104 protein-coding genes (1 of these 104 only partly in view) are annotated in these 112166 nt (G+C 69.3%); 43 read left to right on the plus strand and 61 right to left on the minus strand.

Going from position 1 to position 112166, the window contains the following annotated elements:
* The 4 genes in view from QTH87_RS05370 to QTH87_RS05385 are tightly spaced (at most 59 nt apart) and all read left to right on the plus strand, a layout consistent with a single transcriptional unit that may run on beyond the window.
* A protein-coding gene (locus QTH87_RS05370; RefSeq protein ID WP_286607497.1) for a branched-chain amino acid ABC transporter permease crosses the window boundary here: on the plus strand, positions 1–241 show its end. Its footprint begins 635 nt before the window's first position; the window shows 241 of its 876 coding nt (coding positions 636–876); its start codon lies beyond the left edge, outside the window; the stop codon is at positions 239–241.
* Positions 242–248: 7 nt separating this feature from the next.
* A complete protein-coding gene (locus tag QTH87_RS05375) occupies positions 249–2198 on the plus strand; it encodes a branched-chain amino acid ABC transporter ATP-binding protein/permease (RefSeq protein ID WP_286607498.1) in 1950 nt (649 codons plus the stop codon).
* A gap of 8 nt (positions 2199–2206) precedes the next feature.
* A complete protein-coding gene (locus QTH87_RS05380) occupies positions 2207–2929 on the plus strand; it encodes an ABC transporter ATP-binding protein (protein ID WP_286607499.1) in 723 nt (240 codons plus the stop codon).
* Between the two features lie 59 nt (positions 2930–2988).
* A complete protein-coding gene (locus tag QTH87_RS05385) occupies positions 2989–3930 on the plus strand; it encodes a M14 family metallopeptidase (RefSeq protein ID WP_286607500.1) in 942 nt (313 codons plus the stop codon).
* Between the two features lies 1 nt (position 3931).
* On the opposite strand, the gene QTH87_RS05390 is transcribed toward QTH87_RS05385, so the two are convergent.
* The gene (locus QTH87_RS05390) at positions 3932–4804 is read right to left on the minus strand and encodes a M23 family metallopeptidase (RefSeq protein ID WP_286607501.1); all 873 of its coding nucleotides are present in this window, start codon (positions 4802–4804) and stop codon (positions 3932–3934) included.
* Between the two features lie 14 nt (positions 4805–4818).
* Complete coding sequence (locus tag QTH87_RS05395; RefSeq protein WP_286607502.1) at positions 4819–6621, minus strand: glutamine--tRNA ligase/YqeY domain fusion protein; 1803 nt, start codon at positions 6619–6621, stop codon at positions 4819–4821.
* Between the two features lie 137 nt (positions 6622–6758).
* On the opposite strand from QTH87_RS05395, the gene QTH87_RS05400 reads away from it, so the two are divergent.
* Positions 6759–7118, plus strand: coding sequence for a hypothetical protein (locus QTH87_RS05400; protein WP_286607503.1), 360 nt, complete (start codon positions 6759–6761; stop codon positions 7116–7118).
* A 93-nt stretch (positions 7119–7211) separates the two neighbouring features.
* Here the strand turns inward: QTH87_RS05400 and QTH87_RS05405 are convergent, their stop codons facing one another.
* The 4 genes from QTH87_RS05405 to QTH87_RS05420 all read right to left on the minus strand — a co-directional run bounded on the left by QTH87_RS05405 (position 7212) and on the right by QTH87_RS05420 (position 10084).
* Positions 7212–8063 (minus strand): LytR/AlgR family response regulator transcription factor, encoded by an 852-nt coding sequence (locus tag QTH87_RS05405; RefSeq protein WP_286607504.1) that lies wholly within the window; start codon positions 8061–8063, stop codon positions 7212–7214.
* Positions 8060–9145 carry a sensor histidine kinase gene (locus QTH87_RS05410; RefSeq protein WP_444812753.1) on the minus strand — a complete coding sequence of 362 codons (1086 nt, stop codon included), beginning with the start codon at positions 9143–9145 and terminating at the stop codon, positions 8060–8062. The genes QTH87_RS05405 and QTH87_RS05410 overlap by 4 nt, the downstream gene beginning before the upstream one ends.
* Positions 9145–9468: a 2TM domain-containing protein gene (locus QTH87_RS05415; RefSeq protein WP_286607506.1), complete on the minus strand. Its 324-nt coding sequence runs from the start codon at positions 9466–9468 to the stop codon at positions 9145–9147. Before QTH87_RS05415 ends, QTH87_RS05410 begins: the two co-directional genes overlap by 1 nt.
* A gap of 64 nt (positions 9469–9532) precedes the next feature.
* The gene (locus tag QTH87_RS05420) at positions 9533–10084 is read right to left on the minus strand and encodes a DUF6622 family protein (protein WP_353506138.1); all 552 of its coding nucleotides are present in this window, start codon (positions 10082–10084) and stop codon (positions 9533–9535) included.
* A gap of 257 nt (positions 10085–10341) precedes the next feature.
* Here QTH87_RS05420 and QTH87_RS05425 point away from each other — a divergent pair, with 257 nt between their 5' ends.
* Genes QTH87_RS05425 through QTH87_RS05450 form a run of 6 tightly spaced genes read left to right on the plus strand, consistent with a single transcriptional unit; the run spans position 10342 to position 21176 of the window.
* Complete coding sequence (locus QTH87_RS05425) at positions 10342–11691, plus strand: efflux RND transporter periplasmic adaptor subunit (protein ID WP_286607507.1); 1350 nt, start codon at positions 10342–10344, stop codon at positions 11689–11691.
* A gap of 9 nt (positions 11692–11700) precedes the next feature.
* Positions 11701–14853 carry an efflux RND transporter permease subunit gene (locus tag QTH87_RS05430; RefSeq protein ID WP_286607509.1) on the plus strand — a complete coding sequence of 1051 codons (3153 nt, stop codon included), beginning with the start codon at positions 11701–11703 and terminating at the stop codon, positions 14851–14853.
* On the plus strand, positions 14850–18131 hold the full coding sequence (locus tag QTH87_RS05435) for an efflux RND transporter permease subunit (RefSeq protein WP_286607510.1): 3282 nt from the start codon (positions 14850–14852) through the stop codon (positions 18129–18131). Before QTH87_RS05430 ends, QTH87_RS05435 begins: the two co-directional genes overlap by 4 nt.
* Positions 18128–19612: an efflux transporter outer membrane subunit gene (locus QTH87_RS05440; protein WP_444812740.1), complete on the plus strand. Its 1485-nt coding sequence runs from the start codon at positions 18128–18130 to the stop codon at positions 19610–19612. Before QTH87_RS05435 ends, QTH87_RS05440 begins: the two co-directional genes overlap by 4 nt.
* A 10-nt stretch (positions 19613–19622) precedes the next feature.
* Positions 19623–20309, plus strand: a complete 687-nt coding sequence (locus QTH87_RS05445) for a GNAT family N-acetyltransferase (RefSeq protein ID WP_286607511.1) — start codon at positions 19623–19625, stop codon at positions 20307–20309.
* 42 nt (positions 20310–20351) lie between these two features.
* Positions 20352–21176: an undecaprenyl-diphosphate phosphatase gene (locus QTH87_RS05450; protein ID WP_286607512.1), complete on the plus strand. Its 825-nt coding sequence runs from the start codon at positions 20352–20354 to the stop codon at positions 21174–21176.
* A gap of 25 nt (positions 21177–21201) precedes the next feature.
* Here QTH87_RS05450 and QTH87_RS05455 read toward each other — a convergent pair whose 3' ends face one another.
* The 6 genes from QTH87_RS05455 to QTH87_RS05480 all read right to left on the minus strand — a co-directional run bounded on the left by QTH87_RS05455 (position 21202) and on the right by QTH87_RS05480 (position 27922).
* On the minus strand, positions 21202–22008 hold the full coding sequence (locus tag QTH87_RS05455) for an alpha/beta fold hydrolase (protein WP_286607515.1): 807 nt from the start codon (positions 22006–22008) through the stop codon (positions 21202–21204).
* 110 nt (positions 22009–22118) lie between these two features.
* Entirely contained in the window at positions 22119–22958 is an 840-nt protein-coding gene (locus QTH87_RS05460; RefSeq protein WP_286607517.1) for a proteasome-type protease, read from the minus strand.
* 28 nt (positions 22959–22986) lie between these two features.
* Positions 22987–25578, minus strand: coding sequence for a DNA mismatch repair protein MutS (gene mutS, locus QTH87_RS05465; RefSeq protein ID WP_286607519.1), 2592 nt, complete (start codon positions 25576–25578; stop codon positions 22987–22989).
* A 240-nt stretch (positions 25579–25818) separates the two neighbouring features.
* Positions 25819–26334: a hypothetical protein gene (locus tag QTH87_RS05470; protein ID WP_286607520.1), complete on the minus strand. Its 516-nt coding sequence runs from the start codon at positions 26332–26334 to the stop codon at positions 25819–25821.
* Positions 26335–26481: 147 nt separating this feature from the next.
* Positions 26482–27330 (minus strand): siderophore-interacting protein, encoded by an 849-nt coding sequence (locus QTH87_RS05475; RefSeq protein ID WP_286607522.1) that lies wholly within the window; start codon positions 27328–27330, stop codon positions 26482–26484.
* Positions 27331–27334: 4 nt separating this feature from the next.
* Complete coding sequence (locus tag QTH87_RS05480; RefSeq protein WP_286607524.1) at positions 27335–27922, minus strand: PadR family transcriptional regulator; 588 nt, start codon at positions 27920–27922, stop codon at positions 27335–27337.
* A gap of 206 nt (positions 27923–28128) precedes the next feature.
* On the opposite strand from QTH87_RS05480, the gene QTH87_RS05485 reads away from it, so the two are divergent.
* A complete protein-coding gene (locus QTH87_RS05485; protein WP_286607525.1) occupies positions 28129–28350 on the plus strand; it encodes a hypothetical protein in 222 nt (73 codons plus the stop codon).
* Positions 28351–28365: 15 nt separating this feature from the next.
* Here the strand turns inward: QTH87_RS05485 and QTH87_RS05490 are convergent, their stop codons facing one another.
* The 3 genes from QTH87_RS05490 to QTH87_RS05500 are packed head-to-tail and all read right to left on the minus strand — an operon-like array spanning position 28366 to position 32707.
* A complete protein-coding gene (locus tag QTH87_RS05490) occupies positions 28366–29430 on the minus strand; it encodes a mechanosensitive ion channel family protein (protein ID WP_286607526.1) in 1065 nt (354 codons plus the stop codon).
* Positions 29427–31673 carry an FUSC family protein gene (locus QTH87_RS05495; protein WP_286607527.1) on the minus strand — a complete coding sequence of 749 codons (2247 nt, stop codon included), beginning with the start codon at positions 31671–31673 and terminating at the stop codon, positions 29427–29429. The genes QTH87_RS05490 and QTH87_RS05495 overlap by 4 nt, the downstream gene beginning before the upstream one ends.
* Positions 31673–32707: an inositol monophosphatase family protein gene (locus QTH87_RS05500; RefSeq protein ID WP_286607528.1), complete on the minus strand. Its 1035-nt coding sequence runs from the start codon at positions 32705–32707 to the stop codon at positions 31673–31675. Before QTH87_RS05500 ends, QTH87_RS05495 begins: the two co-directional genes overlap by 1 nt.
* A gap of 105 nt (positions 32708–32812) precedes the next feature.
* On the opposite strand from QTH87_RS05500, the gene QTH87_RS05505 reads away from it, so the two are divergent.
* A complete protein-coding gene (locus QTH87_RS05505) occupies positions 32813–33571 on the plus strand; it encodes an RNA methyltransferase (protein ID WP_286607530.1) in 759 nt (252 codons plus the stop codon).
* Between the two features lie 33 nt (positions 33572–33604).
* The gene (gene cysE / locus QTH87_RS05510; RefSeq protein ID WP_286607532.1) at positions 33605–34378 is read left to right on the plus strand and encodes a serine O-acetyltransferase; all 774 of its coding nucleotides are present in this window, start codon (positions 33605–33607) and stop codon (positions 34376–34378) included.
* A 138-nt stretch (positions 34379–34516) separates the two neighbouring features.
* On the opposite strand, the gene QTH87_RS05515 is transcribed toward cysE, so the two are convergent.
* The gene (locus QTH87_RS05515; RefSeq protein ID WP_286607534.1) at positions 34517–36214 is read right to left on the minus strand and encodes an electron transfer flavoprotein-ubiquinone oxidoreductase; all 1698 of its coding nucleotides are present in this window, start codon (positions 36212–36214) and stop codon (positions 34517–34519) included.
* A gap of 118 nt (positions 36215–36332) precedes the next feature.
* On the opposite strand from QTH87_RS05515, the gene QTH87_RS05520 reads away from it, so the two are divergent.
* Entirely contained in the window at positions 36333–36755 is a 423-nt protein-coding gene (locus tag QTH87_RS05520) for an acyl-CoA thioesterase (protein ID WP_286607537.1), read from the plus strand.
* Positions 36756–36768: 13 nt separating this feature from the next.
* Here QTH87_RS05520 and QTH87_RS05525 read toward each other — a convergent pair whose 3' ends face one another.
* The gene (locus QTH87_RS05525; protein ID WP_286607539.1) at positions 36769–38142 is read right to left on the minus strand and encodes a sensor histidine kinase; all 1374 of its coding nucleotides are present in this window, start codon (positions 38140–38142) and stop codon (positions 36769–36771) included.
* Complete coding sequence (locus QTH87_RS05530; protein WP_286607541.1) at positions 38139–38816, minus strand: response regulator; 678 nt, start codon at positions 38814–38816, stop codon at positions 38139–38141. The genes QTH87_RS05525 and QTH87_RS05530 overlap by 4 nt, the downstream gene beginning before the upstream one ends.
* Positions 38817–38926: 110 nt before the next feature.
* Between QTH87_RS05530 and QTH87_RS05535 the strand changes: the two genes are divergently transcribed.
* Together QTH87_RS05535 and QTH87_RS05540 are read left to right on the plus strand one after the other, a co-directional pair.
* A complete protein-coding gene (locus tag QTH87_RS05535) occupies positions 38927–39628 on the plus strand; it encodes a phosphatase PAP2 family protein (RefSeq protein WP_444812741.1) in 702 nt (233 codons plus the stop codon).
* A 136-nt stretch (positions 39629–39764) separates the two neighbouring features.
* A complete protein-coding gene (locus QTH87_RS05540; protein ID WP_286608035.1) occupies positions 39765–41456 on the plus strand; it encodes a phosphoethanolamine transferase in 1692 nt (563 codons plus the stop codon).
* Positions 41457–41468: 12 nt separating this feature from the next.
* On the opposite strand, the gene QTH87_RS05545 is transcribed toward QTH87_RS05540, so the two are convergent.
* The 3 genes from QTH87_RS05545 to QTH87_RS05555 are packed head-to-tail and all read right to left on the minus strand — an operon-like array spanning position 41469 to position 44238.
* Complete coding sequence (locus QTH87_RS05545) at positions 41469–42047, minus strand: peroxidase-related enzyme (RefSeq protein WP_286607544.1); 579 nt, start codon at positions 42045–42047, stop codon at positions 41469–41471.
* A 32-nt stretch (positions 42048–42079) separates the two neighbouring features.
* Positions 42080–42847 carry an ethanolamine ammonia-lyase subunit EutC gene (eutC, locus tag QTH87_RS05550; protein WP_286607546.1) on the minus strand — a complete coding sequence of 256 codons (768 nt, stop codon included), beginning with the start codon at positions 42845–42847 and terminating at the stop codon, positions 42080–42082.
* The gene (locus QTH87_RS05555; protein WP_286607547.1) at positions 42844–44238 is read right to left on the minus strand and encodes an ethanolamine ammonia-lyase subunit EutB; all 1395 of its coding nucleotides are present in this window, start codon (positions 44236–44238) and stop codon (positions 42844–42846) included. The genes eutC and QTH87_RS05555 overlap by 4 nt, the downstream gene beginning before the upstream one ends.
* A gap of 122 nt (positions 44239–44360) precedes the next feature.
* Here QTH87_RS05555 and QTH87_RS05560 point away from each other — a divergent pair, with 122 nt between their 5' ends.
* Complete coding sequence (locus QTH87_RS05560) at positions 44361–44768, plus strand: FKBP-type peptidyl-prolyl cis-trans isomerase (RefSeq protein ID WP_286607548.1); 408 nt, start codon at positions 44361–44363, stop codon at positions 44766–44768.
* 21 nt (positions 44769–44789) lie between these two features.
* Here the strand turns inward: QTH87_RS05560 and QTH87_RS05565 are convergent, their stop codons facing one another.
* Complete coding sequence (locus QTH87_RS05565) at positions 44790–46397, minus strand: OpgD/OpgG family glucan biosynthesis protein (protein ID WP_286607549.1); 1608 nt, start codon at positions 46395–46397, stop codon at positions 44790–44792.
* Between the two features lie 186 nt (positions 46398–46583).
* Here QTH87_RS05565 and ada point away from each other — a divergent pair, with 186 nt between their 5' ends.
* Genes ada through alkB form a run of 3 tightly spaced genes read left to right on the plus strand, consistent with a single transcriptional unit; the run spans position 46584 to position 49015 of the window.
* Positions 46584–47660 (plus strand): bifunctional DNA-binding transcriptional regulator/O6-methylguanine-DNA methyltransferase Ada, encoded by a 1077-nt coding sequence (gene ada, locus QTH87_RS05570; RefSeq protein ID WP_286607550.1) that lies wholly within the window; start codon positions 46584–46586, stop codon positions 47658–47660.
* Positions 47657–48364: a 2OG-Fe(II) oxygenase gene (locus QTH87_RS05575; RefSeq protein ID WP_286607551.1), complete on the plus strand. Its 708-nt coding sequence runs from the start codon at positions 47657–47659 to the stop codon at positions 48362–48364. Before ada ends, QTH87_RS05575 begins: the two co-directional genes overlap by 4 nt.
* A 6-nt stretch (positions 48365–48370) precedes the next feature.
* The gene (alkB, locus tag QTH87_RS05580; protein ID WP_286607552.1) at positions 48371–49015 is read left to right on the plus strand and encodes a DNA oxidative demethylase AlkB; all 645 of its coding nucleotides are present in this window, start codon (positions 48371–48373) and stop codon (positions 49013–49015) included.
* On the opposite strand, the gene QTH87_RS05585 is transcribed toward alkB, so the two are convergent.
* Both QTH87_RS05585 and QTH87_RS05590 read right to left on the minus strand, forming a co-directional pair.
* Positions 48993–50075 carry an MBL fold metallo-hydrolase gene (locus QTH87_RS05585; RefSeq protein ID WP_286607553.1) on the minus strand — a complete coding sequence of 361 codons (1083 nt, stop codon included), beginning with the start codon at positions 50073–50075 and terminating at the stop codon, positions 48993–48995. The genes alkB and QTH87_RS05585 overlap by 23 nt on opposite strands.
* Positions 50076–50357: 282 nt before the next feature.
* Entirely contained in the window at positions 50358–50945 is a 588-nt protein-coding gene (locus QTH87_RS05590; RefSeq protein WP_286607554.1) for a LuxR C-terminal-related transcriptional regulator, read from the minus strand.
* Between the two features lie 100 nt (positions 50946–51045).
* Here QTH87_RS05590 and QTH87_RS05595 point away from each other — a divergent pair, with 100 nt between their 5' ends.
* The gene (locus QTH87_RS05595) at positions 51046–51855 is read left to right on the plus strand and encodes a CoA transferase subunit A (protein ID WP_286607556.1); all 810 of its coding nucleotides are present in this window, start codon (positions 51046–51048) and stop codon (positions 51853–51855) included.
* A gap of 2 nt (positions 51856–51857) precedes the next feature.
* A complete protein-coding gene (locus QTH87_RS05600; RefSeq protein ID WP_286607558.1) occupies positions 51858–52496 on the plus strand; it encodes a 3-oxoacid CoA-transferase subunit B in 639 nt (212 codons plus the stop codon).
* 121 nt (positions 52497–52617) lie between these two features.
* Here QTH87_RS05600 and QTH87_RS05605 read toward each other — a convergent pair whose 3' ends face one another.
* Complete coding sequence (locus tag QTH87_RS05605; protein WP_286607559.1) at positions 52618–54264, minus strand: glucan biosynthesis protein G; 1647 nt, start codon at positions 54262–54264, stop codon at positions 52618–52620.
* Between the two features lie 157 nt (positions 54265–54421).
* Between QTH87_RS05605 and bglX the strand changes: the two genes are divergently transcribed.
* From bglX to QTH87_RS05625, 4 genes are all read left to right on the plus strand, one after another.
* Positions 54422–56758, plus strand: a complete 2337-nt coding sequence (gene bglX / locus QTH87_RS05610) for a beta-glucosidase BglX (protein WP_444812742.1) — start codon at positions 54422–54424, stop codon at positions 56756–56758.
* 51 nt (positions 56759–56809) lie between these two features.
* Entirely contained in the window at positions 56810–57520 is a 711-nt protein-coding gene (locus QTH87_RS05615) for a YebC/PmpR family DNA-binding transcriptional regulator (protein WP_286607560.1), read from the plus strand.
* Between the two features lie 7 nt (positions 57521–57527).
* The gene (locus tag QTH87_RS05620) at positions 57528–58157 is read left to right on the plus strand and encodes a LysE family translocator (protein ID WP_286607561.1); all 630 of its coding nucleotides are present in this window, start codon (positions 57528–57530) and stop codon (positions 58155–58157) included.
* A gap of 115 nt (positions 58158–58272) precedes the next feature.
* On the plus strand, positions 58273–59436 hold the full coding sequence (locus tag QTH87_RS05625; RefSeq protein ID WP_286607563.1) for a serine hydrolase domain-containing protein: 1164 nt from the start codon (positions 58273–58275) through the stop codon (positions 59434–59436).
* A 31-nt stretch (positions 59437–59467) separates the two neighbouring features.
* Here the strand turns inward: QTH87_RS05625 and QTH87_RS05630 are convergent, their stop codons facing one another.
* The 5 genes from QTH87_RS05630 to QTH87_RS05650 all read right to left on the minus strand — a co-directional run bounded on the left by QTH87_RS05630 (position 59468) and on the right by QTH87_RS05650 (position 63272).
* Positions 59468–59653: a hypothetical protein gene (locus tag QTH87_RS05630; RefSeq protein WP_286607564.1), complete on the minus strand. Its 186-nt coding sequence runs from the start codon at positions 59651–59653 to the stop codon at positions 59468–59470.
* A 78-nt stretch (positions 59654–59731) separates the two neighbouring features.
* Positions 59732–59980 (minus strand): DUF2164 family protein, encoded by a 249-nt coding sequence (locus QTH87_RS05635; RefSeq protein WP_286607565.1) that lies wholly within the window; start codon positions 59978–59980, stop codon positions 59732–59734.
* Between the two features lie 58 nt (positions 59981–60038).
* A complete protein-coding gene (locus QTH87_RS05640) occupies positions 60039–60740 on the minus strand; it encodes a MarC family protein (protein WP_286607566.1) in 702 nt (233 codons plus the stop codon).
* The gene (locus tag QTH87_RS05645) at positions 60737–62290 is read right to left on the minus strand and encodes a BCCT family transporter (RefSeq protein WP_286607568.1); all 1554 of its coding nucleotides are present in this window, start codon (positions 62288–62290) and stop codon (positions 60737–60739) included. The genes QTH87_RS05640 and QTH87_RS05645 overlap by 4 nt, the downstream gene beginning before the upstream one ends.
* 79 nt (positions 62291–62369) lie before the next feature.
* The gene (locus QTH87_RS05650) at positions 62370–63272 is read right to left on the minus strand and encodes a LysR family transcriptional regulator (protein ID WP_286607569.1); all 903 of its coding nucleotides are present in this window, start codon (positions 63270–63272) and stop codon (positions 62370–62372) included.
* A 107-nt stretch (positions 63273–63379) separates the two neighbouring features.
* On the opposite strand from QTH87_RS05650, the gene QTH87_RS05655 reads away from it, so the two are divergent.
* From QTH87_RS05655 to mmsB, 4 genes are read left to right on the plus strand one after another with little or no spacing between them, the layout of a single operon-like run.
* Complete coding sequence (locus QTH87_RS05655; protein ID WP_286607570.1) at positions 63380–64903, plus strand: CoA-acylating methylmalonate-semialdehyde dehydrogenase; 1524 nt, start codon at positions 63380–63382, stop codon at positions 64901–64903.
* A gap of 10 nt (positions 64904–64913) precedes the next feature.
* Entirely contained in the window at positions 64914–66068 is a 1155-nt protein-coding gene (locus QTH87_RS05660) for an acyl-CoA dehydrogenase family protein (RefSeq protein ID WP_286607572.1), read from the plus strand.
* Positions 66065–67180, plus strand: coding sequence for an enoyl-CoA hydratase/isomerase family protein (locus QTH87_RS05665; RefSeq protein ID WP_286607574.1), 1116 nt, complete (start codon positions 66065–66067; stop codon positions 67178–67180). Before QTH87_RS05660 ends, QTH87_RS05665 begins: the two co-directional genes overlap by 4 nt.
* Positions 67181–67222: 42 nt before the next feature.
* A complete protein-coding gene (mmsB, locus tag QTH87_RS05670; protein WP_286607575.1) occupies positions 67223–68113 on the plus strand; it encodes a 3-hydroxyisobutyrate dehydrogenase in 891 nt (296 codons plus the stop codon).
* 36 nt (positions 68114–68149) lie between these two features.
* On the opposite strand, the gene QTH87_RS05675 is transcribed toward mmsB, so the two are convergent.
* A complete protein-coding gene (locus QTH87_RS05675) occupies positions 68150–68908 on the minus strand; it encodes a hypothetical protein (protein WP_286607576.1) in 759 nt (252 codons plus the stop codon).
* A gap of 152 nt (positions 68909–69060) precedes the next feature.
* Here QTH87_RS05675 and QTH87_RS05680 point away from each other — a divergent pair, with 152 nt between their 5' ends.
* From QTH87_RS05680 to QTH87_RS05690, 3 genes are all read left to right on the plus strand, one after another.
* A complete protein-coding gene (locus tag QTH87_RS05680; protein WP_286607577.1) occupies positions 69061–70809 on the plus strand; it encodes a dipeptidase in 1749 nt (582 codons plus the stop codon).
* A gap of 103 nt (positions 70810–70912) precedes the next feature.
* Positions 70913–71296, plus strand: coding sequence for a hypothetical protein (locus QTH87_RS05685; protein WP_286607578.1), 384 nt, complete (start codon positions 70913–70915; stop codon positions 71294–71296).
* 14 nt (positions 71297–71310) lie between these two features.
* Positions 71311–71547 (plus strand): YMGG-like glycine zipper-containing protein, encoded by a 237-nt coding sequence (locus QTH87_RS05690; RefSeq protein ID WP_286607579.1) that lies wholly within the window; start codon positions 71311–71313, stop codon positions 71545–71547.
* 23 nt (positions 71548–71570) lie between these two features.
* Here the strand turns inward: QTH87_RS05690 and QTH87_RS05695 are convergent, their stop codons facing one another.
* From QTH87_RS05695 to QTH87_RS05765, 15 genes are all read right to left on the minus strand, one after another.
* The gene (locus tag QTH87_RS05695) at positions 71571–71894 is read right to left on the minus strand and encodes a chaperone modulator CbpM (protein WP_286607581.1); all 324 of its coding nucleotides are present in this window, start codon (positions 71892–71894) and stop codon (positions 71571–71573) included.
* A gap of 5 nt (positions 71895–71899) precedes the next feature.
* Entirely contained in the window at positions 71900–72859 is a 960-nt protein-coding gene (locus tag QTH87_RS05700; RefSeq protein ID WP_286607583.1) for a DnaJ C-terminal domain-containing protein, read from the minus strand.
* 32 nt (positions 72860–72891) lie between these two features.
* A complete protein-coding gene (locus QTH87_RS05705) occupies positions 72892–73509 on the minus strand; it encodes a histidine phosphatase family protein (protein WP_286607584.1) in 618 nt (205 codons plus the stop codon).
* 19 nt (positions 73510–73528) lie between these two features.
* Positions 73529–75148: a phospholipase D family protein gene (locus QTH87_RS05710; protein WP_286607586.1), complete on the minus strand. Its 1620-nt coding sequence runs from the start codon at positions 75146–75148 to the stop codon at positions 73529–73531.
* Positions 75149–75225: 77 nt separating this feature from the next.
* Positions 75226–75873 carry a CDP-alcohol phosphatidyltransferase family protein gene (locus QTH87_RS05715; RefSeq protein WP_286607588.1) on the minus strand — a complete coding sequence of 216 codons (648 nt, stop codon included), beginning with the start codon at positions 75871–75873 and terminating at the stop codon, positions 75226–75228.
* A 94-nt stretch (positions 75874–75967) separates the two neighbouring features.
* On the minus strand, positions 75968–78325 hold the full coding sequence (locus QTH87_RS05720; protein ID WP_286607589.1) for an acylase: 2358 nt from the start codon (positions 78323–78325) through the stop codon (positions 75968–75970).
* Between the two features lie 110 nt (positions 78326–78435).
* Positions 78436–79194 carry a glutamine amidotransferase gene (locus tag QTH87_RS05725; RefSeq protein WP_286607591.1) on the minus strand — a complete coding sequence of 253 codons (759 nt, stop codon included), beginning with the start codon at positions 79192–79194 and terminating at the stop codon, positions 78436–78438.
* The gene (locus QTH87_RS05730) at positions 79194–80627 is read right to left on the minus strand and encodes a GTPase/DUF3482 domain-containing protein (protein WP_286607593.1); all 1434 of its coding nucleotides are present in this window, start codon (positions 80625–80627) and stop codon (positions 79194–79196) included. The genes QTH87_RS05725 and QTH87_RS05730 overlap by 1 nt, the downstream gene beginning before the upstream one ends.
* The gene (locus QTH87_RS05735) at positions 80624–82039 is read right to left on the minus strand and encodes a DUF2868 domain-containing protein (protein ID WP_286607594.1); all 1416 of its coding nucleotides are present in this window, start codon (positions 82037–82039) and stop codon (positions 80624–80626) included. Before QTH87_RS05735 ends, QTH87_RS05730 begins: the two co-directional genes overlap by 4 nt.
* A gap of 137 nt (positions 82040–82176) precedes the next feature.
* A complete protein-coding gene (locus tag QTH87_RS05740) occupies positions 82177–83436 on the minus strand; it encodes a fimbrial protein (RefSeq protein WP_286608038.1) in 1260 nt (419 codons plus the stop codon).
* 2 nt (positions 83437–83438) lie between these two features.
* Positions 83439–86267, minus strand: coding sequence for a fimbria/pilus outer membrane usher protein (locus tag QTH87_RS05745; RefSeq protein ID WP_286607596.1), 2829 nt, complete (start codon positions 86265–86267; stop codon positions 83439–83441).
* 122 nt (positions 86268–86389) lie between these two features.
* Positions 86390–87154, minus strand: coding sequence for a fimbrial biogenesis chaperone (locus QTH87_RS05750; protein ID WP_286607598.1), 765 nt, complete (start codon positions 87152–87154; stop codon positions 86390–86392).
* A 69-nt stretch (positions 87155–87223) separates the two neighbouring features.
* Positions 87224–87790, minus strand: coding sequence for a fimbrial protein (locus QTH87_RS05755; protein WP_286607600.1), 567 nt, complete (start codon positions 87788–87790; stop codon positions 87224–87226).
* A gap of 698 nt (positions 87791–88488) precedes the next feature.
* Entirely contained in the window at positions 88489–90363 is a 1875-nt protein-coding gene (locus tag QTH87_RS05760) for an ABC transporter ATP-binding protein (protein WP_286607601.1), read from the minus strand.
* A 72-nt stretch (positions 90364–90435) separates the two neighbouring features.
* A complete protein-coding gene (locus tag QTH87_RS05765; RefSeq protein WP_286607603.1) occupies positions 90436–91323 on the minus strand; it encodes a LysR family transcriptional regulator in 888 nt (295 codons plus the stop codon).
* Positions 91324–91420: 97 nt separating this feature from the next.
* Here QTH87_RS05765 and QTH87_RS05770 point away from each other — a divergent pair, with 97 nt between their 5' ends.
* Both QTH87_RS05770 and QTH87_RS05775 read left to right on the plus strand, forming a co-directional pair.
* On the plus strand, positions 91421–92248 hold the full coding sequence (locus tag QTH87_RS05770; protein WP_286607605.1) for a DODA-type extradiol aromatic ring-opening family dioxygenase: 828 nt from the start codon (positions 91421–91423) through the stop codon (positions 92246–92248).
* 97 nt (positions 92249–92345) lie between these two features.
* A complete protein-coding gene (locus tag QTH87_RS05775) occupies positions 92346–93140 on the plus strand; it encodes an alpha/beta fold hydrolase (RefSeq protein WP_286608039.1) in 795 nt (264 codons plus the stop codon).
* On the opposite strand, the gene QTH87_RS05780 is transcribed toward QTH87_RS05775, so the two are convergent.
* Entirely contained in the window at positions 93126–94067 is a 942-nt protein-coding gene (locus QTH87_RS05780) for an aldo/keto reductase (RefSeq protein ID WP_444812743.1), read from the minus strand. The genes QTH87_RS05775 and QTH87_RS05780 overlap by 15 nt on opposite strands.
* 100 nt (positions 94068–94167) lie before the next feature.
* Between QTH87_RS05780 and imuA the strand changes: the two genes are divergently transcribed.
* The 4 genes from imuA (at position 94168) to QTH87_RS05800 (ending at position 100022) form a co-directional block, all read left to right on the plus strand.
* On the plus strand, positions 94168–94962 hold the full coding sequence (imuA, locus tag QTH87_RS05785; protein ID WP_286607610.1) for a translesion DNA synthesis-associated protein ImuA: 795 nt from the start codon (positions 94168–94170) through the stop codon (positions 94960–94962).
* A gap of 142 nt (positions 94963–95104) precedes the next feature.
* Positions 95105–96415 carry a DNA polymerase Y subunit UmuC family protein gene (locus QTH87_RS05790; protein ID WP_286607613.1) on the plus strand — a complete coding sequence of 437 codons (1311 nt, stop codon included), beginning with the start codon at positions 95105–95107 and terminating at the stop codon, positions 96413–96415.
* Complete coding sequence (locus QTH87_RS05795; protein WP_286607614.1) at positions 96408–99758, plus strand: error-prone DNA polymerase; 3351 nt, start codon at positions 96408–96410, stop codon at positions 99756–99758. Before QTH87_RS05790 ends, QTH87_RS05795 begins: the two co-directional genes overlap by 8 nt.
* Before the next feature lie 108 nt (positions 99759–99866).
* Positions 99867–100022, plus strand: a complete 156-nt coding sequence (locus QTH87_RS05800) for a hypothetical protein (protein ID WP_286607617.1) — start codon at positions 99867–99869, stop codon at positions 100020–100022.
* On the opposite strand, the gene QTH87_RS05805 is transcribed toward QTH87_RS05800, so the two are convergent.
* Positions 100019–101167 (minus strand): NAD(P)/FAD-dependent oxidoreductase, encoded by a 1149-nt coding sequence (locus tag QTH87_RS05805; protein WP_286607618.1) that lies wholly within the window; start codon positions 101165–101167, stop codon positions 100019–100021. The two genes, QTH87_RS05800 and QTH87_RS05805, sit on opposite strands and share 4 nt — an antisense overlap.
* Positions 101168–101287: 120 nt before the next feature.
* On the opposite strand from QTH87_RS05805, the gene QTH87_RS05810 reads away from it, so the two are divergent.
* Together QTH87_RS05810 and QTH87_RS05815 are read left to right on the plus strand one after the other, a co-directional pair.
* A complete protein-coding gene (locus QTH87_RS05810) occupies positions 101288–102205 on the plus strand; it encodes a hypothetical protein (protein ID WP_286607619.1) in 918 nt (305 codons plus the stop codon).
* Between the two features lie 6 nt (positions 102206–102211).
* Entirely contained in the window at positions 102212–102502 is a 291-nt protein-coding gene (locus tag QTH87_RS05815) for a DUF2950 family protein (RefSeq protein WP_286607620.1), read from the plus strand.
* A gap of 11 nt (positions 102503–102513) precedes the next feature.
* Here the strand turns inward: QTH87_RS05815 and QTH87_RS05820 are convergent, their stop codons facing one another.
* Positions 102514–103035: a hypothetical protein gene (locus QTH87_RS05820; RefSeq protein ID WP_286607621.1), complete on the minus strand. Its 522-nt coding sequence runs from the start codon at positions 103033–103035 to the stop codon at positions 102514–102516.
* On the minus strand, positions 103016–103420 hold the full coding sequence (locus QTH87_RS05825) for a GreA/GreB family elongation factor (RefSeq protein WP_286607622.1): 405 nt from the start codon (positions 103418–103420) through the stop codon (positions 103016–103018). Before QTH87_RS05825 ends, QTH87_RS05820 begins: the two co-directional genes overlap by 20 nt.
* Before the next feature lie 343 nt (positions 103421–103763).
* On the opposite strand from QTH87_RS05825, the gene QTH87_RS05830 reads away from it, so the two are divergent.
* A complete protein-coding gene (locus QTH87_RS05830; protein WP_286607624.1) occupies positions 103764–104459 on the plus strand; it encodes a GAF domain-containing protein in 696 nt (231 codons plus the stop codon).
* 6 nt (positions 104460–104465) lie between these two features.
* Here QTH87_RS05830 and QTH87_RS05835 read toward each other — a convergent pair whose 3' ends face one another.
* The 11 genes from QTH87_RS05835 to QTH87_RS05885 form a co-directional block, all read right to left on the minus strand.
* Entirely contained in the window at positions 104466–104645 is a 180-nt protein-coding gene (locus QTH87_RS05835) for a hypothetical protein (RefSeq protein WP_286607628.1), read from the minus strand.
* 136 nt (positions 104646–104781) lie between these two features.
* Positions 104782–105732, minus strand: coding sequence for a hypothetical protein (locus tag QTH87_RS05840; RefSeq protein ID WP_286607630.1), 951 nt, complete (start codon positions 105730–105732; stop codon positions 104782–104784).
* A 41-nt stretch (positions 105733–105773) separates the two neighbouring features.
* Entirely contained in the window at positions 105774–106322 is a 549-nt protein-coding gene (gene rfbC, locus QTH87_RS05845) for a dTDP-4-dehydrorhamnose 3,5-epimerase (RefSeq protein ID WP_286607631.1), read from the minus strand.
* On the minus strand, positions 106319–107692 hold the full coding sequence (locus QTH87_RS05850; protein ID WP_286607632.1) for an NAD(P)H-dependent oxidoreductase: 1374 nt from the start codon (positions 107690–107692) through the stop codon (positions 106319–106321). Before QTH87_RS05850 ends, rfbC begins: the two co-directional genes overlap by 4 nt.
* A 39-nt stretch (positions 107693–107731) precedes the next feature.
* Positions 107732–108514 (minus strand): glucose-1-phosphate cytidylyltransferase, encoded by a 783-nt coding sequence (gene rfbF, locus QTH87_RS05855; RefSeq protein WP_286607633.1) that lies wholly within the window; start codon positions 108512–108514, stop codon positions 107732–107734.
* A 34-nt stretch (positions 108515–108548) separates the two neighbouring features.
* The gene (locus QTH87_RS05860) at positions 108549–109601 is read right to left on the minus strand and encodes an NAD-dependent epimerase/dehydratase family protein (protein WP_286607634.1); all 1053 of its coding nucleotides are present in this window, start codon (positions 109599–109601) and stop codon (positions 108549–108551) included.
* Between the two features lie 540 nt (positions 109602–110141).
* Complete coding sequence (locus QTH87_RS05865) at positions 110142–110348, minus strand: hypothetical protein (RefSeq protein WP_286607635.1); 207 nt, start codon at positions 110346–110348, stop codon at positions 110142–110144.
* A 188-nt stretch (positions 110349–110536) separates the two neighbouring features.
* Complete coding sequence (locus tag QTH87_RS05870; RefSeq protein ID WP_286607637.1) at positions 110537–110833, minus strand: helix-turn-helix transcriptional regulator; 297 nt, start codon at positions 110831–110833, stop codon at positions 110537–110539.
* On the minus strand, positions 110830–111483 hold the full coding sequence (locus tag QTH87_RS05875; protein WP_286607639.1) for a hypothetical protein: 654 nt from the start codon (positions 111481–111483) through the stop codon (positions 110830–110832). The genes QTH87_RS05870 and QTH87_RS05875 overlap by 4 nt, the downstream gene beginning before the upstream one ends.
* Before the next feature lie 5 nt (positions 111484–111488).
* Positions 111489–111677 carry a hypothetical protein gene (locus QTH87_RS05880; RefSeq protein WP_286607640.1) on the minus strand — a complete coding sequence of 63 codons (189 nt, stop codon included), beginning with the start codon at positions 111675–111677 and terminating at the stop codon, positions 111489–111491.
* Positions 111674–112018, minus strand: a complete 345-nt coding sequence (locus QTH87_RS05885) for a hypothetical protein (RefSeq protein WP_286607641.1) — start codon at positions 112016–112018, stop codon at positions 111674–111676. The genes QTH87_RS05880 and QTH87_RS05885 overlap by 4 nt, the downstream gene beginning before the upstream one ends.
* Positions 112019–112166: the final 148 nt, after the last annotated feature.

The raw sequence follows: 112166 nt of genomic DNA on the forward strand, positions 1-112166 counted from the left end.
GACCGGCGCCACCATGGGCGCGGTGCTGGGCCTCAAGGCCTTCGCGGTGGCGATCATCGGCGGGCTGACCAGCGGCATGGGCATCATCCTGGGCGGCATCATCCTCGGCATCGCCGAGACCACCACGGGCTTCTACCTGAGCACCGGCTACAAGGACGTTCCCGGCCTGGTGCTGCTGCTGATCGTGCTGGCGGTTCGTCCGGCCGGCCTGTTCGGCAAGACTGCGATCAAGAAGGTCTGAGCTGCACATGAATTCGAAAATCACGCGTTTCATCCTCGCGATCGCGGGCTTCGCAGCGCTCATGCTGTTCCCGGTCGCGGTCGACAACCCCTATTACATCCACCTGCTCGAGACCATCCTGATCTACGCGATCCTGCTGTTCGGGCTGGACATCGTGGTCGGCTACACGGGCCAGGTGTCGCTGGGCCATGCAGGCCTGTTCGGCCTCGGCGCCTACACCTCGGGCGTACTGGTCTACAAGCTGGGCGCGCCGCTGATGGTGGCGCTGATCGCCTCGATCGGGGTCACGGCGCTGTTCGGCGCGCTGCTGGCGCTGCCGGCGCTGCGCGTCACGGGACCGTACCTGGCGATGGTCACGCTGGCCTTCGGCACCATCATCCAGATCCTGATCAACGAGATGAGCTTCCTGACCGAGGGCCCGATGGGCATCAAGCTCAGCAAGCCGCCGCTGTTCGGCTACAAGCTCGACGAGCGCGAGTTCTACTGGCTCGTGGTCGTGATGCTGGTGCTGTCGCTGGTGGTGGTGCACCGCATCCTGCGCTCTCACCTGGGGCGCGCCTTCGAGGCGCTGCGCGGCAGCCCCGTCGCGTCGGACTGCATGGGCGTCTCGGTCTACCGCTACAAGGTCTACGCCTTCGTGATCAGCGCCGGCTTCGCGGGCCTGGCCGGCAGCCTGTATGCGTACTCGGAGCAGTACATCTCGCCCAACACCTACAACTTCGAGCTCACGGTGCTGTTCCTGCTCGCGGTGATCATGGGCGGGCGCAAGAGCCGCATCGGCGCGCTGCTGGGCGCCACCATCATCGTGCTGCTGCCCAAGCTGCTGGACGACGTGGAGCTCTTCCGCTATGTCTCGGTGGGCCTCGCGGTGCTGGTGATGGTCGTCGCGGTGGTCGGCGTGCAGCGCAAGCGCGTGACTGCGCAGCAGATGGTGATCCCGGTGGTCGGCAGCATCGCGCTGGCGGCCCTGGCCTTCTGGCTCAAGACCATGACCGACTGGCGGCTGTCGATCTTCGGCGTGATCATGCTGTTCGTCGTCTACTACCTGCAGGACGGCATCGTGGGCTTCGTGCGCAATGCGCTGAACCTGCGCCGGCCGAAGGCGCAGCTCGAGGTCGAGGGCCCGGGCATCGCACCGGCCGACGCCGTGTCGACCGCAGCCAAGGGCGGTGGCGAGCCCGAGGTGTTGCATGCGGCTGGCGTGCTGATGCAGTTCGGCGGACTGAAGGCGCTCAACAACGTCGACCTGAGCGTCAGGCGCGGCACCATCCACGGCCTGATCGGCCCCAACGGCTCGGGCAAGAGCACGATGATGAACGTGCTGACCGGCATCTACGTGCCGACCGCGGGCGCCATCAGCTTCGGCGGCCGCTCGCTGGTCGGGCGCACCTCGGCCGACATCGCGCTGTCGGGCATCGCGCGTACCTTCCAGAACGTGCAGCTGTTCGGCGAGATGACCGCGCAGCAGAACGTGCAGGTGGGCCTGCATCACACCTTCCGCAGCAACCTGCTGGACGTCTCGCTGCACACGCCGCGCTACAAGCGCGAGAGCGCCGCGGCCGCCAACCGCGCGCTGGGGCTGCTGAAGTTCGTCGGCCTCGCGGAATTCGCCAACGAGGAGGCGCGCAACCTGCCCTATGGCAAGCAGCGCCTGCTCGAGATCGCGCGCGCGCTCGCGCTCGACCCGCAGCTGCTGCTGCTCGACGAGCCCGCGGCCGGCCTCACGGCGCCCGACATCAAGGAGCTGATCGCGATCATCCGCAAGATCCGCGAACACGGCGTGACCGTGATCCTGATCGAGCACCACATGGACGTCGTGATGAGCATGTGCGACACGGTGTCGGTGCTCGACTTCGGCCAGAAGATCGCCGAGGGCGAACCCGCGGCCGTGCAGTCCGACCCGAAGGTCATCGAAGCCTATCTCGGCGGCCAGGACGCCGAGCCGCAGCCTGCCTAAGGAAACAGATGCTCACCATCAAGAATCTATCGGCCGGCTACGGCAAGGTGCAGGTGCTGCAAGGCGTCTCGATCGACGTGCCCAAGGGCAAGATCGTGACGCTGATCGGCTCCAACGGCGCCGGCAAGACCACCACCATGCGTGCGGTGTCCGGCATGATCCAGCCGACCGCGGGCGAGATCACGCTCAACGGCAAGCGCATCGACGGCCTCGAGTCGTATCACATCGCCAAGCTCGGCCTCGCGCACTCGCCCGAGGGCCGGCGCGTGTTCGCCACCATGACCGTGACCGACAACCTCACGCTCGGCGCCTTCCCGCGCCTGACCGGCAGCCGTCCGCGCGGCGACGTGCCGGGCGACCTCGAGCGTGCGCTCGACCTGTTCCCGCGGCTCAAGGAGCGGCGCACGCAGCTGGCCGGCACGCTGTCCGGCGGCGAACAGCAGATGCTCGCGATGGCGCGCGCCGTGATGCTGAACCCCGAGGTGGTGCTGCTCGACGAGCCCTCGATGGGCCTCGCGCCGATCCTGGTCGCCGAGGTGTTCCGCATCATCGAGCGGCTCAAGCAGGAGGGCGTCACCATGCTGCTGGTGGAGCAGTTCGCGGCCGCCGCGCTGGGCGTGGCCGACTACGGCTACGTGCTCGAGAACGGCCGCATCTCGCTGCACGGGCCGGCCGAGAAGCTGCGCAACGATCCGGGGGTGAAGGCGGCCTACCTCGGCAGCGGGCACTGAGCAAGGGCATCGGAGGCGGGCGCCGGCGACCCGCGCTTCGGTGCGGGAGAATCGGTGCCATGACCGAAGCCCAGCCCATCCTCGAAGTCCTCCCGCGCGACATCAGCGCCTACCGCCAAGGCAACACCGGCATCGACTACGTGCACCGTTTCGAATCGGGCAAGCCGGGCCCGAAGGTGCTGATCAACGCGCTCACGCACGGCAACGAGATCTGCGGCATGGTGGCCGCGGCGCACCTGCTCGACACGAACGTGCGGCCGCTGATCGGCACGCTCACCGTGAGCTTCGCGCACGTCGAGGCCTACGATGCCTTCGATCCCGTGAAGCCCTTCGACAACCGCCAGATCGTCCACAACCTCAATCGAGTCTGGTCCGACGAATGGCTCGACGGCCCCGAGGACAGCCCCGAACTGCGGCGCGCGCGAGCGCTGCGGCCGATCGTGAAGGACGCCGACCACATCCTCGACATCCATTCCACGAGCCAGGACGTGGTGCCGTTCTGGGTCTATCCGGATTTCGAGCGCAATGCCCGCGTGGCGATGGCGATCGGCCTGCCGCCGGTGCACCTCGTGATGCCGAGCGGCCTGGGCTCGGGCACGCCGCTGATCCAGCACGGGCTGCACGCCGGCGCAGATGCGCCGGGCGCTGCGATGGTGGTCGAGTGCGGGCAGCACTTCAGGCAGTCGGCGGCCGACCTGGCAACCGAAGTGGCGCTGCGCTTCCTGGCCCACTTCGGGCTCATCGAGCGCGCAGGCGCGGTGGCCCCGGCCGCGCCGCAGCGGCGTTTCGAGCTGCTGCAGACGCACATGATCAAGTTCGAGGATTTCCGCTTCGTGCGTCCCTTCGTCGGCTTCGAGACCTTCGCCCAAGGCGAGCTGATCGCCACCCAGGGCCCCGAGGAGATCCGTTCGCCCTGCGACGGCTGCACGATCTTCATGCCGGCCCAGCGCGCGATCGTGGGCCGCGAGGCGGTGTACCTCACGAGACCGCTGCAGGATTGATTCAGCCGGCGACGAAGAGCGCCGGATCCACCATCGCCTGATTCAGCATCACCGACCAATGCAGATGCGGTCCGGTCACGCGGCCGGTCGCGCCGACCGCCGCCAGGCGCTCGCCCGTCTGCAGCAGGTCGCCGGGCTTCGCGTCGATCCGGCTCAGGTGGCAGTACATCGTGAGCAGCCCGCCGCCATGGTCGAGCCAGACGGTGCCGCCGTTGAAGAAATAGTCGCCGGTGTCGATCACGCGGCCTTGCAGCGGCGCCAGCACCGGCGTGCCGGTGCCGGCCGCGATGTCCATGCCGCTGTGCGGATTGCGCGACTGGCCGTTGAAGACGCGGCGCAGTCCGAAGGAACTCGACCGGCGGCCCGGCACCGGCACCGCCATCCGGAGGTCCTGCAGGGCAGGCGGCGCGCTGAAGGTCGCGGTCACGCTCGCCAGGTGCAGGCGTTCGCGTTCGTAGCGCGCCTGGTCGGCGGCCGAGAGGTCGACCGTGCCGGGCGCCACCTTGAGGCGCTGCTCCTGGTATTTCTTGGGTGCGACCACATAGGCGATCTGCCGCTCGCGGCCGCTCTCGTCGCGCACCGAGATGCGCGCGTTGCCGGGCGCCGCCGCCAGCGGAATGCCGACCAGCGCCGTCCATTCGATCGCGTCGCCGATCACCAGCAGCGGCAGGCCGGCCTCGGTGCGTGCGAGCGGCCGCTCAGCCGCCGGGCCGAGCGACAGGCGAGCGACGCCGCCCGGGACCTGCGCGCCGTGCGGCCGCAGCGCGGCATCCGTCGAAGCCGAAGTCGAAGCAGGCGAGGGCGCAGCACCGGCGCGCAGCGGCGGCAGCGCGAGCAGGCCCGCGGTCGCGAGAAGCAGCGAGCGTCGCTCCATGTCCGGGCGCCGCCTCACTTGCCCCAGCCGTCCCTCATGCCGGCTGCGCGATTGAAGACGCGCGTGCCGGCCGCGGCGGCCTTCGCATCGACCACGAAGTAGCCGTGGCGCTCGAACTGGAAGCCCGCGCCGCCCTCGGCCGCGTGGGCCAGCGAGGGCTCGACGAAGGCCTGCGCGGTCAACAGGCTGTCGCGGTTGAGCTCGTCGAGCAGTTCGCCGCTGCCGGGTTGCGCAGCCGCGAAGAGGCGCTCGTAGAGCCGCACCTCGGCCGGCAGTGCATCGGCGGCGGCCACCCAGGTGATGTTGCCCTTGACCTTGATCGCGTCGGCGCCGGGCGTGCCGCTCTTGGTGTCGGGCACCAGCAGTGCCTGCACCTCGAGCAGCCGGCCTTCCGCATCGCGCGTGGCGCCGGTGCATTCGATCGTGTGGCCGTACTTGAGCCGCACCTTGTTGCCCGGGAACAGGCGGAAGAAGCCCTTGGGCTGCACGTCCTCGTAGTCGGTGCGCTCGATCCAGACTTCGCGGCCGATCTTGAAGCTGCGCTGGCCGCGCTCGGGATGGTGCGGATGGACGGGTGCCGTGCAGTCGTCGAGAAAGCCGGCGCCCATCAGCTCGTCCCAGTTCGTGATGACGAGAGGGACCGGGTCGAGCACCGCCATCGCACGCGGCGCGATCGGGTCGAGCGTGTCGCGCAGCGCGGCCTCGAGGCTCGCGTAGTCGATCCAGCCACCCGACTTGGTGACGCCCGAGCGCTCGCAGAACAGCTTGAGCGCGGCCGGCGTGTAGCCGCGGCGGCGCAGGCCGGCCAGCGTGGGCATGCGCGGATCGTCCCAGCCGTCGACATGCTTTTCCTCGACCAGCTGGCGCAGCCGCCGCTTGCTGGTGATGACGTGCGTGACGTTGAGCCGCGCGAACTCGTACTGGCGCGGATGCGGCGTCGCGATCAGGCCGCCTTCGGCGAGGCGGTCGAGCAGCCAGTCGTAGAAGGGGCGCTGGTCCTCGAACTCGAGCGTGCAGATGCTGTGCGTGATCTGCTCGAGCGCGTCCTCGATCGGATGCGCGAAGGTGTACATCGGGTAGATGCACCAGGTGTCGCCGGTGTTGTGGTGGGTCGCCCGCCGGATGCGGTAGAGCGCCGGATCGCGCATGTTGATGTTCGGGCTCGCCATGTCGATGCGCGCGCGCAGCACCGCGGCGCCGTCGGCGAGCTGGCCGTCGCGCATGGCACGAAAGCGCGCCAGGTTCTCTTCGGGCGTGCGGCCGCGGAAGGGGCTGTCGGTGCCCGGCGTGTTGAAGTCGCCGCGCGTGGCGCGGATCTGCTCGGCGCTTTGCTCGTCGACATAGGCCAGGCCGGCGCCGATCAGGTATTCGGCTGCCCGGTACATGAAGTCGAAGTAGTTACTTGCGAAGTACACATGCTCGTCGACTTCGCCAGGCTGGCGCGGGTTGTCGGCCAGCCGGGTGTCGTAACCCAGCCATTGCACGGCGTCGCGGATCGCGTCGACGTATTCCTGCTCTTCCTTTTCGGGGTTGGTGTCGTCGAAGCGCAGGTGGCAGACGCCGCCGTATTCCTTCGCGAGCTCGAAATTCAGCCAGATGCTCTTGGCGTGGCCGATGTGCAGGTAGCCGTTGGGCTCCGGAGGGAAGCGCATGCGCACCTTGGCCGGGTCCTGCATGCCTTGCGCATGGTGGGCGGCGTCGCCGGGCGATCCACCCCAGGTACGGGCGGAATACTGGCCCTGTTCGAGGTCGTTTTCGATCACGTGGCGCAGGAAATTGCTCGGCTTGGTGCTGTCGTGGTCTGCAGGGGAAGTCATGTGCTCATTCTAGGTGGGCCCCCAGGGCGGGTTACCTTTGGCAACCTTCTTCACACGCCAGCGTGCACCACCTTCACAGCTCCCGCGTTGAATACACACATGGCGGCCAACACCCGCCAGTCACAAGGAGTTCCACCATGAGCCAAACCAGATTCTTCAAATGGGCCGCTGCCGGCCTCGTCGCGGCAGGCGCGCTGTTCGCCACCGCCTCGGCCAGCGCCGCGGTCGGCTGGTCGGTCGGCGTCAACGTGCCTGGCGTGGCGATCGGCGTCGCCGCGCCGCAACCCTATTACGCGCCGGCGCCGGTCTACGTGGCACCGGCACCGGTCTACTATCCGCCGCCGCCCGCCTACTACGGCCCGCCGCCGCGCTACTACCGTCCGGCGCCTGTCTACTACGCGCCGCCGCGTGCCTACTACGGGCCGGGCCCGGGCTACTACCGGCCCGCGCCGGGTTACCGCGGCAACGGCCACCACCACAACGGCTACTACCGCTGAGGCCAACCGAGCAAATCTGCTGTCACCCAGAGAAAAACCGGCCCGTATCGACGGGCCGGTTTTTTTTCGACCGCGCCAGGCGCGGCGGGCGCATCACATGGCGCGGAACAGGTGGGCGTAGAGGCGGCTCACGGGAATCTTCTCGTCGCGCCCGCGCAGCGTAAGGTGCTGCTTGCCAGCCTCGTCGCGATGCACGGCGTCGATCGCGCCCGCGCGCACCACCACTGCCCGGTGCACCTGCCAGAAGACCTCGGCGTCTAGCTGCGGCAGCAACTGGCGCAGCGGCGTGCGGATCAGGTACTCGTGGCCGGCCGTGAGCACGCGCACGTACTTGTCGGCGGCCTCGAAGTACAGCACCTCGTCGATCGGGATCATGCGCACGCTCTGGCCGCTGGAGCCGGCCTCGCTGGCGGCGATCAGCCGGATCGGCGCAGACGGCGTACCCGGCGCACCCGGCGCGGTTGCGCCCGCCGCCGCCAGCGCCTTCTGCCACTGGGCCAGCGTGCCCGCGAGGTCGGCCTCGGCAGCCTGCGCAGAAGCCGGGGCACGCGTCGCCATGGCCTGTTGCAGGCGTGCCACCGTGCGGCGCAGGCGCTCGGGCTGCACCGGTTTGAGAACGTAGTCGATCGCCTCGGCCTCGAACGCGCGGGCCGCGTATTCGTCGTAGGCGGTGACGAACACCAGCTGCGGCATCGGCGCCTCGTCGACCGGCCAGGCATCGGCCAGCTCGGCCGCGACCCCGAGGCCGTCGAGCCCCGGCATCCGGATGTCGAGGAACAGCACCCGTGGCAGCCGCTCGAGCGCCTCGCGCACGGCGCTGCGGCCGTCGCGCACGCTCGCCAGCACCTCGAGCTCCGGCCAGGCCGCAGCCAGCTCGGCGCGCAGGGCCTGCGCGAGCAGCGGTTCGTCTTCGGCGATCAGGGCGGTGGGAAGAGGGGCGTTCATGGGCAGGCGAGCGGCCGGGCAGCGGGTGTCGGCTTGCCGAGCGGCAGCACGATGGTGGCACAGACGCCTCCGCCGGGCGGCGTGCTCAGCGCGAGGCTGGCCTCGGCGCCGTAGATGGTCTCGAGCCGCTCGCGCACCTGCGCCACGCCGAAGCCGCCGGCGGAGGGCGCGTCGCCTGCCGGTGCATCGATGCCGACGCCGGTGTCGATCAGCTCGATCACCAGCCGTTTGCCATCCTGGCGCGCCCGCACCGTGACCTGGCCCCCTTCGACCTTGGGCTCGAGGCCGTGCCGGATGCTGTTCTCGACCAGCGGCTGCAGCATCAGCGGCGGGACCGGCACCGCGCGCAGCGCATCGGGCAGCTCGAGCACGAAACGCAGCCGGTCGCCCATGCGTACCGCCATCAGTTCGAGATAGTCGGAAAGCCGCTCGAACTCGGCCGCAAGCGGATGCGACAGCGCGCGCGAGCCGCTCAGGGTCACGCGCAGGTAGCCGTTGAGGCGGTCGAGCATGGCGATCGCGCGCGGCGGATCGGTGGCGATCAGCGCACGCAGGTTGGCCAGCGTGTTGAACAGCATGTGCGGCTCGAGCTGGGTTTCGAGCAGCTTGAGGCGCGCATCGGCAGCGTCGCGCTGGGCCAGCGCGATCTCGCCCTCGAGGTACTTGCTCTTGCCGCGGCTGTAATAGAAGTAGCAGATCGCGATGCCAGCCAGCACCGTGATCACGATGGTGGAAGCGAAGCTGTGCGAATGCAGGAAATCGAAGGCCTTCGCGCCGCTGTAGGCGTCGCCGATCGCGTTGCCGCCGAAGAAGCCGGTCGCGATGCCGACGATGACCAGCACGAAGCCGCGCGCGCCGTGGGGCCACAGGCTCTGGTCGCTCAGCGCGAGCCGGCCGATGTCGATCACGAACCAGCTGATCATCCCGATGGCGAGCGAATAGACCAGCTGCACGTCCCATCGGCCCCGCCCCGACAACGCCAGCGCGGCGGCGATCAGGCACGAGAAGGCGACGGTGCTCAGGCCGTGCCGAAGCAGGTCGAGCGCGCTCTCGCGCGTGAGGTTGCGTCTGAGATTGGCGATCACCAGGGGTCTCCGGCGCCCAGCGCCTTGCGTTCGCGCGCCAGCAGCCGTTCGTACAGGTCGCCGCCCGGCGCCACGAAGAAGACCACCGCGCCGTGGATCAGCAGGCCGAGTCCCCAGCCCAGCAGCGGGTAGATCGCCCAGCCGTGGCCGCGCGAGGCCGCAAGGCCGACCAGCCCGAGGTTCACGACCAGGTAGACCGCCGCGTGCAGGTACCAGCCCAGCTTGGCACCGGCGCGGCGGCGCGCCAGCCGTTCGACGGCATCGGGTTCGGTGGAGCGGGAGGAACGGGAGGAGTGGGAAGAGCGGAAGGAGGAAGTCATGGCGGGCGCCTCGGACAGTGGATTGTTGCGAACGGGAGTCGGCCGGCGATGGGGATCGACCCTATCAGGCCTGCAGGGCGTCGATGGCCGGGGCGGCCTGGGCGCTGCCGCGCCGGTCGGCGGCGATGGCCAGCTTCCACAGGCGCAGGGCCCGCCCCGCGAAGAGGCCCGTGAAGGTGCCGTAGAAGGCGCTGATGCCGATCGCGAACGCGGCCTGGCGGGCAAGCTGCGGATGCAGCGCGAGCAGCACGCCGACACCGTACTTGGTAAAGAAGATGCCCATCATCAGCACCAGCGGCACCGCGCTGCCCGGCATGGCGAAGCGGCGCGAGCCGGGCTCGTAGCGGATGCCTCGCGGCACCGGGCGCCGGAGCACGAAGGCCAGCAGCACCAGCGCGGCGGCCGCCCAGGCGAGCAGCGCGGAGGGCGAATCGCCGAAGGCCGAGGCGACGCCGAAGATCGACAGGCCGGTCATCACCACCGGCAGCAGCGTCACGCGGAACAGGCTGAGCCCATGGGCGAACAGCTGCCTTGCGCCCAGCCACAGCAGCGTGGCGAAGAGAACGTAGACCCACTTGGGGGTGTGCATGAAGATCTGGCTCAGCATGGTGGTCATGGTCTGCTCCTGGAGGGAATGGGGGGAGGGAAGCGGTTCGGCGGTCGATGGGCGGACTGTGCCGAGGGCCGCCCGGGGCCGCCACGCCGATGCGACGAACCGCCTTCCGGCGGCGCCAGATGCATTTCGCGGGCGCGGGATGCGGCCGCGGCAGTCGGTCCGGGCCGGCTTTACCGAGGCTTTACGGTTCGTAAGCCGTGGACGCTACGATTCGGCGCTCCACTACCTGCTGCCGCCTTTTCGCCCCTGCCCATTCCATGTCGTCTCCCTATCCAGAGCCCCTTGCCGAAGAATCCCCAGCGCCGCGTCGGCCGCCTTCCCGGCGCCGTCGCTGGCTCGGCAGCCTGCTGGCGCTGATCGTGGTGCTGGCGCTCGCGGGAGCGGCCTGGTACGTGGTGAAACGCTCGAACGAGCCGGCTGCGGGCCGCGGCCCCGGCGGCCCCGGGGGCGGATTCGGCGGCGCCAGTTCCACGGTCGGCCATGCGGCCGCGCGCCGCATGGACCTGCCCATCCTGATCGATGCCCTGGGCACCGTGACGCCGCTGGCGACCGTCACGCTCAAGCCGCAGGTCGGCGGCGTGCTGACCGAGGTTCTCTACACCGAGGGCCAGACCGTCAGCAAGGGCCAGCTGTTGGCGCGCATCGATCCCCGCCCCTACGAACAGGCGCTGATGCAGGCACAGGGCAACCGTGCGCGCGACGAGGCCCAGCTCGAAGCCGCCCGCGTCACCCTGTCGCGCTACCGCACGCTCCTGGGCCAGGACTCGATCGCGCGCCAGGACGTCGACACCCAGTCGGCGCTGGTCAAGCAGCTCGAAGGCACGGTCCTCACCGACCGTGCGGCCGAGGCCGCGGCCAGGCTCAACCTCGACTACACCCGTGTCACGTCACCGGTCGCCGGCCGCATCGGCCTGCGCACGGTCGATCCGGGCAACATCGTCACGGCCAACGCCGCGACCGGCATCGCGGTGATCACGCAGATGAACCCGATCGACGTCCAGTTCGCGGTGCCGCAGGACCGCGTGCCCGACATCCAGGCCCAGCTCGCCAAGGGCGCGCCGCTGGCGGTGAAGGCGCTCGACCGCGTGCGCAGCGCGGTGCTCGACACCGGCACCTTCTCCACCCTCGACAACGTGGTCGACACCAGCACGGGCACGGTACGCGCCAAGGCGCGCTTCAACAACGTCGGCACGCCGCTGTTCCCGAACCAGTTCGTCAACGTGCAGATGGTGCTGCGCACGGTCGACGCGATCGTGGTGCCGGTCACGGCCGTGCGTACCGGGCCGAGCGGCAATTTCGTCTATGTCGTCAACGAGGACCGCACGGTGTCGATGCGCCCGGTCAAGCGCGGCGAGGCCACGGTCGACGTGGTGGCGATCGTCGACGGCCTGAAGGACGGCGAGCTGGTGGTCACCGAGGGCGGCGACCGCCTGAAGGACGGCGCACGCGTGCTGCTGCAGGGCGACAAGCCGAGCGCGGCGCCGCGGCAGCGGACGCCGGGGGCCCGCGGCCCGGGCGGCCCGGGTGCGCCTGGCGCTGCGGGCGCCCCGGGTTCGCAGGGCGCGCCCAACGGCGAGGGCCGCCGCCAGCGGCCGCCGCCGCAATAAGGGGCGGCGGTGAGTCCTTCGCGCCCCTTCATCGAGCGGCCGGTCGCGACCGCGCTGCTCATGCTCGCGATCGTGCTCGCGGGCCTGGTCGGATTCCGCTTCCTGCCGCTCGCGGCCCTGCCCCAGGTCGACTACCCGACGATCCAGGTGCAGACGCTGTACCCGGGCGCCAGCCCGGAGGTCATGAGCCGCACCGTCACCGCGCCGCTCGAGCGGCAGTTCGGCCAGATGGCGGGCCTCGACCGCATGAGCTCGACCAGCGCCACCGGCGTGTCGATCGTCACGCTGCAGTTCGCGCTCGACCAGACGCTCGACGTGGCCGAGCAGCAGGTCCAGGCCGCGATCAACGCCGGCGGCTCGCTGCTGCCGGCCGACCTGCCGGCACCACCGGTCTATGCCAAGGTGAACCCGGCCGACTCGCCGATCCTCACGCTGGCGGTCAGCTCGGACACCATGCCGCTGACCGAGGTGCAGAACCTCGTGAACACGCGGCTGGCGCAGAAGATCAGCCAGGTCGGCGGCGTCGGCCTGGTGTCGCTGTCGGGCGGCCAGCGGCCCGCGGTCCGCATCCAGGCCAACACCAACGCGCTGGCCTCGGTGGGCATCGGCCTGGACACGCTGCGCACCGCGATCGCGGCCGCCAACGCCAACAGCGCCAAGGGCGGCTTCGACGGCCCCAAGCGCGCCTACACGATCAACGCCAACGACCAGCTCGTCACCGCGGCGGACTACAAGAACCTGGTGGTGGCGTGGAAGAACGGCGCGCCGGTTCGCATGAGCGACGTGGCGCGCGTGGTGGACGGTGCCGAGAACACGCAGCTCGGTGCCTGGGCCGGCGTCAACGCGTCCGGCGCGTCGGGCGCGTCGGGCGCGTCCGACGGAAAGCTCTATCCGGCGATCATCCTCAACGTGCAGCGCCAGCCCGGTGCCAACGTGATCGGCACGGTCGACGCCATCAGGAAGCTGCTGCCCGAGCTCGAGGCCTCGCTGCCGGGCTCGCTGAAGGTCGAGGTGCTGAGCGATCGCACCACCGGCATCCGCGCCTCGGTCAACCACGTGAAGCTCGAGCTCGCGCTGGCCGTGGTGCTGGTCGTGCTGGTGATCTTCTTCTTCCTGCACAGCGTGCGCGCCACGGTGATCGCCAGCATCGCGGTGCCGATCTCGCTGATCGGCACCTGCGGCCTGATGTACCTGCTGGGCTACAGCCTCAACAACCTGAGCCTGATGGCGCTGACCATCGCGACCGGCTTCGTGGTCGACGATGCGATCGTGATGATCGAGAACATCGCGCGCTACCTCGAGAAGGGCGAGCCGCCGTTCCAGGCCGCGATCAAGGGCGCCTCCCAGATCGGCTTCACGATCATCTCGCTCACCGTCTCGCTGATCGCGGTACTGATCCCGCTGCTGTTCATGGGCGACGTGGTGGGCCGCCTCTTCCGCGAGTTCGCGGTCACGCTGGCGATCACGATCCTGATCTCGGCCGTGGTCTCGCTCACGCTGGTGCCGATGATGTCGGCGCGCTGGCTCAAGCCGCAGGCCGAGGAGGGCGGGCGCTTCGGTGCCGCCGTGCAGCGCTTCTTCGACCGCGTGATCGCGCGCTACGACATCTGGCTGCAGTGGGTGTTCCGCCACCAGCCGCTGACGCTGCTGGCGGCGCTGCTCACGCTCGCGCTGACCGTGCTGCTCTACGTCGCGATCCCCAAGGGACTGTTCCCGACCCAGGACACCGGCCAGCTCAAGGCCCGCGTGCAGGCTGCGCAGGACGTCTCCTATGTGCGCATGGCCGAGCTGCAGCAGCAGGCGGCCAACGTGATCCTGTCCGACCCCGAGGTGCAGAGCGTGAGCTCGGTGGTGGGTGTCGACGCCGCCAACAACATGGCGCTCAACACCGGCAGCATGCTGATCAACCTGCGCCCCGGCCACGAGTCGCAGGGCACGGTGATGCAGCGCCTGCGCGACCGCGTGCGTGACCAGGTGGCCGGCGTCTCGCTCTACCTGCAGCCCACGCAGGACCTGACCATCGACGCCGAGACCGGGCCGACCGAGTTCCGCGTCTCGCTCGAGGGCGCAGACACGACCACCGTGAACGACTGGGCGCTGAAGCTGGTGGAGCGCCTGCGCAGCGTGCCCGAGGTGCGCAACCCGACCACCGACGCAGGCGCCAAGGGGCTGTCGGCCTACGTGGACATCGACCGCAACACGGCCTCGCGGCTGTCGGTGACGGCGAGTTCGGTCGACGATGCGCTCTACAGCGCCTTCGGCCAGCGCATCGTGTCGACCATCTTCACCGAGACCAACCAGTACCGCGTGATCCTGGAGGCCCAGCGCGAAGGGCTGTCTTCGCCCGGGGACCTCGGCAACCTGCAGCTGCGCACCGGCTCCGGCACGGCCACGCCGCTGTCCGCCCTGGCCACCGTGCGCGAGCAGTACGCGCCGCTGCAGGTGACGCGCGTCGCGCAGTATCCGGCCACCACGATCGGCTTCGACACGCCCAAGGGCGTCTCGCTCGGCAAGTCGGTGGCCGCGATCCGCGCCGCCGCCAAGGACATCGCGCTGCCGCCCAGCGTGACACTGACCTTCCTCGGCGCCGCCGGCGCCTTCGAGAAATCGCTGACCAACCAGCTGTGGCTGATCCTGGCCGCGGTGGTATGCGTGTACATCGTGCTGGGCGTGCTCTACGAGAGCTACGTGCATCCGCTCACGATCCTGTCGACCCTGCCTTCGGCCGGCGTCGGTGCGCTGCTGGCGCTGATGCTGACCGGCAACGACCTCGGCGTGATCGGGATCATCGGCATCATCCTGCTGATCGGCATCGTCAAGAAGAACGCGATCATGATGATCGACTTTGCGATCGACGCCGAGCGCCACCAGGGCAAGGCGCCGCTGGAGGCGATCCACCAGGCCGCGCTGCTGCGCTTCCGGCCGATCCTCATGACCACGCTGGCGGCGCTGTTCGCGGCGCTGCCGCTGATGCTCGGATGGGGCGAGGGCGCCGAGCTGCGCCGGCCGCTGGGCATCGCGATCTTCGGCGGCCTGGTGGTGAGCCAGGTGCTCACGCTGTTCACCACGCCGGTGATCTACCTCGCCTTCGACCGCCTCGGCCGGCGATTCGGGGGCCGGCGGCCCGCCGAGGGCCATGACGCGCACGAGGCATCGGCGTGAACCTCTCGAAGCCCTTCGTCGAGCGGCCGATCGCGACGGTGCTGCTGACCATCGGGCTGGCGCTGGCCGGCATCGTGGCCTTCTTCGTGCTGCCGGTGTCGCCGTTGCCGCAGGTCGACTACCCGACGATCTCGGTGTCCGCCAGCCTGGCGGGCGCCAGCCCGAGCACCATGGCCTCGAGCGTGGCGACGCCGCTGGAGCGGCGGCTGGGCATCATCCCCGGCGTCAACGAGCTGACCTCGAGCAGTTCCAACGGCTCGGCGCGGGTCACGCTGCAGTTCGACCTGAGCCGCAACATCGACAGCGCCGCGCGCGAGGTGCAGGCCGCCATCAATGCCGCCCGTGCCGACCTGCCGGCCACGCTGCGCAGCAACCCGACCTACCGCAAGCGCAATCCCACGGCAGCGCCGATCGTGATCCTCGCGCTGACCTCGAAGACCCGCACGCCGGGCCAGATCTACGAGGCGGTGTCGAACATCGTGAGCCAGCGCCTGTCGCAGGTCGAGGGCGTGGGCGAGGTCGAGATCGGCGGCGGCTCGCTGCCCGCGGTGCGGGTGGAGCTCGAGCCCTACGCGCTGAACCAGTTCGGCATCAGCAGCGAGGACGTCCGCGCCGCCATCCAGGCCAACAACGCCAACCGGCCCAAGGGCGCGATCGAGAGCGACGCGCGCCGGCTGCAGATCTACACGCCGGCACCGGGCCGGCGCGCGGCCGACTATCGCGAGATGGTGATCGCCTGGCGCAACGATGCCGCGGTGCGCCTGGGCGACGTCGCGCGGGTGATCGACGGCGTCGAGAACACGCGCACGCTCGGCCTCTTCAACGGCGAGCCGGCCGTGATCGTGCTCGTGACGCAGGCGCCCGGAGCCAACATCATCGAGACGGTCGACGGCGTGCGCGAGCTGCTGCCCGAACTGCGCGCCCAGCTGCCGCAGGACATCGAGATCCAGGTCGCCTCGGACCGCACCAACACCATCCGCGCATCCCTGCGCGAGATCGAGATCACGCTGCTGATCTCGGTCGTGCTGGTGGTGCTGGTGGTCGGCCTGTTCCTGCGCCGGGCGCGCGCCACCATCGTGCCCGCGGTGGCGACCGTCGTGTCGCTGCTCGGCACCTTCGGCGTCATGTACCTGCTGGGCTACAGCCTCAACAACCTGAGCCTGATGGCGCTCACGGTCGCCACCGGCTTCGTGGTCGACGATGCGATCGTGGTGCTCGAGAACACCACCCGCCACATCGAGGCCGGCATGAACCGGGTCGAGGCCGCGCTGCGCGGCGCGCGCGAGGTCGGCTTCACCGTGCTGTCGATCAGCCTGTCGCTGGTGGCGGTGTTCATCCCGCTGCTGTTCATGGGCGGCCAGATCGGACGGCTGTTCCGCGAGTTCGCGGTGACCTTGTCGGCCGCGGTGCTGATCTCGCTGGTGATCTCGCTCACGACCACGCCGATGCTGTGCGCCTTGCTGCTGCGCAGCGAGGCCGACGAGAACGCGCGCAAGCCGCCGGGCCGCCTGCGCGCCTGGCTGGGCCGCCGGGCCGAGCGGGCCTGGAACGCGACGCTGAGCGTCTATGCCCACAGTCTCGACTGGGCTCTGGCCAGCAAGGGCGTGGTGATCGCGGTGCTGCTGGTCGTGATCGGCCTCAACGTCTACCTGTTCAACGCGATCCCCAAGGGCTACTTTCCGCAGCAGGACAACGGCCAGCTCAACGCCGGCCTGCGCGCCGACCAGAGCATCTCGTCGGCCGCGATCGCGGAGAAGCTGCGCCAGGCGGTGGACATCATCCGCAAGGACCCGGCGGTCGATACCGTGGTGGGCTTCTCGGGCGGCGGCCGCTCGGGCGGCGGCTTCATGTTCGTGAACCTCAAGAAGGCGGACGAACGCAAGGAGAAGACCCAGGCCGTGATCGACCGGCTGCGGCCGCAGCTCAACCAGCTCACCGGCCTGCGCGTGTTCCTGAGCCCGGTGCAGGACCTGCGCATGGGCGGGCGATCGAGCAACTCGACCTACCAGTACACGCTCAAGAGCGACAACCTGGCCGACCTGCGCGCATGGTCGAGCAAGCTGGCCGACCGGCTGCGCCAGGAGACGGCGCTGACCGACGTCGACAGCGACGATGCCGACAACGGCGTCGAGACCTATGTCGAGGTCGATCGCGATGCGGCGGCCCGGCTCGGCGTGACCTCCGCGGCGGTCGACAACGCGCTCTACAACGCCTACGGCCAGCGCTCGGTGGCCACCATCTACGACGAGCTCAACCAGTATTCGGTGATCATGGAATGGGCGCCGCGCTTCCAGCGCGGGCCGATCGTGCTCAAGGATCTCTATGTGCCATCGACGCTCGCGGCCGCCACGGATGCGAGCGGGGCGTCGATCGTGAGCTCGGTCAAGAACACGACCGACGCCAACACCGGCACCTCGACCACGGTGTCGGCGAATCCGGCGCTGCGCTCGGCCTCGACCGGCCAGCAGCTCGCGACCGACACCACGCACATGGTGCCGCTGTCGGCCTTCGCGAAGCTCAGCGAACGCGCGGTGCCGACGTCGATCGACCACCAGGACACCGAGCTCGCGAGCACCGTCTCGTTCAGCCTGGCCGAGGGCGTGAGCCTGTCGGACGCCAAGCGCATCGTGGCCCAGGCCGAGGCCGACATCGCGATGCCGATCAACGTGCGCGGCAGCTTCCAGGGCACCGCGCTCGCGGCGCAGCAGTCGCAGGGCCAGCAGTGGTTCCTGATCCTCGCGGCGCTGATCGTGATCTACATCGTGCTAGGCGTGCTCTACGAGAGCCTGATCCATCCGATCACGGTGCTGACCACCCTGCCGTCGGCGGGCGTCGGCGCGGTGCTCGCGCTGATGCTGTTCCGCATGGAGTTCTCGATCATCGCGCTGATCGGTGTCTTCCTGCTGATCGGCATCGTGAAGAAGAACGCCATCCTGATCATCGACTTTGCGCTCGAGGCCGAGCGCTCGCGCGGCCTGAGCGCCACCGAGGCCGTGCGCGAGGCCTGCCTGATGCGCTTCCGCCCCATCCTCATGACCACGCTGGCAGCCGCGCTCGGTGCGCTGCCGCTCGCGATCGGCTTCGGCCTCGGCTCGGAGCTGCGCCAGCCGCTCGGCGTGGCCATCATCGGCGGCCTGATCGCGAGCCAGTTGCTGACCCTGCTGACCACGCCGGTCGTCTACGTGCTGCTCGACAAGCTGCGCCGGCGGCCGGCCAACGAGAAGTCCCTGAGCCGCGCCGCCGGCGGCACGAGCGACCTCGCAACGACGAATCCATGACCGCATCGAACCGAAACCCTTCCGGCCCCTTGGGGCGCCTGCGTCCGATCAGTGACGCGATGCTGCTGGCGCTGTCGGCGGCCCTGGCCGGCTGCGCCGTGGGCCCGGCCTACGAGCGCCCGGCGGTGGCCGCGCCGGCGGCCTGGAAATCGGCCCCGGCCGCCGCCGGCTGGCAGCCGGCGGCGCCGGCCGACGCCTACGATCGCGGCGAGTGGTGGAAGCTCTTCGGCGACGCCACGCTCGACGAGCTGGCCGCTCGCGTGCAGGTGTCGAACCAGAACATCGCGGCCGCGGTCGCCAACTACGCGCAGGCGCAGGCGCTGGTGCGCGGCCAGCGCGCGAACATGCTGCCGCAGGTTTCGCTGGGCGGCAGCGCGCGGCGTACCGGCGGCAGCGAGATCTCGTCGACGACCGCTGCGGCTGGTTCGCTCGGCGTCGACTGGCAGCCCGATGTCTGGGGCCGGTTGCGCCAGGCGGTCGACAGCGCCCAGGCCAGCGCCCAGGCCAGCGAGGCCGACCTGGCCTCGGCCCGGCTGTCGTCGGTGGGCGAACTGGCGACCAACTATTTCTCGCTGCGCGAGGCCGATGCCGAGCTGCGCATCCTGTCCGAGACGCTCGAAGGCTACCAGCGCAGCCTGCAGATCACGCGCAACCGCTACGAGGCCAGCATCGCGGCGCTCAGCGACGTGCAGCAGGCCGAGACGCTGCTGGCCAACACCCAGGCCGAGCAGATCGCGCTGCAGCGCAATCGCGACGCGCTCGAACATGCGATCGCGGTGCTGGTCGGCGTCGCGCCGGCGGATTTCAGCCTCCCGGTGGCCGAGTGGAAGGTCACGGTGCCGAACGTGCCGGCCGAGCTTCCGAGCACGCTGCTCGAACGCCGGCCCGACATCGCGGCCGCCGAGCGCCAGGTGGCGGCGGCCAATGCGCAGATCGGCATCGCGCGCGCGGCCTACTACCCGAGCTTCAGCCTGAGCGGCGGCATCAGCAGCAGCACCTCGCGCGTGAGCGATCTGTTCAACGCGTCGAACACGCTGTGGTCGCTCGGACTCTCGGTCGCGCAGGTGGTGTTCGACGGCGGTGCGATCGGTGCCAGCGTCGATGCCGCCAAGGCCGGCCACGAGGCCTCGGTGGCGCGCTATCGGCAGACGGTGCTGTCGGCCTTCCAGAGCGTCGAGGACCAGCTCACGGCGAGCGGCAGCCTGGCCCGCCAGGAAGTCCTGCGCCGCCAGGGCTCGGCCGCGGCCGACAAGACCGAGCAGCAGTTCCTCAACCGCTACCGCGCCGGCACCATCGACTACACCAGCGTGGTGGTGGCCCAGGTGTCCGCCCTCAACGGCCGCCGCACGCTGCTGCAGGTGCAGCTCAACCGCCAGGTGGCGGCGGTCACGCTGATCCAGTCGCTTGGCGGCGGCTGGCACGCGGACTGGATGGGGCCGGAGCCGGTGGCAGCCGCAGGGCCCGTGACCGCCAAGCCTTAGCATGGCGGCCATGCAACGGCCACTCCTCGACAACATCGCCTGGCACAGCCTCTCGGACTGCCAGGCCCGCTTTGCGGTCGGCACCGGCGCCGCGCGGCGCTACGCACCGGGCTTCTCGCCCATCGCCGGCTTCGCCGATGCCGAGCGACCCGATTTCGACGCGCTCGCACCGTTCTGCACCGCGGGCGAGCCGCTCTACTGCATGGACTGGTCGGGCGCCGCGCCCGCGGGCTGGCAGGTGACGCTCGACAGCACCATGTTCCGCATGGTGTGGCAGGGCGGCATGCCGGCGGCCGACGAGGCGCTGGCCGTGACGCGGCTCGGCCCCGAGCATGCGGCCCAGGCGCTCGAGCTGGCCGCGCTCACGCGCCCGGGTCCCTTCGGGCCGCGCACTCTCGAGCTGGGCGAATACTTCGGCTGCTTCGAGGACGGCCGGCTGCTGGCCATGGCGGGCGAGCGCATGCAGGCGGGTTCGCTGCACGAGATCAGCGGCGTCTGCACGCATCCGGAGCTGCAGGGCCGCGGCATCGCGCGGCGGCTGATGGCGATGCTGGTCCGGCGCCAGCTGCAGCGCGCGGAGACGCCGTTCCTGCACGTGATGCGCGACAACGCGCATGCGCATCGCCTGTATCTGCAGATGGGCTTCGAGGACGATCGCGAAACGGTGGTGCGCGTCGTCGTGCTGAACGGAGCCTGACCGCCGGCATCGCGATAATCGACGCTCTTTCAAGGAGTGTGCGTGGATATCGTTCTGCTGGCCAAGGCCGCCATCATGGGCATCGTCGAGGGACTCACCGAGTTCCTGCCGATTTCATCGACCGGTCACCTGATCCTCGTGGGCTCGCTGCTGGGCTTCGACGACGACAAGGCCAAGGTCTTCGACATCGCGATCCAGACCGGCGCGATCTTCGCGGTCATCCTGGTCTACTGGCAGAAGATCCATTCGACCATCGTGGCGCTGCCACGGCAGCCCAAGGCGCGGCGCTTCGCGCTCAACATCCTGATCGCGTTCCTGCCCGCGGTCGTGCTGGGCCTGCTGTTCGGCAAGGTGATCAAGGCGCATCTGTTCACGCCCACGGTGGTGGCCAGCACCTTCATCATCGGCGGCTTCATCATCCTGTGGGCCGAGCGGCGGCCGCCCGGCTCGGTGCGCATCGAGAACGTCGACGACATGACGCCCTGGGACGCGCTCAAGGTCGGCCTGGTGCAGTGCTTCGCGATGATCCCGGGCACCAGCCGCAGCGGCTCGACCATCATCGGCGGCATGCTGCTCGGCCTGTCGCGCAAGGCGGCGACGGACTTCTCGTTCTTCCTGGCGATCCCGACCCTGATCGGCGCCGGCGCCTACAGCCTCTACAAGGAGCGCGCGCTGCTATCGATGGCCGACATCCCGATGTTCGCGGTCGGCCTGGTGTTCTCGTTCCTGAGCGCGCTCGTCTGCGTGCGCTGGCTGCTGCGCTACATCAGCACGCACGACTTCGTGCCCTTTGCCTGGTACCGCATCGCCTTCGGCATCGTGGTGCTGGCGACCGCGTGGAGCGGGCTGGTCGTCTGGGCCGACTGAAGCCCTGAGCGCGCTTCGCGGGCGCTCAGCCCAGCAGGTTGCGCAGCGAAGCCTCGATCGCCGCCGCGGTGGCGATCGGCTTTTCCATCGGGAACAGGTGGCCGCCGTCGAGCATCGTGATGCGTCCGCGCGTGACCAGCTGCGTCATGCCCATGCCGACGCGCCGCATCTCGACCGACTGGCGCCCGCCGATGAAGGCCGCGCGGCACTTGAGCGGGTGGGCGCGCAGCAGGGCGCCGAGGTTGTGCGGCAGGGTGTCGTAGATCGCGCTCTCGATGTCGCGGTCGAAGCTCAGGGCACGCGTGTCGTCGCGGTCGAAGGTGCCGTGCTCGATGTAGTCGCGCAGCACGCGCTCGTCCCACTTCGCGAAGGCCTTCTTGGTGCGGAAGTAGTCGAACACGGCCTCGCGGTCCTGCCAGGTGTTCTGGCGCCGGCGGCTGATGACGCTCGGCAGCACACCCTTCATGAGCGGCGTGCGCTTGACGATGTTCATCGTGCCGGCGCGCCAGCCGCCGACCAGCGGCGAATCGACCAGCACCACGCCGGCTGCCAGCTCGGGGTGCAGGGCGGCGCACATCACGCTGAGGAAACCGCCCAGCGAATGGCCGACCAGCAGCACCGGCGCGCCTTCGCGCTCGACCCGCGCGCGCGCGAAGTCGGCCAGCTGCTGCACCAGGTGCGGCCAGTTGTCGGTCACCGGGTACTTGGGGTCGTGGCCGAATTTCTCGACCGCATCGACCTCGAAGCCGCGATTGCGCAGGCTGTCGAGCATCACGCGGTAGGTGCTCGCAGGGAAGCTGTTCCCGTGCGAGAAGATGACTGGAGGAAGCATGATTTGGCTATGCGTGGTCATCAGGCCGGCGCCGGGCCGCCCCAAGGCAGCATGCCGCCCCCTCGGGGGCAGCGACCCAAACGCAGTGGGGGAGCGCGGGGGCCTGCGTTCTAGATCAGTTTTTCTTCGGGCGTCGAGATCTTGCGCAGCGCGCTGTGGCGCGTGGCAGGCATCTTCAGCGGATGCTCGGTGAAGGCGTCGTCCCAGACCGGGTCCTCGATGCTGTCGAACACCTCGCGCAGCTTCTGGCCCCAGCTGTTGTGCATCATGCGGTAGTAGGGGTTGTCGGCGTCGATGCAGACCACCTTGTCGGTGCGCAGCGAGTTGGCCTCGTACACCACGAGATCGAGCGGCAGGCCGACCGACAGGTTCGACTTCATGGTCGAGTCCATCGACACCAGCGCGCACTTGGCGGCCTCGTCGAGCGGCGTGTCGGGCGTCAGCACGCGGTCGAGCACCGGCTTGCCGTACTTCGATTCGCCGACCTGGAAGTAGGGCGTCTCGGTGGTGGCCTCGATGAAGTTGCCTGCGGCATAGACCAGGAAGAGGCGCATGCCCTCGCCCTTGACCTGGCCTCCGAACACGAACGAGACGTTGAAGTCGAGCCCCGCATGCTTGAGCGCCTCGGCGTCGCGGTCGTAGACGTGGCGCACCGCCGAGCCCAGCACGCGGGCGGCGTCGAACATGCTCTTGGCGTTCCAGATGGTGATCGGCGGGCTTTGCTCGCCGTCCTCTCGGGTCTCGCGCAGTTCCTCGATCTGCAGGATCTCGCGCACCGATTGCGAGATGCTCAGGTTGCCTGCCGACAGCAGCACCATGACGCGATCGCCGGGCTGCTCGTAGACGATCATCTTGCGGAACGTGCTGATGTGGTCCACGCCCGCGTTGGTGCGCGAATCGGACAGGAAAACCAGTCCGGCGTTGAGTTTGATGCCGACGCAGTAAGTCATGAGGTCGTCTCTCGCACGATCCGGGCCATCAGCCTGCATCGCGCGCCTGGAGTTTCTTCAGTGTGTAGAGGGCTTCGAGCGCCTCGCGAGGGCTCATCGCGTCGGGATCGATCGCGGTCAGCGCGGATTCTACGGCGCTCGCCGGCGTGGCCTCGGCCGCCGGCGGCGGCGCGAACAGGTCGACCTGGGCGCGCGTCTGGCTCTGCTGGGCCTCGAGTGCCTCCAGCGCCTGGCGCGCATGGTTGACCACCGCGGCCGGCATGCCGGCCAGCCGAGCCACCTGGATGCCATAGCTCTTGCTGGCGGGCCCGGGCTGCATCTCGTGCAGGAAGACGATGTCGCGGCCGGCTTCGGTCGCGCTCACGTGCATGTTGACCGCGCCGTGGTGGCTGGCGGGGAACTCGGTGAGCTCGAAGTAGTGGGTCGCGAACAGCGTGAAGGCCCGCGTGCGGTCGTGCAGCTGGGCCGCGATGCCGGCCGCCAGCGCGAGGCCGTCGAAGGTGCTGGTGCCACGGCCGATCTCGTCCATCAGCACCAGCGAGTGGGCGGTGGCGCCGTGCAGGATCTGCGCCGCCTCGGTCATCTCGAGCATGAAGGTCGACTGCGCGTTGGCCAGGTCGTCGGCGGCGCCGATGCGCGTGTGGATGGCGTCGATCGGGCCGAGCCGGCAGGCGGCCGCCGGCACGTGCGAGCCGATCGAGGCCAGCAGCACCACGATCGCGACCTGCCGCATGTAGGTCGACTTGCCGCCCATGTTCGGGCCGGTGATGACCTGCATGCGCTGCTGCGGGCCCATGCGTGTGTCGTTGGCGATGAAGGCGCCCGAGGACTTCTCGGCCAGCCGCGCTTCGACCACCGGATGGCGACCCTGCTCGATCTCGATGCAGGGATGGGAAACGAAGCTCGGCGCATGCCAGTGCAGCGTGTGCGAGCGTTCGGCCAGCGTGCACAGCGCGTCCAGCGTGGCGATGGCCTCTGCCAGGCGCCCGAGGGCCGCGACCGAGGGCTGCAACGCATCCAGCAGCTGCTCGTAGAGCCACTTCTCGCGTGCCAGCGCACGGTCCTGGGCCGACAGGGCCTTGTCCTCGAAGGTCTTGAGCTCGGGCGTGATGAAGCGCTCGGCGTTCTTGAGTGTCTGGCGCCGGCGGTAGTTGTCCGGCACCTTGGCGAGCGCGCTCTGCGTCACCTCGATGTAGAAGCCGTGCACGCGGTTGAATTGCACGCGCAGGTTCGCGATGCCGGTGCGCTCGCGTTCGCTGGCTTCGAGCTGGAGCAGGAAGTCGTCGCAGTTCGTGCTGATCGCGCGCAGCTCGTCGAGCTCGGCGTCGTGGCCGTCGGCGATCACGCCGCCGTCGCGCACCAGCGCCGCAGGCTCGGGATGGATCGCCGCCGTCAGCAGCGCGACGCAGCCGGGCGGCGGCGCGAGCTCGGCGCCGATCCGCGACAGCAGGGCGGACGCGCCCGGCAGCGCGGGGGCCAGCCGCTCGGCCTTGGCGAGGGCCATGCAAAGAGCGACCAGTTCGCGCGGGCGAACCTGGCGCAGCGAGATGCGCGCCGCAATGCGTTCGACGTCGCTGGTGTTCTTCAACTGCTCGCGCAGGCTGCGCCAGGGCGTGGCGATGCCGCCCGGCAGGCTGGCCTGCAGGGCCGCAATGGCTTCGAGCCTCTCGCGGGCGGCGTCGCGTTCGCGCCGGGGCGTGAGCAGCCAGCGCTTGAGCAGGCGGCTGCCCATGCCTGTCATGCAGGTGTCGAGCAGCGAGAAGAGGGTCGGCGAATCCTCGCCGCGCAGCGTCTGGACCAGCTCGAGGTTGCGCCGCGTGGTGGGCGGCAGCTCGATCAGCTCGCCATCGCGCTCGACCGCGAGCCGCTGCACGTGGGCCAGCGCGCGGCCCTGCGTGTGCTCGGCATAGCCCAGCAGCGCGGCCGCGGCGGCATGCGCGTTGGCCAGCCCTTCGGCGTTCCAGGCCGCGAGGTTGGCGCTGCCCATCTGGGCGCAGAGCTTGCGCTCGCCGAGGCCGCCGTCGAACTGCCAGGCCGGCCGCAGCGAGAGCGTGAACGGCACGGCGCTGCGCGCGGCCTTCAGGCGCTGCTCGAAGGCCGGCGTCACCTCGGCGCTGTAGAGCAGCTCGCTCGGCGCGATGCGCGCGATCCAGGCTTCGAGGGCGTCGGCCGGGCATTCGGCCAGGCGCAGTTCGGCGCCGGTCACGCTGAGCCAGGCCAGGCCGCACGCATTGCGGCTACCGGCGTGCACCGCGAGCAGCAGCGATTCGCTCTTGTCGTTGAGCAGTTCGGCGTCCGTGAGGGTGCCCGGGGTCACGACCCGCACGACCTTGCGCTCGACCGGCCCCTTGGTGGCGCCAACCTCGCCGACCTGCTCGCAGATCGCCACCGATTCGCCGAGCTTGATCAGCCGGCCCAGGTAGGTGTCGACCGAGTGGAAGGGAACGCCGCACATGACGACCGGCTGCCCGGCCGACTGGCCGCGCTGGGTCAACGTGATGTCGAGCAGGCGCGCGGCCTTCTCGGCATCGGCATAGAACAACTCGTAGAAGTCGCCCATGCGGTAGAACAGCAGGGTGTCGGGGTGGTCGGCCTTGAGGCCGAGATATTGCGCCATCATCGGCGTATGCCCCGCCAGATCGACCTTCGATCCGGCGCTTCGCCCAACGCCTACCTCGTTGATTTCATTGAGGATTCGATGATTTTCGGAGACGTCGTTCAACGGAGTGGCACCTGACGGAACTGGGGCGGGCGGGAGCGCCATTATGGTGGAGGGCACCATGCGCGCGATGGCGCGCGCCGACGGTCCCGTTCGGGCGCCAAGGGCGCTTCGATGGCTGCCGCGGTACGCGGCGACGGGTCAGAGCTGCCCGCGGCGGCGTCGCGCGACGCGGACCGCATCCAGCCAGGTGTCGACGTTGAAGCGCTGGCCCGAGTCCGCGATGCGGGCGCTGGTGATGCGGTGCAGCGGGATCTTGCGCACGTCGCCGGGCAGGTCGCCGTGGCCGAGCACGGTCTTCTTCTGGACGTCGAGGTGCTCGACCTGCAGGACACATTCGTGCTTGCGGTCGTGGCTGTCGAGGTAGCGCAGCCGGATGCGCGGCGTCTCGTCGACCACCGCATGCTCGCCCTTGCCCTGGATGAACCATTCGGGCAGCGTGTCGGGCACCGAGTCGCCGGAGCCCGTGGCGACCGCGCCGCGCACCGTGGGAATCTCGAGCGGCACGTGACCCGAGCGCACGCGCGCGGCCGCGATGCGCCGCTCGGCATCGCGCCGGCCCGCCACCCGTCGCCACGCCCACATCGCGATGCCGAACAGCAAGGCAATGGTGAGCAGCGCCATGGGAAGCTGCCATTGCGCCGGACCGACGTTCATGCCCCGAACCTCCGCGTGTTAATGAATAAGTACTCTCTAGAGCATTTTTCATGATCGGCCGTTCGTCGTCAAACGGCCGCGCGGCATACGACCTTCGTTACATGGAGTCCGGGGCTACATCATTCCTTGGGGAGCGTGGGGCCACAACTAGTCGTCATGGCTGTCATGGCTGTCGTGGGTGGCGCTGGCGCCGCGCCGCCAGTAGCCCGAGGCGCGGATCCACCGGGGGTGGGCTCCGCGTTCGGCCACCAGGTGCGCGCGCAGGGCCTTGGCGGCCGCCGATTCGCAGCCGACCCAGGCGTGGAAATCGCCCGCGGGCAGCGCCAGTTCCCGCAACCGCGCGAGCAAGGGCGACTCGGCGCCGCTGGCGGTCGCGCCAGCCCGGTGTACCCAGTGCAGTTCGAGCGCCGCCGCCGTCGGCAGCGGGATCTGGTCGGCTTCGGCGTCGACTTCGGCCAGCACGACGACTTTCGCGCCCGCTGGCAGTTCGGCCAGCCGGCGCGAGATCGCAGGCAGCGCGGTGTCGTCGCCGATCAGCAGGTGCCAGTCGAATGAGGTCGGCACGATGAAGGAGCCGCGCGGTCCGCCGACCCCGACGAGGTCGCCGGGGCGTGCCGTTTCGGCCCACTTCGTGGCCGGCCCGGCATCGTGCAGCGCGAAGTCGATCTCGAGCGTGCCGGCGGCGGCGTCGTGGCGGCGCGGCGTGTAGTCGCGCATGGCCGGCTTCGGGCCGGGCGGCCAGACGAGGCCGTCGGGGCCCGCGGTCGGCACGCGCAGCTCGCCGGTCTCGGCGTCGGGGAAGAAGAGCTTGGCGTGGTCGTCGAAGCCCGGGCTGTGAAAGCCCGCGAGCTGCTCGCCCTCGAGCGTGATGCGGATCAGGTGCGGCGTGATGCGTTCGGTGCTTCGTACCTGGAGCTGGCGGAAGCGCAGTTCGTGGCGCACGCGCTGCGGCAGGCGATCGGGGGCGGAAGTGTGGGTGTCGGGACTGGGATTCATGGATTCAGATGCGTTCAAGTTGCTGGGCGGCGCTGTCGAGCACCGCGGCGAATTCGTGGGCCTGTTGTTCGGTGAGCGGGGAGCCCGCGAGGCGCAGGCGCATCGCGAGCTTGAGGTTCTCGATGGCGCGCACCACCTGTGGCGGGCGGCCGGCACGGGGTCCGGCACCGTCCACGCCGCCGTCCATGCGAGCCATCATCTCGTCGGTGGCGGCGCGGTTGGCCGCCAGGAACTCCTGGCCGACCGGCGTCACGGTGTAGCGCTTGCGCCCGCCACCGTCGGGCTGGTCGACGCTCACGCAGCCGAGTTCCTCGAGCAGCGTGAGGGTGGGGTAGACGATGCCCGGGCTCGGGCTGTAGCGGCCGCCGAGGCGTTCCTCGATGGCCTTGATGAGTTCGTAGCCATGGCTGGGCTTGTTGGCGATCAGCTGCAGCAGCACGAAGCGCAGGCCACCATGGCCGAAGATGCGGCCGCCGCCTCGCGGGCCTCCGCGGCCCTCGCGGCCGGCGAGTCCCTCGCCTCGGCCGCTGTCGTGGCCTTCGGCGTGGTCACCGTGGCGGTTGCAATGGGGAAATGTTCTGAAAGGACGCATTGGTGAGGCACCTCTTTGTATATCTAATCTACAAAAGATATATCTAAATAGTGTCGCCGTCAATCGTGGAAACGAAGAATCCCTTTGCCCGCCGCGGTCAGACTCATCCGAGGCCGATCCGTAGCCCGTGCAGTAGTGCACTTTTTCATCCGGGTAATAAACACGGCTTCAGGCCGGATTAAGGGTAAACCCTTAAAATACGAGCCATGACCACTTTCAACGCCTACATCGCCCGCAATCCCAAGTTCACGGACAGCTTCGAGCGCGAGCTCGCGAACGACGAATCGCGTCACCTCGGCCGTGACGAGCCGTCTGTCTTCAAGCCGATGGTGGCGCGTCTGGCCGCCGTCTTCGCCGCGGTCAGCGGCGCGGTGCTGTTCCTGCGCGCCTCGGCCCAGCGTGCCGGGAAGCATCGCCAGGCGAGCTGAGCGCGGCTCCTGGTCTCAGCCGGCGGCGGCCGGCTGCCTCGCGGACTCGCTCTCGAGCCGCACCCGCGGCAGGAACTGCGGGTATTCGCGCTGCATGAACTCGATGAGCCCTTCGCGCACCGTGCAGCGCAGGTCGAAGGCCAGCGCCGATGAGGCTGCGGTGCACAGCACGCGGATCTGCATCGAGCGCTCGGTGGTGTCGGTCACGCGCAGGTTGAAGAAGCGGCCGTCCCACTCGGGCGCGGCGCGCACGATGCGCTCGACCTCGGCGCGCAGCGGCGCCAGCGGCATGCCGTAGTCGGCGAACACGAACACCGATCCCAGCAGCTGCGCGTCGTGCCGGGTCCAGTTCTGGAACGGCTTCTCGATGAAGTAGGTGAGCGGCAGGATCAGCCGGCGGTCGTCCCAGATGCGCAGCACCACGAAGGTGCCGGTGATCTCCTCGACCCGGCCCCATTCGCCCTCGACCACCAGCACGTCGTCGATGCGGATCGGCTGCGCGAGCGCGATCTGCAGCCCCGCGATCAGGTTGCTGAACACCGGCTTGGCCGCCAGGCCTGCCACGATGCCGATCACGCCGGCCGAGGCCAGCAGGCTGGCGCCGACCTGGCGCGCCCCCGGGAAGGTCATGAGCATCAGCGCGGCGCCGGCCACCAGCAGCACCGCGTTCGCGGTGCGCGCCAGCACCCGTGTCTGGGTCAGGATGCGACGCGCCTGCAGGTTGTCCTGCACGTCCGACGGATGCATCTTCACCATGCCCTCGGCGAAGCCGCTCACTGCACGCACCGCCAGCCAGGTCGCGGCCGCGATCAGCAGCAGGCCGTTGAGGTGCCTCACCTGGCCGATGAAGCGCAGGTCGTCGGGTGCGGCCTGCCAGACGAGCTGCAGCGCGATCAGGGGCAGCACCCAGCGTGCGGCCGGCCTGATCGCGAGCAGCGCCCCATGCAGCACCGGCACCGAGCGCGTGATGCGTTCCAGCAGCAGTCCGGCGAGCCGGTGCACGACCAGCATCAGCGGCACGACGAGCAGCGCGGCCAGCAGCGGGCCGGCCCAGGGGTGGGCGAACAGGGTCAGGATCATCGGGCGGTCGGGAGGGGCTCTGGGCCTTCTTCGGCGAGGGTTTGCAGGATGCGTGCCGCATCGTCGCGCAGCTGGGCAGCGATGCCGGTCGTGATGTCGAGCCGGCGGAGCAGCCAGGGCGAGATGTCGTTGTCGAACGGGTCGGGCAGCGGGATCGGGCCGGCCAGCGTGGTGGCGGGCGCGGCATCGGGCATGGCCGGGCCGCTGCTCGGTGCGGCGCCGATCGCGGCCTCGATGCGCTGGGCGGTGCGCGCGAGCGGCCCTTCGATCTCGGCGAGCGTGAGGCGGTCGCGACGCAGCACCAGCATCGACTTCACCGCGCTGAGCTGCGCCAGCAGCTGGTAGCTGTGGGCCTGCAGGTGCTCGAGCGGCTCGAGCGGCGGGCGCACCGCACGTGGCTCCGACAGCGAGCGCTGCGTGGCCTGCACCAGCGCCGAGAGGCTGTCGTAGGCTTCGCGGCGTGCCAGCCGCCATTCGAGTTCGGGGCTGGCCTCGACCGCGCGCAACTGGCCGAGGCCGAGCGCGAGCCGCGCATGCCGCGCCTGGGCATTGAGCACGCGGGCCACCAGCGCCGGAATCTGCCCGCGCTCCCAGGAGGGCAGCACGTAGCAGAAGGCCCAGGCCAGGGCGGCGCCGATCAGCGTGTCGGCCACGCGCTCCACCAGCGCGAAGGTCGGGCTCATGCCGGTGTTGAGCATGTGGGCCTGCACCAGGCCCAGCACGGTGGCCGCCACCGAGGTGATCAGGTAGCGCCTCACGGCAAAGCCGTGCGCCACCGCCTGGGCCAGCGTCATGGCCACGAGCAGCGCCAGCGCAGTCGGGTGAGCCGACAGCAGCGCCACCGCGAACACGCAGCCGAGCAGCGTGCCGGCGACGCGGCTGTTGCGGCGCTCGAGCGTCTGCGAGAGGCTGCCCCGCAACACCACGACGATGGTCAGCAGGATCCAGTACTCATGCGAGCCCCAGGGCAGGGCCAGCGCGATGCCGTAGCCGGCCGCGATCGCCAGCGACGCGCGGATCGCGTGGCGCAGCGGCGGCGCATCCCAGCGCCAGAGCGCGAGGAAGGGCCGCAGCGACCATTCCGTGGGGCTCACGAACATCTGCCAGCTGGCGCGCACCACCGCGAGGTCGGGCTCTCGGTCGCCGCGCGCGAGGCCGGACAGCCGCATCACCTCGTCGTTGATGTGGCCGATGCGGCTGGCCAGCCCCCGTGCCAGCACGGCCGGGGTCGGGCCGGCATGGCCGCGCAGCGATTCGGGCGCGGCGTCCTGCAGGCGGATCGCCGACAGTTCGCTGCGCCGATCGATCACCACGGCCGGCTGGCGTCCCAGCAGCAGCGCATCGGCCAGTGCCGTGGTGTCGGCCGCCAGCTCTTCCAGGATGCGCCGCATCTCGACCAGCGCCGCCGCATGGCCCGGATGGGACTTGAGGGCGTCGAGGTCGAGCTCGCTGGCCAGCAGCAGGTCGCGCAGCTCGAGCACCGTCATCAGCATGCCCGCGAGGCGCTGGCGCCGTGGCGTGCGCGGCGATTCGAGCACGATGTCGCGCGCCGCCTGCAGCAGGTCGGCCAGCGCCGCCTGTTCGCGCAGCAGCTGGCCCAGCAGCGAGGCCGGCACCTCGCGGATGTCGTCGGCGTCGTCGCGCGGCGTGAACTGACGTGCCTCGGTGCGCATCAGCGCGGCCAGCGAGAGCAGCAGGTCGGCCATCACCTGCACGCGGTAGCGCGCGTTGAGCGCCAGGTTGGCCAGCACCGCATAGACCACGTAGAGCGCGGCGCCGAGGCCGAAATGCAGCGTGCGCTGCACCGCCTCGGCCATGTCGACCGGCTTCGGCGTGGCCATCGAGAAGATCATCGAGAACATCACGGCGATCGCGATCGGGATGCCGCGCTTGCCCCAGGCCATCGCGAGGAAGGCCAGGAAGGTGGCCGGCACCAGCAGCAGGCCGAGCCGCAGCGGCGCGGCGTGAAGCAGCTGCACCAGGAAGAACAGCGGCAGGCCGATCAGCGGCGCCGGCAGCATCTGCAGCAGCTTGCCGCGGCGCGGGCCCGGCAGATCGGGCGGCGCGGTCACGATGACGCCGACCGAGGCGGCCGTGGCCGCGATGGTGCCGAGCACCAGATGGACGCCGCCCGAGATCAGCAGCAGCCCGAAGGCCACCGACACGCCGTTCGCGATGTAGTGGCCCAGCGCGACGCGCATCGCCGCGCGGCTGCGAAGGGCGGCCGCGCGCGGCGCACCCATCACTTGGCGGCGGAGTCGCCTTCGGCGGGCGCGGCAGGGGCTTCGCGGCGGATGCGCGTGAGCTTGCGCGGCGCTGCGGCCGGCGCGGCGGCCGCGGGCTCCGGCGCGTCGTCGCCCGCTGCAGGTGCGGCGTCGATGGTGCTGCGCGCGTAGATGTCGTCGCCGTGGGCGGCGGGGTCGACCGCGCGCATGCGGTCGCTGGCGCGCAGCTTGTCGTCGATGCCGGCGAACTTCGAGTACTTGGCCAGGAGCGGCACCAGCTGGCCGTAGATGCGCGGCGCGCCGGCCAGGCATTCGCGCTGTTCGAGGAACTCGGGCTCGCCCGTGAAGTTGCCGATCAGGCCGCCGGCCTCGGTGACGATCAGCGAACCGGCCGCCACGTCCCAGATGTTGAGGCCGGTCTCGAAGAAGGCGTCGGTGAAGCCGGCCGCCACGTAGGCGAGGTCGAGCGCGGCCGCGCCCGGGCGGCGCAGGCCCGCGGCGCGCGGCATCAGGTCGGCCATGATCGCCAGGTACTGCTTGAAGTTGTCGCCGGTGCGGAACGGGAAGCCCGTGGAGATCAGGCACTCCGACAGCCGGGTCCGCTTGCTCACGCGCAGGCGGCGGTCGTTCATGAAGGCGCCGCGGCCCTTGGTGGCCGTGAACAGGTCGTTTCGGCTCGGGTCGTAGATGACCGCCTGCTCGACCTTGCCGCGGACTGCCAGCGCGATCGAGACGCAATAGACCGGGAAGCCGTGGATGAAGTTGGTGGTGCCGTCGAGCGGATCGATGATCCAGACGTAGTCGGAATCCTTGGCGCCGTGCTCGGTGCCCGATTCCTCGGCCAGGATGCCGTGCCCCGGGTACGCGGTGAGCAGGGTCTCGATGATGACCTTCTCGCTCGCGTGATCGACTTCGGTCACGAAGTCGTTGACCTGCTTCTGTGACACCCGCACGGCCTCGACGTCGAGCGCAGCGCGATTGATGATGGCGCCGGCGGCGCGGGCGGCCTTGACGGCCACGTTGAGCATGGGGTGCAGGTTGGGGGACGACATGAATTGTGCGAAGAACGAAAAAGGGCCCGGAGTGTTGAGCGGCGGCCCCCTGGAATGCGGCCCGGCGATGCGGGCGGCGAGAATCGGAGCATTTTACCCGTCTCCATGCGTACCCGTTTCATCCTGATCCAGACCAGCCATGCCGGCAATGTCGGCGCCGCCGCGCGCGCCATGAAGACCATGGGCTTCGGCGAGCTGGTGCTGGTCGCGCCGCGCTGGGCCAACGTGCTGCGGCGCGAGGAAACCATCCAGCGCGCGAGCGGCGCGCTCGACGTGCTGAACAACGCCCGCATCGTCGAGACCCTGGACGAGGCACTCGACGGCGTCACCCACCTGTGCGCCACCGCGATGATCCCGCGCGACTTCGGCCCGCCCACGCGCACGCCGCGCGAGCACCTGGAGCCGCTGGCCCGGGGCGAGGCGCAGCACGTGGCCTTCCTGTTCGGCTCCGAGCGCTTCGGCATGCGCAACGAGGACGTCTACCGTTGCAACGTCGCGCTGAGCATCCCGACCGATCCCGCCTTCGGTTCGCTGAATCTCGGCGCCGCGATCCAGGTCATCGCCTACGAATGGCGACTGGCACTGGGCGGCTACGCGGTGCGCGATGCCACCGCCGTGCCGGCCGCGGCCGACGCCAGGGCGCTGGCCGGCATGCTCGACCACTGGGAGCGTTCGCTCGTGGAGATCGGCTTCCTCGACCCCGCGGCGCCCAAGAAGCTGATGCCGCGCCTGCAGCAGCTGTTCAACCGCGCCCAGCCGACGGCCGAGGAGATCCACATCCTGCGCGGCATCGCCAAATCGATGGCGGAAGCGGCCGGCGGCGCCAAAGCCCCCTCTGCCGCAGGCGACGACGCCGGGCGATAGACTCGCTGCCCGCTATCGATATAACGAATTCGCATGTTCTCGCGCCTGCGCTCCGACATCCAGTGCATCCTCGACCGCGATCCCGCGGCGCGCACGCGCTGGGAAGTGCTGACTCTCTACCCCGGCCTGCATGCCGTGGTGCTGCACCGGCTCGCGCACTGGTGCTGGGGCCACGGCCTCAAGTGGCTGGGGCGCTTCGTCTCGCAGCTTTCACGCTGGCTCACGGGCATCGAGATCCATCCGGGCGCGGTGGTCGGCGAGCGCGTGTTCTTCGATCACGCCATGGGCGTGGTGGTCGGCGAGACCGCCGAGATCGGCGACGGCTGCACCATCTACCAGGGTGTGACGCTCGGCGGCACCTCCCTCTACAAGGGCACCAAGCGGCATCCGACACTGGGCCGCAACGTGGTCGTGAGCGCGGGGGCCAAGGTGCTCGGCGGCTTCGTGGTCGGCGACGGCGCCAAGATCGGCAGCAATGCGGTGGTGATCAAGCCGGTGCCGGCCGGCGCCACGGCGGTGGGCATCCCGGCGCGCATCATCCCGTCGAAGAGCGGCGCCAGCGCCGACGTGACGACCGCCGACCCGAAGTTCTCGGCCTACGGCATCACGCTCGAAGACGATCCGCTGTCGCTCGCGATGCGCGGCCTGATCGACAGCGCCGCGGGCCAGGAGCATCAGATCGCGCTGCTGTGGCAGGCGATCGAGTCGCTTGCGGCACAGCCCGGCAAGAAGGACTGCGTGCCGTGCGATGCGGCGCGCGACGACAGCTTCGAGGCCGAGCGACTGACGCAGCTGGTGGGCAAGTAAGCACGCTTTTGCCGCGGGTGCCAGGCCGGCGCCGGGCCGCCAGCGCGGCGAAGTCCGCGCTTCGCACTGACGGGCGGCCTGTTGCTTCCCTCTCGGGGGGCAGCGACCCACACGAAGTGGGGGAGCGTGGGGGCCCTGTTACATCCCGACGTAGTTCGGACCGCCGCCGCCCTCGGGCGTGACCCAGACGATGTTCTGCGTCGGGTCCTTGATGTCGCAGGTCTTGCAGTGCACGCAGTTCTGCGCGTTGATCTGCAGCTTCTGCTTGCCGCCTTCGCCATCGGGCACGAACTCGTACACGCCGGCCGGGCAGTAGCGCTGCTCGGGGCCCGCGTACTCGGGCAGGTTGATGGTGGTGGGCACCGCGGCGTTCTTGAGCGTCAGGTGCGCGGGCTGGTTCTCCTCGTGGTTGGTGTTGCTGATGAACACCGAGGAGAGCCGGTCGAAGGTGAGCTTGCCGTCGGGCTTGGGGTAGTCGATCTTCTTGCTGGCGGCCGCGCGCTTCAGGCGCTCGTTGTCGGGCTGCTGGCGGTGGATGGTCCACGGGATGTGGCCGCCCAGCACCTTCTGCTCGATGCCGGTCATCAGCGTGCCGATCGCCAGGCCCTTCTTGAACCACTGCTTGAAGTTGCGCGCGCGGTTGAGCTCGGCATGCAGCCAGCTCTTCTCGAAGGCCGCCGGATAGGCCGACAGCTCGTCCTGCTGGCGACCGGCCGTCACGGCCTCGAAGGCGGCTTCGGCGGCCATCATGCCGGTCTTGATCGCGGCATGGCTGCCCTTGATGCGGCTCGCGTTGAGGTAGCCCGCCTCGCAGCCCACCAGCGCGCCGCCCGGGAACACGGTCTTGGGCAGCGACAGCAGTCCGCCCGCGGTGATCGCTCGCGCGCCGTAGCTCAGGCGCTTCGGCGCCTTCAGGCCCTTGTCCTGGCCTTCGAAGTACCAGCGGATGTTCGGATGCGTCTTGAAGCGCTGGAACTCCTCGAACGGGCTCATGTAGGGGTTCTGGTAGTCCAGGCCGACCACGTAGCCGATCACGAGCTGGTTGTTCTCGGCGTGATAGAGGAACGAGCCGCCATAGGTGTCCGAGGGCAGCGGCCAGCCGGCCGTGTGCACCGCCAGGCCGGGTTCGTGACGCGCCGGGTCGATCTCCCACAGCTCCTTGATGCCGATGCCGTAGCTCTGCGGGTCCTTGCCCTCGTCGAGCTTGTACTTCGCGATCAGCTGGCGGCCCAGGTGGCCGCGCGCGCCTTCGGCGAACACCGTGTACTTGCCGAGCAGCTCCATGCCGAGCTGGAAGTTCTCGGTCGGCTCGCCGTCCTTGCCGATGCCGAGGTTGCCGGTGGCGACGCCGCGCACCTTGCCGTCTTCGGTGTAGAGCACCTCGGCCGCCGGGAAGCCCGCGAAGATCTCGACGCCGAGGGCCTCGGCCTGCTGAGCGAGCCAGCGCACCACGTTGCCGAGGCTCACGATGTAGTTGCCGTCGTTGTGGAAGTTGGCCGGCAGCGCGAAGTTCGGCACCCGCGTGGCGCCCGTCTCGCTCATCATGAGGAAGGTGTCGCGCGTGACCGGCTGGTTGAGCGGCGCGCCGAGTTCCTTCCAGTCGGGAATCAGCTCGTAGAGCGCGCGCGGATCCATGATCGCGCCCGAGAGGATGTGGGCGCCGGGTTCGGAGCCCTTCTCGAGCACCACGACCGAGATCTCCTTGCCATGCGTGGCGGCCAGCTGCTTCAGGCGGATGGCGGTCGCAAGGCCGCCCGGGCCGGCGCCCACCACGACCACGTCGTATTCCATGGATTCGCGGGGGCCGAACTGGGCGAGGATTTCGTCATTCGTCATGTGGGTCTACTCGATAATGATTTTGAGGGTGCGAGGCACCGCGGCGGGCGGCGCCATTTTATGCGTCGCCCGCTTCCGTCCCCGGGCGTCGCCTGGGCGACTCCATCGAGGCACATGCATGAGAATCGAAATCCCCGAGCGCAAGAAGCTGGTCTACGAGACGACCATCCCGATCCGATGGGGCGACATGGACGCCATGGGCCATCTCAACAACGCCAGCTACTTTCGCTATCTCGAGACCGCACGCATCGACTGGATGCACTCGATCGGCCAGGAGCCGGCGCCCGCAGGCCACGGCATGGTGATCGTCAACGCCTTCTGCAATTTCTATCGCCAGCTCGAGTATCCGGGCGACGTGCTGCTGCGCATGTACGTGAGCGATCCGGCCCGCACCACCTTCGAGACCTGGGGCACGATGGCGCGCGCCGACGCGCCCGACGTGATCTGCGCCGCCGGCGGCGCGACCACCATCTGGGTCGACTTCCCGAAGCAGAAGGCGCTGCCGCTGCCGGACTGGCTGCGCGCGCTGGTAGGCGCGTAGCGGGTCCGGGCCTTCAGGCCGGGCGCATCACGATCCGGGCTTCGAAGCCGCTCGTGGCACCCGCGGGCGGTGAATTCAGTTCGAGCCGGGCGCCGAGCTTCTCGACGATGGTGGCGACGATCGACATGCCGAGGCCGTAGCCGGCGCGGTCCGATCCATGGCGCACGTGGCGGTGCTGCAGCGTGCTGAGCTGCTCGGCGCTGACGCCGGGGCCGAAGTCGCGCACGGCGAGCGTGCAGGGCGCCATCACCTCGATCACCACCCGGCCGTGGCCGTAGCGCAGCCCGTTCTCGACCAGGTTGCGCAGCGCGATGGCGAGCGCGTCGACGTCGCCGAGGCCGACCGGTGCCTCCTGGTCCTCGGGCACCTTGAGCGAGAGCCGCTCGTTGACGCGCGGGTCCTGCCAGAACTCCTGCGCCACCGTGCCTGCCAGCTGGACGAGGTCGATCGGAGAACGCGTCAGCGAGGCGCCCGATTCGGCGCGCGACAGCTGCAGCAGCTTCTCGGTGCGGTGGCCCAGCATCTGCAGCGCATCGAGCGCGGCCTGCACGTCCTCGCGCTTGAGCTCGTGTTCGAGCGCAGTCTGCAGCCGCAAGCGCGCAGCCGCGAGCGGGGTGCGCAGCTCGTGCGCGGCATTGGACGCCAATGCGCGCTCGACGTCGAGCGACTGTGAAAGGCGCTCGAGCAGCTGGTTGACGTGATCGCCCACCGAGCGCAGTTCCTTCGGCAGCCCCGGCAGCCGGATGGGGCGCAGGTCGGTGCCGCTGCGCTGCTCGATCTCGCCCGCCAGCCGCTGCAGCACGCGCAGCTCGGTGCGCGCCACGTTGCGCAGCACCAGCGCCAGCAGCGGCAGCACCGCGCCGAGCGGAATGATGAGCCCGAACAGCGTGCGGTTGAGTGCAGTGCGGCGCTCGTCGAGCGGATCGGCGACCTGGAAGAAGAGTTCCCGCGTGGGATGACGCACCGTGTAGATGCGCCAGGATTCGTTGTTCGCGAAGCCCGGTGCGAGCGGCACGTCGAAGGCGTTCACCGGCGCCTCGGCCGAGCGCAGCAGCACCCGCTCGTGCAGGTCCACCACCTGGTAGATCACGGCGTCGGTGGGAAACAGCTGTCGCGGTGCGATCAGCGTGCGCCGCGTGTCGGGGCGCTCGTTCTGCAGCTTGTCGAGTTCCTGCACCGCCATGTCGAACATGCGGTGCGAGACCTCGACCAGCTCGCTGTCGAAGTTGTGGTTGATCTCGCGGTCCACGTACCAGACCACGCCCAGCACGCACAGCAGCCAGACGCCGCCGACCCAGACGATCAGCGTGCGCGTGAGCCGGCCGGCCAGCGAGTCGCTCTGGCCCAGATGTCCGGCGCGGAGCCGGTCGATCACCCGCGCCTTCATTCGTCGTCTTCCTCGGGCGCGTAGGAGAGGCGGTAGCCCAGGCCGCGCAGGGTCTGGATGTGGCTGCGTCCGAGCTTGCGGCGCAGCCGGCTGATGAACACCTCCAGCGTGTTGCTGTCGGCCTCGTCGCCGAAGCCGTAGAGCGCATCGGCCAGGTTCTCGCGCGTGTGGATTCGATCGGGCCGCGTCGCCATGACGCGCAGCAGCGCCCATTCCTTCTGCGTCAGCGTGATCGGCAGGCCGTCCTTGCGCACCAGGTCGCGCGCGAGATCGATCTCGAGCGTGCCCAGGCGAAGCACCGGTGCGCTGCTGGTGCTGCGGCGGCGCTCGACCGCTCGCAGCCGCGCCAGCAGTTCGGCCGGGTCGTAGGGCTTGATCAGGTAGTCGTCGGCGCCGGCGTCGAGGCCGCGGATGCGGTCCGTGACCTGGTCGCGTGCAGTGAGCACGATCACGATCGGGCGCTCGCGCAGCGCCCGCACGCTGGGCAGCAGCGACAGGCCGTCGCCGTCACCCAGGTGCAGGTCGAGCAGCACGGCCGCGTACTGCACCGCCACCAGTGCCGCGCGGGCCTCGGCCAGGCCGGGAGCGACGTCGACCACGAAAGCCTTGGCCTCGAGGTAGCTGCAGACCGCGCCTGCGAGCGCGGCGTCGTCTTCGACCAGCAGGATTCGCACGTTCGAGCTCCACTCTTTTTCTTGTAAGCCCTGGAGTCTAGGCCACCTGTTCTTCAGCCGGCGTTCAGAACCGGATTGCAGACTTGCGCCGCATGATTCGCCCAGCCGCCTTGCCCCGTCCTTTTGCCGCCACCGTGGTCGCGCTGATCCTGCTCCTGCTGTGGGATGCCGGCGGGCTCGACGTCGCGCTGGCCGGCCTGGCGGGTACGCCGATGGGTTTCCCGCTGCGCGACAACGCCTTTCTCGTGAAGGTGATGCATGAGGGCGCCAAGTCGCTGAGCTGGCTGCTGGTGGTGGCGCTGTTCGCGGCCATCCGCTGGCCGTTCGGCGTGCTGCGCCGGTTCGATGCGCGCGGCCGGGTGCAGCTCGCCGTCACGGCCCTGGCCAGCGTGCTGGTCATCTCGATGCTCAAGTACACCAGCCGCACCAGCTGCCCCTGGGAGCTGCAGGCCTTCGGCGGCGTGGCGCAGCACGTATCGCACTGGGCATGGGGCGTGCGCGACGGCGGCTCGGGCATGTGCTTCCCGGCCGGCCACGCGTCGGCGGCCTTTGCCTACCTGGGGGGCTGGTTCGCCTTCCGTCGCACCGCGCCGTCGGTGGCGCGCATCTGGTTCGCCGGCGCTCTCGCGGCCGGGCTGGCGCTCGGCCTGGCGCAACAGCTGCGCGGCGCCCACTTCATGAGCCACACGCTGTGGACCGGCTGGCTCTGCTGGGTCACGGCCTACGCGATCGACGTGGCGATGGAGGCCGGCGCGCGCCTGCGCGCGCGTCGCGCGGGCCGCGTGGCCGTGCCGAATCTGAACGAAAGCTGATCGAGAGGTTCAGGGACTTTTCAGTCCCGGTTCATAGCCTTGCAGGATGCTTCGATTTCCTGCGCCGCGCACGCCCGCCTCCCTCGATTCCCGCAACGATTCCCGCAACGCCCCGCAGCGCGGCACGCACGATGCGATGGCCACGCCCTGGGCCGCCGTCGATGCCTGGATGGCGCGTCCGCGCTCGCCGCGCCAGGTGGTGGTGTGGCTCGGCCTCTATCTCGCGCTGGCCGCCAACTGGCCGCTGTGGATCGAACTCGCGCGCATCGGCGGCGCGCCCAGCGTCTACCTGCCCTCGATCGCGTCGATGGCGTTGCTCACGGTCTGCGGCACGGTGGCGCTGCTGTCCTTGACGGCCTGGACGCGCTGGATGAAGCCGCTCTGGTTCGGCATCGTGCTGCTGGCCGCGGGCGTGCAGCACTACATGCTGAGCTACCACGTGGTGATGGACCCGACCATGCTCGCCAACGCGCTGCAGACCGATCCGGCCGAGGTGCGCGACCTGCTGAGCTGGCGGCTCGCGTTCAACCTGCTGTGGGTCTGCGCCTTGCCTGGCTGGGCCATCTGGCGCGTGCGGCTCTTGCCGCAGCCGCTGCTGTCGCAGGCCTGGCGCAACGGACTGCTGCTGCTCGCGGTTGCGGTCGTTGCCGCTGGCGGCGCCATGGTCATGAACCGGCAACTCGCGCCGTTGATGCGCAACAACGTCGGCCTGCGCTACATGATGAATCCGGTCGCGAGCCTCTATTCGACGGCCTCCGCCACGATCCGGCCGATGTTCAAGCACAGCCGCAGGCTGGTGCCGATCACGGCCGGCACCGCGCTCGGCGCGAGCTACGCAGCGCAGTCGAAGCCGCCGCTGTTCGTGCTGGTGGTGGGCGAGACCGCGCGCGCCGATCACTTCTCGCTCAACGGCTATGCGCGCGACACCACGCCCGAGCTGGCGGCGCGGCAGGTGCTGAGCTGGCGCGACGTGCACTCCTGCGGTACCAACACGCTGGCCTCGGTGCCGTGCATGTTCTCGCCGCTCGGCAAGCTGGGCTACGAAGTGCGCAAGGACGACTACGAGAACCTGATGGACGTGCTCCAGGCTTCGGGCCTTGCGGTGTTCTGGCTTGACAACCAGGCCGGCGGCTGCAAGGGCGTCTGCGACCGGGTCCCGCATGCCTCGGCCTCCGACCAGCTCGAGGACGGCGTCAAGGCCGCGCTCTGCGACGGCGACGAGTGCCTCGACGACGTCATGCTGCGCAACCTGGACGCGCGCCTGGCCACGCTGCCGGCCGAACGCAGGGCGAAGGGCGTGGTGCTCGTGATGCACCAGATGGGCAGCCACGGGCCCGCGTATTCCAAGCGCTCGTCGCCCGACGCCAAGCGATTCCTGCCCGAATGCACGAGCAACGCGCTGGCCGAGTGCAGCCATTCAGAGCTCATGAACGCGTACGACAACTCGATTGCCTACACGGACCGCTTCCTCGGCAAGACCATCGACTGGCTCAAGGCACAGTCCGGCCACTACGACCCGGCGCTGCTCTACCTGAGCGACCATGGCGAATCGCTGGGCGAGTACGGCCTCTTCCTGCACGGCCTGCCCTACAACTTCGCGCCGGAAGTGCAGAAGCACGTGCCCATGGTCAGCTGGATGGGCGACGGCATGAAGGCGCGCCGCAGGCTGTCGTCCGCCTGCATGACGGCCGGGCTCGACACGCCGCTCACGCACGACAACCTCTTTCACACGGTGCTCGGCCTCATGGACGTGACGACCCCGAGTTACAAGCCCGCGCTCGATGCGCTCGCCTCATGCCGCGGCGGTGACGCGGTCGCCGCGCGCTAGGGCTCGTCGACGCTACTTCTTCTCGCGCGGGACCCGGCCCATCAGGAAGAACTCCGGGTTCGGCTGCATGCCGCTGAAGCTCGCGATCCGGTTCGAGAGGCCGAAGAAGGCCGTGATCGACGCGATGTCCCAGATGTCCTCGTCGTCGAAGCCATGGGCATGCAGCGCTGCGAAGTCGCCTTCGTCGATCTGGTCGGAGTGCTCGCAGACCTTCATCGCGAACGCGAGCATCGCGTGCTGGCGCGGCGTGATGTCGGCCTTTCGCCAGTTGACGGCCACCTGGTCGGCCACCAGCGGCTTCTTCTCGTAGATGCGCAGCAGCGCGCCGTGCGCCACCACGCAATAGAGGCACTTGTTGACCGCGCTGGTGGCGGTCACGATCATCTCGCGGTCGCCCTTGGTCAGCGAGCCTTCCTCCTTCAGCATCAGCGCGTCGTGGTAGGCGAAGAAGGCGCGCCATTCGGCCGGGCGGCGCGCCAGGCCGAGGAACACGTTGGGCACGAAGCCGGCCTTCTCCTGCACCGCGAGCACCTGGGTGCGGATGTCCTCGGGGAGGTCCTTGAGTTCGGCCAGCGGGTAGCGTTCGGTCATGCATGTCTCCTTGGGATCGGGCAAGCGCCCGATCATAGGGAGTCGAGCAGGTCCCGGTCGCTGTGGTCCTTGAGTTCGACGCCGGTCAGCCCGAGGCGCAGCGCCTCGCGCAGAAGCCAGCCGAGCTTGAAGGCGGCGGCGGCATGGCCCAGGCCTTCGGGGCGCACGTTCGAGATGCAATTGCGCTCGGCGTCGTGGCGACCGCGCCGGGGTGCGTGCGTGACGTAGATGCCGAGGCTGTCGGGCGAGCTGAGGCCGGGCCGCTCGCCGATCAGCATGATCGACAGGCGCGCGCCGAGCGCCTCGCCGACCTCGTCGGCCAGCGCGACCCGCGACTGCGATGCGACGACCACCACCGGCGCCAGCGAGAGCTCGGGCGCCAGATGCACGCGCAGGGCCGCGAGCAGCGGCACCGCCTGTCGATCCACTGCGAGCGACGAGAGGCCGTCACCGATCACGATGCATACATCGGCCGGCGCGGCGCCGAGCGCGCGCAGGCGTTCGGCATCGCCGGGATCGAGCTGGCGGCCGAGGTCGGGGCGGCGCAGGTAGCTCGTGCGATCGGGCGCGCGGCTGCGCACCTGCAGCGGCTCGAAGCCTTCGGCGCGCAGCGCGGCCTCGAGCGCGGGCAGATCCAGCGCCGCATGGATCGCATCGCGCGCCATCGCGTGGGCCCAGCCGAAGCGCAGCACCTCGTCGGTCGGCATGCCGGCGCCTGCGCGGCCCAGTGCGAGCCGCGCCGGCGTGGCCCGGCGCCAGTCGCCCAGGGGGCTTGCGGTGACGATGGGTTCGTCGCTCATGGCGCAAGGCCCTTCAACGCACCCATGTCTGCCAGCAGTCGGTTGGCCGCGGGCGGCTGCAGCCGGCCCGCGGCATCGGTGATCTGCATGCGTGCCAGCCAGGCCTCGAACTCCGGTGCCCGCGCGAGGCCCAGTGTCTGGCGCAGGAACAGCGCATCGTGGAAGGAGGTGCTCTGGTAGTTGAGCATCACGTCGTCGGCACCCGGCACGCCCATGATGAAGTTGATGCCCGCGGTACCCAGCAGCACCAGCAGCGTGTCCATGTCGTCCTGGTCGGCCTCGGCATGGTTGGTGTAGCAGATGTCGCAGCCGATCGGCAGGCCCATGAGCTTGCCGCAGAAGTGGTCCTCCAGGCCGGCCCGGATGATCTGCTTGCCGTCGTAGAGGTACTCGGGCCCGATGAAGCCGACCACGGTGTTGATCAGCAGCGGCTGGTAGCGCCGCGCGAGCGCATAGGCGCGCGCCTCGCAGGTCTGCTGGTCGACGCCGAAGTTCGCGTTCGCCGACAGCGCGCTGCCCTGGCCGGTCTCGAAATACATCACATTGCGGCCCACGGTGCCGCGCCCGAGCGATTGCGCTGCCGCATGGGCCTCGTCGAGCAGTTCGGGCGTGACGCCGAACGAGAGGTTGGTCTTCTCGGTGCCGCCGATCGACTGGAAGACGAGGTCGATCGGTGCGCCCGACTCGGCCAGCTTCAGGGTGTTCGTGACATGGGTCAGCACGCAGCTCTGGGTCGGGATCTCGAAGCGCTGGATCACCTCGTCCATCAGGCGCAGCAGGTCGCCGAGCACGGGCATGCTGTCCGAGGCCGGGTTGAGTCCGATCACGGCGTCGCCCGAACCCATCAGCAGGCCGTCGAGCATCGAGGCGGCGACGCCGCGCAGATCGTCCGTCGGATGGTTGGGCTGCAGCCGCACCGAGAGACGGCCAGGGAGTCCGATGGTGTCGCGAAAGCGCGTGACCACGCTGCACTTGCGCGCCACCGCCACGAGGTCCTGGTTGCGCATCAGCTTGGAGACCGCGGCCACCATCTCGGGCGTGAGGCCGGGCGCGAGCGCGGTGAGCGCCGCGGTGTCCGCGCGGTCCGACAGCAGCCAGTTGCGGAAGTCGCCGACCGTCAGGTGCGACACCGGCGCGAAGGCCGTGGCGTCGTGGCCGTCGATGATCAGGCGGGTGATGTTGTCCGCTTCGTAGGGCACCAGGGCTTCGGTGAGGAATTGCCCGAGCGGCGTCTCGGCGAGCACGTGGCGCGCCGCCATGCGCTGCTGCGCGGTGTCGGCGGCGATGCCGGCCAGCTGGTCGCCCGAGCGGGCCGGACTCGCGAAGGCCATGACCTGGCGCAGGTCCTCGAATTCGAAGGCCTGCGATTCGATCGTCGTCCGGTAGCGCATGGTGAGGTCCGTGGAGTCGTCAGGTGCGTCGAATGCGTCGGAGGACGCGTGCAAGAGCGGTGCCAGGGGGCTCCCGGCCCGGCAATAATGGGCCCGTTTCATCATTCAACCAAGGGCCTGCCGTGCGATCCATTCTTTTCGCAGCCGTCGTTTCTTCCATCGTCCTGCCGAGCGCCTTCGCGCAGACGGCGCCCGTCACCAAGCCCAGCGGCCTGGTGTTCCAGTCGCTGACCGAAGGCAAGGGCGCCTCGCCGGCCGCCACCGACGTGGTCAAGGTGCACTACCGCGGCACCTTCCCCGACGGCAAGGAGTTCGACAGCTCGTACAAGCGCGGCGAGCCGACCGAGTTCCCGCTCAACGGCGTGATCCCCTGCTGGACCGAGGGCGTCCAGCTCATGAAGGTCGGCGGCAAGGCCAAGCTGACCTGCCCCCCGGGCATCGCCTATGGCTCGCGCGGTGCGGGTGGCGTGATTCCGCCGAATGCGACCCTGAACTTCGAGATCGAGCTGATCGCGGTCAAGGGGAAGTGATGCAGTCCGGGCGGCGCCGTCTCAACCGACGTTGCCTCCGGGCTGATACTGGAACAGCCAGGTCTCCGACAAGGTCTGGTCCCCGTTGCGCAAGTAGAGCCGCATGTCCACCGGCTCGTTGCCTTCGGGCGTGAAGTCGAACTGCGCGCGCCAGTGGCCCGGAACGCCGTTCGGCACCGCCTCGGAAAACACGTACGAGAACTTGCCGCGGGCTGCCGTCAGCACCAGCTCGGGCTTCACGCCCGAGGGCAGCGTCTCCAGCGGCTTGCCGATGAACTCGACCATGAACTTGCGCACGCCCGCCGGTCGCGGCTGCCCGGGCTGTCCGCCGCGTCCCATGCGGGTCGCGATGCAGCGCGCCAGCGGTGACGGAAAGGGCTCCTCGGCGGTCCAGTGCAGGCGGTACTTGAGGGTCACGCTCGAGCCCGCCGCGGCCGGCGCCTTGGGCACCCAGCAGGCCAGCACGTTGTCGTGGATCTCGTCGTCGGTCGGGATCTCGATCAGCTGTACCTGGCCTTCGCCCCAGCTGCCCACCGGCTCGACCCAGAGGCTGGGGCGCTTCTCGTAGTACACGCCGTCCTGGTAGTGGTCGAAGCTGCGGTCGCGCTGCAACAGGCCGAAGCCCTTGGGATTGTTGTCGCTGAAGGTCGATGCCCGGGTCTGCGTCGGGTTGTTGAGCGGGCGCCAGATGCGTTCGCCGGCGCCGTTCCACATCGCCAGGCCGTCGGAGTCGTGGACCTCGGGGCGCCAGTCGATGGCGGTCGGCTTCTGGGATTCCGAATACCAGAACATCGAGGTCAGCGGCGCCAGGCCAAAGCGCTGCACCTCGCGGCGCAGGAAGAGGCGGCACTCGATGTCCATCAGCACGCCCTTGCCGCGCGTCAGCACGAACTTGTAGGCCCCCGCGAGACTCGGTCCCTCGAGCAGCGCGTAGATCGTCATCGCATCCGAGCCCTCGGCGGGCGGCTCGAAGTAGAAGCGCGTGAAGTCGGGAAACTCCTCGGGCCGGTCCGGTACCGCGGCGTCGAGCGCGATGCCGCGCGCCGACAGGCCGTACTGGTACAGCTCGCCGATGGCGCGGAAGTACGAGGCGCCCAGGAAAGCCACCCAGTCGTTCTTCTGCCAGGGCAGCCGGCCCTGGTCGCCGAGGCGGCTCTCCTGCACCTTGAAGCCCGCGAAGCCGGCGCCGTCCGGCAGCTTGCGCGCCGGGCTGTCGGCAGGCATCGAGAAGGCGGCCGCGTCGTACAGGATCTCACGCGCGAAACCGTCGCCGGCCGCACTCTCGAGCACGAACATGTGGACCGGCACCGGAAAGAAGCGCCCGAGGTGGAAGAAGCTGACCGGGAATGGCCCGGGACCGTTGCGGAACAGCGCATGGTCGGTGTCGAAGCGGATCCTGCCGTGGGCGTCGTAGTCGATGCGCTGCAGCACATCGGCGGGCAGCGAACGGTCCGCGAGATAGGGGCTGGCGGCGAGCGTCCTGGAAAGCGCGACCAGGCGGTCGAACGAGAAGGGCGCCGGACGGCCGAGCTGGAGGCCCTGGGCGGCGAGGGCATCTGCAGGCAGGCCGAGGGCCGCCAGCGCGAGCGAGGCGCCCGTTGCGCCGAGAAGTGAGCGACGATCGATCATGTGGCCTGCATGCTAGCGATGCCGGCGGCGGCAGGCCGTAGGTTTGTGGCGCCTGCCGCTGCCGCGTGGTCCTACATGCCGGGCCATGGACCTCGAATTCGAAAGCAAGACCCGGAGTGCGCATGCGGGCCTTCCTTTCTACAGTGGACCCATCGAAACTCAACACCGTCGAGGACCGCGATGAACATGAAGGACAGCAATGAACTGCGCGCACTGGCCACCGTGAGCGATCCGCGCTGGGCGCGGGTCGCCGCGCGCGATCGCGACGCCGACGACCGCTTCTTCTATTCGGTGCGGACCACCGGCGTCTACTGTCGGCCGTCGTGTGCGGCGCGGCCCGCGCGGCCCGAGAACGTGGCCTTCCATGCGAGTGCGGCGGATGCCGAGCGCGCCGGCTTCCGGCCCTGCAAGCGCTGCAAGCCGGACCAGCCCGTGCGTGCCGAACGCGATGCCGAACTGGTGGCCGGACTGTGCCGCTACATCGAGCAGGCCGAGCAGGCGCCCACACTCGAAGAACTGGCCGAGCGCGCAGGCCTGAGCGCCTCGCACCTGCACCGCCGATTCAGGGAAGTCACCGGGCTGACGCCCAAGGCCTATGCGACGGCGCACCGAGCAGGCCGGGTGCGGGCCGCGCTCGCGCGCAGCGACACGGTCACGGACGCCATCTACGACGCCGGCTACAACTCCAACGGCCGCTTCTACGCCGAAGCCGACGGCATGCTCGGCATGACACCCAGCGCCTGGCGCGCGGGCGGGGCCGACACCGAGATCCGCTTCGCGATCGGCCAGTGCGCGCTCGGCGCGATCCTGGTCGCGCAGAGCGAACGCGGCGTCTGCGCGATCGCACTGGGCGATGACCCCGACCGCCTCGCGCGCGAGTTGCAGGACCGCTTCCCGAAGGCCCGGCTGATCGGCGGCGATGCCGCCTTCGAGGCGCTGGTGGCGAAGGTCATCGGCTTCGTCGAGGCGCCCGCGCTGGGGCTCGACCTGCCGCTGGACCTGCGCGGCACCGCCTTCCAGCAGCGTGTCTGGCAGGCTCTGCGCGAGATTCCACCCGGGACGACCGCGAGCTACAGCCAGATCGCCGAGCGCATCGGCGCCCCGAAATCGGTGCGCGCCGTGGCCCAGGCCTGCGGCGCCAACACGCTCGCGGTCGCGATTCCCTGCCATCGCGTGGTGCGCAGCGACGGCAGCCTGTCGGGCTACCGCTGGGGCGTCGATCGCAAGGGCACGCTGCTGCGGCGCGAGGCGCAGGACTCGTGAGCGCGCGCGACATCGATGGCGTCGACTGGTCCGGTGTCGAGGACGCGCTCGACGCCCAGGGCCATGCGGTCATCGGCGGCCTGCTTACCGCCGAGCAATGTCGGTCGATGGCGGCGCTCTATGCCCTCCCGGCGCCTTTCCGCAGCCGCGTCGTGATGGAACGCCACGGCTTCGGCCGCGGCGAGTACAAGTACTTCGACTATCCGTTGCCGGGGCTGGTCGAAGGCTTGCGCGAGTCGGTGTATCCGCGGCTGGCGCCGATTGCCAACCGCTGGAACGAGGTGATGGGCGTCGACACGCGCTATCCCCCGCAGCACGCCGAGTTCATCGCCCGCTGCCATGCGGCCGGCCAGTCGCGGGCCACGCCGCTGCTGCTGCAGTACGGCGCGGGCGACTACAACTGCCTGCACCAGGATCTCTATGGCGAGGAGGTCTTCCCGCTGCAGCTCGTGGTGCTGCTGTCGGAGCCCGGGCGCGATTTCACGGGCGGCGAGTTCGTCATGACCGAGCAGCGTCCGCGCATGCAGTCGCGGCCGATGGTGCTTGCGCTGCGCCACCAGGGCGACGCGGCCGTGATCGCCGTGCAGCACCGGCCCGTGCAGGGCACGCGCGGCAGCTATCGCGTGAACCTGCGCCACGGCGTGAGCCGGGTGAGGTCGGGGCAGCGCCATACGCTCGGCATCATCTTCCACGATGCGGCCTGAACACCGATGACGCCGGATCTCTTCGAACCCGACGCCCCATCGACGGAACCGCTCGAGCCGGGCGCCGTGGTGCTGCGGCAGTTCGCGTCGAGCCACCAGGCCGCACTGCTTGCAGCGGTGCAGGCGGTCACCGAGCAGGCACCGTTCCGGCATCTCGTGACGCCGGGCGGCTTCACGATGTCGGTCGCGATGACCAACTGCGGCGCGCTCGGCTGGGTCAGCGACCGGAGCGGCTATCGCTACGACGCCATCGACCCCGAGGGCGGCCGCCCCTGGCCGGCCATGCCCGAGCCCTTCGCCGCACTGGCCGCGCGCGCCGCGGCGGCCGCGGGCTTCGACGGCTTCGCGCCCGATGCCTGCCTGATCAATCGCTACCGGCCCGGCACCCGCCTCTCGCTGCACCAGGACCGCGACGAGCGCGACCTGCGGCAGCCGATCGTCTCGATGTCGCTGGGCCTGCCGGCGGTGTTCCAGTTCGGAGGCGCGACGCGCGGCGAGCGACCGCGTCGCGTGCCGCTCGCGCATGGCGACGTGGTCGTTTGGGGCGGGCCGGCGCGGCTGCACTTCCATGGCGTGTTGCCGTTGAAGGATGGCAGCCATCCGCTGCTGGGCGACTGCCGCATCAACCTTACGTTCCGCAAAGCGGGGTGAGCGGGCCCAGCGGCACGCGCGGCGCGAGCCGCCGCGTCTCGCCGATCGCGGTGACGAAGAACTCCTCCTCGGGCATCTCGCGGAGCGCGCGCAGTTCGGCGAGCTTGCGCGGCGGCTCGTCGAGCGCCTCGTCGGTGAGCTGGAACACGCCCCAGTGGATGCCGAGCGAGCGCTTGGCGCCGAGATCGGCGTGGATGCGCAGCGCCTCGGCCACGTCGACATGCTGGTCGCGCATGAACCAGCGCGGTGCGTAGGCGCCGATCGGGATCAGCGCCAGGTCGAAGCCGCCGCCCTGCGCCTTGGTCTGACGGTCGCCGAAGTGCTCGCGGATGTCGCCGAAGTCGCGCGAATAGCCGGTGTCGCCCGTGAACAGCAGGTGACAGTCGGGCGCGAGCATCGCGAAGCCGCCCCACAGCGTCGCCATCGCATCGCGCGGACTGCGCGAGGACCAGTGCTGCGCCGGCACCAGCGCCACCTCGACCGCACCCAGCGGGCCTTCGAGGCGCTGCCGGTCCCACCAGTCGAGCTCCACGGTGCGCGTGATGCCGCGCGCCGCGAGCCAGGGCTTGAGTCCGAGCGGCACCGCGAACAGCGGCGGTCCGCCGGGCTGGCGGTTGAGCGCCGCCACCGAGGCGGCGTCGAGATGGTCGTAGTGGTTGTGCGAGACCAGCACCAGGTCGACGTGCGGCAATTCGGCCAGCGCCAGCCCGGGCGCCGCATGCCGACGCGGGCCGACCAACGGCAATGGCGAGGCGCGGTGCGAGAACATCGGATCGGTCAGCAGCGTGATTCCGCCCAGCTGCACCATGGCGGTCGCATGGCCGATCCAGGTGACGGCCGGCTGCATCGCCGCGCCCGCGGCGGCATTGGCGCGCAGCCAGGCCAGTTCGGGCACGACGCGCGGCGTGGGCGCGAGCGGCTTCGGCGGCAGGCGCAGGCGTGCGGCCTCGCGGCGCCAGCGGAGCACCTCCGACAGGCTCTTCGGCTGGAACTCGAGGTAGTTGTTCTGGAAGCCGTCGGCGCGGTGATGCGGCTTGGCGGGATCGTGATAGGGGTTCATGGCGGTGCCGAAGACTAGGGCCTGTTCATACTACTTCCGGGGTCGCGAAGGTATGCCAGGGTGGGCCAATCGAGGCGCGCGACGCCGCTTGTGCGTTGGCACATGCAAGGAGTGCAACGCGGAGTGGCCCGCCCTGGCATACCTTCCCGTTGGGTTGTCCAGCAAAGGGGCCGTCTGCCGCGTTGCCCGCGCTTGCAAGGCCAAAGCCTTGCTGCGCGCGGGCGCCTTGCATCCAGCCCCTTTGCTCGACAACGCGATCCCCGGAAGTAGTATGAACAGGCCCTAACCGGCGATCAGTTTCTGCACCAGTTCGGCCGTCGTGGCCGCGGTGTACTTGCGCATCAGCCGCGCGCGGTGGATTTCCACCGTGCGATGGCTGATGGCCAGGGCGCGGCCGATTTCCTTCGAGGTCAGGCCCTGCATGACCTGGGCCGCGACCTCGCGCTCGCGCGGCGTGAGGTCGGCCTTGGCCGTGCGACGCGAGCCCAGGTCCTCGAAGCTCCAGATGCCGGCCTCGTGCGGCGCCTCGCGGTTCAGCGCCTGGCCACTCACGTGGCACCAGAAGGTTTCGCCCGCGAAGGCGCCGTGCAGGCCGCCGATCCTCTTCATCATCCGGTTGTCGGCGTAGCGGCCGCTGGCGTTGAGGATCGGCTCCATGCGCTTGCCGATCCGCTCGAATTCGGCGACGCTCGGGTACAGGACGCGGAAGGACTGGCCCACCAGCGCGGCGCGCGTGGCACCGAACATCTCGCACAGGCGGGCATTGCAGTCGACGATGATGCGATGCCGCGACAACACCATGCCGACCGGCGCCTGCTCGAAGGCGAGCCGGTAGTCGATCGGGGCGAGCGCGGTGTCGGGGGAGTCCATTACGAAATACTACGTATGCGAGTACGTAGTATCGTCTGAGGCCGATTCGACGCACTTCACCGCGTCTTCTCCCGTTTTCCTTTTCACCCAGCGAGGACCCATGGCGAACAAGATCTATCCCTCCGCCGACGCGGCGCTCAAAGGGGTCGTGGCCGACGGCCAGACCCTGGCGGTCGGCGGCTTCGGCCTCTGCGGCATTCCCGAGGCGCTGATCGACGCGCTGCACGATTCGGGCGTGAAGAACCTGACCTGCATCTCGAACAACGCGGGCGTCGACGGCTTCGGCCTCGGCAAGCTGCTCGGCACGCGGCAGATCAAGAAGATGGTCGCGAGCTACGTCGGCGAGAACAAGGAGTTCGAGCGCCAGTACCTGGCCGGCGAGCTCGAGCTCGAGTTCACGCCGCAGGGCACGCTGGCCGAGAAGCTGCGCGCCGGCGGCGCCGGCATCCCGGCCTTCTTCACCAAGACCGGCGTCGGCACGCTGGTGGCCGAAGGCAAGGAAACGCGCGAGTTCAACGGCGAGACCTACGTGATGGAGCATTCGCTGGTGCCCGACGTGGCGCTGGTGAAGGCCGACGTGGCCGACAAGTCGGGCAACCTGCGCTTCCGGCTCACCGCGCGCAACTTCAACCCGGCCGCCGCGATGGCCGGCAAGGTCTGCATCGTCGAGGTCGAGCGCATCGTCGAGGTCGGCGAGCTGGCGCCCGACGACATCCACCTGCCGGGCATCTACGTACACCGCATCGTGCTCAACGAGACGCCCGAGAAACGCATCGAGAAGCGCACCGTGAGCGCCGCCGCGCCGGTCGATGCCGCTGCCGCCAAGGTCGAGGCGCAGGCCGCGATCGCCCAAGCCGCAGCGGGCGTCGAAGTGCCCGCACCCGTCAAGAACAACGCTAAGGGAGCCTGAACATGCCCTGGACCCAGGACCAGATGGCCGCACGCGCGGCGCAAGAACTCGAAGACGGCTTCTACGTCAACCTCGGCATCGGCATCCCGACGCTGGTGGCCAACTTCGTCGGCGACAAGGAAGTCTGGCTGCAGAGCGAGAACGGCATGCTCGGCATCGGCCCGTTCCCGACCGAGGAGCAGGTCGACGCCGACCTCATCAACGCCGGCAAGCAGACGGTCACCACGCTGCCCGGCAGCGCGATCTTCGGCAGCCACGACAGCTTCGCGATGATCCGCGGCGGCAAGATCAACCTATCGATCCTCGGCGCGATGCAGGTGAGCGAGAAGGGCGACCTCGCCAACTGGATGATCCCGGGCAAGATGGTCAAGGGCATGGGCGGCGCGATGGACCTGGTGGCAGGCGTCAAGCGCGTGATCGTGCTGATGGAGCACGTCGCCCGCAAGAAGGACGGCACCGAGGACCTGAAGATCCTCGAGCAGTGCACCCTGCCGCTGACCGGCGTCGGCGTGGTCGACCGCGTGATCACCGACCTGGCCGTGATGGACGTCGTGCCCGAGGGCCTCAAGGTGGTCGAGCTGGCCGATGGCGTGAGCTTCGAGCAGTTGCAGGCCAAGACCGGCGTGAAGCTGTTGAAATAACCCCCGAAGCGCCTGCGGCGCCTCCGCCTTTCAGGGGGCGATACCTGCGGCCCGGCGGAGCCGGTTCCGCGGTATCCCTGGACTTGGCCTGCTTCGGTCTCGCAGGCCGCGGGCGATGCGGTCAGCGGGTGGCGGTCGGTGCCGGGGCCGGGGCCGGTGCCGGAGCCGGTGCAGCAGCAGCTGCCGCCGCCTGCGGATTCGGCGGCAGCTGGTAGCTCCAGGTCTCGCTGACCGGCTTGTCGCCCTGCACCAGGGCGGCGCGCATCTCGACCGGCAGCGCCGGGTTCTTCACCTTCACGCGCAGCGCCACGCGCCAGCCCTTGATGGCCGGGTTGCGTTCCAGGCCGACGCCGAGCAACTCGGCGTTGTCGCCCACGCTGACCTGCGGCGCCAGCGTGGCATCGGCCGGCAGGTTGGCCAGCGCCGGGCCCTCGAAGTCGATCAGGAAGGCGCTGTTGCCGTCGAACTTGCGGATCAGGTTGGCCTGCAGGTGCTCGTTGTCGGTGTGGAAGGTCTGCCTGACCCAGGCGTTGTCGGCGCCGTGCAGCGCCGGCTCGTCGCTGGTCCAGTGCATGCGGTAGGCGAACTGCAGCATCTGGCCGCGCCGGGTGGGCTCCGCGGGGGTCCAGTAGGCGACGATGTTGTCGTTGGTCTCGTCGGGCGTCGGGATCTCCATCAGCGTGACGCTGCCCTTGCCCCACTTGTTCTGCGGTTCGATCCAGGCGCTCGGGCGCAGGTCGTAGCGGTCCTTCAGGTCTTCGTAGCGCGAGAATTCGCGCCCGCGCTGCAGCAGGCCGAAGCCCTTCGGGTCGTCGACCTGGAACGAGCTGATCGCGAGGGTCTTGGGATTGTTGAGCGGGCGCCATATCCATTCGCCGCTGCCGGTGTGGATCGCGAGCCCGTTCGAGTCGTGGATCGCGGGCCGGAAGTTGCGCCTGAACTCCGACTGCTGGTTCGGTCCGTACAGGAACATGCTCGTGAGCGGCGCGATGCCGATCGACTGGATGTCGCCGCGCACGAAGATGTTGGCCTGCACGTCGACCACTGCGTCCTTGCCGCCGGGCCGCACGATGAACTGGTAGGCGCCGGTGGCGCGCGGCGAATCGAGCAGAGCGTAGATGACCACCTGGCGGTCATCGGGCCCGGGGCGCTGGATCCAGAACTCGCGGAAGTTCGGGAACTCCTCGCCACCCGGCGGCGCGGTATCGATCGCGAGGCCTCGGCTCGACAGCCCGTAGACCTGGCCCTTGCCGATCACGCGGAAATAGCTCGCGCCCAGGAAGCTCGCGACCTCGTCGAGCTTGTCGGGCTGGTTCACCGGATAGAGCACGCGAAAGCCCGCGTAGCCCAGCGTGCGGGTGGCGTTCTTGTCGAACGCAAGGCCGCCGAAGTCGAAGCGCTCGGGGTCGTACTGGATCTGCCTGACGGCGCCGTCGGCGGTGATCTCGTTGATCCGCACCGCCGAATTGAACTGCATCCCCTGGTGATAGAAGTTGAGCCGGAACGGCGTCGGCTGGTCGCTCCATTCGAAGCGGTCGGAACGCGGCTGCATCTTCTGGTAGTCGGCGAACTGCATGCCGCTGAACTCGGGCGGCAGGTTGTTCACGGGCGCGACGTAGGGCTTCTGCATCAGCGCGCGGGCCTGCGCGGTGACATCGTCGAGCGAGAAGGCCAGGGCCTGGGCGGCACCCAGCAGCGAGGCGGCGGAGACCAGCGAGAGCAGCGCGAGCTTGGCTGTCTTCTGGCGGCGTGCGGCTGAAAGAATCATGGGAGAGGTCGAATGCAATATTCCTGCCGTTTCCAGGAACGGTCCGATGGATTGGCGGCTTAGCTTAGCATCCGGGGCTCGACGGCCAGGCTGTCGCGAAGGGCGTGCCCGAGGGCTTTCGACGCAACGCCGCAAAGAATCCATGAAAGTTCCCTGAATGAAGATGCCGTACCTGCTGGCCCTCGTGGCCGGCCTCGCCAGCCCGCTGGCCTTCACCCAGACCCCGGTCCAGAGCGCGCCCGCAGCGGCCAAGGCCGCGAGCAAGGACAACAAGGCCAAGGACGCCTTCGTCGCCGACCTGATCCGCCGCATGACGCTCGACGAGAAGATCGGCCAGCTGCGGCTGATCAGCATCGGCCCCGAGATGCCGATTGCGCAACTCGCCGAGGAAATCAAGGCCGGGCGCGTCGGCGGCACCTTCAATTCAGTCAACCGTCCCGACAACCGCCGGCTGCAGGACGCGGCGATGCAGAGCCGGATGAAGATCCCGATGTTCTACGCCTACGACGTGATCCACGGCCACCGCACCACCTTCCCGATCGGGCTCGGCCTGGCCTCGACCTGGGACATGGCGTCGATCGGCCTGATGGCGCGCACCGCCGCCCGCGAAGCCAGCGCGGATTCCATCGACATGACCTTCGCGCCGATGGTCGACATCGCGCGCGATCCGCGCTGGGGGCGCACCTCCGAGGGCTTCGGCGAGGACCCGTACCTGGTCTCGGAGATCGCCAAGGCCGCGGTGCGTGGCTTCCAGGGCGACAAGATGCCGATCAGCGCCAGCAGCATCATGACCGCCGTGAAGCACTTCGCGCTCTACGGCGCCGTGGAAGGCGGCCGCGACTACAACACGGTCGACATGAGCCCCATGCGCATGTACCAGGACTACCTGCCGCCGTACCGCGCCGCGATCGACGCCGGCTCGGGCGGCGTCATGGTGGCGCTCAATTCCATCAACGGCGTGCCCGCCACGTCCAACACCTGGCTCATGCAGGACCTGCTGCGCCGCGACTGGGGCTTCAAGGGCGTGACCGTGAGCGACCACGGCGCCATCGTCGAGCTGATCCGCCATGGCGTCGCCAAGGACGAGCGGGAGGCGGCCAAGCTGGCGATCAACAACGGCATCGACCTCAGCATGGCCGATTCGGTCTACCTCAACGAACTGCCCGGGCTCGTGAAGTCGGGCGAGGTCAAGATGAAGGCGATCGACGCCGCGGTGCGCGAAGTGCTCGGCGCGAAGTACGACATGGGCCTGTTCGCCGATCCCTACCTGCGCATCGGCGTGGCCAAGGACGATCCGCCGGACCTCAATGCCGCGAGCCGGCTCGACCGTGCCGCTGCGCTGACCGTGGCACGACAGTCGATGGTGCTGCTCGAGAACCGCAACCAGACGCTGCCGCTGGCCAGGGGCGCCTCGATCGCGCTGGTCGGCCCGCTGGCCGATGCGCCGATCGACATGCTCGGCAGCTGGTCGGCCGCCGGCTATTCGAAGAACGCGGTCACGTTGCGCGCCGGCCTCGATGCCGCGGTCGCGAAGCAGGGCAAGGGCCGCGTGACCTACGCGCGCGGCGCCAACATCACGAACGACGAGGGCATCGTCAAATACCTCAACTTCCTCAACTGGGACACCCCCGAGGTCACGCAGGACCCGCGCACGCCGGCCGAGATGATCGCCGAGGCCGTCAAGGTCGCGCAGCAGTCCGACGTCGTCGTGGCCGCGGTGGGCGAGGCGCGCGGCATGTCGCACGAATCGTCGAGCCGCACCAGCCTCGACCTGCCGCAGAGCCAGCGCGACCTGATCACCGCGCTCAAGGCCACGGGCAAGCCGCTGGTGCTGGTGCTCATGAACGGCCGGCCGCTCTCGCTGGCGCGCGAGCAGAAGGAGGCCGACGCGATCCTCGAGACCTGGTACACCGGCACCGAGGGCGGCAACGCGATCGCCGACGTGCTCTACGGGGACTACAACCCGGCCGGCAAGCTGCCGATCTCGTTCCCGCGCTCGGTCGGCCAGATCCCGACCTACTACAACCATGCGCGCCTCGGACGGCCCTTCACCGAGGGCAAGCCCGGCAACTACACCTCGCAGTACTACGAGGAGGTCACGGGCCCGCTCTATCCCTTCGGCTACGGGCTGAGCTACACCGACTTCACGCTCTCGGACGTGAGCCTGTCGAGCCCGAAGATGCAGCCGAAGGGAAGGATCGAGGCCGCCGTGACCGTGAAGAACACCGGCCGGCGCGCGGGCGAGACCGTGGTCCAGCTCTACATCCAGGACGTGGCCGCGAGCGTGGTTCGGCCGGTCAAGGAGCTGCGCGACTTCCGCAAGGTCATGCTGCAGCCCGGCGAGGAACGCGTGCTGCGCTTCACGATCGACGAGGACAGGCTCAAGTTCTTCAACGCCCAGCTGCGCCGCGTGGCCGAGCCGGGCCAGTTCAACGTGCAGATCGGACTCGACTCGCAGAACGTGCGCCAGCAGGGCTTCGAGCTGCTGCCGTAGGGCTCGCCCGAGCGATCACAATCACTGACCCACTCACAAGGAAACTCGCACATGGGCGCGCAATGGAAAGCCAAGCACAAGGACCTGGCGGCCAACGCCAAGGGCCGGCTGTTCGGCAAGCTGGCCAAGGAAATCATGATCGCCGCGCGCAGCGGTGCCGACCCGGGCTCCAACGCGCGGCTGCGGCTGGTGGTCGAGCAGGCGCGCAAGGTCTCGATGCCCAAGGACACGCTGGAGCGTGCGATCAAGAAGGGCGCCGGCCTGACCGGCGAATCGGTGCACTTCGATCACGTGATCTACGAAGGCTTCGCGCCGCACCGCGTGCCCGTGATGGTCGAGTGCCTGACCGACAACGTGAACCGCACCGCGCCCGAGATGCGCGTGCTGTTCCGCAAGGGCCAGCTCGGTGCCTCGGGTTCGGTGGCCTGGGACTTCGACCACCTCGGCATGATCGAGGCCGAGGCCCAGCAGGCCGACGCCGACCCCGAGCTCGCGGCCATCGAGGCCGGTGCACAGGATTTCGAGCCGGGCGACGAGGGCGTCGCTGTCTTCCTGACCGACCCGGCCGATCTCGACATCGTGAGCCGGGCGCTGCCCGCGCAGGGCTACACGGTGCTGTCTGCCAAGCTCGGCTACAAGGCCAAGAACCCGGTCGACCCGGCCAGCCTGAGCGCCGAGCATCTCGAGGAAGTGGAGGCCTTCCTGGCCGCCATCGATGCCAACGACGACGTGCAGAACGTGTTCGTGGGCCTGGCCGGATAGGGCTGCGATGTTCCCGCCCGACCTGCTGTTCACCTATCTGATGGCCTGCCTGGTCGTGGTGATCGCGCCGGGCCCCGACAACATCCTGGCACTGAGCCGCGGCCTGAGCCAGGGCAGGGCGGCGGCCTGCCTATCCTCGGTGGGCGCCGGGCTCGGCATCATGTTCCACACGGTGGCGGCGACGCTCGGGCTCTCGCTGATCATCCAGGCCTCGCCGGTGGCCTTCTGGGCCGTCAAGGCGGTCGGCGGCCTCTACCTGCTGTGGCTGGGCTACAGGGCGCTGTCCTCGCGCAACCTGGTGAGCTTCGCGCCGAGCGCGCACCAGCCGCTGCGCACGGTCTTCCTCACGGGCCTGCTGTCCAACGTGCTGAACCCCAAGCCGGGGCTGTTCGTGCTGGCCTTCCTGCCGCAGTTCGTGAGCGCGGGCCGCGGCTCGGTGCCCATCCAGATGCTGGTGTACGGCGCGATCTTCGCGGTGCTGACCGCCGTCATCTTCTCGCTGCTCGGCAGCTTCGCCTCGAAGCTCTCGGGCTGGCTGCAGCGGCATCCGCGCGCCGGCACCGGGCTCAACGTGGGCGCCGGCCTGACCTTCATCGGCGCCGGGCTCTCGGTGCTGGCGCTCAAGCAGCGGGCCTGAGACAGCAGGCGGGGCGCATTCGCACCATCGGCGCTTTGCGCGCATCGGCCGGACGTATAGGATGCCGCGGGCGCAATGTCGCGCAGCTCAACCAGTTCAGCGGGGCAATGCCATCATGACTCTCGATCTCTCCCGTCGCCATCTCGGCCGCTGGGCCGGTGCGGCGGCGCTCGCTCCGTGGCTCGCATCGTGCGGAGGCGGTGGCTCCAGCGATCCGGTGGTCTTCGTTCCGCCCGCGACCGCGGGCACGCGCGAAGCCGGCTACCTGAAGGCCGTCGAAAGCATCTTTGCCGACTATCGCGTGCCGGGCGCCCTGGCGGGCGTGCGCGTCGCCGGCGAGGCGCCCTGGACCCGAGCCTTCGGCATGGCCGACGTGGCCAGCGCCACGCCGATGGCGTTGAACAGCACCTTCCCGGTACGCAGCGTCACCAAGTCGTTCACGGCCACGCTGCTGCTGCAACTGGTGCAGCTCGGCGCGCTCGGGCTGGACGACAAGGTGGGGCGCTACATCGCGGGCGTGCCGAATGGCGACCTGATCGGCCTGGCCGATCTCGCGGGCAATCAGAGCGGCCTGGCGGACTATTCGGCGCAGCCCGCCTTCCTCGAAGCCTTTGTGGAGGACACGCTGCGCGTCTGGACGCCGCAGCAACTCGTGGCCATCGCCTTCGCCGTGCCCCCGCTCTTCCTTCCCGGCGAGCAGTATCAGTACAGCAACACCAACACGGTGCTGCTCGGCATGGTGATCGAGGCCGTGATGCGCCAGCCGCTCGGCGAGGTGCTGGCGGCGCAGATCTTCAGGCCGCTGGCCCTGTCGGGCACCAGCTACCCTTCGACGCCCGGGCTGCCGCCGCCCACGCCCACGCCCTATGCGGTCGACATCGCCACGGGTGCCGTGGACGATCAACCACCGATCAGCCCGACCTCGCTCGCCGGCTCGGGAGCCATCGCCTCCACGCTCGCCGATCTGCTCGTGTGGGGCGACGCGCTGGGAACAGGCTCGCTGCTCACGCCGGCGCTGCAGGCCACCCGCAAGTCGCGCGCCCGCGCCGTCACCAACGGCCCGGAATACGACAACTACAGCCTCGGCATCGGACAGATCGGCAACTGGTGGGGGCACACCGGCAGCGGCGTGGGCTTCCAGGTCGCGACCATGAACCTCGTGTCGCGCAGCGCCACGGTGTCGGTGATGGTGAACGCCACGCCGGATGGTTCGCGCCGCGACTTCAATCTCGCGCAGGAGTTGTTCGAACGGCTGGCTGCGGTGGTCGAATCGACCTGAGCGGGCCCTGAGCGGGCCCTGAGCGCGCCGACTACTTCTTCGGGCCGGCAGCGCCGATCATGATGGCCTTGCCGAGCCCCAGGACCAGGACAAAGATCACGCCGAAGACGCCCATGCCGACGCTGCCCAGGTAGAAGGCATAGCCGATGGTGAGCAGCGCGACGGCCATCGGAATCCAGAACATCGACAGCTGAACGATGAATGAGAGCAGGCGCATGGGGTCATCCTCGGTCTTGGGTGGGCATGCCGATTGTCCCGGGCTTCGTCGGTTCTCCAAGTGCGCCGAAGCCGGCGTTCATCGAACCGGCAGCTCCAGGCACTCGATGTCGTTCTCCAGATCCGCGGTCCGCCGGCGCACGGTCTCCAGGGCCGCCTGAACCCCGGCATTGAAGAAGAGGGCGCCCACATGGCGGGCCACCTGCTTGCTGATCGGTGCCAGCTCCATGTTGCCGACTTCGAGGTCGAAGTCCTTCTTCAGCTGGTCGCGCAGCAGGGTCGAGACCTCGTGGATGACCTTCGTGGTCAGCAGCTCGTCGAAGTTCACAGTTCCGTTCCTCCCAGAAAAAGCTCGGTGCCGTCGCCGGATTCGCCGATGCCGCGGATCACTCGCGTGCCTGCACGATGGCTTCGCGCAGCAGCGCCACGCCGAGCTCGTGGAGTCCGTCCCAGATGATCTGGACGCCCAGGCACAGCAGGATGAAGGCCGACAGGCGCAGGAAGATCAAGGTGCCCACTTCGCCCAGCGGCTTCAGGAGCTGCTGCGCATAGCGGAACGCCAGGTACACCAGCAGGCCGATCGCCACCAGGCCGAGCACCGCGCCGGCCGTGCGACCGAGCGCGATCGAGATCCGCGGATCGGACAGCGATACGCCGACGGTGATGGCCGCCGCGATCGAGCCCGGTCCGCAGCTGATCGGAAAGGTCAGCGGATAGAAGGCCTGGCGCCGCGCCATCTCCGGCGTGAAGCTCTCGGCCAGCTCGGTGCGGCTGTCGGCAGTCGGCTGCGAGGCGGTCAGCAGCCGCCAGGCGTTGGCGGCGACGATCAGGCCGCCGCCGACGCGCACGATCGGAAGCGATATGCCGAAGAACTCCAGCAGGTAGGAGCCGATCAGCATTGCGCCCAGCAGCAGCCAGAACATGTTGCGCGCGATGCGGCGCGCCAGCAGTGTGCGCGTCGCGGCCGAGGCGCCCTCGGTCAGGCCGAGGAAGATCGGCGCGGTGGCCGCCGGGTTCAGGATCGGCAGCAACGCGGCAAAGACGAACAGGAAGCCCTTGCCGAAGGCGCCCAGCACTTCGAGCGTCATGGCCGGCCCGCCTCGCGCTTCTTCGCCGTGTCCACGGGCTCGACAAGGGCGCGCATGCGCGACCGCAGCGCACGATCGCGGCGCTGCTCCGCATCGTGGTCGTCGCGCAGGCCACGCCACAGCGAGACGGCCATCAGGACGATCACGACCGTGAAGGGCAGCGCGAAGACGATGGTCGCGGTCTGTACCGACTTCAGTCCGCCGGCCATCAGCAGGCTGGCCGCGATGCCGGCCACCAGCAGGCCCCAGGCGACCTTGACGCGCGCGCTCGGGTCCTGATCGCCGCCGGTGCTCATCGTGCCCAGCACCAGCACCGCCGAATCGCCCGAGGTGACGAAGAACACCATCACCAGCACGGTCGCGACGCCCGACATCAGCGTGCCCAGCGGCAACTGGTGCAGCAGCGCGAACAGTGCGGTCGAGGGGTCGGCCTGGACCGCCGCCGCAATCGGTACCTGCTGCGCGATCTGCATGTACAGCGCGGTGCCGCCGAAGACGGAGAACCAGACGAAGGCGGCGAGCGTCGGCACCGCCACCGTGCCGATGATGAACTCGCGCACCGTGCGACCGCGCGAGACGCGGGCGATGAACAGGCCGACGAAGGGCGACCAGCTCACCCACCATGCCCAGTAGAAGATGGTCCAGCTGCCGACCCAGCCGCTGTCCCGGAACGGCGTCATGCGCAGGCTCATGCGCACCACTTCGCTCAGGTAGCTGCCCAGCGTGGAGGTCAGCGTGTCGATGATCACCACGGTCGGGCCGAGCACGAACACGGCCAGCGCCAGCAGCCCGGCCAGCAGCACGTTGAAGCTCGACAGCCACTTGATGCCGCGGCCGATGCCGCTGAGGGCCGAGGCCAGGAACAGCGCGGTGGTGATGCCGATGATGCCCAGTTGCTGGGCCTTGCCGACCGGCAGGCCGAACACCGCATGCAGGCCGCTGTTGATCTGCAGCGCGCCCATGCCGAGCGAGGCCGCGACGCCGAACGCGGTGGCGATCACCGCCAGCACATTGACCAGCGGCCCGACGCGGCGCAGCGGCGCCCAGGGCAGCGCCTCCACCGCCGTGCTGACCAGGGCCGAGCCGCCGCGGCGAAACTGGAAGAAGGCGATCGCCAGCGCCACGATGCTGTACACGGCCCACGGATGCACGCCCCAGTGGAAGAAGCTGTAGCGCATGGCGGCGTTGGCGGCTTCGGGCGTGTTCGCCACCACGCCGGGCGGCGGCGCGCCGTAGTGCGAGATCGGCTCGGCCACGCCCCAGAACACCAGGCCGATGCCCATGCCGGCTGCGAACAGCATCGCGAACCAGGCCCCGAGCGAGAACTCGGGCTCCTCGTCGTCGGCGCCGAGCTTGATGTTGCCGTAGCGGCTGACCGCCAGCACCAGCGCGAGCACGACCAGGCCCAGTACCGCCCAGAGGTAGAACCAGCCGAAATTGCGCGTGATCATGGCGAGAGCGCCGTCGAAGACGGCGCCCAGGTGGGCGGGGGCGAGGATGCCCCACAGCACGATGGCCAGGATCGATCCGGCCGAAACGATGAGTTGCATGCAGCTCCTGGTTACAGCACCCTGGCTGGCGGCGATGCGCCGAGAGGGGCGGATTCTACCGGCCGCCTCGGGGGCCCCGTCATGCGGGCGCTTCGTCGGGGAGCAGCACCCCGCGATGCTGAAGTGCGGTCTCGCGCAGGAAATCCCACACCGCCTTCATGCGCGCCAGGTGCCGCGTCTCGGCTGGCACCGACATCCAGAAGGTGCGCGTGAAATTGGCTTCGCCCGCCAGCACGCGGCCGAGCGAACGGTCGCGCTCGGCGATGAAGGCCGGCAGCACCGCGATGCCCGCGCCCGCTGCCGCGGCCTGGTGCTGCGCGAGGATGCTGGTGCTGCGCAGCGCGAAGGAGTCGGGCTTGTAGAGCTCGTCCAGATACTGCAGTTCCTTGCTGAACAGCAGGTCGTCCACGTAGCTGATGAAGGTGTGGCCTCGCAGGTCTTCCCGCGACCTGATGGGCGGGTGCCTTGCGAGGTAGGCCCTGGAGGCGTAGAGGCGCAGCACGTAGTCGCTGAGCTTGGTCACGACCACGGGCCCGCGCGCCGGCCGCTCCAGCGAGATCACGATGTCGGCCTCGCGGCGCGACAGATGCACCAGCCGCGGCATCGCCAGCAGGTCGATCACCAGGCTCGGGTGCGCCTGGGCGAACAGCGCCAGCTGCGGCGCCAGGACGACCGTGCCGAAGCCCTCGGTGGCGCCGATGCGCACGAGGCCCGACAGCCCCTCCTGCGAGGCCGGTGCGGCGCGCTCGACCGTGCGGAAGGCGTTTTCCATCGCCTCCACCTGCGGCTGCAGGCGCCGGCCGGCCTCGGTCAGGCGGTGGCCGTCGGCCTCGCGCGAGAAGAGGGCGCCGCCCAGCTGCTTCTCGAGCGCCTGGATGCGGCGCGCCACGGTGGTGTGGTCGACCGCGAGCCGCCGCGCGGCGCCGACCAGCGTGCCGGTGCGCGACAGCTCGAGAAAGAAGCGCAGGTTGTCCCAGTCCATGGTGTGCAATTATGCAGATCAGCGCTGCATATTTGTCTATTGCCATAGCAAAAGTGCAAAGCTAGCATCGCCCTTCGCTGCCCGCAAATTCAAGGAGACAAGTTCACATGGATGCCACCACCACCCCCGCCACCCAGGTCGCCACCGTCAAGCTCTTGATCGGCGGCAAGTTCGTCGAATCGAAGACCACCGAGTGGCGCGACATCGTCAACCCGGCCACACAGCAGGTGCTGGCCAAGGTGCCGTTCGCCACCGCAGCCGAGGTCGACGCCGCCGTGGCCTCGGCCAAGGACGCCTTCAAGACCTGGCGCAAGACGCCGATCGGCGCGCGTGCGCGCATCTTCCTCAAGTACCAGCAGCTGATCCGCGAGAACATGGCCGAGCTGGCCGCGATCCTCACGGCCGAGCAGGGCAAGACGCTGCCCGATGCCGAGGGCGACGTGTTCCGTGGCCTCGAGGTGGTCGAGCATGCGGCCGCGATCGGCAACCTGCAGCTCGGCGAGATCGCCAACAACGTGGCCAACGGCGTCGATACCTACACGCTGCTGCAGCCGCTGGGCGTCTGCGCCGGCATCACGCCGTTCAACTTCCCCGCGATGATCCCGCTGTGGATGTTCCCGATGGCGATCGTCACGGGCAACACCTTCGTGCTCAAGCCCTCCGAGCAGGACCCGATGGTCACGATGCGCCTGTGCGAACTGGCGCTCGAGGCCGGCATTCCCGCGGGCGTGCTCAACGTCGTGCATGGCGGCGAGTCGGTGGTCAACGCGATCTGCGACCACGCCGACATCAAGGCGATCTCCTTCGTCGGCTCGACCAAGGTCGGCACCCACGTCTACAACCGCGCCACGCTGGCCGGCAAGCGCGTGCAATGCATGATGGGCGCGAAGAACCACGCGATCGTGATGCCCGACGCCAACAAGGAGCAGACCCTCAACGCCCTGGCTGGCGCCAGCTTCGGCGCCGCAGGCCAGCGCTGCATGGCAGTCTCGGTGGCGGTGCTGGTGGGCGATGCGCAGAAGTGGGTGCCCGAACTGGTCGCCAAGGCCCAGACGCTGAAGATCGGCGCCGGCACCGAGAAGGGCGTCGACGTCGGCCCGCTGGTGTCCTGCGCGGCCTACGACCGCGTCAACGGCCTGATCGAGCGCGGCGTGGCCGACGGCGCGACGCTCGCGCTCGACGGCCGCAAGCCGACCGTGCCGGGCTACGAGAAGGGCAACTTCGTGGGCCCGACCGTCTTCGCCGACGTCAAGCCCGGCATGACCATCTACGAACAGGAAATCTTCGGACCGGTGCTGTGCCTGGCCAATGCCGCCACCATCGACGAGGCGATCGAGATGATCAACGCCAACCCGAACGGCAATGGCACGGCGATCTTCACGCAGTCGGGTGCCGCGGCGCGCCGCTTCCAGGAAGACATCGACGTCGGCCAGGTCGGCATCAACGTGCCGATCCCGGTGCCGGTGCCGATGTTCTCGTTCACGGGCTCGCGCGCCTCCAAGCTCGGCGACCTCGGCCCCTACGGCAAGCAGGTCATCATGTTCTACACGCAGACCAAGACGATCACCGCGCGCTGGTTCGACGACAGCACCGTGAGCCAAGGCGTCAACACCACGATCAGCCTGAAGTAGTCTCGGGCGCATGGACTTCGAACTCACCGAGGAGCAGCGCGCCTTTGCCCAGACCGCGCGCGAATTCGCACTGCACGAATTCGCGCCGCATGCGGCGCGCTGGGACGCCGAGGCCTTCTTTCCGAAGGAGGCGATCGCCAAGGCCGGCGAGCTCGGCTTCTGCGGCCTCTACGCACCCGAGAGCATCGACGGCCTCGCGCTGCCGCGCCTCGATGCCACGCTGGTGTTCGAGGAAATGGCCGCGGTCGATCCGTCGACCACGGCCTTCATCACGATCCACAACATGGCGACCTGGATGCTCGGCACCTGGGGTGGCCCGGCCGTGCGCGAGCGCTGGGGCGCCGACCTCACGAGCGGCCGCAAGCTCGCTTCCTACTGCCTGACCGAGCCGGGCGCGGGCTCCGACGCTGCATCGCTGAAGACGCGGGCCGAACTCCAGGGCAACGAATACGTCATCAACGGCGGCAAGGCCTTCATCTCGGGCGCGGGCTCGACCGACGTGCTGGTGCTGATGGCGCGCAGCGGCGGCGGCGGCGCGGGCGGCATCTCGGCCTTTGCGGTGCCGGCCGACGCGCCCGGCATCAGCTACGGCAAGAAGGAGCACAAGATGGGCTGGAACAGCCAGCCCACGCGCACCATCGACTTCGACAACGTGCGCATCCCGGCCGAGAACCTGCTGGGCAGCGAAGGCGAGGGCTTCCGCATCGCGATGAAGGGCCTCGACGGCGGCCGCATCAACATCGCGACCTGCTCGATCGGCGCGGCCCAGGGCGCGCTCGATGCCGCGCGCCGCTACCTGCACGAGCGCCAGCAGTTCGGCAAGCCGCTCGCGAGCTTCCAGGCGCTGCAGTTCAAGCTCGCCGACATGGCGACCGAGCTGGTCGCCGCGCGCCAGATGGTGCGCCTGGCTGCAGCCAAGCTCGACGCCGGCCACGTCGACGCCAGCACCTACTGCGCGATGGCCAAGCGCTTCGCGACCGATGCCGGCTTCAACGTCTGCAACGATGCATTGCAACTGCACGGGGGCTACGGCTACCTGAGCGAATTCCCGCTGGAGCGGCTGGTGCGCGATGCGCGCGTGCACCAGATCCTCGAAGGCACCAATGAAATCATGCGCGTGATCGTCGCGCGCAAGCTGCTGGAAGGCGATAGCGACATCCGATGACCGACTCCGTGGTTCTCTTCAACGAAATCAAGGCCGCCAACGGCAAGCGCTTCGGCGTTGCCACGCTCAATGCGCCGGCCTCGCTCAACTCGCTGTCGGTCGCCATGGTGCGGCTGCTCACCCCCAGGCTGCGCGAATGGGCGGCCGACGCCGGCATCGCCGGCGTGCTGCTCGATGCCGCGGGCGAGAAATCCTTCTGCGCCGGTGGCGACCTGCGCCAGCTCTACCAGACGCTGCGCGACTGCGGTGCCGAGCGCAACGAATACGCCGAGCGCTTCTTCGGCGAGGAATACGAACTCGACCATCTGATCCACACCTTCCCGAAGCCCTTCCTGTGCTGGGGCCACGGCATCGTCATGGGCGGCGGGGTCGGCCTCATGGCCGGCGCCTCGCACCGCGTGGTCACGGCGCAGAGCCGGGTCGCGATGCCCGAGATCAACATCGGCCTCTACCCGGACGTCGGCGGCAGCTGGTTCCTGCGCCGCATGCCGGGCCGCGTCGGCCTGTTCCTCGCGCTGACCGCGGCGCCGCTGAATGCGGCCGACGCGATCTTCTGCGGCCTGGCCGACCTGCTCGTGCCGCACGCGAACAAGGCAGGGGTGCTCGACGCCATCGCGGGCGCCGCATGGAAGGGCGAGCCCGCGGCCGACCGCGCCACGCTCTCGCGCCTGCTGGCCGCGGCCGGCGAGGGCGCCGAGCTGCCGGCCTCGAAGCTGCGCGAGCACTTCGACACGATCAACACGCTGATGGCCGGCGACGACCTGCTCGACATTGCGCGCCGCCTGCGCGAGCTCAAGAGCGAAGACCCCTGGCTGCAGGCCGCTGCCGCCACCTTCGCCAAGGGCGCGCCGAGTTCGGCCGCACTGAGCTTCGCGCTCTGGCAGCGCGTGCAGCGCATGTCGCTGGCCGAGGTGTTCCGTCTCGAGTACTGGGCATCGCTGGGTTGCTGCGCACATGCCGACTTCGCCGAAGGCATTCGCGCCGTGCTGGTCGACAAGGACCGCAACCCGAAGTGGACCCCCGCCACGCTCGAGGAGATCACGCCCGCCTTCATCGACGACCACCTGCGCCCGCGCGGCGAGATGGCGCCCGAACTGGTGTCGCTCGCCTGAGCGCACCGCCCGCTTTCGAGTTCAAGAACGGAGACACACGACATGAAGATCGCTTTCATCGGCCTGGGCAACATGGGCGGCCCGATGGCCCTCAACCTGCAGAAGGCCGGCCATGCGCTGAGCGCCTTCGACCTCTCGGCCGAGGCCTGCAGGAAGTTCGGTGCCGATGGCCTTCCGATCGCGGCCTCGGCGGCCGCCGCGGTCGAAGGCGCCGACGTCGTGATCAGCATGCTGCCGGCCAGCGCGCATGTCGAAGGCCTCTACCTCGGCAGCGACGGCCTGCTCGGCAGGATCGCGCCCGGCGCGCTCGTCATCGACAGCAGCACGATCGCCGCCGCCACCTCGCGTAAGGTCGCCGAGGCGGGCGCGGCGCACGGGATCGCGGTGATCGACGCGCCGGTCTCGGGCGGTACGGGCGGTGCGATCGCGGGCACGCTGACCTTCATGGTCGGCGGCTCCGAAGCCGACCTCGAACGCGCGCGGCCAGTGCTCGAGAAGATGGGCAGCAACATCTTCCATGCGGGCGCTGCGGGCGCCGGGCAGACCGCCAAGATCTGCAACAACATGCTGCTCGGCATCCTCATGATCGGCACCTCGGAGGCGATCGCGCTGGGCGTCGCCAACGGGCTCGATCCCAAGGTGCTGTCGGAGATCATGCGGCGCAGTTCGGGCGGCAACTGGGCACTCGAGAAATACAACCCGCTGCCGGGCGTGATGGACACGGCGCCGGCCTCCAAGGGCTACGCGGGCGGCTTCGGCACCGACCTGATGCTCAAGGACCTGGGCCTGGCGCAGGAGAACGCGGCCGCGGTGCGTGCATCGACGCCGCTCGGCGGCCTGGCACGCAACCTGTACGCCGCCCACAGCTTGGGCGGGAACGGCGCGCTCGACTTCTCGAGCGTGATCAAACTGGTGCAGGCGCGGCAGGGCTGATTCCCGTCCGGCAGCACGCCGGACTTCGTCCGGGCCTCAGGTCCCGAGCATGGGATTGCGCCGGGCCTCGTCGCGGCGCCGGTCCTCGCGCACCGCATCGCAGCGCGGATGGCGGGCATAGGCCGCCTGGTCGCAGTGCGCGGCCTCGCAGCGTGCGGCGGAGAAGAAATTGAGGTTCTCGCAACCGCGGCGTGGATCGAGCGCCGCGGAGCGTGCGGGCGGCACGGGGGCCGGCGGCGTGCGTCGCGCGACCGCCGCTGGCGGTGGTGCCGTCGGCGCAGCCGCAGCGCCCGGCATCGCGGCCACGGGCGGATCGACCGCGACTTCGGCCTCGCCTTTGCCGAGCGAGGCCGAGAGCGGCACATCGGCCGCAGCCTCGGCGGACCGTTGTGGAGCGTCTGGCGGCGCGCGCTGCAAGACCTGCGGCGCATCGACCGGGACTGGCACGGTGGCCACGGGCGGTGCCATCGGCAAGGGGCCGGTCGCGGCCGGCCCTTCGAGCTGCGCTGCGCTCGGAGGCTTGCGGGTCACGTAGCCGAACCAGCCGCCGAAGCCGACGAACGCGGCCAGCATCACCGCGCCGAGCGCCAGCCAGAAGCTGCGCGGCGCATTGGCGTCGGAAGTCGTGCCGCGGTGGCTGGCTGGCATCGGCCGCGACATGGGCCGCCGTGAGTGGACGGCGCCCGCCAGCAACGGGTCGGTCGGCGAGAAGCTCGGCAGCTTGCGCGCGCAGCCATGGCAGAACTTCGCGGCATCGCGGTTCTCGGTCTGGCAGGCGGGACAACTGACGGGCATTCGGCACTCCTGGGCGCTGAAACATCAACCCGTCACTTTGAGCCCTCGGGCCGGTGCTGTCTGCCAGCGCAGGCCTACGCGATTCGGCCCGAGGGTCTTGGCGCAAACGTAGACTGCTGCAACGCATCTCTCATCGTTCCCGGAGCCCTCCCATGAACCCATCATTCAGTTTCTGCGTCGGCGCGAAGACCCTGGTGCTCTCGCTCGCCGTCATGGCGGCGACTGCGCAGGCGCAGGCACCGCTGGCCAAGACGCAGCTGGACCGCATCGCGGCGAGCGCGCCGGCGGCGTCCGCGGCGAACTTTCGCGTCTTCCTGGCCCAGGCCGCCAGGATCGATCCCGGCCTCGGGCCGACCGTCGCCGCCTACAACGCCAACCGGAGCCTGTCGCCCGAACAGCTGACTCGCATCGCGCGCCTGCTCGGCCTCTACAACCGCCTGCACAACCAGAAGGCGGTGCTGGCCTCGCTCGAGCAGATGGTGGCGCTGCCGACCGTGCGCGACGACAAGGTGCCGCCGCACGAGAGCCGGCCGATCATCGAGTTCGGGCGCCTCATCGAGAAGATGGCGGGCGAGTTCGGCCTCGTGTTCCGCAACGTCGACAACCGGATCTTCGAGGTCCGCCTGCCGGGCCGCGGGCGCGAGGAGTTCGGCATCCTCACGCATGCCGACGTCGTGCCCGCGGTGGCCGACGAATGGGTGCTCGAGGACGGCACCCGGCTCGACCCCTTCAAGATGACGCGCGTGGGCGAGCTGCTGTATGGCCGCGGCACGATCGACGACAAGGGATCGATCGCGGCCGTGATGTACGCGATGAAGGCCGTGAAGGAGAGTGGCCTGCCGCTGGATCGCACGATCCGCCTGATGATCGAGACCACCGAGGAAACCGGCGGCGACGCGATGAAGTACTACCGTGCCAAGGGACCGCTGCCGGACTACAACATCGTGCTCGACAGCAAGTACCCGGCGGTGGTGGCCGAGAAGGGCTCGGGCGCGCTCAAGGTCTTCTTTCCGGTCGAACCACCCGACGGCAGCCCGGCGGTGCGCACGGCGATCGTCGCCATGGCGGGCGCGTCCGCGGCCAACGCCGTGCCGCAGACCGCGACCGCCACGCTGGAGGGCGGCGACCTCGCGCAGGTGGCGGCCCGGCTCGAATTCGTGAAGGGGCCTTTCATCCGCAAGTACGAGGGGCAGGGCGGGGGCTTCTCCATCGACATCGCGAAGGAGAGCGACCGCATCGTGGTCAAGGTCATGGGCGTCTCGGCGCACGGTTCGCGCCCGGAGGAAGGCGTGAACCCGCTGCCGAGGCTCGCGCTGTTCCTGCAGGAATCGGGCGTGGTGACTGCGGCCAACCACTACACGAAGGCCGTTCGCTACCTGGTCGACCTCTACGGCACCGGCTACCTCGGCGAGAAGCTGGGCGTCGGCTACGGCGACGACTTCATGGGGCCGCTCACGCTGTCGCCGAACCTGGTGCGCGAACGGGACGGCCGGCTCGAAGTCACGACCAACGTCCGCATGCCGCGCGGCAGCACGCCCGAGGCGCTGACGGAGACGCTCAAGGAAAAGATCGGCGCCTGGGCCAATGGCAGCCAGGCCCGCATCGAGATCGACTACCAGCAGGGCAACTGGATGGCGCGCGATCCGAAGGGCGCCTGGCTCGCGACCCTGCTCGACATCTACGGTGCGACCACCGGCCTCGAAGCCAGACCGGTCTCGACCGCCGGCAGCACCACCGCCAAGCTGATGCCGAACGCGATCAACTTCGGCCCCGCGATGCCGGGCAAGAAATACACGGCCCACAACGCGAAGGAATTCAAGGAGGTGGCCGACCTCGACGCCGACATGCAGATGTTCACCGAGATGCTGGTGCGCATCGGCAATCTCAGAACGATGCAATAGCCGGACACGGCGTCAAGCCAGACGAAGGGTTTGGCACCGGCCCTCAACGGGTTCAAACTGTGGCAGCTCCGGAATGCCGGGGCTTTGCCACAAGGAGAATCCCATGACGAGAAAACTGCAGCTGCGCGCGGCCCTTGCCGCCACCTGCGTCACGCTGGCCATGGCCTGGGGACCGGCGCATGCCGCCGACATCCCGCTGGTCACGGGCGAGCACTGGACCACCTCGAGCGAAGCGGTCAAGAAGGCCTACCTGGTCGGATTGCAGAACCTGGCGCAGGTCGAGATCGCCTACCAGGGCGGCAAGCCGCCGGCCGATTCGCAAAGCATCCTGCCGCGCCTGGCCAAGGGCATGCAGGGCCAGACCCTCGACGGCGTTCGCCAGGCCCTCGACCGCTACTACGCGGCCAATCCCGCGATGCTCAAGCGCCCCGTGCTCGACACCATCTGGTTCGAGATGGCGGTGCCGGGCCTGCAGAAGAACAAGTAAGCCAAGGAAGCACCATGAAGAAACTCACTTGCATCGCGAGCGTCGCGGCCGTGCTTCTGCTCGGCGCCGGCTGCACCGACATGACGCCGCGCCAGCAGGGCACCCTCTCGGGTGCCGGCATGGGGGCGCTGGGCGGCGCCGGCATCGCGGCGATCTCGGGCGGGGACGCCTGGACCGGTGCCGCGATCGGCGGCCTGGCGGGCGGCGTGGCCGGCAACATCCACGGCGGACGGCAGCAGCCGCGCTGGTGACGCCCGGGGGCCCGCGAGGGCTCCTAGAGCTCCCGCTCCAGGCCCTGCGTGCGCAGCACGGCCTTGAGCCGACGGACCTCGTGCTCGAGGTCCAGGATCAGCGCCGCGGCGTCGAGCCCGACGCCGAAGTCGCGCTCGAGCCTGCGGGCCTCGAGCGCGCATTGCAGATCCGCGCCATGAAAGCGCCAGTCGTCGGGCCGTTCGGCCGGCGTGCGCGACGTGACGATGCCCACTTCCACCAGCTGGATCACCCAGTCGACGCCCGCGCCGCAGGCATGGGCGAGCTCGTGGGTGGCCAGCGGATGCGAGGCGCTCAGGGTGGTGGTGGTGACGGAAAAGGTAGTCATGGCGATCACACTCCCAGGTGGCGCCGCGGATCGAAAGGCGCGGCCTTGGCGAGCTGCTCGTAGGCCGCGCGCGCGGCCTCGGTGTCGGCCGGCGGCAGCGCGATCTCGAGCAGCAGGTAGAGATGTCCGGGCGGCTTGCCCGGCAGGCCGCGCTCCTTGAGCCGCAGCTTGAGGCCGTTGCGGGCGTTGCGCGGCACCGTGACCTCGACCACGCCGCCGCCCGGCGTCGGCACCTGGACCTGCGCGCCCAGCGCGCCCTCGGTCGGCGTGATCGGCAGCGTCATGTAGAGGTCGCGGTCCTCGATGCGGTAGAGCTTGTGCGGCGCGATCCGGACCTCGAGGTACATGTCGCCGGCCGGCTCGCCGCCGTGCCCGGGCATGCCCTGTCCGGCCAGCCGGATGAACTGGCCCGGGTGCACGCCGGGCGGGATCTTCACGCTCAGCGTGCGGGTCTTGAGCTCGGGCCGGCCCTGCGCGTCGATCTGCTGCGAGCGCAGCGTGATCTCGCGCTCGGCGCCGTTGAGCGCGTCTTCCAGCGCGATCTCGATCGCCGCGTGATGGTCCTCGCCGCGCGCGCGGTAGTTGCGGCGCTGGGCGCCGCGCTGCTCGGCGGCGCCGAACATCGACGAGAAGAACTCGCTGAAGTCGGCATGGTCGGCCGGGCCCTGGTTCGGGCCGCGGTGGAACTCGAAGCCCTCGTCCCATCCGGGCGGCGCCTGGAAGCCGCCCTCGGGGCTGCCGCCGCGCGCCACGTGGTCGGCGAGCTGGTCGTAGGCGGCGCGCTTCTCCTTGTCGCGCAGTACGTCGTTGGCCTCGTTGACGTCGCGCATGCGCACCTCGGCATCGGGCTCCTTGCTGACGTCCGGGTGGTACTTGCGCGCCAGCTTCCGGTAGGCCTTGCGCACCTCGTCTTCCGAGGCGCCGCGTTCGACGCCGAGGATCTTGTAGTAGTCCTTGAAGTCCATGGTGTGTTGCGAGCGGGGTGTTGGAGAAGGGGTCAGGCGATGGCGGCGCCGCCCTCGGTCTGCGCCAGCAGCGCCTCGGCGCGCCAGGCGGTGCCTTCGCGCGTGAAGCGCAGCGGCTGCGCATTGCCAAGCACGCTGGCGTCGATGGGAACGCCGAGCAGTGCGGCAAGCACGTAGAGCGAGCCACCGTGCGCCACCACGAGCACCGGGCCCGGATGCGCGAGGGCGCGTTCGAGTGCGCCGCGCTTGCGGCGCACGAAGTCGGCCAGCGTGTCGCCGCCCTCGGGCGCGCAGGCCCAGTCGATGTCGGCCGAGGAACTGCCGATCAGGGCGCCGAAGTGCCGCTCGCGCAGGTCTTCCATCACGACCGGATCGATGCGGTGCGGCACGCCGACCGCACGCGCAGTGGTCAGCGCGCGATTGAGGCTGCTGCTGACGATGCTGCGGATCGGCTCGCCCGCCAGCAGCTCGGCAGCCCGGGCGGCCTGCGCGAGGCCGACTTCGTTGAGCGGCTCGTCGGCATCCTGGAAGATGCGGCGCGCATTGCAGGCGGTCTGCCCATGGCGCAGGAAGTAGAAGTGGTCGCAGGCCGGCGCGATCGGGTCGGCGGCGGCAAGGTCGGCGAGTTGCCGGAGTCCGGGATTGTTCATCGGGCAGGTTTTCGGTGAATCAGAGAAGCCATTCGATGGGCAGCACTTCGAGCAGGTCGATCCACAGCTTCTTCACGGCGCCCGCGCCGGGCTCGCTGTTCGTGCGGACCTCGCCCTGCGGCGTGCGGTCGATCCAGACCAGCCCACGGCCGTCCGGCTGCATGCGGACCTCGAAGGCCTTGTCGGGGATCACGGTGTCGAGCTGGTTCGCGAGGTGGCCCGCGAGCTGCGGGCTGTCGATGATCACGCCCATCTCGGTGTTGAGCCGGGCCGAGCGCGGATCGAGGTTGAAGGAGCCGACGAAGATGCGCTCGCGGTCGACCGCGAAGGTCTTGGCATGCAGGCTCGCGGCCGAACTGCCCGACCTTCCGCTGCCCGGCAGCTGGACGCCCGAGCGCTCGTCCTTCCCGCCTTCGTCGGGCGGCGGCACGCCGTCGCCGGGCTTGAGTTCGTAGACCCGGACGCCGCCTTCGAGCAGGCGCTGCCGGTACTTCGAATAGCCCGCATGCACCGCGCTGACATCGGTGGCCGCGAGCGAATTGGTCAGCACGCGCACCTGGATGCCCGCCTTGGCCATCGCGACCAGCGACTGCGTGCCGTCCTTGCCCGGCACGAAGTAGGGCGAGACCAGATCGAGTTCGCGCCGGGGGTGCGCGAAGGCGGCCTCGAGCTGCGGCAGCATCTGCAGATCGGCGCGGTCGTCGGGCTCGAGCACCTTCGCCGGGTCGTCGTGGACCACACGGGCCTGGGTCCAGTCGAACGCGAGGCTGCCCTGGCCGAGTTCCACGAGCAACGGCGTCTTGCGCACCGCCTCGAGGTAGCGCATGGCCACGGGGTCGTTGCGAACGCGGTTCCAGCCGGTCACGAGCTCGGCAGCATCGTTCGGGCCGGGCGGCCGCAGCAGGCTCGCGGCGGGATAGGCCGAAGGGCTGTTCCAGAACAGGTCGAAGGCGGTCGACACCTCGCGCACCACCGGCCCGACCGCAAGCACGTCCAGGTCCTGGAAGCCGAGCTCCATGTTGGCGCCGAAGTACTCGTCGCCGATGTTGCGCCCGCCCACGATCGTGAGCTGGTTGTCGGCTGTGAACGACTTGTTGTGCATGCGCCGGTTCACGCGCGAGAAGTCGAAGGCGAAGTCGCCCGCGCGCAGGCCGCGGTTGGCGAACGGATTGAAGAGCCGGATCTCGATGTTGGGATGGGCGTCGAGCGCGGCCAGCATCGGATCGAGGCCCGCGGTGTTGGCGTCGTCGAGCAGCACGCGCACGCGCACGCCGCGTTCGGCGGCATCCCACAGCGCTTGCCACATCAGCTTGCCCGTGGTGTCGTTGCGCCAGATGTAGTACTGCAGGTCGAGGCTGCGCTCGGCGCCGCGCGCCAGCAGGATGCGGGCCGCGTAGGCATCCTCGGCCGATGGCAGGGCACGGATGCCCGACAGGCCGGGGTGCGCGGCCTCCACCTTCGCGAAGGTCTTGCCGAGCGATGTCTCGGCGGTGTTCGCGAAGGCAGTGGTGGGGTTCCGCTGGACCTGCGACGGCAGGCTCGAGCAGCCCGCAACGACGAGCGCGAGGCCGAGCAGTGCCGTTGCCAGCAGGCGGGAGGCGATCGACGACGCAGGAGATGCGATGGGCACAGAGGACACGAATCGATCCGGCTATGGCTGTGCGGCCATTCTAGGCAGGTTGCAGCGCGTGCCGGAGCCGCGCGGCAGCCTTGCTTCTAGAGCTTGGGAATGTGCAGCGTCTTGCTGATCATCAGCGTGCCCGACAGCCCGAACAACAGCGTGAGCGGATGCAGCACCCACGGGCCGACGGCCCAGGCACCGCCCCAGATCGCCTCGCCGATGCGGCCCTGCCATGCGGCCAGCGCGAGCACGCCGACCAGCACCACGCTGGTCGGGATCGGCGTGCCTTCGAAGTACTTGACCTTGTCGGCGCCTTCGGAGAGCGCCTCGGCCGTGACGTTGTAGCGGGCCAGCCGGCTCACGCCGCAACAGACGAAATAGATCAGCAGCACGCAGTCCCAGCCGCCGTCGAGACCGGCCGCGAAGGCCAGCGCCGCGGGCAGCACGCCGAAGGAGATCACGTCGGCCAGCGAGTCGAGTTCGCGCCCGAGGGCCGAGTGGGTCTGGCGCCAGCGCGCGATGCGGCCGTCGAAGACGTCGAAGATGAATGCCGCGGGCGCCAGCGCCGCCGCCCACAGGAAGTGGGGCAGCGACTGGCTGCGCACGTACAGCATCGCGAGGAAGATCGCGCCGACGCCGCAGGCCGCATTGCCGAGCGTGAAGGCATCGGCCAGGTGGAAGCCGCGGATCATCGAGAAATGTTTGCGCGGCGGCCGCGTAGAGCCGGGAGCAGGAGTGGACATGATGGTTCCCGTGAAACTGCGACGCACCTTAGCGCATACCGGGGCCGGCCGGTGTAGTCGCAGTCCGATGCGGCGGGCGCCGCATCGCCGGGTTTCAGTAGGCGAGTTGCAGCGGCGCGCCCTGGCGCTGGGCCTCGATGTCGGCGCGGTGGAAGGGCAGCGGGTGCCATTTGCCGGCCGAGAACATCGGCAGCTGGTCGTAGTTGCGCGGCGAGGCCGGGTCGCTGCTCTGGCCGTAGGTCAGCAGGCCCTGGGCCACCGGGCCGCGCTCGTCGAAGCCCACGGCCTGGATGTAGCTGCTGCCGTAGTTGATGTTGTAGCCCTTGGGATCGATGTAGGACTGGCCCTGGCTCTCGACCTTGTTGAGCACGCCCTCGAACTCGTCGCCGCCCGGGATCGTGACCTTCTGGCCGCGGACCATGCGCGCCTGTACCTCGGCCAGCGGCACGTCGGCCGTGAAGCCCGCCACGCGCACCACGCCGACCGCATCGCCGAGCGCCTTGAAGACCGCGTCGCGCGTGGCCGGCGTCGCCATGTCGAGGCCCGCCGGCGTCACCACCGGGCGCGCCGGGTCGAAGGGCACGCGCCAGACCTTCGGGATGTCCTTGGCCTTGCGCCAGAACTCGCGGAACAGCGGCGCACCCTTCGATGCGCTGTTGCTGGTGCGGTCCCAGCCGGCCAGCACGCGGCAGCCGAGCGCGGCATCGGGCGCCAGCGCGCTGCCCTGGGCGGTACAGGCTGCCGAGAGGTCGTCCATCACGAGCATGCCGGCCAGGTTCTTGTTGCGGAAGATCACGCTGCGCAGGTCGGCCGCGCCCATCTTGTTGCCGGGCAGGCCGTCGCTGCCGGCGAGCCGGCCCTCGATCTCCATGATGCCGCTGCGCGTGCGCAGCCGCTGCGGCGTGTTCGTGAAGCCGACCAGCGGCGAGATGCCGGCCGGCGCCGCGAGCCGCGGGTTGCTGAGCCAGAAGCTGTCGTTGCTGTTCTGCACCCAGTCGGGCGTGACGATCACGGGCATGCGGGCCGGCGGGATCGCGCCGGGATTCGCAGCGGCGCTGTCGCGCGTCCAGCCGCAGGCCGAGCGCGAGCCGTCGAGCACCGGCAGGCCGGCCGCGGCAAGCAGCGCGGCGGCACCGGGCGAGGGCGCGCAGGTCTTGAGCAGCTCGGCCGAGACGTCGGGCACCACCGACAGGTCGGCGTACATCGCATTGCCTTCGCGATCCGCCGCGATGGTGTTGATCCACGGCATGCCCTGGTTGCCCATGGCGGCGCGCAGCTCGCCCACGTTGCGTGCCAGCGCCATGTTCATCCAGCTCTGGGCCGAGCGCGTGTTGAGCGTGTTGACGTCGCGGATCGCGTAGGCCTTGGTCGCGGTCCAGTCGAGGCCGGCGCGCGGCAGCGAGATCACGGGGCCCCATTCGGTGGAATAGAAGGTCTTCTGCGCGGGCGCCGTGCCGGGCGCCGCTGCATTGGCCGGCAGCACGATGGTGCGGGCCGTCATCTTGCGCGGCTGGCCGTCGACGATGTAGGTGGTCGGGTCGTTCGGATCGAGCTTGAGTTCGTAGATGGTGAAGCGCTTGCCGGTCGAGACCGTGTGGGTCCAGGCCACGTCCTTGTTGAAGCCGATCGCCACCACCGGGCTCAGGCCGCCGGTGGCACCCATGACGTCGAGCCTGCGCGGGATCGTCAGGTGCATTTCCCAGAAGCGGTTGGTGCCGACCCATGGGAAGTGCGGATTGCCGAGGACCAGGCCGCGGCCGTCGGGCGTGGCGTTGCGGCCGAAAGCCCAGCCGTTGGAGCCCAGCTCGCCGCCTTCGGGGTTGGCGTTGAAGCTGTGGCGTGCGATCTCGGCCACCGCCTGCTGCAGGTCGACCGGTGCGCTCGAGGTCTTCGCGCCCGCGGCCGGCGGCGTTGCCGCCAGTACCGCGGCGGCGAGCGCGCCGACGCCGCCCTGGATCATCGACATCTCGGTGGTGCGCGACAGGTCGGCCTGGGTCATGGGCCGCACCCAGGGCTTGCCGCGGCAGGCCTCGGGCAGGCCGTTCGGGCCCACGTCCTGCAGGTAGCGGTTGTAGCCCGCGACATAGCCGCGCAGCGAGTCGCGCACGTCGGTCGAGAGGTCGGCCGAGGCCCGCGCGAGCGCGGCATCGTCCATGTGTGAGCGGATGAACAGATCGATCTGGGAATTGGTCGCGCGGCCCAGGCCGAGCTCGCCCATGCCGTCGGGACCCAGGAACTGGGAGCGCTCGCCGCGCACCGTGAGCAGGTGCTCGGCGGTCTGGCAGACGTTGTCCTGTGCATGGGCGTAGCCGACGCCGTAGGCGATGCCCTCGTAGTCGGCGGCCGTGATGTGGGCGATGCCGTAGGTGGTGCGCTCGATGGTGACGTTGCGCGCGCCCGGGGCGGGCGTGCTGGCGCAGCCGGCCAGCAATGCGGCGATGGCGAGGGCCATCGCTGCGGGAGCGCGGGGGCAAGAGAAGTGGACGGTCATGGGCAGGGGGCCGATCGAAGTGGAAACCAGGCGTCGATTACATGGCGAGGCCCGCCTGCCGCGAGGCGGTGCTAACCCGGGGGCGCTGTCGCCAAGGCGTCGTGTTCCTCGGCAATGTGCGCGAAGCGCCCCAGCAACTGCGCCGCGACCACGGTGGCACCGACCTGCTCGCGCAGGGCCTCCGGATCGCGGCCCTGTGCGCGCAGCTCGCCGGCCAGCTGGTCGACGTAGCCGCGCATGATCCCGGCGTCGAATTCGGGATGGAACTGCAGGCCCCAGGCGTTGGCGCCGATGCGAAAGGCCTGGACCGCCTCGAAGTCGTTGCCGGCCAGCCGGACCGCCTGCGCGGGCAGCCGCAGCGCGCTCTGCCGATGCACCACGTGGGCCTCGAAGCGCGCCGGCAGGTCGTGCATCAGCGGATCGTGCGCGGCCTCGGGCGTGAGCCTGACCTCGACCGTGCCGATCTCGATGCCGGCCGGATGGTCGCCGGCAGCGCCGCCCAGCGCATCGGCCAGCAGCTGGTGACCGAAGCAGATGCCCAGCACAGGCGTGCCGTGCGCCACCAGCTGCGCCAGCCAGCGTCCCGTGGCTTCGCTCCAGGCTTCGCGGTGCGACACCATGGCATGCGAGCCCGAGACGATGGCGCCCGAGATCCGGTCGGGCGGCGGCAGCCGGTCGCCGCGGCGCGGATCGAGCACCACGACCGGCAGCCGCGTGGCGCCGAGGCCGTCGGCCATCCAGTTCTCGAAGTCGCCGCGCTCGGCGCGCAGCGGCTCGAAGGTGTCGCCGGTCTTGATGATCGCGAGCGGGCGCGGATGCGTGTTCTCCATCACGCGATGATGCCGGAGTCGGGCCGCTCGATCGCGGCCGCAAGCCGGCGTGCGACCTGCTCGACCAGCGCCTGCCGCTGCGGCGGCTCGCGCCAGCGCAGCCGCGTGCCGCTCTCCCAGTCGGCATGGCTGCGCGCGGGCTGGGCCGCGCGCACGGCCTCGGCCAGCAAGCGCGCGTCGGCTTCGCCCGCCTGGCCAGCCTGGCCGTTGGAGCCGGCCGCGATCCTTTCGATCGCCGCATGGCCGCGCCGCTCGAGCGCGCGCTGCAGGCGCAGCTGCCAGTCGGCGAGAACGAACAGCACGCGGTCCTCGATCGTGAGCTCGCGCAGGTCGCGCAGGCGGTTGGCGAGCTTGCGGCCCAGCGGCCCCCAGCCCTGCGACAGCGCCCCGCCGATGGCGCCGCCCAGCGCGGCACCTGCGCCGAGCGAAAGGCCGGCCAGCGCGAGGTCGGCCACCACGCCGACCGCGGCGCCCACGGCCACGCCCTTGCCGAGCAAGATGCCGGCATCCTTGAGCGCCTCGGGATGGAAGAAGTCCAGCGTCCAGCGGCCTTCGAGCAGCGGCAATGGCGCCTCGTCGGCATCGCCGTCGCGAAAGCCGTACAGCGCGAGCAGGTCGTCGGCGCAGCGCTGGGCCTTGTCGAACACCGACTTCTGCAGTTCGGCGATCAGGCGCGTGCGCTTGGCGGCATCGTCGAAGTCGGCCGCCGGCACGGTGCGCCGCGTGGCCGCGGCATCGACCAGCAGTTCGGCGATGCGCCGGCCGGCGCCGGCGCGCCGCTGAGCTGCCTCGGCCTCGAGGCTGACCGCCACGCGATCGAGCTGCGCGCGGCGATCGCGCAGCAGCGTCGCGAGGTCGCGGTACAGCTCGCGCTCGGCGCCCACGAAGGGCGCGGCAGCATCGAAGCGCACCACCGCATGCAGGCCGTAGGCGGCCAGCAGGGTTTTCCATTCGTCTTCGCGGCTCGCCGCGTCGCGCACGAAGTTGAGCACCGGCAGCAGCGGCCGCGCACACGCGCCGAGCAGTTCGATCTCGGCCCGGAACTTGGGCAGCACGGGTTCGCGCGCATCGATCACGAGGAAGGCCGCATCGACCTCGCCGAGCGCCCGCAGCACCTTGGCCTCCTGCTCGAAGACGCCGTGCGCCTCGGGGCCCTTCAGGAAGCCCGCGATGCGCTCGGGCGGAGTCGCCGACCTGTCCTCGCGCATGTCGATGTGCTCGCGCAGCGCGACGGCGTCCTCGAGGCCCGGTGTGTCCAGGAAGCGCACCGCGGCGCTGCCGTCGACCTGCAGGTCGACCGCCTCGACGTGGCGCGTGGTGCCGGGTCGCGTCGAGACCTCGCCGAAGCTGCGGCGCCGCGTCAGCGTGCGCAGCAGCGAGGTCTTGCCCGCGTTGGTGTGGCCGACCACGGCGATCCGGATCGGCTCGGTCAAGGGGGCTCCTTCGCCAGCGGTAGCGACTCGGCATCGCGGCCGGCGAATGGCGTCGCGAGGCCGGCGTCGTCGCGCCAGCGAAGCCAGGCCTCGCGGCGCTCGGGTGACACGCCGTCGGGATCGGTGCCATCGTCACCATCGCCGACCAGCCACAGCCGGCAATCGACGCTCAGGGCTGCCACCTCGCGCACGAAGCGTTCGGTGCCGCGGTCGGGGCTCGATGCCGCGCGGCAGCCGATCACGGCGCGGCGCGGACGCACGCGCGCCAGCGTGTCGAGCAGTTCGCGCCGCTGTGCCGCGCTGCCGTCGACGCGAAGGGTCTGGCCGGCCTGGAGTCGTGCAGGCGGCCAGGGCAGTTCGGGAGGCAGTTCGAAGCCGATCGCGAACAGCGTGTCGGTGCTGCCATCCGGCGCGAGCGGCTGTCCGGGGCCGGGGGGCATGCGGCCCGGGTCGGCATCGACGATGCGGCGCGGCTCGAGCGCGGCGAAGCGCGCCAGCAGGCGCTGGAAGCCCGGCTCCGAAAGATCGGGTGCGATCGCCTGGCGGCGCAGCGTCCATACCGCGCCGCAGAGCAGCGTGAGCGCAAGCCGCGGCAGCAGGCCGTAGACCACGATGCAGCCCGTGAGCCAGAGTGCCCAGGCGCGCTGGCCTGCGCTCGCGGCCAGCGGCGACAGCACGGCCTGCGCATCGGGCACCGGAAAGCCGAGCCACGAAGGCGCCCGCCCCAGCCATTGCACGCTGTGCACGAAGAATTCGGGCTCGAGGATGGTCGTCTCCCAGTTCAGCGTGTAGTTGCGGAAGGCGAGCGCGAACAGCAGCGAGGCGACCACGACGGCGAACGAGAGCGTCCACACGGCATGGCTCACGAAGCCCAGGGCCCACGGCAGCAGCCGGGCCCGCGCCAGCAGCCGCGAGACCGCACGCAGCAGCAGCGGTGCCTGGCCGTGCCGTCCGCCTGCGACGCGCGCCGTGAGGCTCAGCCAGAGCCAGCCGAATGAAGCGGGGAAGGCGCTGAAGGGCAGCAGCAGGCCGATGAGCCAGAGCGCGAGCGTGCACAGGTGCAGCCCCAGCAGGCTGGCCAGGGCCACCACGACGTTGATCTGCCGCTCGCCGCCGAGCACGTTGCCGGCGAGCGAAAGGCCCGCGATCACGGTCAGTGCCACCAGCCCCAGCAGCACCCAGGGCGCCCACGCCCGGGCGCGGGAGAGTTCGGCCTGCAGGCCCACGCGTTCGCCCAGCGCGCGCGCACGCGCCACGATGCGGCCCCTGCCGTCGCCGTGCGCCACCATGGCCTGTCGCATCGCCTGGGCGTCGTCGAGAGGGCCCGACGTCTCGATCAGCGCGACAGCTTCCGTGATGACCGAGTCTTGCAGCGACAGGGGCAGGAGGAGCGGTGGCGCGGCGGGATTCAACGGCTTCCTTGGCGAGGGTCGGGCATGGCCGGCGCACCGGTTGGAGCGCGAAATTATGCCCGCCGAGGCCCGACCCGGCGGCCCACGAAGAAGGGGCCGCGAATGCGGCCCCGTTCCGGGAGTCAGGAGTACTCGAACTAGGGATAGACGACCGTCACCGTGGATCGGGCTTGAAACGGCCCGCTCGAGATGGGGGCTGCGCTCGTCACCCCGGGCAGTCGCACGTATTGCGCGGTGAGCGGGATGCTGAAGGCCTGGTTGTCCTGTGTCGAGTTGAATGCCAGGGGCGCGCGCGTCGGGATGGTGCTGCCCGTCGGTGCCACGCCGAAGCTGAGAGGATTCGTGTCCTGGTCGTGGAACAGCCGCAGGCCCACCGTCTCCTTGCTTGCGCCGGCCGCCTGCTTGATGAACGGCGCAGCATTCTCCGCGGGATTCGCGACATCGGTGAAATAGAGATTGAACGCCTTGGGCTTCGGGCAAACCGCGTTGAGACGGAAAGCGGCCTGACCCTCGGCGCCCGCTTCGCGTGAACTGCCCTGGACGGCGATCCTGCTCGGCGATGCGGAATCCATAGGCACGGTCTGGTTCAGCGTGGCCTGATCGAAGGTGCAGGTGGGGGCCACCGGTGGCGGCAGCGGCGGAATGGTCGGCAGCGTGGTGTTCAGGTCCGCAATCAGATCTCGTCGGCCGCAGGTGATGCTGGGAGCTTCTTTCATGGCTCCCGATGCCCAGAACGTCGCGCCGCCCTGCAGTTGGAAGCCGCTGAACGAGCCCCCTTCGTATCTGGCGGGATTGGTGACGACCAATACGTAACGGTATCCTTGCGTGTATCTCCAGCCGTTGGCGTAGGTATAGCCGTCCCTGGGAGCAAGCGCGACCTCGGTGAAGAGGTCCCATCCCTGTGCCGCGTTTGAGACCTCGAAGGTCCAACCGTTCATGATGGTGATATAGCCGCCATAGTTCCAGGAGTTGATCGGGGCTCGTCCGCCCCATACGTCCTGCCAGACGATCGCGAGACCAACGCCCGGAATGTTGTTTAGCGGCACGGCCTTCAGGTCGGGGCTGTTACCGGCCCCACGATTCGGGACGGCGACGACAGGGGCACCCCGACTGATGCCACCGCCGAGCTGGAGCGTGAAAGTCCTGCTGAAGGTGCCCGTGTAGCGAACCTGCACGTCCGCGCTGGCAAGCACGTCGCCCACCTTCAAGTCGGAGGAATCGAGTGCGGTGTTCACTTGCCATCCCCTGGCCGGATCGAGGGGATCGGGTACGCACGTGGCTTGCGCCATCACTGCCGAAGTCGAGACGAGGGACGCGAAGCCGATCCCGAACGCAAAAGCCTTGGCGGGCCTCGCCACGAAGCGGCGGGCAGATTCTTTGAGTGATGAAATGCGCATGATCAAGATCCCTGAGTGGAGTTCGAGGCGGGGCTTGCGGCCTTTGCCAATCCCGAGCCATTGCCATTGGCCTTGGGCCGTTCCGGCTCGGCTTGGGCGCAGGACAGCACACTGCGCTGGTAGTTCTCGCCGGCGACCTTGGCAGGCAGGCTGAAGGGGATGCGGCATCCCTTGCCGTCCCAGCGTACGTACAGGTCGCCCTGGACCTGGTCCTTGTCCAGCATGGCCAGCACCCGCCCGCGGGGATCGGTGATGCCCAGGCGCAGGCCGTCGGCCTGTTCGACGATGGCACCGAAAGGCATCGGCGTGCCATCGGGCTGGCTCAGCTCGAACTGCACGCGTCGTCCCACGTTGCTCTTGAAGGTGGCCAATGCCACAGCGCCGCGGCGCGGCACGACCTGCTGCCGTCCATTGTCGAGTTCGATGTCGGCGTCCATCTGCAGGCTGCTCAGGCCGATCCAGTTGCTTCTGTAGGGAACTGCGGAGGGGACCACGGCATAGCCGTTGGCGCCCGTGGCGGCACCTCGATAGGTCGAAAGGGGCACGTCCGGCACGGGTGGATCGATCTGGGCCAGCATGAAGGTCTCGCCGACCGGCAAGCCCAGGTTGAATCCGCCCTGGTGCGCAACGATCGATCCGCTGGCCCCGAAGGTGGCGGTGCCGGAGTGACTGCCGTAGCTGTAGCCTGCGTTCAGCGATGCGAGCGAGGTCTGCGTCGAGAGATATCCCGAGGCCGAGCCGGCGCCGTCGGAATCGCGCCCGGCGTTGATGGAATAGCTGACGTCGCGCTCCACCGGCAGCATGCCGCTGACCCCCGCCAGCGCCGAGGTGCCGGACTTCTGATGGCTCACCGTGGTGTAGGCATTCGGCGTCGAGGGGCCTGGTGCGCCCAGTGGGAACGCCAGGGTCAACGAAAGGAGGTTGTCGCTGTAGCGGCCGTTGAGGTGGCCCGGATCCGCGTTGCGCGAGTGGGTGTAGGCCAGGTTGACGCTGACGTTTCCGAACGAGTTGCTGTAGCCCGCGGACACGCTGCGCGAACCGGACGAGTCCCAGTTCCGGGCATCGGAGGCGCTCAAGTACAGGTTGCCATAGCGGCTGCTCGAACCCAGGTTCTGGTTCAGGTAAACGCTGAAGAGATTGCGGGGGCTCGTGGACGCGGCATCGCGGAACCCGTCGAACCCTTGATAGGGGGAAGCTCCGCCTTTTTCCGCCACGTGACCGCTCAGGGTGCGGAAGTCGTCGCTCAGGCTGCGCTGGACCGAGACGGACAAGTTGGTGGACGACTGTTCAAAGAACTTGCCGTACAGCAGGCGCAGGCTCTCGCCGGTCTTCGTCTTGCCGTAGGTACTGCTGCGCGACTGGGACCCGTCCAGCGATACCGCGCCATACGGCGTGTTGAAGCCCGCGCCCAGCGTGTAGATCTGGTAGCCCGACGAGGCTTGCATGCCGGCCGCCAGCGTCAGATTGCCGGTCAGGCCGTACAGCATGGACGCACTGCCGAACATGGGGGTATCGGTGCCGTAGTAGTTCTGGCGGAACTGACCCACGGTCGCGTCGTACTTCAGGCGGCCTTCGCGCACCATCAGGGGCGGGCTCGAGAAAGCCTGCAGGGTGGTGCGGCGGCGCCCGTCCGCTTCGACGACGGTGATTTCCAGGTTTCCGTTGGAGCCCGACGGGGCGAGATCGCTGATCTCGAATGGCCCCGGCGCCACGTTGGCGGTATAGAGCAGAAAGCCGTTCTGCCGGACTTCGACCGTGGCATTGCTTTCCGCCACGCCGCGAATCACCGGCGCGTAGCCTTGCTCATTGTCCGGGCGCATGGCCTCGTCGGAAGCGATCTGAACGCCACGGAATCGGACCCCGTCGAACAACTGCGAATTGGTATAGGTATCACCCACCCAGAGTTGACTGCTCAGCGAGGTGATGTCGCGCTGCACGTAGGTGTTCTGGCTTCGAAACCGGGTCGACTGCCCAGTGCCGGTGGTCACGAAGCTGTTGTTGTGCAGGTGCCAGCCGCCCATGCTCATGCCGGCGCGCAATCCCAGGCTGCTGTATTGGCTTGACGACGGGAGGGCCGAGCCGCTGGCGTAGCGCGTGTTGTAGTTGTAGTTGAGGGAGGCCGCCGGCACACCGTCGCTCCACAGCGAAGGATCGACATAGCCGCGTCGCGACCGGCTCATCGATGCCTGGGGCACGTTCACGTCCAGCCGCAGGCGCGGGGCATCGTATCGCGCGGTGGCCTGGGGGCTCATCTCGCGAATGCGGTGGCAGGAACCGTCGCCCGTGAGGCTGCCTGCCTCCTGCAGCTTGGCCATGTCCACGCCCATCAGCGTCAGCATGTCGGTGGTGAAGCAGGGCTCCACCTCGCCCGTCGCGGGGTTGGCCGAGAAGGTCACGTCCTGGCGGCCGGCCAGCAGGCTGTTCACGTAGATGTCGACCCGGTAGGTGCCCGCGAAGATCTCGCTGCCGGACAGCAGGGACTTGACGTCCACCGCGGGTCCGATGCCCTGCAGAAATGCGGTGCTGTAGCTGGGCAGCTTCAGGTAGTCCTGCACGCCGAGGTCGTTCATCGCGACCACCGTGGCTTGCGGCTCGGCGGCCGTTCCATTCGCGTCCTTCTTCGTCGTGGTCGGCGAAAGGGTGTTGCCAGCGCCGGCCTGCGCCACGAGCACCGTGTCGCGCACTTGTGCCGATGCAGGGCGCTCGGTCTGCGCCGTTGCGCAAAAGGGAAGAAGCATCCCGAATGCGCTGTAGATGAGGCAGTTCAACGGCGTGAGACGGAACGAACTGGACAAGCGTGCCGGGTTTGATCCGGCCCTGAGTTTCTGCATGGCTATTTTTCTGGCTGGCTCGGTAAATGCGAGGACGAACACATCCCTCGCCGGTTCGCGTGGCGAACCGGTCGTTTCGGCCCCGGGGGGCGCTGGCGGGGTGTGCGGCTAACGGGGGGCGACTACTGCTTGACGCGTGGCACGAAGCTGGCATGCGCCGCCGTGGTGCCGGTCAACTGGGCCTGGTAGGCCTCGCTGCCGCCGTAGTCGTTGATCACCGAGAAGCCGAGTCTGGTGTCGGCCGGATGGCTCTTGGCAGGAAATGTCATCGTTTCTCCGGGGCCGATCATTGCCGCCGAGGAAATGCGTCGGGCTTCGCCGACGGGGCCGAGTTCGATGTTCGGCATCGACACGTTGAAGGCGCTTGGATTCACGACCTTGAGGATCTGTGCGTCACCTTCGTTTTCCATCGACCATTGGAGTTCAGCGGGCGCTTGCGCCGCAGAGCCCGGCAATCCGACGGGACGGAAGAACACCTTGATGCGTTGGCGCACGGCAAGCTGCAGCGCATTTTCGCTATCGGTTTGCTGGGGAACTTCTTGTACGTTGAGCCACAGCACCGATTCCTTGTCGGTGGGCATGGTGCCCTTGCCGCCCGCATAAAGGACCCGCAACAATTGTTGGCCGTTGGCCTGCATCTTGGCGAGTGGCGGCGTGACGGCGAAAGGCAATTCGCCTGAGTCGCCGGGCGTATTGCTTTCAATCCACGACTGAACCAGGATATCTGAATTCGAGTTGCGGACGATGACGTTGGCTTCCTTGTTCGATCCGTCGAACAGGACGCGGGTTGTATTGAGCGAGATTGCCGCGTACGCATTCAGGCTGCCGACGAATGTCAGCGCGATGAATAGACGTCGGGCAATGGCGTGGGTACGAAAGGCGATCAAGATGCAAACTCACAAGAACCCCCCCTCTGCCGGGGAGCGATACGCATGGAAGAGGAGGGGAGGCGCCAATTAGTTGTAGCTCAGCACGTAGCTGGCGGTACCGACGGCGTTGCCGGGCACGACGTCAGCCACGGCCTTACCGAGTTGACGGGTGTAGAAGGCACGCAGATCGATGTTGGCGACGCCCGCGTTCAGCGGCGCATTCAGCGTGACGGGGCCTGCGCTGAAATCCAGTGCGTTGCCGGCTTGCGTCAGCATGATCTGCACGCCTTGGGCGCCGCCGGTCACGCCGATGCCCTTGCCCGAAGCGATGCCCGGGGTCAGTGCGAGCTCGACCGAGGTGCCGGATACGCATTCCAGCGTCAGTGCGACGTCGGTAGGCAAGGCCGTGATGGTGCCGCCGGACACGGTCGGCTGAGCCTCGGTACCGAGCGAGTCGGCCGAGACCGAGCCCATGTCGACCAGCAGGTCGCGGCCGCCTGCGCTGCCGGGGCCGTTCGTGTGGATCACGCAGCTGTCGGCGTTGATCTGGCCTTTGAAGGTGATCGTGCCGGTGGCGCCGACGGTGGCCGCCTGGCTCACGGCGGAAACGCCCAATGCCGACAGAATTGCAACGCTAAGGAAAATCTTCTTCATGATTTTTTATTTCAACTCTAAGAGGGGTAGCAAAAGATAGCGATTGGTCGTGCCGGATTCGGTAGCCATCTCTCTATCTAGGAACGTGCCTTTATCAGCACGAATTGAAGTTTAGGGAGGGGTCTTTCTCATTACTATCAGATAGTTCCGAAAGTCAATTGGCTATGTCAATAAGTGTGCAAATAGCGGAGAAGTCGGGGCCGATATGAATGATTTGCGGCGGCATTCGGGCAACGAATGACGGCGGCGCCGCGCACGGGAGCGAGTACGGAAGCTACCGAAGCCGTCGAGTCCCCCGGCACGGGCGTCGGCGCGAACGCCGGCGGCACGACGGGATTCGCCCGGCTGAAAAAGGGGCCATCGAAGGCGCCTTAAACCTGGATCGGAATGGCGACCTGTGGGGGCGCGAGATGGGTGCCGGCCGAACGCAAGCCGGAGCACCAAGAAAAACGGGGCTGCCAAGCAGCCCCGTGAACCCTCGTCGCGGCGAGGGCAGTAAGGAGGAGAGTCGGTGGTTCAGCGAAGGCCGAAGAACGAAAGCACGGCAACCACGACAACGACCAGACCGACGATGTAGATGATGGAATTCACGGTGTAGACTCCTCTTGTTGAAGACGTGTCTACTGTGCGCCCGGGGGCCGTCTTCCGGATGTCGGCCTTCGTCACCGCGGCCTGTAGGACTCCCATTCGATCGCGTCTCAGGCAGGCATCGGATCGCCGGCCTCGGCTGCGCTTTCCTCGTCGCTGCCGTCGCCCAGGAAGCCGCCGCTCTGGTGCGCCCACAGCCGCGCGTAGAGGCCGCCCTGCGCCAGCAGCGTTCGATGGTCGCCCTGCTCGACCACGCGGCCCTGGTCGAGCACGATCAGGCGGTCCATGGCCGCGATGGTCGACAGCCGGTGCGCGATCGCGATCACGGTCTTGCCTTCCATGAGGCGGTAGAGACTGGCCTGGATGGCCGCCTCGACCTCGGAGTCGAGAGCGCTGGTGGCTTCGTCGAGCAGCAGGATCGGCGCGTCCTTGAGCATCACGCGCGCGATCGCGATGCGCTGGCGCTGGCCGCCCGAAAGCTTGACGCCACGCTCGCCCACGTGCGCCTGCAGTCCGCGGCGGCCGTTGGGGTCGCCGAGCGATTCGATGAAGTCGGCCGCCTCGGCCTGGCCGGCGGCGACGCGGATCTCGGCTTCGTCCGCATCGGGCTTGCCGTAGGCGATGTTGTCGGCCACCGAGCGGTGCATCAGCGACGTGTCCTGCGTGACCATGCCGATGTGCGAGCGCAGGCTGTCCTGCGTGACGCCCGCGATGTCCTGGCCGTCGATCAGGATGCGCCCGCTGTCGAGGTCGTGAAAGCGCAGCAGCAGGTTCACGAGCGTGGACTTGCCGGCGCCCGAGCGCCCGACCAGGCCGATCTTCTCGCCCGGTGCGACCGTGAGCGTGAGGTCGTCGATCACGCGCCGGCCGGCGTCGCCGTAGCGGAAGCCCGCATGCTCGAAGCGCACCTCGCCGCGTGGCACCTCGAGCGTCTTCGCGGCCGGCGCGTCGATCACCGTGCGCGGCCGCGAGAGCGTGTTCATGCCGTCCTGCACGGTACCGATGCTTTCGAACAGGCTGGTCATCTCCCACATGATCCAGTGCGACATCCCCTGCAGCCGCAGTGCCATCGCCGTGGCGGCCGCCACCGCCCCGATGCCCACCGCGCCCTGCGACCAGAGCCACAGCGACATGCCCGCCATGCCGGCCGTGAGGCCCATGCTGAGCGTGTGGTTGACGATCTCGAAGGCGCTCACCAGCCGCATCTGGCCGTAGCCGGTGTGCATGAACTCCTTCATCGCGGCGCGCGCGAAGCCGGCCTCGCGCTGCGTGTGCGAGAACAGCTTGACGGTCGCGATGTTGGTGTAGGCATCGGTGACGCGGCCGGTCATCAGCGCGCGCGCGTCGGCCTGCGCCTTGCCGACCTTGCCCAGTCGCGGCACGAAGAAGGCCAGCGCTCCCACGTACAGGACGAGCCAGACGACGAAGGGCAGCATCAGCTGCGCATCGAGCACCGCGGCCAGCACGATCATGGTGCCGACGTAGACGCCCATCGCGACCAGCACGTCGGCCAGCACGAAGACGGTGTCGCGCACCGCGAGCGCGGTCTGCATCACCTTGGCCGTGATCCGGCCCGCGAACTCGTCCTGGTAGAAGGCCATGCTCTGTCCGAGCATCAGGCGGTGGAAGTTCCAGCGCAGGCGCATCGGCAGGTTCACGGCCAGGGTCTGGTGCTTGACGATCGTCTGCAGCGCCACCACGCCGATGCTTGCGAGCAGCGCGATGCCGAGCCACATCAGCGTCGTGCCGCGCTCTTCCCAGAGGCGCGCGGGCACCTGGTCGCCGAGCCAGTCGACGATGCGTCCGAGCATCGCGAACAGCAGCGCCTCGAAGGCCGACATGACCGCGGTCAGCAGCGCCATGGCGGCGATGCTGCCGCGCACGCCGCGCGTGCAGGCCCACAGGAAGGGCAGCAGGCCGCGTGGCGGCAGATCGGGCTCGGGAGCGGGGTAGGCGGGAAGCAGTTTTTCGAAGAAACGGAACAAGGCGCAGGGTCTCCAGTGAGGCGCCACTTTAGCGGCGCGCGCGAGGCCGTGCATCGGGCGGCGCCGAAGGGCTCACGGCGCGCGCAGCCGTTCGCCGAGAAAGTCGATGAAGCTGCGCAGCTTGGGCGCCATGTAATGCCGGCTGGTGTAGACCGCGAACAGCGTCACGGGCGGCGCCGCGTAGTCGGGCACCAGCCGCAGCAGGCGGCCCGACGCCAGGTCCTCGTCGACCAGCCATTCGGGCAGGAAGGACATGCCGATGCCCGCGCGCACCGCGTGCAGCGTGAGGTTGGTGTCGTCCGAGCGCATCACGGGCTGCAGCTTGAGCGCGGCCTGCCGGCCATTGCTGCCGCGCAGCGCCAGACCCTCGATGCTCACGTAGCTCGGCACGATGGCGTCGAGCCTCGCGAGGTCGGCAGGCAGCGCGGGCATGCCGGCGCGCGCGATGCACGCCGGCGCCGCCACCAGGTGGAACTGCAGCTTGCACAGGGGGCGCGCAATCAGCGCGGGCGAGGGTTCCTGCGTGGCGCGCAGTGCGAGGTCGTAGCCGTCCGCCGCCAGGTCGACCTTGCGGTTCTCGAGGTGCATGTCGACCACGACCTCCGGGCAGCGCTCGCGGTAGCCCGCCAGCACGGCCGCGAAGCGCGGCGTGGCGCACCACACGGGCGCGCTGACCTTGAGCTGGCCGCGCGGCGTGTCGTGGGTCTGGCCGATCGCGCTCTCGGCCGCATCCAGCAGGTCGAGCGCGCGCCGGCTCTGTTCGTGCCAGGCCTGCCCGGCCTCCGTGAGGCTCAGGTGGCGACTCGACCGATGCAGCAGGCGCGCGCCCAGCGACTTCTCGAGCTGGGCCACGTGCTTGCTGACCATCGGCGCCGAGATGCCGAGCCGCTCTGCCGCCGCCACGAAGCTGCCCGATTCGACCACCTCCCTGAAGACGCGAAGACTGGTAAGTCGATCCATGGATGGTTTCCTGTGGGGAAATGAATCGATGAATCCTAGCCTATCGATTTCCTCTTGGGAAATCTCTAGACTTGCCTCTTCAGGAGCCAATCCCACCATGACGACCCTCAGTTCGACCCTTCCGACGTATTTCATCTCGCATGGCGGCGGCCCGTGGCCGTGGATGAAAAAGGAGATGGGCCCGGTCTATCAGCAGCTCGAGGCCGCGCTGGCCGACATGCCGCGCCAGATCGGCCGCACGCCTGCGGCGATCCTCATGGTCTCGGCGCACTGGGAGGAGCCCGCCTTCACGGTGATGGGCAACCCGCATCCGCCGATGGTCTACGACTACGGCGGCTTCCCGGCCCACACCTACCAGGTGCACTACGACGCCCCCGGCGCGCCCGAGCTGGCGCGCCGCGTGCAGCAACTGATCGAGGCCGCGGGCCTGCCGGCCGCCTTCGACGCCGAACGCGGCTTCGACCATGGCGCCTTCTCGCCGATGGCCGCCATGTACCCGAAGGCCGAGGTGCCGATGGTGCAGCTGTCGCTGCGCCGCGGACTCGATCCCGCCGAGCACATCGCACTCGGCCGCGCCATCGCCCCGCTGCGCGACGAGAACGTGCTGATCGTGGCCAGCGGCCTGAGCTATCACAACCTGCGCAACTTCGGGCCGCAGGCGCGCGATGTCTCCAAGGCCTTCGACGACTGGCTCGATGCCTCGGTGGTCGACAGCACGCCCGCCGATCGCGTCGAACGGCTGCTGGCCTGGTCGACCGCGCCCGCGGCGCGCATGGCCCATCCGCGCGAGGAGCACCTGCTCCCGCTGATGGTGGCGGTCGGCGCGGCCGAGCGCGAGGCCGGCGAGCGCATCTACCACGAGGACGACTTCATGGGCGGCATCTCGGTGTCGAGCTTCCGCTTCGGTCAGACGCACGCACAATAGGCGCGTGCCCTATTTCTCCACCTACGATCCCCACGCGGAATCCGATGCGCTGGCGCTGATCGCCCGCATCGATGCGCTCTCGGTCCATCACGATGTCATGCATGACGGCGTGAGGGTGCGCTGGCGCCGCTTCGGCAGCGGCGACGCCGGCCGCCCGCCACTGGTGCTGCTGCATGGCGGCCACGGCAGCTGGATGCACTGGCTGCGCAATGTCGAGGCGCTGTCGGCCACGCGCGCCGTGTGGCTGCCCGACATGCCGGGCTTCCACGATTCCGACGCGCCCTCGACGCCACCGCAGGGCGGGAGCGCGATCGATTCGCTGCTCGGTGCGCTGGCCTCGACGCTCGATGAATTGATCGGCGCGCAGACCGAGATCGATCTCGGCGGCTTCTCCTTCGGCGGCCTGGTCGCTTCGAGATTCGCGCTCGCGCGCGGCAGCGTGCGCCGGCTCGCGCTGGTCGGCAGCGGCGGCCACGGCACGCTGCGCCGCATGACCGTCGAGATGGTCAACTGGCGCGCTGCCGAGGACCGCGACCAGGAGCGCGCAGCCCTGCTGCACAACCTGGGCGCGCTGATGCTGCACGACAAGGCTGCCATCGATGCGCTGGCTTTCGCGATCCACGATCTCTCGTGCCACGGCACCCGTTTTCGCAGCAAGGAGGTGTCGCTCGCGGGTGGCCTTCAGGCGGCGCTCGAGGCCTTCGGCGGGCCGCAGCTGCTGCTGTGGGGCGAATGGGACGTGACGGCCGAGCCGCGCACGCTGGTGCCGCAGCTCGTGGCCGGCCATCCGCTTCGCGAGGGCCTGGTGATCGAAGGCGCCGGGCATTGGGCGCAGTTCGAACGCGCCGACGAAGTCAACGCGCAGCTCCTGCGCTTCCTAGATCGGCAGTGAGCCAGCGTGGCGCTGCCAGAAGGCGGCGTCGGGAAATGCGCCCGCACCGGCCGCGGCGTTGTCGGCCATGTGCTCGGGCCGGCTGGTGCCCGGTATGGTGCAGGTCACCGCCGGATGGCTCAGGACGAACCTGATCAGTACCTGGGCCCAGCTGGTGCAGCCGATCTCGGCGGCCCATCCGGGCAGCGGCTGGTCGCGCAGCCGGCGCAGCAGGCCGCCGCCGCCGAAGGGCATGTTGACGATCACCGCCACGCCGCGCTCGGCTGCCAGCGGCAGCAGGCGTTGCGCCGCCTCGCGCTGGTCGATCGAGTAGTTGATCTGCACGAAATCGAGCTTCTCGGCGCGCAGCACCGCCTCGACCTCGGCATGCGCCGAGGCCGTGTAGTGCGTGACGCCGATGTAGCGCACGCGGCCCCGGTCCTTCCAGCCGCGCAGCGTCTTCAGGTGGGTGCGCCAGTCGACCAGGTTGTGCACCTGCAGCAGGTCGATGCGGTCGGTGCGCAGCCGCTGGAACGACTGCTCCATCTGCGCGATGCCGGCCTCGCGGCCGCTGGTCCAGACCTTGGTCGCGAGGAAGGCGCGCGGGCGGGCGCCCGCGGCGGCCAGCAGGTCGCCCGTGACGGCTTCGGAGCGGCCGTACATCGGCGAGCTGTCCAGCACCGAGCCGCCGGCCGCGAACAGCGCCTCGAGCACGCCCGGCAGGCGCTGGAACTCGGGGCTTCCGGGTGTGACGTCGAAGCCGATCCAGGTGCCGCAGCCGACCACGGGCAGGGCTTCGCGGGTGGCGGGGATGGGGCGGGTGTTCATGCGCGGGACTCCCGGGGTCTGGGCCAGGGCTGGATGGGGCAGGGCGGCGGAGAGGGGCAGGGCAGCGCCGAGGCGCAGCAGCCGTCTTCGGGTGGGGACGGGTGCGCCCGGGTGTTCCATGAGGGTCAATCTATCGCATTCATGGCGGCGCGGACGGCAATGTAAAAAATGATGGCGGGCCCGAAGAATACTGTATAAAAATACAGTCATTCGATCCATCATGGGCCTCCCTTCCCTCGACTCCTTCTCTGCCTCCGCGCGCCACAAGGTCTGGCGCGCGGACGAGCTCGGCCTGGCCGATGCGCAGGTGCTGTCCACGGGCCATGCGGCGCTCGACGCCGAACTGCCCGGCGGCGGCTGGCCGGTCGGCGCGATGACCGAGCTGCTGCAATCCGAGCCCGAGGCGCATTCCTGGCATCTGCTGCTGCCTGCGCTGGCCCGGGCGGTGCAGGGCGGCCGCGGTCCGGTGGCGCTGATCGGTGCCCCGCACGAACCTTTCGGCCCCGCGCTGGGGGCCGCCGGGCTGCCGGTCGAGTCGCTGCTGTGGATCCGCAGCGAGCCGCCGAATGCGAGGCTCTGGGCCTGCGAGCAGGCGCTGCGCTGCGCCGACGTGGCGGCCGTGCTGGCCTGGCTGCCGCAGGCCCGCGTGGGCGAACTGCGGCGGCTGCAACTGGCGGCAGCGCAGCACGAGGCCTTGCTGTTCGTGTTCCGGCCCACGAGCGCCGCGGCCGCCACCTCGCCGGCACGGCTGCGGCTGCAGCTGGCCCTTTGCGAGGACGACACGGCACTGCTCGATGTCCACATCCTCAAGCGCCGCGGGCCGCCGCTGGCCTCTGCGGTGCAGTTGCCGGCACGCAGCGAGCGCATGTCGACGTTGCTGGCCGGGGGGCAGTTTCGCCGCAAGCTGTTGCGCCGCGAGCAGGGTGTCTTGCCGGTCGAGCAAGGCGCGACGGTCGTGCGCATCGATTTCCAGGAGAAGCGCCATGCAATGGATCGCCTTGCGCTGGCAGCCTAGGAATGGGGCCCCCACGCTCCCCACTTCGTGTGGTTCGCTGCCCCCCGAGGGGGCCGCAGGCCGCCTTGGGGCGGCCCGGCGCCGGCCCGAGGCCCCCACGCTCCCCACTGCGTGTGGTTCGCTGCCCCCCGACGAGCCCTCCATGCCCTCCGAAGAGAGCCTGGGATGGTGGGCGCTGCAGTTCTCGCCGCGCGTCGCGCGCGTCGACGAGGCCCTGCTGCTCGAGGTGTCGGCCTGCGAGCGTTTGTGGGGCGGCCGGCTGGCCCTGATGCGCCAGCTGGCCCACCTGAATCCCGCGCCGCTTTGGCGGCTGCAGCAGGCCCATGGCGCGACCAGCCTGATCGCGCTGGCGCGGCTGAGGATGTTTGCGCGCGGCGAGCGCCCGCCCGCCGATCTTCCGGCCGGTCTGCCGCTCGACACGCTGAGCGCCGCGCGCGCCCACCTCGACGTGCTGGCGAACCTGGGCTGCCGCCACTGGGGCCAGGTGGCGGCGTTGCCGCGCGGCGGCTTCACGCGCCGCTTCGGCAAGGAGTTGCGCGCCGCCCTCGATGTCGCGTACGGCCTGCGTCCCGAGAGCCATCGCTGGCTCACGCTGCCCGAGGCCTTCGAGCAGAAGATCGAGCTGCCGGCGCTGGCCGAGGGTGCACCCGAACTCATGTGGTCGGCCAACCGCCTGCTCGCGGCGCTGCAGATCTGGCTGCGCGCGCGCCAGCGCGGTGCGGTGGCGCTCGAACTGCAATGGACGCTCGACCTCCGGCGCTACAACGGCGTCGACCTGCCGCCGCACCAGCAGATCACCGTGCGCACGGCCGAGCCGACCCAGGACATGGCGCACCTGCGCCGGCTGATGGCCGAGCGCCTCGCGCTCACCACGCTCGCCGCGCCCGCGAGCTGGCTGCGCCTGCGCAGCCTCGAGACCGCGCCCTGCGCCGGCGCCAGCACCAGCTTCCTGCCAGAGGACACGCGCAAGGGCGACCGGCTGCACGAACTGGTCGAGCGGCTCAGCGCGCGGCTCGGCAGGCAGCAGGTGCTGGTGCCCACGGCACAGGCCGACCACCGGCCCGAGCGCATGCAGGCCTGGCGCCCGGCCCTGCAGCGGGCCGAAGCGGCGCGCACCGCCACCGCCCCGGACCCTGGCCGCCGTGCCGGCCAGGCCCGCGCGGCGGAGGAGGGCGACGTCATCTATCCCGCCTGGCTGCTGCCGGCGCCGGTGCGCCTCGAGATGGACGGCGAGCATCCCTGCTGGCGTGGGCCGCTGCGCCGGCTTAGCGGCCCGCGCAAGGTCGAGGCCGGCTGGTGGGGCGGCGTCGAGGACGGCGGGCGGCCGGCGTTGCGCGAATATTTCATCGCCGAGAGCCCCGAGGCCGGCCTCGTCTGGATCTTCCGCGAGCGTTCGGCGGCCTGCTTCGCCGCCGGCGAGGTGCGCTGGTACCTGCAGGGTCTCTATGCCTGAGCTCAGCGACAAGCAGCTGCGCGCGCGCATGCCCGGCGATATCCGTCCGCTGCCGCGCCGGCCGGCGCCGAAACAGGGCCTTCCCGGCTATGCCGAGCTGCACTGCCTCACGAGCTTCAGCTTCCAGCGCGGCGCCTCGAGCCCGGAGGAACTGGTCGAGCGCGCCTACCAGCTCGGCTATGCGGCGCTGGCCATCACCGACGAATGCTCGGTGGCCGGCATCGTGCGCGCACACGTCTGCCTGCGCGAGCTGCCCGCGCGGCTGGACCAGTACGAACGCGAGAATCCCGACGAGCCGCCCGTTCCGCGCAACCCGGATTTCCGCCTGCTGTTCGGCAGCGAGTTCCGCTTCGAGCGCTTCCGGCTCGTAGTGATCGCGAACGACACCGAGGGCTGGGGCAACCTGTGCGAATTCATCACCGCGGCGCGCACCACCGAGCTGCCCAAGGGCAGCTACCGTGTGCGCTGGGACGATCCCGCGGTGGCATCGCTGCGCCATTGCCAGTTGATCCTGGTGCCCGATCGCCGGCCCGGCACCGGCATCGATCGCGCCGCGCTGCTGCACGATCTGCAGGCCGCCAGGGCGCTGTTCGGCGACGATCTCTGGCTGGCGGTCGAGATGCACGACGAGCTCGACGACGACCTCTGCTTCATGGCGCTCTACGAGACCGGCGAGCAGGCCGGCGTGCCGCTGGTGGCGGCCGGCGACGTGCACATGCATGCGCGCTCGCGCAAGCCGCTGCAGGACGTGCTGGTGGCCGTGCGCGAGGGCCGTCCGGTGGCCGAGTGCGGCTTCGCGCTGCAGTCCAACGCCGAGCGCCACCTGCGCCGACGCGTGCGGCTGGCCGCGCTCTACACCGACGAGATGCTCGCCAACACGCTGGTCGTGGCCGGACGCTGCCGATTCGATCCCGAGGTGATCCGCGAGAACTACAAGTACCCGCTGGAGAACCTGGGGAACGGCGAGACGCCCACGCAGACGCTGGCACGCAAGACCTGGGAAGGCGCGCACCACAAGTACCCGGCCGGCATTCCGCAGAAGGTGCGCGAGCAGCTGCTGCGCGAGCTCGATCTGATCCGCGAGCTCAACTACGAGATGTTCTTCCTCACGGTGGAAGACATCGTGCGCTTCGCGCGCTCGCAGAACATCCTCTGCCAGGGCCGCGGTTCCTCGGCCAATTCGGCGGTCTGCTTCTGCCTCGGCATCACGGCCATCGATCCGGCCAAGGGCCACCTGCTGTTCGAGCGCTTCCTGAGCCGGCATCGCAAGGAGCCGCCCGACATCGACGTCGATTTCGAGCACCAGCGGCGCGAAGAGGTGATCCAGTACATCTACAGGAAGTACGGCCGCGAGCGCGCCGCCATCGCGGCGGTCGTGATCTGCTATCGCTCCCGCAGTGCGCTGCGCGACGTCGGCCGCGCGCTCGGCGTCGATGCGCGGCTGGTCGACGAGTTCGCCAAGGACCACTACTGGTTCGACGAGGCCGTGCTCGGCGAGCAGCTGCAGGCCGCCTGCGAGCGCGCGGGCGTCGCGGAAGACCCGCTGCGCCTCACGCAGTGGATCGAGCTCACGAGCAAGCTCAAGGGCTTCCCGCGCCACCTGAGCCAGCACGTGGGCGGCTTCGTGCTCACGCACACCAAGCTCACGCGGCTGGTGCCGGTCGAGAAGGCCTCCATGAAGAACCGCTCGGTCATCCAGTGGGAGAAGGACGACCTCGAGGCCATGGGCATGCTCAAGGTCGACGTGCTCGCGCTCGGCATGCTGAGCGCGATCCGGCGCGGGCTCGAGCTCATGAACCGGTGGCGCGGCAGCACGACGCAGATGCACGAGGTGCCGAACGACGACTCCAAGGTGTTCGACATGATCTGCGACGCCGACACCGTGGGGGTGTTCCAGATCGAAAGCCGGGCCCAGATGTCGATGCTGCCTCGGCTGCTGCCGCGCACCTATGAAGACCTGGTGATCGAGGTCGCGATCGTGCGGCCCGGCCCGATCCAGGGCGGCATGGTGCATCCCTACCTCAAGCAGCGCGAGCGCGTGCGACAAGGGCTGCCGATCGTCTACGAGAAGGAAGAGCTCAAGGAGGCGCTCGGGCGAACGCTCGGCGTGCCGATCTTCCAGGAGCAGGTGATGCAGATCGCGATGATCGCGGCCGGGTTCTCGGCCGACGAGGCCGACCGGCTGCGCCGCGCGATGGCGGCGTGGAAGCGCAAGGGCGGCCTCGAGGGCTTCCACGACAAGCTGGTCGAGGGCATGGTCGATCGCGGCTACGCGCGCGCCTTCGCCGAAGCCATCTTCCAGCAGGTGCTGGGCTTCGGCGACTACGGCTTTCCCGAAAGCCACGCCGCGAGCTTCGCGCTGCTGGTCACGGTCAGCAGCTGGCTCAAGTTCCACGAGCCGGCCTGCTTCCTCGCGGCACTGCTCGATGCCCAGCCGATGGGCTTCTACAGCCCTTCGCAGCTGGTGCAGGATGCGCGCCGCCACGGGGTCGAGGTGCGGCCGGTCGACGTCACGGCGAGCGCGATCGAAAGCACGCTCGAACCGCGCTCAGCCGATGCGCCGCGGCTGTCGCCCGGCGCCGATGCGCGCCATGCGGGCCGGCCCGGCCGTGCCGATCAGCCGGCCGTGCGGCTCGGGCTGCGGCGCGTCTTGGGCCTCGGCGAGGCCGGAATGAAGCGGCTGCTCGAGGCGCGCGCGCGGGCGCCCTTCACGAGCACCGAGGACCTGGCGCTGCGCGCCGAGCTCGATGCCGGCGACATGGCGGCGCTGGCCGCGGCCGATGCGCTGCAGTCGCTGTCGGGCCATCGGCGCCAGCAGGTCTGGGACGCCACCGCGCAGCGGCGCTCGCCGGCGCTGCTGCGCGGCGTGCCGATCCACGAGACCGCCCTGCAACTGCCGGCCGCGCCCGAAGGCGAGGAGATCGTCGGCGACTACGCGGCGCTCGGCCTCACGCTTCGCCGCCATCCGCTGGCGCTGCTGCGCCCGCGCCTCGCGCGCATGAGGCTCATGAGCGCCGACGAACTGGGCACGCTGCCGAGCGGCCGCACCGCGCGCGCCTGCGGCATCGTCATGGGACGCCAGCGCCCGCAGACCGCCAAGGGCACGATATTCGTCACGCTCGAGGATGAAACAGGCAATGTCAACGTGATCGTCTGGAACCACGTGGTCGAGGCCTGGCGCGAGCCGCTGCTGAAAGCGAAGCTGCTCGCGGTGCAGGGCACCTGGGAGCGCGACGACGACAGCGGCGGCCGCGTGCGCCACCTGGTGGCCACCGGCTTCAAGGACCTCACGCCACTGCTCGGCCGGCTCGCACAGAGCAGCACCAGCCGCGACTTCCACTGATCGATCGGGCGGTGATTCATGTGCAGCCGGCATCAATGGCCGCCTTCGATTTCATCGAGGCGATCGCTCTGGCGCGCCTAGCATCGACCCAGCAGGAGGTGTCGAGTCATGCAACTGGATTTTCGGTTCTTGCCTGCGGTCGAGGACCGCGATCTGGACTGGACCGAGTGGGACCATTGGGACCGCGCTGCGCATGTCGCGCACTGGGCCAGCGTGGCGGTCGGCAGCGCACTGATGCTGGCGGCCGTGTTCGGATTCTTCTAGGGCCGCTGCAGGCGCGCCGGCCCCAGCATCGCGGCGTCGATGCCGAACGATGCGGGATGCGCCGGCACCGGCAGCCCGCGCGCGAGCGCAGCGCAGCTCTCGCCCATCGCCGCCGATGTCTGGATGCCGTAGCCGCCCTGCGCAGCAACCCAGAAGAAGCCGGGCGCCTGGTCGTCGAAGCCGCCGACCAGATCGCCGTCGGCGACGAAGGAGCGCAGGCCGGCCCAGGTGCGCGCCGGCCGCGGAATCGCGAGCGTGGTCGCTCCCTCGATACGCTGGATCGCAAGCGCGATGTCGATCTCCTCGGGCTGCACGTCCTGCGGCTCGACCGGGTCGGCATTGGCCGGCGAGCCGAGCAGCATGCCGGCGTCGGGCTTGATGTACCAGTCCTCCTCCGCGCCGTGCACCAGCGGCCAGCCGCTGCAGTCCAGGCCCGCGGGCGGGGCGAAGACGAAAGCCGAACGGCGCCGCGGCTCGATGCCCAGGGGCCGCACGCCCGCCAGGCGCGCCACCGCATCGACCCAGGCGCCGGCGGCATTGAGCACCACGGGCGCCTGGTAGCCGATGCCGCCGGCCTCGACGCGCCAGCGACCGTCCTGCCAGGCCATGGCGGTCACCTCCGCATCGCAGACCAGTTGGCCGCCGGCGCGACGCATGCCGCGCAGATACCCCTGGTGAATGGCATGCACGTCCATGTCGGCCGCCTCGGGCTCGAGCACCGCGCCGATCAGCAGTTCGGGCCGCAGCGCCGGCACCAGCGTGCAGGCCTCCTGCGGGCTCAGGCGGCGCGCGCCGGGTGCCATCGCGCGCAGCACCTCCCAGTGCGCATCGAGCTGCGCCTGCTGGCCCGGCGCGGCCACCATCATCGCGCCGCGCGGCGTCAGCAGCGCATGCTCGGCAAAGCCGGGCGGCGGCTGCTGCAGGAAGGCCCGGCTCGCCAGCGTCAGCGCGCGCACCTGTGGCGTGCCGTAGCTTTCCATGAAGAGCGCGGCCGAGCGGCCCGTCGAGTGGTAGCCCGGCTGCGATTCGCGCTCGAGCACGATCACGCGGCCGTGCGGTGCCAGCCAGTGGGCCACCGAGGCGCCCGCGATGCCGCCGCCGATCACGAGGAAGTCGGCGGCCACGGGGGAGGGGGAAGAGGTCATGAGGGCGTCGAAATGCAGTCGGACTGCGGCGCAGTGTAGTGAACGACAGGCTGTGATGCCCCCTGGGGTCGGCGGCGCCTTCGGCGGGCATGCGGCGGCGGTTTTCGCTAACCTTGCGCGATGCCTTCCTTCGCCCTGCATTCCGTCGTCGCCGGCACGCCGATCGGCCCGCCGCCGCCGGCGCCCGACATTCCGGTGCCGCCGCCGGCCGCGCCGCCCGCGCCGGCGCCCGTGGTCGACCCGCCGGCCGCCGATCCGCCGCAGGTCGATCCGGGCGCGCCGCCGCCGGTGTCCGATCCCGCGCCCGGCGCGCTCGCGATCGGCCGGCTGCATGCGCGCCGCCTGCGCGAGATCCATCGCTCCGCGGGCTGGCCCTGCTGCGATGCGATCGAGGTCGACCTGCTGGCCGCGGGCCTGCTCGAACGCCTGCGTTCGGCGCACGGCCACGAGACGCTGCGCCTGACCGATGCCGGCATCGCAATGCTGGCTCGCACGCTGGTGGTCAACCGCAGCGCCCTGTCGCGCCACGAGGCGCTGGTCGAGCAGGTGGCGCGCGAGATGACACGTGCCGGCCGCCTGGCGTGGCGCGGTCTCAGCCTGCGCGCCCGCCTGCCCGGCGCGAACGAGGGCGACAAGCCGCGCTGGCACATCGCGCGGCCGGACGTCTTCTCGATTCGCAACACCAGCGTCGAGGCCTACGCGCAGCCGATCGTGCACGAGGTCAAGGTCAACCGCGCCGATCTGCTGAGCGACCTGCGCAAGCCCGACAAGTACGCCGCCTATCTCGATCTCGGCGGCGAATGCTGGTACGTGCTGGGCTGCGACGCACGCGGACGACCGATCGGCGAGCCCGACGAGATCCCCGCGCAATGCGGCGTGCTGGTGGTGCAGGAAGGCCGGCTCGCGGTCGCGCGCTCGGCGGTTCATCGGGCGCTGCCGCGCATGCCGTTCGCGGTCTGGATGGCGCTCGCCAAGGCGCAGCCGGTGACCGGCTTCGACGACGACCTGCAGGAAATGCTGGCCGGCTCCGAGGACTGAGGCCGCGTGCAGCCTTGCTGCCCTCAGGTGCAATGGCGGGCGGTCGTTGCTGCCCGTATCTCGGGGCCCGGCTGGCAGCGCTTCGTGCCGCCGGGCAGCATCGCCCGCTCGGACGTCGACGCCTTCAACGCGGCCTGGGCCCTGAAGCACGGCATCGTGTCCGACGGCCCCGACGAGGCCCTGCTCGCGGCCGGCGATGGCGACTGGACCTTCCCGTCGCCGATCGTGAAGAGTGCGGCCATCGTGCGCTTCGATCCGGGCGAGGGCTGGCAGAAGGTGGCGGTGCCCGGAACCTGAGCCGGGCCGGCTCAGGCCTGCGCGCTCACATAGCGGCGCAGCCAGATCCACAACGTCGCCCGACCCTGCGCCAGCGTGCGCACGAAGGCCGGATAGCCCAGCAGGTCTGCGAGCAGGGCTTCGGCGCGCAGCACCAGCGCGTCGGGCTGCCATTCGCGCTCGAGGATGCGTGCGCCGCGGCGCAGCAGTTCGGCCAGCGCGCGCTCGGCTTCGGGATGGGGCGCGCGCAGGCGCACGAACATCGACGGCTGCAGCAGTCCGCGGAGCGGGTCGCGCATCGTGTGCACGCGCGGTGCATCGAACGCGATGCTTGCGCCCTGGGCCTGCCGCACGCAGGCGGTCACTTCCTGCAGGACGTCTTCGTCGGCAGCGCAGACCGTGATGCCGCTCTGGGTCTCCACGAACAGGCAGCGGCCGGGCTTGCCCAGCCAGTCGAGCAGTCCGCTGTGTCGCAGGGCAGCCAGCCGATCGGGCGGACCGGTCAGCGCCTGGCGCAAGGGGTAGCGATCGAGTTCAGGTCGTGAAGTCGCCATGCGCTTCGGGCTGGAAGAGCATCTCGAGCACCCGGGCGCCTCCTTCGGCACCGCCGGGCATGCGCCAGCGCGCGGTTTCGCCGACCCGCAGCCCGAGCAGGCCGGTGCCCACGGGCGACACCACCGACACCAGTCCCGCGCCCGGCGCCGCATCGCGCGAATAGCAGAGCGTGAGTTCCTGGCGCTGGCCCGAGTGGGCATCGACGACGAGGAACTTGGAATACATCGTGATCACTTCAGGCGCGATGTCCGGTGCCGGCACCACATCGGCGGTGTCGAGCAGGTCGGCAAGCGCGGGCAACGCGGACTTGCCTTCGATCAGCTTGCTGAGACGGACGTGATCGAGTTCGGTGAGCGTGCGCTCGCCGCAGGTCGTTGGGGACATGAAAGGCACTCCAGTCGTTGCGACCCCGCGGCAAGGCCTGGGGGGTCGCGGTCGCGCGGGGCGGAGGCCCGGCGATCGATGGTTGCGCTAAAGAGAGAGGAAGGAGGGGGATCGCCGGGCGGTGGAGTCTGCGGCCGGCTCGTGCGGTCCCGACTGCAACGGCGTCGCCGGGCGGCGGATGCCGCCGGCACGCACGCCGAAGCCCTTCGCCGAAGCGATGGAGGCTGCAGCGTCGAGGCTACGGTGAGAGGGCGATGACACGATCATGGAGGCGCCATTGTAGGCGGTGAGCGATTCGCAAATGTGGCGTGACCGATTCGATTGCCGGGGTAGACTGGTTCTCATGACACCCCTGTCGAGATTGCACAAGGAGCGAGCCCTGAAGGCCGAAGGCGTCGAGGTGCCGGCGTACCCGGTGCCGCCGGCCGCGGTCGAAGGCGACGGCGTCGATGCGCGGCGCGAAGCGGACCGCGTCTTCCTGCAGGCCTGCGCCGCGTGGGACGAGAAGATCGATCGCCTCTACCTGCAGCTCGTGCAGCGCCCGCCGCAGGCCCAACCCGGCGACGAAGTCCGGGCCTTCGTCGATGCCTGCCATGCCGAAGGTCTGACCGCTGCGCTCACCCGGCTCAACGAGCGCGTGCCGCACCGCTACACGGCGCTCTACAGGCTCGATGCATCGGTGCTGAAGAACGTCGAGCTGATCGACAAGGCACGGGAAGTGCGTCCCGAGTTCCTGGCTGCCGTGCCGCTGACCGACAGTTTCTGCCAGTTCGTGCTGCGCGACGGCGCATTCCTGACCAGCGACTCCGGCGAGGACGACAGGCTCGACGGCCATCCCTACAAGGGCGTGATGGTCGCCTACCACGGCGTGCCGGTGCTCGACGGAGAGGGCGAGCTGTTCGGCTCGCTGTGCCACTTCGACGTGCGTCAGCAGCCGCTGAGCGACACCGAGTACGCACACCTGCAGGGTGTCGCGCGGGCCCTCTCGCAGGTGCTGCCCAGGTCCGGGGCGGCTGCGGACACGCCGACCTCAGCCTAGGTTTTCTCATCGCTTCTGCTCGCTCTTGTCGGCGGCGTCGCCTTCGTCGGAGTCGACGCTTTCCGCGAACGGCCGATCGTCGATGACCCCGGTCGCTCGCGTTGCGCGATCCTGATTCGCCAGCCACTCATCGGCGGGCGGCTGTCGCATGCCTTCCTCCTTGGACAGCGCCTGGATCTTTCTCACGAGGGTTATACGTTTTGGCATCGGCGCAGTCTCGGCCGGACGAGGCGGGCGAAGGGTGGGCAGGCGGCATGCGGGCGCGTAGGACCGCGACCTCAATGGGCCGATATCCAGCAGGTTGCCGCGAAGGCCGCTCGACTCAGAGCGCCTGTTGGGGCGGCGCGACCGACTGCGCGGCTTGCGCCGGCGTCGACTCGGTGGCTCGCCGGTGAAGTTGCTCCGGCAGGTAGCCTGCGCGCGAGAAGGTCTGCAGCAGCATGCCGACGCCCTTGCGGAAGATCTTGTAGGGCGTCCTGGTGCGCAGCGACGAGACGATCAGGTGCAGCCCGTTGATGACCTGGACGCGCGAGCTTCCCACGCGCTTGCCGTTGGGCAGCAAGCCGGCATAGGTGATGTCGACACCCGGGTAGTTTTCGAACAGGCCTGTGACTGTGCGCACCTCGTCGAACGGGTCCGTGCCCAGTCGCGCGAAGGCCCCCTGCAGGGTGCCCTTGCCCAACGGGCGCGTATGCACCATGGCAATGTCGTCGAATACCGCGCAACGGTAGGCGGGGTTTTCCATCAGCATGGCCCACACGTGGTCCGCGCCCCAGCCGCAGATGTACTTCTCGACCAGCGGCAGGACGGTACTGCGCAGGTAGCCGCTCTCGAAGCACGGCGACATGCAGTCGATGTGGTTGGTGTAGCGCATCGCGAATGTCGGGCACTGCATCACCACCGGATAGGTCACCCAGCTGTCACGCGACAACGACATCTGCGAGACCGCCAGCTTGTGCTGCGCCGACCGCTCGAACATGCGGTTGATGTCCTCGGGTCGCATCAGGAGGTCGTCGTCGGCCAGCATGATGTATTCGTAGCGGTCGAGCAGCTCGGGCCGGGCCTGGAAGTGCCGCGCCATGCTGTCCCACTTGGTTCCCTGGTCGACGACGGTCGGAAGGTCGGCCTGGCCGAGCGACTCCGCGTTGTCGCCGTAGGTGCTGAGCTGCAGATCCCAGTTGCGGCTCGTGCTTGGTTCACCCAGCCAGGATGGGTGAAGCGATTGGCTGCCGGCTCTGACAACAACCAGGAAACGCCGGGACGCTGTTTTCATTGTTCTCTCCGGGGCAGGAAGTCGGAAGGGGTCCGTTCGTTTTAGAAGAATGGCTTGGCGCCGGTCTCCAGGAGCGGCCAGGCCGCATCCTTGTCCGAGATGGTGGTAACCGGCAACGGCCAATGGATCTGAAGTTGCGGGTCGGAGTAGCGCAGGCCCCATTCGGCCGCGGGCGTGTAGGGGGACGAAACGAGGTAGCTCACTTCCACGTCGTCTTCCAGCGTCTGGAAGGAATGCGCGAAGCCGGGCGGCACGTAGAGTTCCCGATAGTTGCTGGCGCTGAGCTCGAAAGCTTCGTGGTGCATGTACGTCGGCGAGCCGGCGCGCAGATCGACGATCACGTCGACGATGCTGCCCCGGGTGCAGCGGACCAGCTTGGCCTCGGATGCCTCGCCCTTCTGGAAGTGCAGGCCTCGCAGCGTGCCCTTGAAGGCCGACGAAGACGTGTTCTGCTGCACGTAGTCGGTGATCAGGCCCTTGGCGGCGAACTCGTCCTTGCACATGGTGCGCGCGAAGAAGCCGCGCGCATCGCCGCGCTTCTCCAGGTCGATCAGCCAGGCATCCTTCAGCGTGGTGGCGTTGAAGATCATCGTTGGGTCTCCAGGTTGGCGACGCGCTCTCTCGACGAATCAGGCGCGAGCGCGCTCGCGCCTGTAGCAAACAGCTTCTCCTGCTCGGCGTACAGCGCGTCGATCAGACGTCCGGCGGGAATGTCGACATCGTCGAAGGTCAGCGGCTTGTCCTTCGCGACTGCATGCCTGAGCTTGCAGCCCACGGCCAGGCCGATGGGCAGCAGGCGCTCGGAGCGTATCGGCCCGATGTTCTCCGCCACGCCGTACACCTCGTAGCCGCCGAGCTCATCGATCAATTCGCCGGCCTGCAGGTCTTTCTTGGCGATCGCCACCACCCCCACGCGCGGCCCGCCCGTCGGTGCCAGAACGGCATCCTGGAACAGCACGGCGCGGGCGACCGAGGTAGGCACCTCGAAATGGCAGAGGTGGTAGGGCGTGTAGAAGAAGTAGTAGGGGCCGGTGCCGAGCTTGTACAGGTTGAGGTAGTGGGCCTGCCGCGCATCGTGATGCGTGGCCAGCACGAACACACCGGGGCCGGGTCGCGCGCCCACCACGTAGTCCACGATGCCGGGGCCACCCTTGTCGAGATGTGCCGCAAAGGCGCTCACGGTGTCTTCCAGTGGCACCAGTGGTGCGCCAGGATTGCCGCCCGAGAAGTCCGGGCCCAGCATGCCGCGACGAGCCACCTCCATGTCGGTGCCGTTGGCGACGATCGCCTGCTCGAACGAAATCTTCGTTCCGTCGGCAAACGACGCCACCATGGCCGGCTTCTGCCCCCACTTCTCGGCGAAGGCCTTCTGCGTCGTCGGATTGCGGTAGGGATCGTGCAGACCCTTGATGTTCCCGCACAGCACGGGCCTGGCGCCCAGGCCCTGGACGAAACGCACCAGGTTCATCTGCACGCCCGGCTGGTCGCCGTCCGCGAAGGTGTAGACCACACCCTTGGCATCGGCGCGATGCTTGAGGATGGGGCCGACCGTGCCGTCCAGCTCGGCATTCATTTGCACGACATGCTTGCCGGCCTCGATGGCGGCAAGCACCACGGTCGCCGCGTACTCGAGCGATCCCGTCACCTCGATGACGGCATCCAGGCCTTCGGCAGTGGCCAGTGCGAGGGCATCTTCCGTGACGGCGGGAATGCCGGCACGGATGGCCGCCTCGAGCTCGGCGCGACTCTCGCAGGTCTTCGGTTCGACGCCTGCCTCGGTGTACGCGCGAATGGCGGGCGCAATGTTCCGGTTGGCCACGGCGCACAGGCGCATGCCCGGCGTGGAGGCGATGATCTGGAGCGCGATGCCGCGGCCCTGGAACCCGGCGCCGATCAGTCCGACCTTGATCGGGTTGTTGGCTGCATGACGCTTCTTGAGCGCGGTGTCGACGATGATCATTGATGTCCTTTGTCTGGTGGCCGGGTCTTCGGGCGGGCTTCAGTCGTTCCAGACTTTCCAGGGCGCCCGCTTGCCGCTGTTCCACAGCTGCTCCAACACCTGCTTGTCGCGCAGCGAATCCATGCTTTGCCAGTAGCCGTCGTGGTGGTAGCTGGCCAGCTTGCCACGTTCGACCAGGCGCGCCATGGGTTCGGCCTCCCACATCTGGTGGTCGCCGTCGATGCAGTCGAAGACTTCCGGCTCGCAGACGAAGAAGCCGCCGTTGATCAGGCCGCCGTCGGTGGCGCCCTTCTCGCGGAAACCCTGCACCTGCCTGCCGTCGCTGGACAGGTGCAGCGCGCCGAAGCGGCCCGGCTGCGTCACCGCAGTGAGCGTGCAGTGTGCATTCGTCTGTTGGTGGAACTTCACCAGCTTGTCGATGTTGACGTCGGCGACGCCGTCACCATAGGTCATGCAGAAGGGGCCATCCTGCAGCAGGTGCATGGCGCGCTTCAGTCGGCCGGCCGTCATCGTCTCCACGCCGGTGTCCAGCACCGTCACGCGCCAGTCGTGGCCGCGGGTTCCGAACCATTCGACGCTGCCGGTGCTCAGGTCGACGGTGAAGTCGGAATTGCGCGAGAGGTACTGCAGGAAGTACTCGCGGATTGTCTCGACCTTGTAGCCGCCCAGCACGACGAAGTCCTTGTGGCCGTAGTGGGCGTAGATCTGCATGATGTGCCACATGATCGGCTTGCCGCCGATCTCGACCAGGGGCTTGGGCCGAATGGTCGTCTCCTCGCTCAGCCGCGTGCCGTATCCGCCTGCTAGTAGAACCACCTTCATCGATAACTCCTGCGCAAGTTGGTGTGGTCGAGATTCAGTCGCCGAGCGTCTGCCACTCGAACGACTTGTTCAGGCGATGGCTGGCGATATGGCCCTGCAGCACGTTCAGGCGGATCAGGTCCGACTGGCGGAACTGCGCGTCCGTGAAGTTCATGCGCTTCATCCCGTCGATGAGGTTCGTGATTGACTGGGCGAGCGTGACCTGTGGCTGGTGGTCGGGCGCGAGGCCGGCGTACAGGCCGAAGTCGACCTGGTAGGAGCGGCTGTCGGCCGGGGCGTCGAGGTTGATCGACACCTCGGTGCCGGGGACGGCATCGGCCACGGCCTTCGCGAGATCGCGCACCTGGTAGTTGCGGTCGTCCGAGCCGACGTTGACGGCGAGGTACTGCCCGCCATTGGAGGCCGGCCTGGAAATGGCCCAATCGATGGCCCGCGCCATGTCCGCCACGTCGATGAGCGGGCGCCAGGGCGTGCCGTCGGAGAGCACCGTGATCTTGCGCTGGCTGAGCGCGCAGGCCACGAAGTCGTTGAGCACGAGGTCGAGGCGCAACCGGTCCGACATGCCGCAGGCCGTCGAGAAGCGAAGGGCGGAGATGGTCATGTCCGTCTGCATCTTTTCCAGCGCCTGCTCCGTGCCGATCTTGGAGCGCGCGTAGGCCGTCATGGGGTTGAGGCCGTCGCTCTCCTTGCGCGGCCCGCCCGCCGCGACGCCGTAAACGCTGCAGCTCGAGGCAAATACGTAGTTCTTCACCCCGGCCGCGGCGGCCAGGTGGGCCAGCGCGATGCTCGAGTCCTGGTTGATCTCCATGGTGGGCGCCTCGAAGCGATCGCCCATCGGGTCGTTGGAGATCGCTGCGAGCTGGACGATGGCGTCGTAGCCGCCGACCTGCTCTGCCGTGAGCTTGCGCACGTCGCCGTAGAACTGCTCGTTCAGGCTTCGCTCCGGCACCACGGTGGTCCCGGTCAGGCCGTGTGCGAAGTACGCGTTGTCGAAACCGTGAAGCACCGCTTCCGGGTGCTTTGCGCGCAGATGCTTGGCCACCAGCGAACCCACGTAGCCCATATTTCCCGTGACAAGAACTCTCATAGACCCCCTCGTTGCAACTGATTGCGGGAAGCAGCAAAGCCCGCTTCGATCGAGCCTGGCCCGACACGTGACATGCTGCTTCATTTGTTTCTGAAGGTACAGATTGTGTACCAAAGTTTTCACTGTGACGCGCCCGCGGAGGGTGTCGGTGTGAATTTTTTGCCTGTATCGCAAAGAACACACTAGGCGGAATTGCCTATGAAGGCACCGCTCACCGTCCAAATGGCTTGCTTTAGACATATTGACGCGCGAAGTGGCGGCGCAACGCCGGACGGACCGGCGAACGGGCGCAACTTGTAACCGCGGGGCGCCGGATCGGGCCTCGGTTCGATGAGCCGCTTCAAGCCGTCCAGGCTGTCGCCCGGGGCTCGACGAGCGCGAAAAGCGCGCACCGTGACTGTCGATAGAATCCGATCCCGCTGCGGGTGTAGTTCAATGGCAGAACAGCATCTTCTAGGGGAAACGGGTAGAAAAGCTCAAAACCTACGCCAAAACCTACGCCAAAAGGTGCCGCATCGAGCAGCGTGCTCCAGCCGCATCTCAGAGGCGAGTCTTGCGCCTCGAGGCCTTTAAGGCCGTCTTCCCGCTCCAGAAATCCGCGATCTGCTTGACGGCGTCGGCCTGCATCGCGCCTGCCTGTCGCTTCGCTGCCCCGACGGCTTGCCCGCGGGCGGCGCCGATCGATTTGTTGGCCGCGCTGAGCCACATGCTCATCAGCGGGTTCTTCTTCGTCCAGGGATTGCTCATGTTCAATGCTCAGCTGACCGGTGGTCGATCAACGGACTGTCTGCGCCGACATGAATGACGCAGTGCAGCATTGCGCCCGACTTGAGGTGGTTGAAATCCTACGCGGCGTGTTTCGAGGCGCCGGCAGCGCTTGGGTCGCGCATCTGTATCTGCCATGCAGCGAGCGCGGGCTGCAGGCAGACAAGGCCTCAATGCTTTTCCGGGGCACCTGCGCGGCCGTAGCCGGAGTTCTGCGGCGGCAGCAGGTCGGACACGGGGCGTTCGCGCCCCCAGCTCTCCAGGTCGTCCACGAGCCATGCCGTGCGGCCTTTGCTGAGCTTCCGCGGCTTCGGCGCGTCGCCACGCGACACCAGCGCATCGAGCGTGCTCTCCGAGAGCGCGAGGAAGGCCGCGGCATCGGGCCGCGCTAGGTACAACGGCCGGATCTGCACGATGGGCGGCAGTTCCTTTTTTCGTGGCTTGGGCGGCATCGCGGTCGCGGTCATGCGGCTCTCCTTGGAGTGTCGAGTTCGAGGCGAAACACCAGCTCATCAAACCGATCCCGAAACTGCTGCCTCCAATCCCGCCAGGTCATCGCCTCGCGCTCCGGCGTGTCGAGCCGCATCCAGCACAGCGGCTCAATCGCGCCGTCGTGCTCATCGCCGAGCACGGCCCAGGGCTGGTGCGTCTCCGCCCGCCAGGGCAGCAGGTCGCGCCGCTCGGTGGCGAGCGCGACCAGGTCGATGGTGCGCAGCGCGGTGTGCATCGTCCGACTCACGGACGACACCCCGAAGTGCGCGCGGACGGTGCGGGCGTGCTCGTCCTCGAACACGTCCCATGCCCGAGTGCCGCCGGCCGCGATGCTGCGGAAGTTGACGGCGCGCTTGGCGGGCGAGCTGAGGTCGTTGGTGTAGATCTCGTGCGCGTCGTGCAGCAGCGCAGCCAGCTGGGTGATGGGCTTCGCCATCGCGCGCTGGGCGATCTCGCTGCACAGCAGGCTGTGCTCGGCCACGCTGTACGGCCTGGTCGTCGCGCCGTGGAAGCGGTTGATGTTGGCGAGCTGGTGCGCGATGTCGTCGATGCGTACCGGCCGCCCGGCGTCGGTCAGCACGTGGGCGCCGACCAGGTGATATTCCGCACCTGTGGCGGTGACCATCCAATTCATGTCGTTGACTCCCCGGCGAGCGCCTCCAGCGCCGCCTTGTGAAAAATGAACTCGTTCTTGAAGAGACGGCCGGCCGCGCTATCGAAGGGCCACGGGCACGCGTCGTTGAGCTCGAGGCCGTGCTCTGCGGTTTCCTTGGCGATCCGGCGCACGGTGTCGATCGCGACGATCTCGACCCAGCTCATGCGGCGGCCGCCGTCGCCGATGGCGTGTGCCGCGGCATCAGGCGGCAGCGCGATACGTCGGCGTGGATCTCGGGCGCGTTGAAGCCCGGGAACGAGCGCGGGTTGAGCAGCTCGAGGGCGAGGGCGTCGCCGGCCTTGAGCGGGCCGTGTGCATCCCACCAAGCACGCGCGTCGGCGCCAGTCCAGCGCACGACATAGGACTCGAGGCGACGCGGCCCCTGGTTGTCGAAAACGCGCATCGTGGCGATGAACGTGCCGCTGGCGTCGCAGGCCGCGGCGATCGCCGCGCGGCCAGGGCGATCCTTGGCGACGAAGAACAGGCCGGATGTGATGGTTGGCATGGCGATTCCAGCAAGCGTCGAGCGACCCGACGTCATTCATCGTCCATGGCGAGCGCCGAGGCCTGCGCCGATTGAATGGCGTCGGCCAGGTCGTCGGCCGTGGCCTGCAGCGCCTGGTCGTCGCCCCATGTGATTGACATGGCTACGG

The sequence above is a fragment of the Variovorax jilinensis genome (genome assembly GCF_030316885.1).
GTDB lineage: Bacteria > Pseudomonadota > Gammaproteobacteria > Burkholderiales > Burkholderiaceae_C > Variovorax > Variovorax jilinensis.

Excerpts from the sequence above, each read along its gene's own strand:
- QTH87_RS05405 (WP_286607504.1), bottom strand. The coding sequence starts at position 8,063 with ATGAACGCCCCTCTTCCCACCGCCCTGATCGCCGAAGACGAACCGCTG.
- QTH87_RS05685 (WP_286607578.1), top strand. The coding sequence starts at position 70,913 with ATGACGAGAAAACTGCAGCTGCGCGCGGCCCTTGCCGCCACCTGCGTC.
- QTH87_RS05680 (WP_286607577.1), top strand. The coding sequence starts at position 69,061 with ATGAACCCATCATTCAGTTTCTGCGTCGGCGCGAAGACCCTGGTGCTC.
- QTH87_RS05840 (WP_286607630.1), bottom strand. The coding sequence starts at position 105,732 with ATGAAAACAGCGTCCCGGCGTTTCCTGGTTGTTGTCAGAGCCGGCAGC.
- imuA (WP_286607610.1), top strand. The coding sequence starts at position 94,168 with ATGGGCCTCCCTTCCCTCGACTCCTTCTCTGCCTCCGCGCGCCACAAG.
- QTH87_RS05865 (WP_286607635.1), bottom strand. The coding sequence starts at position 110,348 with ATGAGCAATCCCTGGACGAAGAAGAACCCGCTGATGAGCATGTGGCTC.
- QTH87_RS05555 (WP_286607547.1), bottom strand. The coding sequence starts at position 44,238 with ATGCGCTACCGGACGACGATCGAATCGCAGGCCTTCGAATTCGAGGAC.
- QTH87_RS05585 (WP_286607553.1), bottom strand. The coding sequence starts at position 50,075 with ATGAACCCCTATCACGATCCCGCCAAGCCGCATCACCGCGCCGACGGC.
- alkB (WP_286607552.1), top strand. The coding sequence starts at position 48,371 with ATGACGCCGGATCTCTTCGAACCCGACGCCCCATCGACGGAACCGCTC.
- QTH87_RS05520 (WP_286607537.1), top strand. The coding sequence starts at position 36,333 with ATGAGAATCGAAATCCCCGAGCGCAAGAAGCTGGTCTACGAGACGACC.
- QTH87_RS05485 (WP_286607525.1), top strand. The coding sequence starts at position 28,129 with ATGACCACTTTCAACGCCTACATCGCCCGCAATCCCAAGTTCACGGAC.
- QTH87_RS05830 (WP_286607624.1), top strand. The coding sequence starts at position 103,764 with ATGACACCCCTGTCGAGATTGCACAAGGAGCGAGCCCTGAAGGCCGAA.
- QTH87_RS05880 (WP_286607640.1), bottom strand. The coding sequence starts at position 111,677 with ATGAGCTGGGTCGAGATCGTCGCGATCGACACCGTGCGCCGGATCGCC.
- QTH87_RS05850 (WP_286607632.1), bottom strand. The coding sequence starts at position 107,692 with ATGATCATCGTCGACACCGCGCTCAAGAAGCGTCATGCAGCCAACAAC.
- QTH87_RS05540 (WP_286608035.1), top strand. The coding sequence starts at position 39,765 with ATGGCCACGCCCTGGGCCGCCGTCGATGCCTGGATGGCGCGTCCGCGC.
- QTH87_RS05705 (WP_286607584.1), bottom strand. The coding sequence starts at position 73,509 with ATGAACAATCCCGGACTCCGGCAACTCGCCGACCTTGCCGCCGCCGAC.
- QTH87_RS05480 (WP_286607524.1), bottom strand. The coding sequence starts at position 27,922 with ATGCGTCCTTTCAGAACATTTCCCCATTGCAACCGCCACGGTGACCAC.
- QTH87_RS05415 (WP_286607506.1), bottom strand. The coding sequence starts at position 9,468 with ATGACTTCCTCCTTCCGCTCTTCCCACTCCTCCCGTTCCTCCCGCTCC.
- QTH87_RS05800 (WP_286607617.1), top strand. The coding sequence starts at position 99,867 with ATGCAACTGGATTTTCGGTTCTTGCCTGCGGTCGAGGACCGCGATCTG.
- QTH87_RS05455 (WP_286607515.1), bottom strand. The coding sequence starts at position 22,008 with ATGCTTCCTCCAGTCATCTTCTCGCACGGGAACAGCTTCCCTGCGAGC.
- QTH87_RS05655 (WP_286607570.1), top strand. The coding sequence starts at position 63,380 with ATGGATGCCACCACCACCCCCGCCACCCAGGTCGCCACCGTCAAGCTC.
- QTH87_RS05425 (WP_286607507.1), top strand. The coding sequence starts at position 10,342 with ATGTCGTCTCCCTATCCAGAGCCCCTTGCCGAAGAATCCCCAGCGCCG.
- QTH87_RS05380 (WP_286607499.1), top strand. The coding sequence starts at position 2,207 with ATGCTCACCATCAAGAATCTATCGGCCGGCTACGGCAAGGTGCAGGTG.
- cysE (WP_286607532.1), top strand. The coding sequence starts at position 33,605 with ATGTTCTCGCGCCTGCGCTCCGACATCCAGTGCATCCTCGACCGCGAT.
- QTH87_RS05385 (WP_286607500.1), top strand. The coding sequence starts at position 2,989 with ATGACCGAAGCCCAGCCCATCCTCGAAGTCCTCCCGCGCGACATCAGC.
- eutC (WP_286607546.1), bottom strand. The coding sequence starts at position 42,847 with ATGAGCGACGAACCCATCGTCACCGCAAGCCCCCTGGGCGACTGGCGC.
- QTH87_RS05515 (WP_286607534.1), bottom strand. The coding sequence starts at position 36,214 with ATGACGAATGACGAAATCCTCGCCCAGTTCGGCCCCCGCGAATCCATG.
- QTH87_RS05885 (WP_286607641.1), bottom strand. The coding sequence starts at position 112,018 with ATGCCAACCATCACATCCGGCCTGTTCTTCGTCGCCAAGGATCGCCCT.
- QTH87_RS05875 (WP_286607639.1), bottom strand. The coding sequence starts at position 111,483 with ATGGTCACCGCCACAGGTGCGGAATATCACCTGGTCGGCGCCCACGTG.
- QTH87_RS05460 (WP_286607517.1), bottom strand. The coding sequence starts at position 22,958 with ATGACTTACTGCGTCGGCATCAAACTCAACGCCGGACTGGTTTTCCTG.
- QTH87_RS05630 (WP_286607564.1), bottom strand. The coding sequence starts at position 59,653 with ATGCGCCTGCTCTCATTCATCGTTCAGCTGTCGATGTTCTGGATTCCG.
- ada (WP_286607550.1), top strand. The coding sequence starts at position 46,584 with ATGAAGGACAGCAATGAACTGCGCGCACTGGCCACCGTGAGCGATCCG.
- QTH87_RS05490 (WP_286607526.1), bottom strand. The coding sequence starts at position 29,430 with ATGATCCTGACCCTGTTCGCCCACCCCTGGGCCGGCCCGCTGCTGGCC.
- bglX (WP_444812742.1), top strand. The coding sequence starts at position 54,422 with ATGAAGATGCCGTACCTGCTGGCCCTCGTGGCCGGCCTCGCCAGCCCG.
- QTH87_RS05660 (WP_286607572.1), top strand. The coding sequence starts at position 64,914 with ATGGACTTCGAACTCACCGAGGAGCAGCGCGCCTTTGCCCAGACCGCG.
- QTH87_RS05420 (WP_353506138.1), bottom strand. The coding sequence starts at position 10,084 with ATGACCACCATGCTGAGCCAGATCTTCATGCACACCCCCAAGTGGGTC.
- QTH87_RS05810 (WP_286607619.1), top strand. The coding sequence starts at position 101,288 with ATGCCTTCCTTCGCCCTGCATTCCGTCGTCGCCGGCACGCCGATCGGC.
- QTH87_RS05745 (WP_286607596.1), bottom strand. The coding sequence starts at position 86,267 with ATGCAGAAACTCAGGGCCGGATCAAACCCGGCACGCTTGTCCAGTTCG.
- QTH87_RS05690 (WP_286607579.1), top strand. The coding sequence starts at position 71,311 with ATGAAGAAACTCACTTGCATCGCGAGCGTCGCGGCCGTGCTTCTGCTC.
- QTH87_RS05595 (WP_286607556.1), top strand. The coding sequence starts at position 51,046 with ATGGCGAACAAGATCTATCCCTCCGCCGACGCGGCGCTCAAAGGGGTC.
- QTH87_RS05740 (WP_286608038.1), bottom strand. The coding sequence starts at position 83,436 with ATGCGCATTTCATCACTCAAAGAATCTGCCCGCCGCTTCGTGGCGAGG.
- QTH87_RS05375 (WP_286607498.1), top strand. The coding sequence starts at position 249 with ATGAATTCGAAAATCACGCGTTTCATCCTCGCGATCGCGGGCTTCGCA.
- QTH87_RS05605 (WP_286607559.1), bottom strand. The coding sequence starts at position 54,264 with ATGATTCTTTCAGCCGCACGCCGCCAGAAGACAGCCAAGCTCGCGCTG.
- QTH87_RS05780 (WP_444812743.1), bottom strand. The coding sequence starts at position 94,067 with ATGGAACACCCGGGCGCACCCGTCCCCACCCGAAGACGGCTGCTGCGC.
- QTH87_RS05505 (WP_286607530.1), top strand. The coding sequence starts at position 32,813 with ATGCGTACCCGTTTCATCCTGATCCAGACCAGCCATGCCGGCAATGTC.
- QTH87_RS05795 (WP_286607614.1), top strand. The coding sequence starts at position 96,408 with ATGCCTGAGCTCAGCGACAAGCAGCTGCGCGCGCGCATGCCCGGCGAT.
- QTH87_RS05695 (WP_286607581.1), bottom strand. The coding sequence starts at position 71,894 with ATGACTACCTTTTCCGTCACCACCACCACCCTGAGCGCCTCGCATCCG.
- QTH87_RS05620 (WP_286607561.1), top strand. The coding sequence starts at position 57,528 with ATGTTCCCGCCCGACCTGCTGTTCACCTATCTGATGGCCTGCCTGGTC.
- QTH87_RS05615 (WP_286607560.1), top strand. The coding sequence starts at position 56,810 with ATGGGCGCGCAATGGAAAGCCAAGCACAAGGACCTGGCGGCCAACGCC.
- QTH87_RS05755 (WP_286607600.1), bottom strand. The coding sequence starts at position 87,790 with ATGAAGAAGATTTTCCTTAGCGTTGCAATTCTGTCGGCATTGGGCGTT.
- QTH87_RS05825 (WP_286607622.1), bottom strand. The coding sequence starts at position 103,420 with ATGTCCCCAACGACCTGCGGCGAGCGCACGCTCACCGAACTCGATCAC.
- QTH87_RS05645 (WP_286607568.1), bottom strand. The coding sequence starts at position 62,290 with ATGCAACTCATCGTTTCGGCCGGATCGATCCTGGCCATCGTGCTGTGG.
- QTH87_RS05400 (WP_286607503.1), top strand. The coding sequence starts at position 6,759 with ATGAGCCAAACCAGATTCTTCAAATGGGCCGCTGCCGGCCTCGTCGCG.
- QTH87_RS05640 (WP_286607566.1), bottom strand. The coding sequence starts at position 60,740 with ATGACGCTCGAAGTGCTGGGCGCCTTCGGCAAGGGCTTCCTGTTCGTC.
- QTH87_RS05495 (WP_286607527.1), bottom strand. The coding sequence starts at position 31,673 with ATGGGTGCGCCGCGCGCGGCCGCCCTTCGCAGCCGCGCGGCGATGCGC.
- mmsB (WP_286607575.1), top strand. The coding sequence starts at position 67,223 with ATGAAGATCGCTTTCATCGGCCTGGGCAACATGGGCGGCCCGATGGCC.
- rfbF (WP_286607633.1), bottom strand. The coding sequence starts at position 108,514 with ATGAAGGTGGTTCTACTAGCAGGCGGATACGGCACGCGGCTGAGCGAG.
- QTH87_RS05870 (WP_286607637.1), bottom strand. The coding sequence starts at position 110,833 with ATGACCGCGACCGCGATGCCGCCCAAGCCACGAAAAAAGGAACTGCCG.
- rfbC (WP_286607631.1), bottom strand. The coding sequence starts at position 106,322 with ATGATCTTCAACGCCACCACGCTGAAGGATGCCTGGCTGATCGACCTG.
- QTH87_RS05770 (WP_286607605.1), top strand. The coding sequence starts at position 91,421 with ATGACGACCCTCAGTTCGACCCTTCCGACGTATTTCATCTCGCATGGC.
- QTH87_RS05475 (WP_286607522.1), bottom strand. The coding sequence starts at position 27,330 with ATGAATCCCAGTCCCGACACCCACACTTCCGCCCCCGATCGCCTGCCG.
- QTH87_RS05775 (WP_286608039.1), top strand. The coding sequence starts at position 92,346 with ATGCATGACGGCGTGAGGGTGCGCTGGCGCCGCTTCGGCAGCGGCGAC.
- QTH87_RS05440 (WP_444812740.1), top strand. The coding sequence starts at position 18,128 with ATGACCGCATCGAACCGAAACCCTTCCGGCCCCTTGGGGCGCCTGCGT.
- QTH87_RS05590 (WP_286607554.1), bottom strand. The coding sequence starts at position 50,945 with ATGGACTCCCCCGACACCGCGCTCGCCCCGATCGACTACCGGCTCGCC.
- QTH87_RS05820 (WP_286607621.1), bottom strand. The coding sequence starts at position 103,035 with ATGGCGACTTCACGACCTGAACTCGATCGCTACCCCTTGCGCCAGGCG.
- QTH87_RS05650 (WP_286607569.1), bottom strand. The coding sequence starts at position 63,272 with ATGGACTGGGACAACCTGCGCTTCTTTCTCGAGCTGTCGCGCACCGGC.
- QTH87_RS05700 (WP_286607583.1), bottom strand. The coding sequence starts at position 72,859 with ATGGACTTCAAGGACTACTACAAGATCCTCGGCGTCGAACGCGGCGCC.
- QTH87_RS05445 (WP_286607511.1), top strand. The coding sequence starts at position 19,623 with ATGCAACGGCCACTCCTCGACAACATCGCCTGGCACAGCCTCTCGGAC.
- QTH87_RS05600 (WP_286607558.1), top strand. The coding sequence starts at position 51,858 with ATGCCCTGGACCCAGGACCAGATGGCCGCACGCGCGGCGCAAGAACTC.
- QTH87_RS05665 (WP_286607574.1), top strand. The coding sequence starts at position 66,065 with ATGACCGACTCCGTGGTTCTCTTCAACGAAATCAAGGCCGCCAACGGC.
- QTH87_RS05805 (WP_286607618.1), bottom strand. The coding sequence starts at position 101,167 with ATGACCTCTTCCCCCTCCCCCGTGGCCGCCGACTTCCTCGTGATCGGC.
- QTH87_RS05790 (WP_286607613.1), top strand. The coding sequence starts at position 95,105 with ATGCCCTCCGAAGAGAGCCTGGGATGGTGGGCGCTGCAGTTCTCGCCG.
- QTH87_RS05565 (WP_286607549.1), bottom strand. The coding sequence starts at position 46,397 with ATGATCGATCGTCGCTCACTTCTCGGCGCAACGGGCGCCTCGCTCGCG.
- QTH87_RS05470 (WP_286607520.1), bottom strand. The coding sequence starts at position 26,334 with ATGAACGTCGGTCCGGCGCAATGGCAGCTTCCCATGGCGCTGCTCACC.
- QTH87_RS05765 (WP_286607603.1), bottom strand. The coding sequence starts at position 91,323 with ATGGATCGACTTACCAGTCTTCGCGTCTTCAGGGAGGTGGTCGAATCG.
- QTH87_RS05545 (WP_286607544.1), bottom strand. The coding sequence starts at position 42,047 with ATGACCGAACGCTACCCGCTGGCCGAACTCAAGGACCTCCCCGAGGAC.
- QTH87_RS05390 (WP_286607501.1), bottom strand. The coding sequence starts at position 4,804 with ATGGAGCGACGCTCGCTGCTTCTCGCGACCGCGGGCCTGCTCGCGCTG.
- QTH87_RS05625 (WP_286607563.1), top strand. The coding sequence starts at position 58,273 with ATGACTCTCGATCTCTCCCGTCGCCATCTCGGCCGCTGGGCCGGTGCG.
- QTH87_RS05525 (WP_286607539.1), bottom strand. The coding sequence starts at position 38,142 with ATGAAGGCGCGGGTGATCGACCGGCTCCGCGCCGGACATCTGGGCCAG.
- QTH87_RS05725 (WP_286607591.1), bottom strand. The coding sequence starts at position 79,194 with ATGGAGAACACGCATCCGCGCCCGCTCGCGATCATCAAGACCGGCGAC.
- QTH87_RS05395 (WP_286607502.1), bottom strand. The coding sequence starts at position 6,621 with ATGACTTCCCCTGCAGACCACGACAGCACCAAGCCGAGCAATTTCCTG.
- QTH87_RS05675 (WP_286607576.1), bottom strand. The coding sequence starts at position 68,908 with ATGCCCGTCAGTTGTCCCGCCTGCCAGACCGAGAACCGCGATGCCGCG.
- QTH87_RS05860 (WP_286607634.1), bottom strand. The coding sequence starts at position 109,601 with ATGAGAGTTCTTGTCACGGGAAATATGGGCTACGTGGGTTCGCTGGTG.
- QTH87_RS05715 (WP_286607588.1), bottom strand. The coding sequence starts at position 75,873 with ATGTCCACTCCTGCTCCCGGCTCTACGCGGCCGCCGCGCAAACATTTC.
- QTH87_RS05720 (WP_286607589.1), bottom strand. The coding sequence starts at position 78,325 with ATGGCCCTCGCCATCGCCGCATTGCTGGCCGGCTGCGCCAGCACGCCC.
- QTH87_RS05500 (WP_286607528.1), bottom strand. The coding sequence starts at position 32,707 with ATGTCGTCCCCCAACCTGCACCCCATGCTCAACGTGGCCGTCAAGGCC.
- mutS (WP_286607519.1), bottom strand. The coding sequence starts at position 25,578 with ATGATGGCGCAATATCTCGGCCTCAAGGCCGACCACCCCGACACCCTG.